Origin of the sequence: Sinorhizobium fredii NGR234, assembly GCF_000018545.1 — a bacterium.
GTDB classification, from domain to species: Bacteria; Pseudomonadota; Alphaproteobacteria; order Rhizobiales; family Rhizobiaceae; genus Sinorhizobium; species Sinorhizobium fredii_A.
In genome coordinates, this window is the sequence record NC_012587.1 from 3,044,276 (window position 1) to 3,158,655 (window position 114,380).

The window sequence follows — 114,380 nt, forward strand, 5'->3', positions numbered from 1 at the left end:
GCGCCGATCATGCCGCCGGTCCATTCGAAGGCGTTCTGACCGGTAAGTGCGACCTGCTCGCCGCCTTCGGCGCCGGCAGCCCGGGCGGCCAGCTCGCCGGCGGCAAGCGCCTCGTCGATGGTCGCCTGAAGGTCGTCGGTGCCGTTGCAGGTGCCGATCGACAGGCAGTCCTGCGCGTAGGTGCCGGGCAGGAAGCGCTCCGTCTCCGCGTCGAACTTCACCTTGCCGCGCGACTGCGAGAAGAGGTGCACCGACGGCGTCCAGCCGGCCGAGACGAGCAACGCATCGACAGGGATCTTGCGCGCCCCGCGGCCGCCGTTGCGGGCGACGGTAATCGAGGCGATCCGAAGCTTGCCTGTCGTGTTGACGACGGAGTGGCCCGTCAGCACCTCGATGCCGAGATGTCTCGCCTTCTCCAGCACCGCTTCGCCCGGCTGCTCGCGGCAATCGACGATCGCCGCAACCGCGACGCCGGCCTTCCTGAGGTCGAAGGCGGCCTCGTAGGCGGAGTCATGCGCCGTGTAGATGCCGACCTTCTTACCGACCGCGACACCGAAGTGGTTGAGATAGGTGCGGCCCGCCGAAGCCAGCATGATGCCCGGCCGGTCGTTGTTGGCGAAGACCATGTGGCGCTCGATTGCGCCGTTGGCGAGGATGACCTTCTTGGCGCGCACCTGCCAGAGCCGCTCGCGTGGCAGCGCCTTGTCGACAGCGGCGAGATGGTCCGTCACTCGCTCCACGAGGCCGACGAAATTATGGTTGTAGTAGCCGAAGGCCGTGGTGCGGGTCAGCACCGTCACGTTGTCCATCCCGGCCAACGCCTTGCCGGTCTCCTGCGCCCAGACATAGCCCGGCTTGCCGTCGACGACCGTTCCGGTGTCGTGGTGGAGTGCACCCCCGACTTCCGGCTGTTCGTCGCAAAGGAAGACCTTCGCGCCGGCCTTTGCCGCGGCGAGTGCGGCCGCAAGACCGGCGACGCCGGCGCCCACCACCAGCACGTCGCAATGGACGTAGCGGCTGGCGTAGTGATCCGGATCGGGCTCGGTCGGCGCGACGCCGAGACCGGCCGCCCGGCGAATGAACGGCTCGTAGAGGCTGTGCCACGCCGCCTTCGGCCACATGAAGGTCTTGTAGTAGAAGCCGGCGGCGAAGAAGGGCGACAGAAGATCGTTGAAACCGCCGACGTCGAAGGCAAGCGACGGCCAGCGGTTCTGCGAAGAGACCTTCATGCCGTCGAAGACTTCCTGCACGGTGGCGCGCACGTTCGGCTGCCGGCGCGCTGCGTCACGAGAGACGTCGAGCAGCGCATTCGGTTCCTCCGCACCGGCGGAAAGAATGCCGCGCGGACGGTGATACTTGAACGACCGGCCGACCAGATGGATGTCGTTGGCGATCAGCGCCGAGGCGACCGTGTCGCCCTCGAGCGCCGTCAGCGTGCGACCGTCGAAGGTGAACCTGGCGGTGCGGGCCGGCGTCAGGCGTCCCGCACCCGAAATGCGATTGACGCCGCTCATTGCGCTGCTCCTTCCAGGGCCTCGTAGGTCTCGACCGTCGCGGCCGTCTTCGGCTGCGCATCGAGATCAGGCTTCGGCTCGCCGGCCTTGTAGGTCGTCAGGAACCGGTCGCTGACCGTATCACGGGCCGCGTTGAAGAAGCGGCTGCAGCCGTGAATGTGCCGCCATCTCTCGAAGATCACGCCCTTCGGGTTGTCGCGCAGGAAGAAATAGGCTTCGAATTCTTCGTCGCTGATCTCGGCGATATTGGTCGGACGGACGATGTGGGCATCGCCGGCATTGCGGAACTCGAGCTCGGAGCGCTCTTCCTCGCAGTAGGGGCAGTAAATCAGAAGCATCTGGAATATCCTCGCATTAGAGCGCCGCGCCTTTGACAGAAGGCGCAAAGGTCGCTCTATCCTTCAACTCTAGTGCGCTACGGCGGCAGCTGCCGCCTCGTCGATGAGCCGCCCGGTGCGGAAGCGCTCGAGCGTCAGCCCCGCAGAGAGCCTGTGCGGCTCCCCGCGCGCGATGAGATGGGCAAAGAGATTGGCCGAGCCCGGCGTCGCCTTGAAGCCGCCCGTCCCCCAGCCGGCATTGAGATAGAGGCCGGGGACCGGCGTCACGCCCTGGATCGGCGAGCGATCCTGCGTCACGTCGACGATGCCGCCCCATTGCCGCATCATCTTGACGCGGCGGAACATCGGGAAGAGCTCGCAGATCGCGTCGAGCGTATGGGTGATGATCTGCAGGCCGCCGGTCTGCGAATAGGAATTGTACTGGTCGGTACCGGCGCCGATGACGAACTCGCCCTTGTCCGACTGCGAGATATAGGCATGCACCGAGTTCGACATCACCACGCAGGGGAAGATCGGCTTCAAGGGTTCGGAGACCAGGGCCTGCAGCGGCTGGCTCTGCAGCGGCACGCGCACGTCCGCCATCTGCATCAGCACGGAGCTATGGCCGGCCGCGGAAATGCCGACCTTCTTCGCGCCGATGAAGCCGCGATTGGTGTCGACGCCGGTGACCCGGCCGGTTTCGTCGCGGCGGATGCCGGTCACTTCACAGTTCTGAATGATGTGCACGCCGCGGTCGGACGCCGCGCGGGCATAGCCCCAGGCAACGGCGTCGTGGCGCGCCGTGCCGCCGCGCCGCTGCAGTGCCGCACCGTTGATCGGGTAGCGGGCGCTCTTGGCGATATCGAGCGGCGGACAATAGGCTTTTGCCTGTTCCGGCGTCAGCCATTCGTTGTCGATGCCGTAGAGCCGGTTGGCATTGATGTGCCGCTTGAAGGACTGCTGGTCGTGGATGTTGTGCGACAGCATCATGACGCCGCGCGGCGAGTACATGACGTTGTAGTTGAGGTCCTGCGACAGGTTCTCCCAGAGCTTCAACGAATGCTCGTAGATGTCCATGCTCTCTTCATAGAGATAGTTGGACCGGATGATCGTCGTGTTGCGGCCGGTATTGCCGCCGCCGATCCAGCCCTTCTCGAGCACGGCGACATTGGTGATGCCGTGCTCCTTGGCAAGATAATAGGCCGCCCCAAGGCCATGCCCGCCACCGCCGATGATGATCACATCATATTGCGGGCGTGGTTCCGGCGAGGCCCAGTGGGGGCCCCAGCCCTTGTGGCCCCGCAATGCCTCGCGCGCCACGGCGAAAACAGAATATTTGCGCATCCGCCTGCTACTCCATGAACCCCAAAAAATGTTCTGTCGGCGTTAGAAATCGCAAATCCGGTGACGGCGCAACGTTTCTTTTGCGACGCGATCCGGCGGACTTGGGTGGACTTGCGACACAGGCGACAAACCGACGCTGTTGCTCGACGCCCGGTCTTCCTGCCGGCGGAGGCGCAAATTTCCCTTGAGCCCGATCTCGCCGCTGGACTTTCAGCCGATGATCTGGTATCCGCTCCTCTAATCGTAGAGCTTTCGGCTCAGCGAACGCAGACTTATTGCCTCCCAAACCTGATGGTGAGGCTGCCAACTCGAACAAAGGAACGGGATTCACGTGCAGGTACTTGTCCGCGATAACAATGTCGATCAGGCGCTTCGCGCACTCAAGAAGAAGATGCAGCGCGAAGGCATTTTCCGCGAAATGAAGATGCGTGACTTCTACGAAAAGCCGTCCCAGAAGCGTGCGCGCGAAAAGGCTGAAGCCGTCCGCCGCGTTCGCAAGCTGGCCCGCAAGCGCGCACAGCGTGAAGGCCTTCTGGCCCGCTGATTGGTCGTTTTTTCGACGTTTTCCAATGTAATTTGTGGCGGGGGCGAGGCATCGCCGCCGCCATTTTGATATGGACACCCTGTCCGTCGGCAGTCTAGCGTGACTGCCGCATCAGCTGGCGACGGTTCAGCCGCCCGGAAACAAGGCCGGACGGTTCGCCCGAGGCGCTCATAGAGCCCCCGGAGCCCCCGCGCCTTCGCCGCTCTCCGTAAAGGAAAGCACTGGGACCTTGTCGCTTTGAGGGATCGACTTTGACACTTGCTGCCATGACTGCGGACGTCTCCGGTTTCACCATCCAAGAGGCGCGCCGCCGCCACCAGCGCAATCCGAAGCTTGCCGCTATGCTGATACTCGGCTCGGCCCTGCTGCTTGCCGGATGCCAGACCGACAACGCCTCCGAATCGATGATCCGTGTTGAACGAGCGCAGGGCTCGGAGGAAAACATCGCCTCGCTGTCGAGCGTCATCGCCTCAAATCCGAGCGACCCGGAAGCCTACAACGTGCGCGGCTCGGCTTACGGCCGCGCCGGTGAATTCCGCCGGGCGCTTGCCGATTTCGACCAGGCGATCAAGCTCAACCCGAGCTTCTACCAAGCCTATGCCAACCGCGGGCTCGTGCATCGCAACATGGGCGACCAGCAGGCCGCCCTTTCCGATTACAATGCCGCACTGCAGCTCAATTCGAGCTATGACGTAGCCTATATCGGCCGCGGCAATCTCTATCGCCAGGCCAACCAACTCGACAACGCCTTCAACGATTTCAACAAGGCGATCCAGCTCGACACCACCGATCCCCGCGCCTACCACAATCGCGGCCTGATCTATCAGGCACGCAATGATCATGCCCATGCGATCGAGGATTTCTCGACGGCAATCTCGCTGTCGCCGAGTTCGGCCGAGCCCTATAACGGCCGCGGCATTTCCTATGTGGCACAGGGCGACGACGACAACGCCTTCTCGGATTTCAACACGGCCATCAACCTCAACGGCAAGCTGGCCGAATCCTGGGCGAACCAAGCGCTGATCTATGAGCGTCGCGGCGAAAAGGCCAAGGCGCAGAAGTCCTATTCGCACGCGCTACAGCTCGATCCGAAATACGAGCCGGCCCGCGCCGGGCTTGCCCGCGTCAAGGCAACCTGACCCCCAATCCCGTTCCTCTCCGTCGAGGCGCCCGCGGCACTGTCGCGGGCGTTTTGTTTGCCGGCCCACGACATTGTGCGAGCCCCGGCCGACCGGCGATTGCGGAACCAACACGAGCGCAATCTGTTTGGCTATGACGTAAACATGGAGATCAGCCATGATCAAACAGTTCCTTCTTGCAGCGGCCGCCCTTGCGGCCCTTTCGGGGGCGGCCTCCGCTCAAAACTACGTGGCGCTCGGCCGCCTGACCTGCGGTTCGGAAGGCGGCACGGGGCTTATCATCACCTCCACCAAGAACCTGATGTGCACCTTCAAGCCAGCGGATGGTTCGCCAGGCGCAGTCTATGCCGGCAGGATCACCAAGATCGGCATCGATATCGGGTCGACCGGCAAGACCGTGATGATCTGGGATGTGCTGGCGAAAACCGGCACCCCGTTCACCGAACATGCGCTGGCCGGCGAATATGCCGGTGTAGGTGCCGACGCCAGCTTTGCCGTCGGCGGCGGAGCGAAAGTCATCGCCGGCGGCACGAACAGGGCCTTCATGCTGCAGCCGATCAACGTCCAGGTCCAGGAAGGCCTGAACGTCGCGCTCGGCATCGATCATCTCGTGCTGGCGCCGGCCGGTTGACCGTCGTAGGCGAATGAATTGTGGAGGCCCCGCCGGGGCCTCGCTCGGCTCACTTCACCCGCAGTCCTCCTGTTCTTCGACATCCAGATTGCAGCGACTTGCGCGCCGGGGCAAGGCGCGCCACTCTTGCTGTTGGTCACTACAGCGCCGCGCGCCTTTTCAGGCGCGCAAAGGTCGCTGTAGCACTTTAAATCGCTGCATGTCTTTGTCCTCAGATCGAGGTCGACCTAAGGAGACATGCAGTAGTTGAACCGGCGCGACAGCACGACGGGATATAGGATGAAGGACCAGGCAATCCGCGACATCGTTCTCTGGATGTCGGACGAGGGAATTCGCGGCCTTAAGGAGCAGGACCTTCTCGCGGGCTTCTGCGACCAGTGCCACGCCGCCGGTGTCCACATCGACCGCGCCCTTGGGCTCATCGACACCCTCCACCCGGAGTTCGAGGGCCGCGCCTTTCAGTGGAACACCGAAAGCGATGACGTACCGGACGTCGTGCATTACGGGTCGACGAGCGGCGGCGAGGCACAGGAAAACTGGCAGCGCTCCGTGTTCTTCCACATGCTCCAGGACAACGAAACCGAGCGCCGCATCCGTCTTGCCGAGGAGCCGCATATTCCCTTCACCATGTTCGACAAGCTGAAATCCGAAGGGCAGACCGACTGCTTCGGCCTGATCCATCATTTCACCGACCGTGGCCGCGTCGGACAGATGGATTGCTTCTACTCCTACTGGACGACGAAGAGACGCGGAGGCTTCGACGACGACGACCTCCATGCGCTGCGAACGCTCGTGCCGACGCTTGCGCTCGCCGTGAAGGCGGCCTCCTGCGTCCGCATCATCGGCACGCTCGCAGATGTCTATCTCGGCCAGGACGCCGGTCGGCGGGTGGTCGAAGGCAGCATCGAACGGGGCGCGGCCGAACGCATAGAGGCGGTCATGTGGTTCTCAGACCTGCGCAACTACACGCGCATCGCCGAGAGCGTCGCGCCGGAGGAGGTCATTCCCTTCCTCAACGACTATTCCGGCACGGTCATTGCCGCGATCGAGGACCATGGCGGCAGCGTGCTGAAGCTGATCGGCGACGGGGTCCTCGCCATCTTCAACGGCCGCAAGCCGGCCGACGCCTGCAACGCGGCGATCGCCGCCGAGCGGCAGCTGCGCATCATGCTCGCCGACCTGAACGAGCGACGGCTCGAGGAAGGAAAACCGACCACGGACGTCTATCTCGGGCTGCACATCGGCGAGGTCTTCTATGGAAACATCGGCAGCCAGAACCGGCTCGATTTCACCGTGGTCGGCCCCGCCGTCAACGAAGTGAGCCGCATCGTCTCGATGTGCCGCTCTGTCGAACGCCACGTCATCATGTCTTCGGAATTCGTCGAGGCCTCCCCGGCCGCGCATCGCGCCAATGCCGTTTCGCTCGGTCGCTTCGCGCTTCGCGGCGTCGCGAGGGCGAAGGAGCTCTTTACCTGGGATCCGGAGATTACGGGCGGTTGAGGCTATTGAAGCTTTGGGCACGTCTCCGAGCGCTGCAGCCCTCTCCTCGGCTGCGGACCGCACGCGGGGAGAGGGGACTTCAGCGGGTGCCGCGAGTCCCCTTCGCCCCACCTGCGGGGAGAAGGTGGCCGGCAGGCCGGATGAGGGGCCGACGCGAAGCGCCATCCGCTCAGTGGTTGATCGCCTTGACGATCTCCTCGGTGACCTTCTTGGCGTCGCCCAAGAGCATCATCGTGCCGTCCTTGTAGAACAGCGTGTTGTCGATGCCGGCATAGCCGGAGCCGAGCGAGCGCTTGACGAACAGGCAGGTCTTGGCCTTGTCGACATCGAGGATCGGCATGCCGTAGATCGGCGAGCTCTTGTCGTCGCGCGCCGCCGGGTTGGTGACGTCGTTGGCGCCGATCACGTAGGCGACGTCGGCCTGGGCGAATTCCGAGTTGATGTCCTCGAGCTCGAACACCTCGTCATAGGGGACGTTCGCCTCGGCCAAGAGCACGTTCATGTGGCCGGGCATGCGGCCAGCGACCGGGTGGATGGCGTATTTGACGTCGACGCCGGCCGCCTTCAGCTGGTCGCCCATTTCACGCAGCGCATGCTGGGCCTGCGCCACCGCCATGCCGTAGCCGGGCACGATGATCACCTTCGAGGCGTTCGCCATCAGGAAGGCGGCATCGTCGGCAGAGCCCTGCTTGACGGTGCGCTGCACGCCGTCGTCGCCGCCGGCTGCCGCCGTCTCGCCGCCGAAGCCGCCGAGGATCACCGAGATGAACGAGCGGTTCATGCCCTTGCACATGATGTAGGAGAGGATCGCACCGGACGAGCCGACCAGCGCCCCGGTGATGATCAGCGCCAGGTTGCCGAGCGTGAAGCCGATGCCGGCCGCCGCCCAGCCGGAATAGGAGTTGAGCATCGACACCACCACCGGCATGTCGGCGCCGCCGATCGGCACGATGATCAGCACGCCGAGCGCCAGCGACAGAAGGACGATCGCCCAGAAGTCGAAGTGGCTTTCGGTCAGCGCCAGGCCGACGATGAAGAAGACGATCAGCGCCGCCAGCCCCAGATTGATCAGATGCCGGTAGGGCAACAGGATCGGCTTGCCGGACATGCGGCCGTCGAGCTTCAGGAAGGCGATGATCGAGCCGGTGAAGGTGATCGCGCCGATCGCCACGCCGAGCGCCATTTCGACGAGCGCCTGGGCGTGGATCTCGCCGACCGCGCCGATGCCGTAGGAGGACGGCGCATAGAGGGCGCCGGCGGCGACCAGCACGGCGGCCAGCCCGACCAGCGAATGGAAGCCGGCGACGAGCTGCGGCATCGCCGTCATGGCGATGCGCTTGGCGATATAGGCGCCGGCGCCGCCGCCGAGCGCCAGGCCGGCGACGATCATCAGCAGGCCGCCGATCGACGGTCCGGCGAGCATGAGCGTCGTGACGATGGCGATGCCCATGCCGATCATGCCGTAGGCATTGCCCTTGCGGCTGGTGGTCGGATGCGACAGGCCGCGGAGCGCCATGATGAACAGGACGCCGGAGACGAGATAGAGGAAGGCTGCGAAGTTAGCGTTCATCGGCCCGCCTCACTTGTCTTTTTTCTTGTACATGGCGAGCATGCGCTGGGTGACCAGGAAGCCGCCGAAGATGTTGACCGAGGCGAGCACCAGGGCGACGAAGCCGAAGCCGGTGGCAAGCCCGGAAGCGGAGATCCCGACCGCCAGGAGCGCGCCGACGACGATCACCGAGGAGATCGCGTTGGTCACCGCCATCAGCGGCGTGTGCAGGGCCGGCGTCACCGACCAGACGACGTAGTAGCCGACGAAGATCGCCAGCACGAAGATCGCCAGGCGGAAGACGAACGGGTCGATCGCCCCGCCAGTGGCGCCATGCGCCACGGCGCCGGCCGCATCCGGCACATATTCGGCCGCCGTCCTGACCGCCTCGACCGCCCGTTCGAGGTCGGTCAGCGCCTTGTCCAGAAGTTCGTTCGCCATTTACTTGTCCCCCCCGTTCGCGCCGCCGAAGGCCGGATGCACCACGGCGCCGCCGTGGGTCAGCGCCGTCGCCTTGGCGAGCTCATCCTCCATGTTGACCGCCAGGGCCTTCGTCTCCTTCGAGACCATCGTCTCCAGGAAGGTGACGAGGTTCTTGGCGTAGAGCAGCGAGGCGGAGGCGGCGATGCGGCCCGGCACGTTGAGGTGGCCGACGACCTTGACGCCGCCAAGGTCGACGACCTTGCCGGCTTCGGCGCCTTCGACATTGCCGCCGCGTTCGACGGCGAGGTCGACGACGACCGAGCCCGGCTTCATCGCGTCGAGCATGGCGCGGGTGACGAGCCGCGGCGCCGGCCGGCCGGGGATCAGCGCCGTGGTGATGACGATGTCCTGCTTGGCGATATGCTCGGCGACCAGCGCCGCCTGCTTGACCTGGTAATCCCTCGACATTTCCTTGGCATAGCCGCCGGCCGTCTCGGCCGCCTTGAACTCCTCGTCCTCGACGGCGATGAACTTGGCGCCGAGCGAGGCGACCTGCTCCTTGGCGGCGGGGCGCACGTCGGTGGCCGACACCATGGCGCCGAGGCGCCGCGCCGTGGCAATCGCCTGCAACCCGGCGACGCCGGCCCCCATGACGAAGATCTTCGCCGCCGGCACCGTGCCGGCCGCCGTCATCATCATCGGCAGGGCCCGGTCGTATTCGTGGGCCGCGTCGATCACTGCCTGGTAGCCGGCAAGGTTCGCCTGGCTGGACAGCACGTCCATCGACTGGGCCCGGGTGATGCGCGGCATCAGTTCCATGGCGAAGGCGGTCAGCCCGGCCGCCGCCATCGCGGCGATCGCCGCGTCGTTGCCGTAGGGGTCCATGATGGCGATGACGATCGCCCCGGACCGGTAGCCGCCGATCTCCTGCTCCGTCGGCCGCCGCACTTTCAGGATCACGTCGGCGCCCTGGGCATCGGCGGCACTGCCGATCCGCGCCCCGGCTTTCTCGAACTCGGCATCCGGCACCCGCGACCCGAGGCCGGCACCGGCCTCGACGACCACGTCGAAGCCGAGCGACTTCAGCTTCTTGACGCTTTCGACGGAGCCGGCGACGCGTTGTTCGCTCGGATCGGATTCCCTGGTGATAAAGACAATCTGGCTCAATACTCCCCCTCTCCGCCCCGCAACCAGGCCCTCGCTGAATGCGGGTACATGTTCGATTGCCGAGTCGGCAGCACATCAAAGTGCTACAGCAAGACCCGTGCGGATAAAGGCGCGGCGCTGCAGCGACAGGCACTCTTCCTTCGAAGGCGGCGCATGCCCGCCGTCGAAAAGATGTTCCTCACACGGTGAGGGAGACCGGATCGCATCCGGCGACAAAGGCAGGGAGCGTCCCCCTCTTCGACAGGATTGTCAGAGAGGCCGCTCAGCGCAGGAAAAAGTAACCGGCAACGTTGAGGAGGATGAACAGCACGACGGAACTGATGAAGCCCATGGTCGTGAAGAAGCCGGCGGCCATGGCAATCAGCAGGGCGACGCAGAACAGCGTGCCGTATTTCGTTGCGTTGAGAAAGAACTTGTAGGTCTTCTCATGCTCGGAATAGTCCATCGGGGCGCCCGTCTCGGCCGGTCCCGTATGATGCTCTGCCATCTCCAGTTCTCCAGAATGCTATGGCACCGCCTAGGCGGTTCGCTTTGATCCATGATCGGAACCGCTCCGCGACGACACGAGACAGCGGTCCTTTAGCTTTCGCATACACAAAGCAACGGCCCTTCGCAACGAAAACCCGCCCCGCGGCCTGCGGCATAGTCGAACGCCGACGCCGACGAATTGTCTCGGTGTACGCAACGGACGCTCGATGATTTCGGCTGCAGCAATTCAAAGCGCTGTAGGCCGAGTTATTCGCCTGTGGACCTCCGCAAAAAGGATCGGCCCTGGCCCCTCTGCGCGAATCGGGCGGTCGGCAGGATCGTCAGCGGCGCAAACGGCACTTCTTCGCGGCCGCCAAACATCAGGCGCCGCTCGAACGGCTCGGAATCGAAGATCGGGTAACGATCGAGAATGGATGGCCGCTGACCGCGCACCGGCGCGACGAGGAGCGAACCGTCGGCATTGTAGACGCCAAGGTTCTCGCGTCGCTCCACCACGGTTCTCGATCCGAAGATGCGCTTGTAGAAGGCAGTGTGGCGCGGACGGCAGGCGGTCAGGCAGCGGTCGGCGGCAAAATACTCGCAGGCCATCGCCACCGGGCGCAGCGTCAGATAGGGCAAGGCCTTGAGATCGTCGCCGAGCACCTCCGGGTCGACGGCCAGCCGGCCCGGGTCGATCAGCACCATCCCCGCATCCAGGAAGACGTCGATCTCTTCGCCGAAGATCAGCCCGGACGTGCTGACGCGATGGTCCGGCGTCACGTGATGGACGCGCACAGTGCTGACCAGCCTCTCGTCGAGATAGATGCCGAAGACATAGGCGTGGCTGTCGTCGTCCAATCGGTCGATCAGCGTCGAGCCGGTCAACTCCATCAGGTTCACGGCCTTGTAGGCCTTGAACCTCAGCCGTGCGATATCCTCCATGTCCTCGCCACCCTCGACCCGCCGGAATTCGACACGATCGAGAAGCAGCATGAGCTTTTCGGAAAAGCTGCCAGAATCGGCCTGGCCTCCGTTGGCATGCATCGCCCCACCCCATGGTTAACAGGGCGCTAACCTATTGAGGGATTGGCCGCCGGCAACAACAAAATGGCACAAACAGGAATTAACCCTTTGTTAACCTTAACGAAAGGTTAATTGCTGCGACCAGCGGGCGAAACGCGGCATCGGCGCTTCGGGCGGCGGCAACCTCCTACGCAATGTGCGAGCGCGAAGCTTTCGTGGTTCGTTTTCGGACACGCGGCTTGCACAGGTCGCGGATTGCCGAGGCCGGCATCGGCGCCGAAAAGACGAAGCCCTGGATCAGATCGGCACAACGGTGATTGTTGATGAGCTGCAACTCGTCGACCGTCTCGACCCCTTCGACGACCGCTTTGAGGCCAAGGGCGCGAGCGAGATTGACGGCGCTGCGCAGCAGCTTGAAACGACGCGCATCGCCGCGAATGTTGCGGACGAAGGACCGATCGATCTTGATGATCGAGACGGGGAGCGCGTCGAGAGAACTCAGACTGGAATAGCCGGTCCCGAAGTCGTCGATCGCAATGGTCATACCGCGCTCGCGCAGCTCGTCCAGCAAGGACTGGCCCTTGGCCGGTTCGTCCATCAGGCAGCTCTCCGTCACTTCAAGATGCAGCCGGGCAGGATCGAGCCCTGCCTCGTCCAGGGCCTTGCCGACGATTTCGACGATCTGCCTGTCTCGAAGATCGAGGACGGACAAGTTGACCGAAACAGCTACGCCCTGGGGCCAGGTCGAGCAGTCGCGACAGGCCTGCCGGAGAACGAAACGGGTGATGTCGGTGACGAGCCCCATCTCCTCCGCGAGCTGAATGAAGACGCTGGGCGGGACCGGTCCGCGTTCCGGATGGGTCCAGCGCGCCAGGGCCTCGCAGCACTCGACGCGCGATCCGTCCGGCGTATACATCGGCTGATAGGAGACGCTGAGGGCGCCGGAGTTGAGCGCTTCGCGCAGATCGCTCTTGAGCCTTTGCCGATCGAGGTAGCGCGCATCCATCTCGGCTTCGAAGGCGATGCACCCTCCCCGGTCGCGCGATTTTGTCTCCGCCAGCGCCAGATCGGCCTTGATCTGCAGGTCCTCGAAGCGGAAGGCGCTGCGCTTGGCGACGACGAACCCGGCGCTCATGATCATGTAGAATGTGAAGCCGCCGGCCTCGTAGGTGCCGCGCATCCGGGCATGGACATCGCGAATCCGCTCATCCAGGCCGAGGCTGCCTGCCTTGTTGGAGAAGAAGACGACAAACTCGTCCCCCATCAGCCGTGCCGCGATCGCGCCGCTGCCGGCAACCTGCTTGAGGCGTTCGGCAATTGCCTGAAGCAATTTGTCGCCGACCACGTGGCCCCTCGTGTCGTTCACATGCTTGAATTCGGCGATATCGATGAGCAGCAGCCCGACGTCGCGATCTGGCGCAGCCTCGCCAGCGACCGCATTTTGCGCCAGCTCGGCAAGGTAGTCGCGGCTCGGCAGTCCAGTCAGCGTATCGAAACGCACCATCTGCAGAATCTGTTTTTCCGCCTGAACCCGCGCCGTCACGTCCTCGAAGATCAGCACGATCTCGCCGTTGTCGCGCCGGCTCGCCGAAAATTCGAGAAACAGATCCTCGGCTACGGGAACGAGGGCGCGCGACCGCTTTCCCTTGAGCAGGAGGTCGAGCTGGCGAACCATGTTGGCGCTCTTTTCGGCGTCGAGCGACATCTGGCGAGCGGCGCGCTGAAGCACGTCGTCAAGGACAACACCCTTCATGTCCACCTTGCCGCCGAGCTTCAGAAGCTCGCAGGCGCGGTCATTGGCGACGACGATGCGGTTGTCGCCGTTCAGCATGAGCAGGCCGTGCGTCATGTTGTTGAGCGCTGCGTCGAATTGCCCGGCGATCGTCCTGATTTCCCGGGCGGCGAGGACATTGTCGTAGAGAAAGGCGCGTACATTGTTGGCCATCTTCCACGTCGTGAAGATGAACGGCAGGATCAGGACGGCCAAAACGAGCATGTAGGGATCGCGCAGCGCTACAAGGCCGATGACGATCGGCAGGCAGGCCGACGACGATAGCAACAGCACCGCACGCTCGGAGCCGTAGTTCCTGCCGACCAGCGAAATCATCGAGGCAAGCGTCACCGAGATGCAGGCGAGTTCGGAGAACGAATCCTGGCTGACGGCAATGGCGTAGCCGCAGGCGAGGCCGCAGGTGAGCGTGACGCCGATGCCGCCGACGATATACCGGTTTTCCCACCTCCTGACGGCGGCTTGATCGGCACGAGAAAAATCCTGGCGGTCGAAGCGCCGCATGTCGAGGTTGCGAAGAGCCCAGATGATGACAATCGCGATGGCACAGCCAAGATAGAGGGGTTCGGCCGTCTTCAGGAAGACGAGCAGAAAGGTTACGACGTGCGACAGCATGCCGATCACCAACGCCCGGCGATGTTGGTAGAGCGAGCTTACAGACGACAGATAAATGTCCGTCGGAAAAGCGCCCTGTTCATTGCGCGTCATGAACCATGCTCCGGTTTGCCGGATTGTTAGGATCGAGGGTTTAACGAATGATTTCGTCTAACTATCGAATATATCTGCAGAATTGGAAACCAGCGGCAACTCGGTTTTGCCATTCCGGCCAGAGTTTCAACCAGCTCTTGCAGTTTGCCCCGAACAAGGGACGGTTTTTACAACCGCGCATAGGCCCGCTTTAGGAAAATAAAAACCAATTGAACTTTCTACAGCCCTGCGCGAGCACGTTCCTTTCCGAAGGAGATGGTTAGCCGATCTTGAAGAGACGGTTGCAAACGCATGTTCCAAGGCTTGAAGCACTCGCATGTCGCCCGCCTCTCTCGGCAGTTGACTTCGACCGCCCTCTGGCGGCAAGGCTTCTTCGAAACGTTGAAATGGAGTCTGACGATGTCGAAACCTGTCGTTGCCATCCCCTGCGACTTTCGCGAATTCGACGGCAATGTCTGGCACGTAGTTGCCCATCAGTATGTACGTGCCGCCGTCGAGGGCGCGGGCGTCATGCCCTTCCTCGTTCCGGCGCTCGAGACCGGCAACGACATCGACGAAATCCTCGACCGGGTCGATGGCGTGCTGGCCAGCGGCGCCCGCTCCAACGTGCACCCGTCGCTTTACGGCCGAGACGCGACCGACGCGGACGGACCCTTCGACCCAGGCCGCGATGCGACCAGCCTCCCCTTGATCCGCCGGGCGCTCGATCGCGGCGTCCCGCTGCTCGCCATCTGCCGCGGCATTCAGGAGCTCAATGTCGCGCTCGGCGGCACGCTCGCGACGGAAATTCAGGAGCAGCCGGGAATTTCCGACCATCGCAAGCCCGACGTGCCCGATCTCGACATCGCCTACGGCATCCGCCAGGACGTGGTCGTCAAGGAAGGGAGCTGCCTCGCACCCGTCCTCGGCACTGGCCGGATTCGGGTCAACTCGCTGCATCGCCAGGCGATTGCCGCCACCGCACCGCGGCTTGCCATCGAGGCCGTCGCCGACGACGGCACGATCGAGGCCGTGTCGGTCATCGGCGCCAAGGCATTCGCCGTCGGCGTGCAATGGCATCCGGAATATTGGGTGCGGACCGACGCGCCTTCCGCAGCCCTGTTCAAGGGTTTCGGCGATGCGGTGCGCGGCTATCGCAATAGCAAGGCCGAGTAGCTATCGGCTCTCGCGCTCGAACGGCGTCTCAGGGACCGGCGTGAGCGCCTTGCCGGTTGAAAACCAAGCCTTGAGATTGTCGACCACCAGATCGGCCATGGCATTGCGGGTTGCGACCGAGGCGGACGCCACATGCGGCAGCAGCGACACATTCGGAAGAGCGAGCAGCGCCTCGGGCACGTGCGGCTCGTTCTCGAAGACGTCGAGGCCGGCACCGGCGATGACACCGCTCTGCAGCGCCGCGACAAGCGCGGTCTCGTCAAGCGTCGAACCGCGGCCGACATTGATCACCACGCCTTCAGGCCCGAGCGCCGCGAGAACATCCGCATTGATGGCCTTCGCGGTGCTCGACGTCCCCGGCACGATGACGATCAGCGTGTCGACCGCCTCGGCTAGACCCACCAGGCTCGGATAATAGGCAAAGGGCAGTTCCTCGCGCCGGCTGCGCGTGTGATAGGCGATCGGCACGCTGAACGCCTCCAGCCTGCGGGCGATCGCCAGACCGATCCTGCCAAGGCCAAAAAGCCCGACCTTCCGGTTCCTGAGCGAAAGCGGTGACAGCGGAAAGGCGCCGTCGCGAACCCATCGGCCCTGCCGCAACCATTGCTCCGCTTGCGGCAGCTGGCGCACGGTGTTGAGGAGCAGGCCGATCGCCGTATCGGCAACTTCCTCGGTCAGCACATCCGGCGTGTTGGTGACGACGACGCCGCGCGCCGCCGCGCGGGCGACGTCGACGCCGTCATAGCCGACGCCGAAATTGCCGACGATCTCGAGCCGAGGGAAGGCATCCATCAGTTCGGGCGGCAGACGCCCCGAGACGGCGATGCCGGCGACATCCGCCATATCCGCCGTCACCAGCGAAGCATCGGCACGCTCGATCCGTACGGTGTCGAACATCTCAGGCAATCGTTCGAGGATGCGCGGGTTGATCTTGCCGGGCACGAGGATTCTAGGACGGCTCATCGAGGCTTCCTTTCAATGCGTGACGATAATACGGATGCCCCACATCCTGTCCTGACTCGGAGGAAAGGATCAAGCCGTTACGCGGAGAGGGCCGGTCGACTGGCGGATGCGCATTTCCGGCTTGATCAGGTGGATGCCGTCCGGCTCGTGGCTGCCGGAAAGCTTGTCGAGCAGGGCCCGCGCCGCGCTGCGGCCGACCTCCGCCTGACCGTTCCAGACGGTCGTCAGCGCCGGCGTCGCGATCGAGGCCTCCTCGAGATCGTCGTAACCGGTGACCGAAATATCGACGCCCGGCACAAGCCCGGCGCGGGCGATGCCGTTCATCATGCCGATCGCCACCAGGTCGTTCCAGCAGACCACCGCCGTCGGCTTCTGCGGCAGAGACAGGAGATGCACGGCCGCCTCGAAGCCGCCCTGCTTGGAACGGGGGCCGGGGATGCGCAGATCCGGATCGACCTCGATATTGGCCTTGCGCAACGCGTTGACATAGCCCTGATAGCGGTCGCGTCCCGTCGAGGTCTGGTCGGTGCCGCCGACCATGGCGATGCAGCGGTGGCCGAGGCCGATCAGATGGTTGGTGGCGAGGGCGATGCCGTAAGCATCGTCGCCGCGAAAGATCGGCACGTCGAGACCCTCGATCGACCGGGCGATCAGGATCGCCGGCATACCGTTGTCCTCGGCAAGCTGGATGTCCTCCGGCGGCGTGCCGATTGCCGGCGACATGATGACGCCGTCGCCGCCGAGCTGCAGCAGCGTCTCGATGAAATCGCGCTGTTTCTCGACGGAATCGTAGTGGTTGGAAAGGATGAAGGTCTGCTTGTCGCGGTCGAGTTCCGCCTCGATCGCCTTGAGAATCTCGCCGTAGAAGGGGTTCATGATGTCGTGCACGACGACGCCGATGATGCCGGAGCGCGATGTCCTGAGGCTTGCGGCGCGGCGGTTGTAGATATAGCCGAGGGCGCGCGCCTGCTCCTTGATCTTCTCACGGGTGGCAATCGCCACCAGCGGGCTGTCTCGCAATGCCAGGGATACGGTCGCCGTCGAAAGGCCGAGTGTTTCCGCAATTGTCGAAAGCTTGACCTTCTGCGCCACCATGCCCCCCGTTGCCCGTCGATTGTCCCGGCCCGTTTTAAACCCTCTTTAAACTGTTTAAATCACCGCTGCAATCGGGAAGTGCGCTAAACCCGGACGTTAGTTGGCCGCGCGTGCCGCCTGAAGGTTGTTGTCGACCACCCGCAGGAGTTTCAGAAGCGTGCGCACCTGTTTGTCGGTGAGACCGCGCGTGGCGAGCCTTTCGGAATGCTGGCCGGCCTCGGCGATGGTCTGCAGGCGGTCACGGCCCGGAGCCGTCAGAAAGACCTTGGTCAGCCGCGCGTCCCCCTCGTCCGGCCGGCGCTCCAGGAAGCCCTGGGCCTCCATGCGGCCGATCGTGCGCGTCATCGTCGGCGCCTTGACGCCGAGCCTGGCGGCGAGTGCCCCGGCGGTCAGCCCGTCGGTTTCGGCAAGGGCGAGCATGACGCCGTCCTGGCCCGCGTAAAGGCCGCTTTCAACGAGGTTGCGGGAAAGCACGGTGCGCATCGAGCGGGCGGCCTGGACGAGAATCGACGCCAGGTCATGATCGTGCGCTTCGGCAACGATCTCATCCCTCCTCTTGCCGTTCTTGCCCTTCTTTTCGGCTTTGCTCTTCTTGCCCATTGGACCTCCGGCCGAATCCCCTACACTGCCTTTATAGCAATACAGCTTGAGATTACGAACTGTATGACTCAAATAACGATTTTACGACAATCGATGCGGAGGACCGAACAGAAATGTCGCTGCCCAAGCCCCGCTGGGGCCTCAATCCCGCCGACCTCGCTCCCGCCGAGCGCCGGGATTGGATCGCCGTCCTGCCGCTCGGCGCGCATGAGCAGCACGGGCCGCATCTGCCATTCGAAACCGATCGGCTGATCGCCGAAGGCATCGTCGATCGCGTCATTGCGAGGCTGCCGCATGACCTGCCGGCGACCTTCCTGCCGGCCGAGCCCATCGGCTATTCGATCGAACATATGGACGTTGCCGGGACCCGGACGCTTGCCTATGACGAAGCGATCGCGCGCTGGCTCGGCATCGCCGAAAACCTTAGCCGGCTCGGAATCCGCAAATTCGTGATGCTGAACGCGCATGGCGGCAATTCCGCCCTGATGACCATCGTCGCGACGGAAGCGCGGATGCGCTTCGGCATGTTGGCAGTCGCGACGAGCTGGACCCGTTTCGGCCAGCCGGGGGGCTGGATCAGCGCGGAGGACAAGGCGATCGACATTCATGGCGGCGACATCGAAGCGTCGGTGATGCTGGCGCTCCACCCGGACAAGGTGGACATGGCAAAGGCCCGCCAGTTCCCCTCCCGCCAGAGCGAGTTCCAGCGGCGGTTCGAGCATCTGCGTGCCTATGGCCCGCATGCCTTCGGCTGGAAAATGTCGGACCTCAACCCGGACGGCGCGGTCGGCAATGCCGCCGCCGCGACGGCGGAGCGCGGCGAAGCGCTTCTCGGCCATGCGGCGGGCGGCATCATCGAACTGCTTCAGGACGTGCAGGCCTTCGACGTCGGCGAGTTCGGGTGAGCGATCGACGGCGGCGAAAAGGCACGCCGCGCATTTGCGCATCGCTGCGTCATCTCCTATATGAGACCCCAACGCAAGATGCCCGCGGCGCATCGCCAATCCTCGAGGCTCCCATGACCGAAACGACCACGCAGAAGCCGATCCCCGTCACCGTGCTCACGGGCTATCTCGGCGCCGGCAAGACGACGCTCCTCAACCGCATCCTCAGCGAAAATCACGGCCGCAAATATGCTGTCATCGTCAACGAATTCGGCGAAATCGGCATCGACAACGACCTGATCGTCGAATCCGACGAAGAAATCTACGAGATGAACAACGGCTGCGTCTGCTGCACCGTGCGCGGCGACCTGATCCGTGTCGTCGAAGGGCTGATGCGCCGCCCCGGCCGTTTCGACGCGATCATCGTCGAGACGACCGGCCTTGCCGATCCGGTGCCCGTCGCCCAGACCTTCTTCATGGATGACGACGTGCGCGCCAAGACCGAGCTCGACGCCGTCGTTGCGCTCGTCGACGCCAAGCACCTGCCGCTCAGGCTGAAGGACAGCCGCGAGGCGGAAGACCAGATCGCCTTTGCCGATGTGGTGCTGCTCAACAAGACCGATCTCGTCACCCCGGAAGAACTCGAGCGCATCGAAGCGACGGTCCGCGTCATCAATCCGTCCGCCCGCATCTACCGGACGCAGCGCTCCGATATCGATCTCGGCAAGGTCCTCGACCAGGGCGCCTTCAATCTCGAAAAGGCGCTGGAAAACGATCCGCACTTCCTCGACCAGGACGAGCACGACGATCACGTCTGTGGTCCGGATTGCGACCACGACCATAATCATCACGATCACGACCACCATCATGATCATGACCACCATCATCACCACCACCACGATCATGCCCCGTCGCCGATCCACGACGTGACGGTGCAGTCGATTTCGCTGCGCGGCGGCGAGATGAATCCGGACCGCTTCTTCCCCTGGATCCAGAAGATCACCCAGACGGACGGACCGAACATCCTGCGCCTCAAGGGGATCATCGCCTTTGCCGGCGACGCGGAGCGCTATGTGGTGCAAGGCGTTCACATGATCATCGAGGGCGACCATCAGCGGCCGTGGAAGGACGGCGAGAAGCGCGAGACCCGCCTCGTCTTCATCGGCCGCGATCTCGACCGCGAGAAGCTCGAGCGCACCTTCAAGGCCTGTGAAGTCCAGGCATGATCCCGGTAGAGCATCCTGCTTTCAAGTGGAATCACTGAAAGCAGAAAAGATGCTCTAGATTCAAAATACTAGAGCGTCCTTTGCGCGTTCAAATGAACGCGCGGCGCTCTAGTGGTAACCAAGAGAGCCTGACCAACTGATGCCGACCGTCGCTCCGCTCGATCTCGAAGGCCACGTCGTCGGCGTGGCCTTTTTGAAGGATGTTCCCTTTTTCGCCGGAGCCGCCGGCACCATTCACCGCCTCGATCACGGCCACAAGACGACCGAGCTGCACGACGGCCTGCTGTCGCTTGCCTATGACGAGGCAACCGACACGCTGTTGACCGGCGGCGAGGATGGCAAGGTGATGCGTGTTTCGGCCGACGGAACGGCGAGCCTTGTCGCCGAGACGCCGCGCAAATGGATTTCCCAGGTCGCCGCCGGCCCGCAACGGGCGGTCGCCTATGCCTTCGGCAAGACGAGCTACGTCCGCCTTGACGACGGCACCACCAAGGAATTCCCCGAAGAGCGCACCGTCGAGGGCATTGCCTTCGCCCCCAAGGGCCTGCGGATCGCGGTGGCGCGCTACAATGGCGTGTCGCTGCATTGGGTGGGAATGGCCGGCCAGCCGCTCGACCTTGAGTGGAAGGGTGCCCATACTGGCGTTACCTTTTCGCCTGACGGCCGTTTCGTCGTCACCACGATGCAGGAAAATGCGCTGCATGGCTGGAAACTCGATGCGAAGCCAGGGGCCGAGGCGCGGCACATGCGCATGACCGGCTACCCGGCCAAGGTGAAGTCGCTCTCCTGGTCCGCCAAGGGCAAATGGCTCGCCTCCGCGGGCGCCCCGGCAGCAATCGTCTGGCCATTCCAGGGCAAGGACGGGCCGATGGGCAAGGCGCCGCTCGAACTCGGCACCCGCGGCAACACGATGGTGACGACGGTCGCCTGCCATCCGGCCGAGGAGATCGTCGCGATCGGCTACGAGGACGGCATGATCCTCGCCGCCCGCCTCGCCGACAGCAAGGAAGTGCTGCTGCGCCGCCCCGGCAAGGGCGCGATCACCGCGATGGCCTGGAACAGGACTGGCCGCCAGCTTGCCTTCGGCTCCGCCGCCGGCGATTGCGGCGTAGTGGATCTAGCGGGGTAGGCTGCAGATACAATGGCCCCTCTCCTCGGGTTTAACCCGAAGACTAGCCCTCTCCCCGCACGCGGGGAGAGGGAACTTGGGCGGCGCGGCATATCCCTCGCCTGGCGGGGAGAAGGTGGCGGCAGCCGGATGAGGGGCAATCCCCTGCCGTCCTCACCACTCGAGTTCCAGATGCGGCCGCCCGTTCGACGTCCTTTCGACCGTGCGGCCGTTTTCGTCGACGATTGCCGTCACCCGCTGGCGGAAGGCCGAGAAGCTTTCGAAGGTGACGACATCGACCGGCGCGTCGAATTTAAACGTCAGCCGGTAGTGACCCGGCTTCGCGGTCAGGGCCTGGGCTGAGAGGATTTCGCCCGCGAAGGCTTGGCCGAGATAATGACCTTTCACCCGCGCACCAAGCATCCATGGATTGAACGGCGGCCGATTGCCAGCGGCGGCGTGCAGCGTGTTCCAATCTCGATAGCCGTATTGCGCGGCGATCAGTTCGAGGGATTTCGAATGTCCGATCTGCCCGCCTTCGGCGCAAAGCCGGGCGCGTAGGCGCTTGGCCTGGTCCTTCAGCGTGTCCAACGCTGGAAGCGTGCGTAATTCATGCGTCATGACAGGGTCTCCTGCGGTGGCATGCGCTTTTTCGGATGGGTGACCGCATTGCCATCGGTTCGCATGCCTTCGAGGCGTGACCGAGTCGAAAAGAGGGACTTCACCAAAGCTTCAACGCTTGCGGACGGCGGGGGCCCTCGCCCGCCGCCTCCATAGGCGAAGCGGTGTACGCTGTCAAATGCACGCCCTTCCGAATCCGCGCAATTCCTCGTTGCAGCGGGTTCGCAGATATGGAACGACTGTATGACGCGAGAGGAGATTCCCATGAACGAGATGACCATCCTTGCATTTGCCGCCGTCGCCTTCATTGGCATTGCAACGCCGGGTCCGACCGTGCTCTTGGCGCTGACCAACGGGTCGCGCTTTGGCGTTCGCCGCGCTGGCTACGGAATGATCGGTGCGGTGCTCTCGGATTTCGTGCTGATCGGAGCGGTGGCGCTCGGCCTCGGCGCGCTGCTTGCAGCGTCGGAGTTCTGGTTCACGGTGGTCAAATGGCTGGGCGCCGCCTATCTCGCCGTTCTGGGCGTCCAGTTGCTGCGCTCCCGCGGCACGCTCGACATCGCATCGCAGGACGTGCAGGCCGTCGGTCCCGGCACGCCGCGCGCCGTCTTCCTGAAGAGTTTTCTCGTCGCCGTCACCAATCCCAAGGGTTACCTGTTCTTTTCCGCCTTCCTGCCGCAGTTCATCGACCCCGCCCTGCCACAAGCGCAACAATACGCCGTGCTCGCCCTCGTCTTCGCATCGATCGATTTCCTGGTAATGTTCGGCTATGCGCTGCTTGGCTCGCAAGCGGTGCGGTTTCTGAAGCGGTCCGGCGCGATCTGGCTCGACCGGGTGTGCGGCGGTGCGCTGCTGGCGCTTGCCGGATCGCTGGCCTTCTATCGCAGGGCAACCTCTTGAGGGCTCCACGAACGAGCTGCCTTCAACTCGTGAGTACGGTCCGAGAATGACAGCGCTCCCGCCTCGCGACGGGAGCGCTGTTCCTGTCGCCTCCGCAGGGTGAGAGGCGTAAGAAATGTCAGGCGGCGCGCTTGACCGGCGGCAGGGCGAGCTTCCGGCCGCTGGCGACCAGCATTCCGGCCGCCCCCTCGAGCCAGCCCTCTTTCAGTTCGAGCGCCAGGAAGCGGTTGCGCTCGAAGGGGCCGGGCATGACGAGATGCTGGGTGCGCGCGGCGAAGAAGCCGAAACGCTCGTAATAGGCGGCATCGCCGACAAGCAGGATGGCGCCGTGGCCGCGGTTCGCCGCTTCCTCGATTGCCGCACGCATCAGCATGCCGCCGATCCCCTTGCCCTCATGCGCCGGGTCGACGGCCAGCGGCCCGAGGAGCAGCGCCGGGACGGCCTGCCCTTCGCGGGTGACACCGGCCTCGATATCCCAGAGGCGCACGGTGCCGATGGCGTGTCCGTCGACGTCGCGCGCCACAAGGGCAAGGCCCTCGGCCGGCACGCGGCCGCGGCGCAGCTTTTCCGACGACTTCTTGCGGCGGCCGGAGCCCATGGCCCGGTCGAGCAGGTTTTCCCGCGCGACGACATCGCCCGGATTCTCGGCGTCTATAACAAAGGTGGACGGCGCGAAGAACGCGCGCAGGGTGTCAACAACAGCGGCCATCGGGGCCTCCCGTCATCAAAACCGCTTCAGGCGGACCAAAGATGATTGTGAAGTCGCCGCTCCCGTCTGTGACGGGAGCGAGCAGGATCAGATCACATAGGCCTTCAGCGGCTCGAAGCCATTGAAGGCGACGGCCGAGTAGGTGGTCGTGTAGGCGCCGGTGCCCTCGATCAGCACCTCGTCGCCGATCGTCAGCGAGATCGGCAGGGGGTACATGTTCTTCTCGTAGAGCACGTCGGCCGAATCGCAGGTCGGACCGGCGAGCACGCAGGGCTCCATTTCGTCGGCATCGCGCGCCGTGCGGATCGGGTAGCGGATCGCCTCGTCCATCGTCTCGGCGAGACCGCCGAACTTGCCGATGTCGAGGAAGACCCAGCGGTGGCTGTCGTTGTCCGACTTCTTCGAGACGAGAACGACCTCCGCCTTGATCACGCCAGCATTGCCGACCATGCCGCGGCCCGGCTCGATGATCGTCTCCGGAATGTTGTTGCCGAAGTGCTTCTTCAGCGCACCGAAGATCGCCTGGCCATAGGCTTCGGCCGACGGAACGTCCCGGAGGTACTTCGTCGGGAAACCGCCGCCCATATTGACCATCTTGAGCTCGATGCCCTGCTTGTCAAGCTGCCCGAAGACCCGCTTGGCGTCGGCGAGCGCCGCATCCCAGGCGTCGAGCTTCGTCATCTGCGAGCCGACATGGAACGACACGCCGTAGGAGACGAGGCCGAGCTGATGGGCGTAGACGAGCACGTCGACGGCCATCTGCGGCACGCAGCCGAACTTGCGCGACAGCGGCCACTCGGCGCCTTCGCCGTCCGTCAGCACGCGGCAGAACACACGGGCACCCGGAGCGGCACGCGCGACCTTTTCGACCTCTTCATGGCTGTCGACCGCGAAGAGGTTGATGCCGAGCGCGTGGGCGCGGGCAATGTCGCGCTCCTTCTTGATGGTGTTGCCATAAGAAATGCGGCTCGGGGTCGCACCGGCTTCGAGCGCCATTTCGATTTCGGCGACGGACGCGCAATCGAAATTGGAGCCGAGACCGGCGAGCAGGCGCAGGATTTCCGGCGCCGGGTTGGCCTTCACGGCGTAGTAGATGGCGCTATCGGGCAGCGCATGACGGAAAGCCTTGAAATTGTCGCGCACGATGTCGAGGTCGACAACGAGGCAGGGGCCTTCGGGTCGTCGGGTGTTGAGGAAGTCGATGATGCGTGCGGTGGTCATGGCTGTATTCCCCGATCCATTAGACTCCACAACTGTGGAGGACAAAGGGCATACGCGCGCTTGCACTGGAACCAGCCGGTGGAGACCCCGGAACCATGCATGCGCTCGATGCGCGTAACGGTGAATCGAAGCCCGCGAAGGCTAAGACTCGGCTTTGTCTGCCATGGATTGGAGGGAATAACCCAACCGCACTTCCGGCAATGAAGGTGTGCCTCTTCAGTAACCCCGGCTGTTGGAGAGCCGGCAGACACCAGAAAGGCCCGCACCGTCGTTGCTTCAAGATGTCCTCGCATTTCCCGGTTGGCCGGAATAGCGACTGGAGGGGTTAGTTCCAGGTACCTTACCGAGATCCTCACCTAATCGAGGGTCGGCGGACACCCACAGGCACGTGCGACTTTGGGCAAGGGCGTAGGTAAGAAAAATCACTGTCTTAATCAAGGGTTTTTTCCAATTCGCCCCTAATTTTTTCTGGACCGGCGCGCGACGTGAGTGTTCACATTCGATGAACGATCGCGGCAGGGTCCTTGGTGGTGGCAGAGACGCCCGAAAGAGGCTTTCCCAGGCCGATTTTTCCGGCCCCGGCGCGGCGAAAAGAGAAGGACGAATCATGGACACCTTGACCCGCATCCGCGCCTTCATCGACGTCGTGGACGCGGAGGGTTTCTCGGCCGCCGCCCGGCGTGTCGGCAAATCCAAGGCGCTGCTTTCGAAATATGTCCGCGAACTCGAAGACGAGCTCGGCGCGCTGCTCCTCAACCGCACGACGCGGCAGTTCTCGCTGACCGAGGCGGGTCATACCTATTACCGCTCCGCCTCCGAAATCCTGAAGGAGATCGACAATCTTGCCGATCTCGTCCGCGCCAACAATTCCGACCTGCGCGGCCGCCTCCGAATCACCGTGCCGCGGACCTTCGTCGATGCGGAGATCGGCCAGTCGCTGATCGACTTCGGCAGGCAGCATCCGGAACTGTCGCTGGAGATCGTCTCCGACGACCGTTTCGTCGATCTGGTCGAGGAAGGCTTCGACGTGGCTGTCCGCATCACCCGACTCGAGGATTCGACGCTGATCGCCCGCAAGCTCGACGACTTCCAGGTGCTGCTCTGCGCTTCGCCGGGATTCCTCGAGAAAGTCGGTCCGCTGACGCATCCGAGCGAGCTGTCGAAAATTCCGTGCATTCTCGACACGAACGGCCGCTCCTATTCGAACTGGCGGTTCATCGAACCGGACGGATCGCCCTTTTCGGTGCCGGTGAGCGGACCGATGGAGGTCAACAGCCCGCTGGCTTCCGTCCGCGCCGCCGTGACCGGCATGGGTGTGGCGCCCGTGCCGGACTTCATCGCCCGGCCGAAGATTCAGTCAGGCGAGCTCGTGACGCTCTTCGACGACTACCTGCCCAGGGACCGCGGCATCTACGCGATCTATCCGCACCGGCGCTATCTGCCGACCAAGGTGCGCACTTTCGTCGATTTCCTGCACGGCTGGTTCCGCAAGACGCAATGAAGGCGTGTGCGGTGCTTTGCCGGGCGAAGTCCCAATTCCGTCCCATTTACGGTACATTCCGTGGCGATTCGCACGGTCCCCTTCGACCGGAAAGGACTTCCAATTCCGATGAACATACAACGCCTCGCCCTGGCCGGCCTTGCGACGCTGTTGATGCCGGGGCTCGCCGCCGCCCATCCGCACATCTTCGCCGAGGCGCGGCTGGAGATCGTCTCCGACGACAAGGGGGAGATTGGTGAGCTGCGCAACGTCTGGCGGTTCGACGAGCTGTTCTCGGCAAGCGTCGTGCTCGACTTCGACAAGAACTCCAACGCCACGCTCGATCCGGACGAGCTGAAGGAAGTCGGCCAGACCGTGCTGGAGTCGCTTTCCGAGTACAACTATTACACGACGATCTTCGCCAACGGAAAATCGATAAAGGTCACAAAGCCCGACAGCATCACGGTCGACTACAAGGACAATCAACTGATGATGATGTTCGCGGTCAAGCCGGCCGAGGCGATGCCGCTCAAGGGCAAGCTCTCCTTCGGTGTCTATGATCCGACCATGTACACGGCGATGGACTTCCCGACCGATGACGACCTCACAGTCGTCGGCGAGAAGATCGAGGCCTGCCAGCACCAGGTGGTGCGGCCGGATCCGGACGAGGTGCTGGCCGAGAACAAGGACACGCTGACCGACGCCTTCTGGAACGATCCGACCGGCACCGACATGTCGAAGCTCTTCGCAACGAGGATCGAGGTCACATGCTGAACCTGCGCAGGATCGGCGGTCCGCTCGGCGCCGCCCTTCTGTTGACGGCTCTTTCGGCGACGCTCGCCGTGGCGCAATCGCCGCTCGGCATCGGCTCCGCTGAACCTTCGATCCCGACCAACGGCGTCTTCGGCGGATTTTTCGCCTGGGTGAACATGGAGCAGCAGAGCTTCTACCGGCTGCTGACCGGCGCGCTCAAGGGCATGCGCGAGAACCCCTGGCAGCTCTGGTCGCTGATCGGCCTCTCCTTCGCCTATGGCGTCTTCCACGCGGCCGGCCCCGGCCACGGCAAGGCGGTGATTTCCTCCTACATGATCGCCAACGAGACGGAACTGAAGCGCGGCGTTCTCTTGTCGTTTCTCTCCTCGATCCTGCAGGGCGTCGTCGCGATTCTGTTGATCGGCGCCGTCTATCTCGTGTTGCGCGGCTCCTCCATCAACATGACGCGCGCCACCCATTGGCTCGAGGTCGCAAGCTATGCGCTGATCGCCGCCTTCGGCGCCTGGCTGGTCTTCCGCAAGCTGAGGTCAATGGCCCGGCCGGCGCTCGCCCTTGCCGGCGGGCACGTCCATCATGACCATGTCCACCACGACCATGGCCGACATGACCATGATCACCCGCATCACCGCCATGAACACGGCCACGCGCATGGTCCGGGCGAGGTCTGCGCCACCTGCGGCCACGCCCATGCACCCGACCCGCAAATGCTGAAGGGCGATCGCTTTGCGCTGAGCGAAGCCTGGTCGGCGATCGTCGCGGTCGGCCTGCGCCCCTGCTCCGGTGCCCTGATCGTGCTTTCCTTCGCGCTCCTGAACGGGCTCTATCTCGGCGGCGTGCTGTCGGTCTTCGCGATGTCGATCGGCACCGCCATCACCGTGTCGATCCTCGCCACCCTGGCCGTCACCGCCAAGGGTTTCGCGCTGCGCTACGCGTCCAGCCAATCGGCTGCGGCCCGCATCTCGCACGGCATCGAGATCGCCGGTGCGCTTCTGGTGTTGGTCTTGGGGTTGGTGCTGCTGGGTGCCGCGCTGCAGGGGTGAGCGAATTTTAAGAAACTCACCGCCCGCTACAGCCCCTCATCCCGCTGCCGCAACCTTCTCCCCGTTTTGACGGGGAGAAGGGTCAAGCCGCGTCCTCCAGTCCCCTCGCCCCGCTTGCGGGGAGAGGGTTAGGGTGAGGGACGAACCTCGACAGCACCCAAATCGCCAACTTCTACGAATCCACCCCGATCAAAGCCCCCGCCGGCGCTGATGGCGGGCGCGGAGCCAGAAGATCAGGAAGAAGCCGAGAACGAAAAGCGCCCCGACACCGGCGGCGAGCCAGGGGGAAATGTCGCCGAGCCGCATCATGATCGATGGCAGCACGAAGAAGCCGATGCCGACGACCGCCAGGATGATCGCGGCCGCGATTGCCGGCGACTTTTCCTTCCTCCCGGGCATGCTCACGCTTGCTCCTTTGTCGCCAGCTCCGCACGGATATCTTCAAGCCGTCGCTTCTGGTGTCCTTCGCTATCGAAATTGTCGGGCGACAGCCAGCCCTCGAAAGCGGCCTTGAGGAGCGGCCATTCGCCGTCGATCATCGAGAACCAGGCCGTGTCCCGATTGCCGTGCTTGGAAATCATGTGCTGGCGGAAAATGCCTTCGAAGGTGAAACCGAGCCGGAGCGCAGTGGTGCGGCTCGGCTGGTTCTCGCTGTGGCATTTCCACTCGTAACGACGATAGCCGAGATCCTCGAAGACGTGCCTTGCCATCAGGTAGTGCGCTTCCGTCGAAAGCGGCGAACGCGCCATGGCCGGCCCGTGCGCCACGCCGCCGACCTCGACGACGCCATTGGCGGGATCTGCCCGCATATAGTTCGCCATGCCGACGACATTACCGGTCGCCCTGTCGCGAAACACCTCGGTGATCCAGCCGGATTTCGCCTGAACGGCCGAGAGCCAGGCATCGAAGGCCTCGATCCCCGAAAAATCGTCCTGGGTGAAGTATTTGAGCAGCGGGTTGATCGCCAGGCCGCCGAAGGCATCGTGCCAGAGCGGCTCGAGGTGCACTGCCCGGTCATAGGGCTCCAGCCGCACGTATCGGCCCTCGATCAACACCGGCTGCGGCGCCGGACATCCCTTCCAATTGGCAAGATCCCGCATCGATCACTCCCCTCCATCCTATTGTCCTCGCAATAGGATGGATGCCGAACGGTGACAAATTCAAACTCGTGATGCGTCCGATCGACGGAAGCGATCGTGTCAGCGTCAGACCGACACCTTTGCCGCCGAAACCGTCGCCTCGATGTGGTCGACGAGTGCGTCGGCAAGCCCGAGCCGGCCGGCGAGAAGATCGAGATAGCCGCGCTCGGCCCGGCCATCCGGCTCGATCGCCAGGCGCGAGGCCGTATAGATCTCGACCCGTTCCTCTTCCGTCTTGCCGGCGGCGACGATGGCGTCGAGATCAATGGGATTGGCGAGTTCCGTTTCGAGAAAAGCCGCAGCATCCGGGGAGAGACCCGAAACGGCGAGCTTGTCGATGATCCGGCGACGCTCGGTCTCGTCGATATGGCCGTCCGCCCGGGCCGCGGCGATCATGGCGCGAACGAGCACCAGCGCGAAGTCATTGCTGAGCGCTTGCGGCGCCGCGAAACCGGAATCAGCAGGGGGCGGCGGCAGTTGGGCGGGTGCACGCGACGCTGGCTGCGGCGCCTGCCCGGCCTGATAGTTCTTGTAGGCCTGGTAGCCAAGGCCGGCGATCGCCGCCAGACCGCCGAGAACAGCCGCATTGCCGGCCAGATTGCGTCCTGACTTCGTGCCGAGCAGCACGGCCGCGATCGCGCCGGTCGCCAGCGGATTGTCCTTGGCGAGTTGGGTCACCTGATCGGCGCGGCCGCGAACCGTGCCGCCGGCGCCGGGCACCTGGGAACCCAAGAACTGATCCAGCAATTTCTTCGCGTCGAACATCGGCCCTCGCTCCTTAGGTTTGACGCGCGGAAGCGGCAGCCTCTCTGCGTCGTCGTTGTCGGAGTGAGACATAGGAACCGGCAGGTGAAAATACAAACACGAACCGAACATGAAAAAGCCGGACGAGAGTCCGGCTTCTTGGATCACCCTGTGTTGCGTCCGCTCAGCCCTTGAGCGCAAAGGCTTCGGCGGCGAGCCTGGTGATGCCGGCCCAGTCGCCCTTGGCGACCAGGTCCTTCGGCGCCACCCAGGATCCACCGACGCAGACGACGTTCGGCAGCGAAAGATAGTCGCGCGCATTGGCAAGCGAAATGCCGCCGGTCGGGCAGAAAAAGGTGCCTGCTAGCGGTGAGGAAAGCGACTTCAGATAGGCCGCGCCGCCGGCCTGCTCGGCCGGGAAGAATTTCATCACATCATAACCTTCCTCGCGCAGCCCCATGACCTCGCTTGCCGTCGCCGCCCCCGGCAGCAGCGGGACTTCGTGGTCGTTGGCGACATCGATCAGCTCCTGCGTCGTGCCGGGGCTGACGATGAATTCGGAACCGGCCTTGACGGACTCTTCGAACTGGGCGGCGTTAAGGATCGTTCCGGCACCGGCAACCGCCCCTTCGACCTCGTTCGCGACGGCGCGGATCGCCTCGAGCGCCGCCGGCGTGCGCAGCGTGATCTCGATCGCCTTCAGGCCGCCGGCGACGAGCGCCCGGGCGAGCGGAACCGCGGTTGCCGCATCGTCGATCACCAGCACCGGCACAACCGGTTGCAGCTTGAGGATGGAAAGAAGCTTGTCGGTCTTCGCGCTCATGCCCGCCGTCCTTTTAAAACGATTGAATCTGCACCCCGCATACTCTTCCTGCCGGGCAATGTCGAGACCGAAAGGCGCGCACAGTCCCGCGACCTCTGCAAGCAGACGATAAAATATGAGGTAGCACAAAGAGATGGCTTGAGCCTCCGCTACAATCGGATAGTTTCGTAATGGTCGACCTCTCGAATGGCGGGATATCCATGGCGAAGGAGATAGAGCGCAAGTTCCTGGTTGCGTCCGACGGCTGGCGACAGCAGGCGGACAAGGGCATCAAGCTTCGTCAGGCCTATGTCGCGACCATGGAAGACCGCTCGGTGCGCGTTCGGATCCACGGCAACAAATGGGCGCGCCTTACCGTCAAGATCGGCAAGTCGTCGCTTGTGCGCAACGAGTACGAATATGACCTGCCGATGGAAGACGCCCGCGAATTGCTGACCCAGGCCGTCGGCGTCGTGATCGAGAAGCGCCGCTATCGCGTGCCGCACAAGGGCTTCACCTGGGAGGTCGATGTCTACGAGGGTGCGCTCGAGGGCTTGATCGTCGCCGAGGTGGAGATGAAGAAGGAGACGGACTCGCCCGCCCTGCCGGCCTGGCTGGGCCGCGAGATCACCGGAGACCGCCGCTATTCCAACCAGGCGCTTGCCACCGAGGGGCTGTTGGTCGAACAGCCATGACCTACGCCTTCAATCCGGGCCGCCCCTTTACCGAGGACTTTCGCGCCGTCGGTGCCGAGCAGATCGAGTGTGCGGTGAAGGTGCTCGATGAGCAGCCGGCGGGCGTGCACGAGGCTATCCACGACGCCCGCAAGAGCTTCAAGCGCCTGCGTTCGCTCTACCGGCTCGTCGCCTCGGATGCCCCTCTCTTTCAGAAGCAGGAAAACGATCGCATCCGCGGCATGGCGCGCAATCTCTCGACCGTTCGCGACGCCGCCGCCCTCGTCGAGAACGCCACCTATCTGCGCGAGCATGCGGCCAGCGAAGAGCAGCAGGTCGCGCTCGACAAGATCTGCTCGATCCTCGCCGAGCGCCGCGACCGGATTGCCGAAGGCGAGACCGACCTCGACGGAAAGATTGAATCGACCATCGTCAATTGCGATCAGGCACTCGCTGCTCTCGGTCATGTTTCGTTCGACGACGGCAGACGAAGTTCCGCCAGCCGACTGGAAAAAGGCTGGCGGAGAACATTGAAGCGCGCCGCGCGTGCGAAGGCCGCCTGCGATACAGGCACGGAGGCTGGGCTCTTCCACGAACTGCGCAAGCGCGCCCAGGACTACAGGATGCATCTGGCGCTGCTGCGCGAGGCGTGGCCGTCTGCAATGCAGGCGAAGCGGGCCGAAACCAAGGAACTGGTCGACGTCCTTGGTCATCTGAACGACCTTGCCACGATGACCTCTCTCATCAACGAGGAGCCTGATCTCGCCGGAGACAGCCAGAACCAGGCTCACCTGCTTTCCGCCATCATCGCGCGCCAGGAGCAACTGAGGATGGCCGCCCTGCAGCGGGCCGGGAACGTCTTCCTGGATGATCCGAAGTGCGAAAGCCGCACCGTGAAGCTGCTATGGCTCGAAGCGGACCGCTAACGCCGGTGGGACGTTCCGGCGCGGCCCGTCGCAATTGCGCTTGAACCGCGAAAGCTGTATTTGCGTGCCCCATGACCGACATGCTCACGACACCGCGCCCGGAGGCGCAGGGCCAGTTTCTGGTGGCCGCGCTCTACCATTTCGTTGCCTTTCCGCGCTTCGCCGAATTCCGCGGGCCGCTGCAGGCTGTCTGCGACGCCAATGGCGTAAAGGGCACGCTGCTGCTCGCGCATGAAGGCATCAACGGCACGATCGCCGGCACCGAGGCGGGCATTGCCACGGTGCTTGCCTACCTCACCGCACAGCCTGAATTCACCGGCCTCGAACACAAGGAAAGCCGGGCGGCGGCCATGCCCTTCCTGCGCATGAAGGTGCGGCTGAAGAAGGAGATCGTCACCATGGGCGTCGAGACCATCGACCCCAACCAGGTGGTCGGCACCTATGTGGAACCGAAGGACTGGAACGCGCTGATCGCCGATCCGGAGACGCTGGTCATCGATACGCGCAACGACTACGAGACGGCGATCGGCCTGTTTCGCGGCGCCGTCGATCCGCAGACCAAGACGTTCCGCGAGTTTCCCGACTGGGTCCGCAACCACACCGGCCTGCACAACAAGCCGAAGATCGCCATGTACTGCACCGGCGGCATTCGCTGCGAGAAGGCGACCGCCTTCATGAAGGAACAGGGTTTTGAAGAGGTCTACCACCTCAAGGGCGGCATCCTGAAATATCTCGAGCAGATCCCGGCGGAGGAAAGCCTCTGGGACGGCGCCTGCTTCGTCTTCGACGAACGCGTCTCCGTTACCCATGGCCTTGCGGAGGGCGAGCACACGCTCTGTCACGCCTGCCGCCAGCCTTTGACACCGGAAGACGTCCTATCTCCCCATCACGAGGAGGGCGTCTCCTGCGTCCATTGCCACGCGGTTCGCACCGAGGAGGACCGCGAGCGCTACCGGGAGCGGCAGCGGCAGATCGCACTGGCGAAGAAGCGCGGCGAGCGGCATTTGGGAAGCTGAACTGTCCGCCCCTCATCCGGCCTGCCGGCCACCTTCTCCCCGCAAGCGGGGCGAAGGAGACTCGCAGCACCCTCTGAAGTCCCTCTCCCCGCGGAACCGCGCGGCGCCGCCTACATCCCCTCTCCCGCAAGCGGGGAGAGGGCCAGGGTGAGGGGCAATCGCTCCTCAAACCAAATACTCCCCACTGAATGCGAGTTCTTCAACCAGCATCAAGATCGATCGTCGCGGTATCCTCGCCCGCCTCGATCGCGAGGTATCCAGCACCGGTGATCGCCGCCCAATCCGCCTCGCTGGCAAGGACCACGGGACAGGTCTTGCCATACAGCTCGGCCGCGACCATCGCCCCGACGGTGACGATCGCGTCGCGCGCCAGCAGCACGATACCTGCCGGCCCGGTGCCGCGCCGTAGCGCTTCCGCCAGCACCGAGCTCCCGGAACTCGAGCCGCGTCCTGCCCGCATCACCAGGATTCGGCCGCTCATCACCTCGTTCTTCTCGGGATGCCACTGGTCGATGATCCGCCCGGTCGCCGAGTCGAGGCCGCCCCAGAAGCTCAAAGGCTCAGACAGCACCAGCGTTTCTGCCTGCGACGATCCACTCACCAGCGTCGTCGCCTCAAGTCGCACCGTCACAGCCGCACCACCTTGCCGGCCCGAGCCGACGCGACGCAGTCCGCAAGCGATCCGAAGGCGACGTCGACGCCGATGTTGCCGGGCGCGTAATAGGCCCATTTGCCGGAATTGGTCATGACGGTGCCGGACAGGTCACGCATCACCGCCGTCACATAGGTGCAGGTATCGATGACCAGCGTGATGCCGGCTGCACTCAGGCGCTCGTCCCAGCCGCGTCGCTGCAATTCCTCGAGCACCGCCCGATGGGTGTTGACATAGACGTCGATCATCGGTCGCGCGCCGTCGATCAACGGCATCAGCCGCTCGAACTCGGCAAGCGAGAAATGCGGCGTGCCCAGACTGACGGCGGTCAGCGGCGTTCCGTCCGGAACCGTCGACAGCTTATGAACGGTCTCTCGGAGGTCCGTCGCCGCCAGCCGGATCACCTCTTCCGGCGCTCGCCCCTGGAAGGCCGCATCGACCGTCGGCGCCTCCGGCGTCAGCCCGACGGCATGGAACAGCGCAACAGCACCCGCGGAAGCGGCGACGGCCCCGAGCGCCTTCAGATCGTCCTCGCTCGTCGAGGGCGGCAGGCCGGTGATCGCCGGCACCCGGTCGCCGCAGCGCCGGCCGATCGCATGCCCGACGGCGACGCAGGCAAGCCCCGCTTCCGCCCATTCCTCGGGCAAGCTCTCGACCTCGACAAGGGTGCGCGCGCGGCGGTTCTCGCCGACATGCAGCCCGTAATAGGGCGCGCGGCCGGTCAAGGCGCAACAGAGGTCGATGAAATCGCCGTAGCGGTTTGTGCGCGCGCCAAGCACGGAATTGGCAAAGACGATGGCGTTCGATTCGGCCCAGGCGATCTGGGCGCCGAAGCGCGGCCGGAAGATCGTCTGATAGGGCGCACAGGTGAAGGTCGGCACGCAGCCGAGTTCCTCATGCGCCTTCATCAGCCGCGCCCCGCCCCGGCCGACCTCGTCGCTGCCATGAAAAAGTTCCGGATGGATGAGATCGACGGAGCCGACATTCAGCGTCGTCGGCACGCGAACGCGGCCACCGAGACGCAGCAGGTGCTCGACGAAATCGAGGCTCACCTCGCCGAGGTAGAGACAGCCGTCGATATGCGCCGCTTCGATATCGACGAAGCGCGCGGCGCCGACGGCCTCGGCGAAGCGGACAAGCAGCCGCATGGCGAAGGCGGCAGCCTCGCCTTGCTCGCCGGACAGAAGCGACCGGTCGAAGGTGGAAAGCTGAACACGCATGTCGACGTTAGACGTGACCGTCGCCCGGTTGTCAATTCAGGCCATTCAGACCGGCAGCGTCTCGTACTCATCGACGCGGAGAGCGGGCCGGTCCCAATGCGGGCGGCTGCGGGTGAAGACCGCATTTGTCGGTTCAAACAGCGCTGTTTCGTCGAGCGTGCCCGCAAAAACCGTCCATTGGTCGTCATCCGGCGGGCCCGAAGCGAAGAGCTGGCTGCCGCAGGCAGGGCAGAAATGACGGGTCGACACGTTGCCGCTTTCTGCCAATGTCTGGAAGGAGCGTAGCTCGCCCGCGTAGTCGACATCGACACGCGAGAAGATCATGTAGCAGCTGTGGCCGGTCCCGGTGGCCCGCTGGCAATCGCGGCAATGACAGAATCCGGAATAGATCGGTGCTCGCTTCGCCTCATAGCGCACCGCGCCGCACAGGCATTGACCCTTCATGTGTTTTCCTCCCTCGAAAGCGGAAAGAAATAGCGCGGTGTCTGCGTCGATCAATGGAAGCCGCGTGTCAGGATGCGCAGCCTTGCATAGTGGGATTCTCCCCTCATCCGGCCTGCCGGCCACCTTCTCCCCGCAAGCGGGGCGAAGGGGACTCGCGGCGCCGCTCCAGCCCCTTCATTTCCGCGTGCCCGGTTAGTTCAGACATCAATAGTAGGGGCGCTGCCGAGGTCCCCTCGCCCCGCTTGCGGGGAGAGGGTTAGTCCTCGGGTTAAAACCCGAGGAGAGGGGCAATCGACGCGAGGGGAGATCCGCCTCAATTCACCAGCCGGCGATGACCGATCCCTTGAAGGTGTCGTTGACGAACGTCTTTACCGCGTCGTTGTGATAGGACTCGATCAGCGTCTTGACCCAGGGCGCGTCCTTGTCCTTGCCGTTGATGGCGATGATGTTGACATAAGGCGCCTTCTCGCCTTCGCGGGCGATCGGATCCTTGGAGGGGTCGAGGCCGGCTTCGAGCGCATAGTTGGTGTTGATGACGGCGGCATCGACATCGTCGAGAGAGCGCGGCAGCTGGGCGGCATCGAGTTCGGCGAAGGTGAGGTTCTTCGGATTTTCGGCCACGTCGGCCGGGCCGACCTTGAGACCAGCGCCTTCCTTGAGCTTGATCAAGCCCTTGTCGGCAAGGATCAGCAGCGCGCGGCCGCCATTGGTCGGGTCGTTCGGGATCGCGACCGTGGCACCCTCGGCAAGCTCTTCCAGGCTCTTCACCTTCTTCGAATAGACGCCCATCGGGAAGTTGACCGTATAGGCGACGCTGACGATGTCATAGCCGCGGTCGGCGACCTGATTGTCGAGATAGGGCTTGTGCTGGAAGGAGTTGGCGTTGAGCTCGCCATCGGCAAGCGCCTGGTTCGGCACGACATAGTCGGAGAATTCGAGGATCTCGATGTCGAGGCCCTTGCCGGCCGCCACTTCCTTGACCTTTTCCATAATCTGGGCATGCGGGCCTGGTGTCACGCCGACCTTGATGGTTTCGGCGCTGGCCGCACCGGCCGCGAAGGCAAGGGCGAGCGATGCTGCGAGAAGGATTTTCTTCATGGGAGGCTCCTTGTTATCTGAAGGAAGTCGCGTGTGGGAGGAAAGTTCACGTCTTGCGGCTGCGCTTGTCGAAGCGGCGCGCCAGGCGGTCGCCGGCACTCTGGACGAGTTGTACGAGCACGATCAGGACGACGACGACGATCAGCATGACGTCGGGCATGAAGCGCTGGTAGCCGTAGCGGATGCCGAGATCGCCGAGGCCGCCGCCGCCGACGGCGCCGACCATCGCCGAATAGCCGATAAGGCTGACGATCGTCATGGTGAGCGCCAGCGTCAGCGCCGGCCGGGCCTCGGCGAGCAGCACCTTGAAGACGATCTGCATCGGCGTCGCGCCCATGGCGCGCGCCGCCTCGATCAGGCCCTTGTCGACGTCGCGGATTGCCGCTTCGACGAGGCGGGCGAAGAACGGGATGGTTGCGATCGTCAGCGGCACGATCGCCGCCTTGGTGCCGATCGAGGTGCCGGTGACGAGCCTGGTGAACGGGATGATCGCCACGACCAGGATGATGAACGGCGTCGATCGCGTCGCATTGACGATAAGCCCGACGGCGCGGTTGACATTGGGGGCCGGAAACAGCTCGCCCTTGCCGCTGGTCGCCAGGAAGATGCCGATCGGCAAGCCGATCAGTGCGCCGATGAAGCCGGCGATCGCCACCATCCGCAACGTATCGAGCGTGGCCTTGCCGATGAGAAGCAGCAGATCAGGCGACATAGCCGAGCACCTCCGTGACCAGCCCGTTCCCTAAGAAGAAACGTTCGGCCTTTGCCACGGTTTCCGGATCCGCGCCATAGGCGACGACGAGCGACCCGTAAGGCTTGCCGCCGATCTCGTCGATCGTACCGGCGATGATGTTGACCTCGGCGCCGATCGACTGGATGAGCCGGGAAATCAGCGGCCGCTCGGCCGCGGCGCCGAAGAAGGTGAGACGGACAACGACCCGGCCACCGAATGCGGCGGCAGGCGCCAGGCCCCTGGCAATGGCTTCCGGCAGTTTCGACCCCGGCAGCCCGGAAAGCAGCGCCTGCGTCGTCCCGTGCTTCGGATGGGTGAAGACGTCGAAGGTCTGGCCGCGTTCGACGATTTCGCCCTTGTCGATCACTGCGACGTCCGAGGTGACGGCCTTCACAACCTCCATCTCATGGGTGATCAGCAGGACCGTCAGCCCGAGCTCGGCATTGATGCGCTTGAGGAGTTCGAGGATCGACTGGGTCGTTTCCGGATCGAGCGCCGAGGTCGCCTCGTCGGAGAGCAAGAGCTTCGGCTCTGTCGCCAGCGCCCGGGCAATGCCGATGCGCTGCTTCTGGCCGCCGGAAAGCTCGGCCGGGTAGCGGCCATGCTTGTCGGCAAGCCCGACGAGGTCGATAAGCGGTCGTACGCGCTCATCGATCGCACGGCGGTCCATACCGGCAATTTCCAGCGGCAGCGCGACGTTGCCGAAGACGGTCCTCGACGACAGCAAATTGAAGTGCTGGAAGATCATGCCGACCGAGCGCCGCAGGTTGCGCAATCCGCCTTCGTCGAGCGCGCCGACATCGACACCGTCGACGCGCACCTTGCCGCTCGACGGTTTCTCCAGCCCATTGACCAGCCGGATCAGCGTGGACTTGCCGGCGCCGGACCGGCCGATGATGCCGGTGATCGAGCCGCGCGCGACCGTCAGGCTGACATTGTTGAGCGCCGTGAAGGCAGCGCTTTCGCCGGACGCCGGAAAGCGCTTGGAAACGCCGTCGAAGACGACGGCGGCATCGTCACTGGCAATCGTGGATGCAGGAATGGTCATTGTCCGGTCGCCTCCGGTGGAGGGATGACAGCGATATCAGGATACATGATGCTCTCGGATGTTCGAATTCTTGTCTCCGGCCGTAGGCCGGGAGCGGTGAATGCGCCTCAGGCCGGCACTCGGCAGCGCATTCGAAAGGGAGAGCAACTTTCTATCATCGGGCAACCGGTCGGTTCAATGTCGGGCGCGGCATGGCAGCCATGCCGTATGGTTCAGGTTGTTATGCCCCTCGGCCCTCCCGTTTCACAGGCACGATTTTTCCGAACGCCGCGGCTCGGCGCAAAAGTCTACTCTTTTTGTGTAGAACGGCTGCGCCTACCGCCACGTCGGCAGTTGGTCAGGCCGGCTTGTGGTTGCCCTTCGGGAATTGCTCCGCCAGGTCCTTGTACCAATGGCCGCTCTTCTTGATCGTGCGAACCTGGGTCTCATAGTCCACGTGGACGATGCCGAAGCGCATCCGGTAGCCCTCGGCCCATTCGAAATTATCCATCAGGCTCCAGGCGAAATAACCGCGCATCGGATAGCCCTTTGCGATCAGGTCCGCCGTCACCGACAGGTGATCGGAGATGTAGTCGAGCCGCGGCTGGTCGTCGACGACGCCGTTCACGACGCCCATGTTGTAGCAGGCGCCATTCTCGGTGATGTAGCAATCCGGAAGCGTGTAGCGGGCGTTGAGCGTCTCGACCAGCGCCCCCAGCGCCGGCGCATGAACCTCCCAGCCGATATCCGTCTTCACGTCGGTGACCGGCTTCGCATTGACCGTCGCCGGATATTCGGCGCCGGCCGCCGGATCATCCGAAACGCGCATCGGCGTATAGTAGTTGAGTCCCCACCAATCGAGCGGCTGGGCGATCGTCGCCATGTCGCCGTCCTCGATCAGCGGCATGCGAGGCCCGAGCGCCGCGAGGAAGCCTTCCGGATATTCGCCCTTGAAGATCGGGCCGAAGAAGACGCCGTTGTGGAAGTCGAAGGCGCGCTCGGCCGCGGCCTTGTCCTCGGCGCTGTCGCTGCCGGGATAGACCGAATGGGCATTGATGACGATGCCGACCGACAGGTCCGCCCGCTCCGAGCGGACAGCCGCAACACCCAGGCCATGAGCGAGATTGGTGAAATGCAAGGCGGCGAGCGCCGCGTCCATGTTTCGCTCGCCCGGTGCGTGGATGCCGTAGAGATGGCTGAGCCACACCGAGCACCAGGGCTCGTTGAAGGTGGCGACCGCATCGAGCCGGTCGCCGAGGCGGGCGATAACCGTCTTGGCATAGCGCTGGTAGGCATAGGCGGTGGTTCGCGCCGTCCAACCGCCATCGCCCATCAAGGCGAGTGGCAGGTCCCAGTGGTAAAGCGTCGCGAAGGCCCTGATACCGCGGGCCTTCAGGCCGTCGACGAGCCGGTCGTAGAAGTCCAGCCCCTTCTCGTTGATCGGCCCGGTGCCTTCCGGGATGATACGCGGCCAGGCGATCGAGAAGCGGTAGGCCTCGACGCCGAGGCTCTTGATGAGATCGAGATCCTGGTCGAGGCGATTGTAATGATCGCAGGCGACGTCGCCGTTGTGGCGCTCGAAAACGCGGCCGGGCATGTTGGAGAAGGCGTCCCAGATGGAGGGCTTGCGCCCGTCGGCCTTGCTGGCACCCTCGATCTGGAAGGAGGCGGTGGCGACGCCGAAGACAAAATCACCAGGGAAGCGTTCTGCGAGTTTCTTGGCTTCGATCATCGTTCTTGACCCGTCTTCTGCACAGCGCGTCGGAAGGGGCGCGGCTGCATTCGTTTCCAATTAGAGAGCGGGCGCGCGAAAAGACAGGCGTCTTCCATGCCGCTCTAGTCGTGGGCGTGGCCTAAAGCCGCGGCAGCAAATGTCAACGAAAAAGGGCGAGGCACACCCCGCCCTTCATGAACTTGCCGGTCTAGCTCAGACCTTGATCCAGGCGCCGTTGCGCTGCGAAGACCGCACGCAGGCATCGACGAAGACCATGCCCTTCATACCGTCGTCGATCGTCGGATATGTGACAGCGGAGTCCACCTTCTCCCCGTTGCGCTTGGCATGAATCGCGCGGGCGGCCTCGGAATAGATATTGGCGAAGCCTTCGAGATAGCCTTCCGGATGGCCCGAGGGGACGCGCGATACGCGGGCCGACGCCGGTGAGGCGCCGGCTCCGGCGCGGGTCAGCAGCCGCTTCGGCTCGCCGAACGGCGTGTGCCAGAGATAGTTCGGGTCCTTCTGGACCCATTCGAGACCGCCCTTGGTGCCATAGACGCGCACCATCAGGCCGTTCTCGTGGCCGGGCGCCACCTGGCTGCACCAGAGCATGCCCTTGGCCCGCGCCCCGTCCTTGTCCTTGAAGCGCAGCATCACATGCGCATTGTCGTCGAGCTGGCGGCCGGCGACGAAACTGTCGAGATCGGCCGAAAGCTCGTCGAGCTCGAGCCCGGAGACGAAACAGCCGAGATTATAGGCGTGCGTGCCGATATCGCCGGTCGAGCCGCCGGCGCCGGAGCGGGCCGGGTCGGTTCGCCAAGCCGCCTGCTTCTGGCCGGACTGCTCGATATTTTCCGTCAGCCAGTCCTGCGGATATTCCATCTGCACCAGACGCACGGCGCCGATCTCGCCATTGGCGATCATCTCGCGCGCCTGCCGCACCATCGGATAGCCGGTATAATTATGCGTCAGCACGAAGAGTGCGTCGCTGTCGTCCGCCGCCTTCTTCAGCTTCTTCGCGTCGGCGAGCGTCGAGGTCAGCGGCTTGTCGCAGATCACGTGGATGCCGCGCTTCAGGAACTCCTTGGCCGCGGCGTAGTGAACGTGGTTCGGCGTGACGATCGCCACCGCTTCGATGCCGTTCTTAAGCTTCGCCTCGCGGATCGCCATTTCCTTGAAATCCGAATAGACGCGCGACGCGTCGAGCCCGAGCTCGCGTCCCGAGGCCTCAGCCTTCTCGGGCGTCGACGACAGAGCGCCGGCGACCAGCTCGTAGTGGTCGTCGAGCCGCGCGGCGATCCGGTGCACGGCGCCGATGAAGGCGCCGGAGCCGCCGCCCACCATGCCGAGGCGGATCCGCTTCTGACGAGTTTCGGTATTGCTTCCCTCGATTGCCATCGTGCTTTTCTCCTGGAATGTTTGCAATGGAATTGCCCCTCATCCGCCTGCCGGCACCTTCTCCCCGCGAGCGGGGAGAAGGGCGAATGAGGCACCTGCCCTCTCCCGCCGCAATGGAAACGTGAGCAAGTCCCCTGTACCTTTTTCCGGCGGTTCTTGGGTTGCACGCCGTCGTCGCGTGTCGTGCGAAGTGAAGCGTAGCGGAATGAAGCATGACCCGCGACGATGGCCGAAATTGGCGTAGCCTTCCTGAACCGAGCCGATTCGTCGGGAGCAACCAATTGTCCCCCGTGGCCCGACCACCTGGAGAGGACGCGTGCCCCGTCGGATTGGCCGTGATCGATGCCCCGTGGGGAGTCCGCGCCGGAGCTGTATCCGTTTCCGAGCGCCAGTACAGGGATCGGCGAAGATCGCGGTGGCTCGCAGGCTTGGACGAGGAGAAGGGATGACCGATCAGAAACAATTCTATGCCGGCGTCGACTGGGCGTCGGAGAGCCATCATGTGTTCCTCACGGATGGTGATGGCCGGAAAATCGGCGAAAGGGTCTTCAGGCACGGCGGCGAAGGGCTCGCCGAGCTGGCGGCCTGGCTGACGGCAACCAGCGGTGCAACCGAGGCCGGGCAAATCCAGGTCGCGATCGAGGTGCCGCACGGGCCCGTGGTCGAGACGCTGATCGAGCGCGGCTGCCAGGTGCATGCCATCAACCCGAAACAAATGGATCGCTTTCGCGACCGGTTCACCCTGGCCGGCGCCAAGGACGACAGCCGCGATGCCGAAGTGATGGCCTCGGCCTTGCGCACCGATCGCCGGTGCTTCCGGCTGCTTGCCGCCGCCGATCCTGTCGTCATCGAATTGCGCGAATGGTCGCGCATGGCCGAGGACCTCGGCGCCGAGCGCAACCGGTTGACCAACCGCATGCGCGAGCAGCTCTGGCGCTACTTTCCTGCGCTGCTCGAGCTCGAAAACGACCTCGGGGCCGAGTGGCTGCTCGATCTCTGGGAAGCCGTGCCGACGCCGGCCAAAGCCGCGCGGATCCGCGCGGCGACGATCGCCAAGCTTCTCAAACGCAACCGCATCCGCCGCGTCGACGCCACCCATGTGCTCGCCGTGCTGCGCACGCCGCCCGTCAAGGTCGCCGCCGGGACGACCGAAGCCGCCAGCGCCCACATTGCCACGCTCATTGCCCGCATTCGCCTCGTGAACCGGCAGCTCAAGCAAGCGCATCAGCGGCTCGATACCCTGACTGCCCGCCTTGTCCCGACCGAGGCGACCGAGCCGGGGCAGAGGAAGCAGCATGACGTGGAGATCCTCGCATCCTTGCCGGGAGTGGGAAGGATCGTCCTCGCCACGCTGCTCGCAGAAGCCTTCGATGCCCTGCAGCGACGTGACCACGCCGCCTTGCGCAGTTTGACAGGAGTCGCGCCCGTTACCAAGCGGTCCGGCAAGAGCTGCATCGTCATCAGAAGACAGGCCTGCCACGACCGGCTCGCCAACGCCATGTACCATTGGGCACGCGTCGCCATTCAGCACGACTCTCGGAGCCGTTTGAAGTACGCCGCCCTTCGAAGCCGAGGTCACAGCCACGGTCGTGCCCTGCGATCCGTCGCCGACCGCCTCCTCAACGTCGCATGCGCAATGCTGAAAACCGGCACCACCTTCAATCCTTCCTTGGCCGAGCAGAAACTCTCTTGCTAAACGGTGGGGAGTCCTCTCCCCGCCCGCGGGGAGAGGGCTAGGGTGAGGGGCAGTGAACTAAAGCCCCAACAGGCGCCTGTTCGCCGCCTCGTCCGTGCCGCTGTCGGCGAAATCGTCGAAGGCTTTTTCGGTGACGCGGATGATGTGCGCCTTGACGAACTCGGCGCCTTCGCGCGCGCCGTCCTCCGGATGTTTCAGGCAGCATTCCCACTCGACCACCGCCCAGCCGGCGAAATCGTTCGCGGCCATCTTGGAGAACACCGCGCCGAAATCGACCTGGCCATCGCCGAGGGAGCGGAAGCGCCCGGCGCGGTTCACCCAGCCCTGGTAGCCGCCATAGACGCCCTGCCGGCCGGTCGGGTTGAACTCCGCGTCCTTGACGTGGAACATCCGGATGCGGTCCTTGTAGATGTCGATATTGTCGAGATAGTCGAGACACTGCAGCACGTAGTGCGACGGGTCGTAGAGCATGCAGGCGCGGGCATGGTTGCCGGTGCGCTCCAGGAACATCTCGTAGGTGATGCCGTCGTGCAGGTCCTCGCCCGGATGGATCTCGTAGCAGACATCGACGCCGCAATCCTCCGCATGGTCGAGGATCGGCTTCCAGCGACGGGCCAACTCGTCGAAGGCGGTCTCCACAAGGCCCGCCGGACGCTGCGGCCAGGGATAGACGAAAGGCCAGGCGAGCGCGCCGGAGAAACTCGCCATCGCGTCGAGGCCGAGGTTCTTCGAGGCGGTCAGCGCCAGCTTCACCTGCTCGACCGCCCATTGCTGGCGCGCCTTGGGATTGCCGCGCACCTCCGGTGCGGCAAAGCCGTCGAAGGCCTCGTCATAGGCCGGATGCACCGCCACCAACTGGCCCTGCAGATGCGTCGAGAGCTCGGTGATCTCGATGCCATTGTCGCGTGCCTTGCCGGCGATCTCGTCGCAATAGGTTTTCGATTCCGCCGCCTTCCTCACGTCGAACAGCCGGCCGTCCCAGCTCGGGACCTGTACGCCCCTGTAGCCGCAGTCGGCCGCCCATTTGGTGATCGAGTCCCATGAATTGAACGGCGCCGCATCACCGGCGAATTGCGCAAGAAAAAGCCCCGGTCCCTTGATGGTCTTCATTCAAAATTCCTCCTGGGTGGATCGGTTATCTGAAACACCGGCCTGCCGGTCGAGTGATATTCGAGCGCTTCGCCCCGCAATTTTCGGTATATCTTAAATACCTGCAACGTTGCAGGAGCGAGAAACTAGCAGATTCTTCGCGAGGGGCAATGGGCTTCTGCCCTGTCGCGAAGAGGATCGGATGACATCCGCGGCTGCGTCACGAATGCAGGTATGAACCGCAAGTAGCGGCTGACAGGCATGATGAAATCCAACTGCCTGCCAGCCCGCTTCGAACCCTTCGCCCGCGTCAGACGTAGCGGTTGACGACGTTCTCCAGATATTCCTGCCTGCCGGATTTCGGCTGTGGATTGAGATCGGCCTTGCGCACCCAGGCTTCAATCTCATCGAGCGAGAAGCCGCCATCGAGCATCTTCTTCGCCTCCGGCACGTTCCAGCCGGCATAGCGCTTTTCGAGCGGCCCGGAGAGCGCCTTGTCCTCGACCATCTTCGCCGCCGCCTTGAGACCGCGGGCGCAGCAATCCATGCCGCCGATATGGCCGATCAACAGATCCTCCGGATCGATCGACTGGCGGCGGAGCTTCGCATCGAAGTTCGTGCCGCCGGTCTTGAAGCCGCCGCCCGAGAGCACGTGGTGATAGGCGAGCGCCATTTCCGGAACGTTGTTCGGGAACTGGTCTGTGTCCCAGCCGGACTGGTAGTCGTTGCGGTTCATGTCGATCGAACCGAAGATGCCGAGCGCATTGGCGAGCGCCAGTTCGTGCTCGAAGGAATGGCCGGCGAGAATCGCGTGGCCCTGCTCGATATTGACCTTCACCTCGTTCTCGAGGCCGTATTTCTTGAGGAAACCGTAGACGGTCGCGACGTCGAAATCGTATTGATGCTTGGTCGGCTCCTGCGGCTTCGGCTCGATCAGGATCGCGCCCTTGAAGCCGATCTTGTGCTTGTACTCGACGACGAGGTTGACGAAGCGGCCGAGCTGGTCGAGCTCGCGCTTCAGGTCGGTGTTGAGCAACGTCTCATAGCCTTCACGCCCGCCCCACAGCACGTAGTTCTCGCCGCCGAGCCGTTGTGTCGCGTCGATGCAGGTCTTCACCGTCGCCGCGGCAAAGGCGAAGACGTCCGGATCGGGGTTGGTCGCCGCACCGCCCATATAGCGGCGGTTCGAGAACAGGTTCGCCGTGCCCCACAGCAGCTTGACGCCGGTCGCGGCCTGCTTCTCGGCGAAGTGATCGACGATCTCGTTGAGGTTGCTGGTGTTCTCGGCGAAGTTCCGGCCTTCGGGACGCACGTCGGCGTCATGGAAGCAATAGAAGGGGACGCCGAGAAGCTGGAAGAATTCGAAGGCCACGTCGGCCTTCAGCTTCGCCGCGTCCATCGTGTCCTTGAACCAGGGACGTTCAAAGGTCTGGCCGCCGAACGGATCGCCGCCCGGCCAGACGAAAGTGTGCCAATAGGCAACGGCAAAGCGCAGATGGTCTTCCATCCGCTTGCCGAGGACGATCTCGTCCGGATTGTAGTGGCGGAAGGCGAGCGGATTGGTGCTCTCCGGCCCTTCATATTTGATCTTGGCGATATCGCCGAAAAAACCCGTGCTCACGGCTGTCTCCTATGTGAATGCCGGCACCTTTTGCGGCGGAACCGGCCATTTTGGTGGAAAGTAATCGATTTCATTCTCACGTTCAGGGCGACCAGTGCGGACCGGTCGCGTCGCCTTTGGTTACATCGTCGCTTCCTTGATTGCGGGATAAAGCCGGCGGTAGCGCTGGTAGGCGTCCTCATAGGCCGCCACCAGCGAGGCATCCGGCTCGATCGTCTCCGCCGTCGCCGGCGCAAAGCAGGTGGCGACCGGATCGGCGCCGGTGGCGGCGATTAGCCCGAGCCGTGCTGCACCGAAGGCCGCGCCGAAATCGCCGTCGGCCGGCAGATCGACCGGCAGGTCGAGTGCGGTGGCGATCGACTTCAGCCAGTAGCGCGACCGGGATCCGCCACCGATCGCGGTGACGCGGTTGAGCGTCGTGCCGGCCGCACGCAATGCTTCCAGGCTATCGCGGATCGCGAAGGATACCCCTTCCAGCACCGCCTGTGTCAGCGTAGCGCGGGAGCTTTCATGGCCGAGACCGGCAAAGGCGCCACGGATCGCCGCGTCATTGTGCGGCGTGCGCTCGCCGGAGAGATAGGGCAGGAACGTCACCGGACCCGGGGCCTTGAGGGTGTCGCCGAGCTCGCCCGTCAGCTCCGCGGCGCTCCGGCCGGTCACGCCCGAATGCCAGTTGAGCGCATCGGTCGCCGAGAGGATCACCCCCATCTGGTGCCAGGTGTTCGGCAGCGCATGGCAGAAGGCATGGACGGCGCTTTCCGGATTGGGAAGATAGCTGGCATTGGCGGCAAACAGCACGCCGGAGGTGCCGAGCGAGACGAAGGCCTGTCCTTCTCCAACGGTGCCCATGCCGCAGGCGGACGCCGCATTGTCGCCGGCGCCGCCGGCAACGACGACCCCGGGCCCCATGCCCCAGCGGCTTGCAAGCTCCGGCCGGAGCGTGCCGGCGCTCTCCGTTCCCTCGACCAGGTCCGGCATCTGCCGCTCTTCGAGGTGGGTCGCGGCAAGCAGGCTTTCAGACCACTTGCGCTTGCCCGTATCGAGCCAGGACGTGCCGGCGGAATCCGACATTTCCGAAATATGTTCGCCAGTCAGCCACAGGCGGAGATAATCCTTGGGCAGGAGGACCCAACGCACTTTGGCGAAAATTTCGGGCTCGTTTTCGCGCACCCAGCCGAGTTTTGGCGCGGTGAAGCCGGGGAAGACGATGTTGCCGGTCAGCGCCCGGAATTGCGGATCGCTGTCGAGCGCCGCCGCCTGGCGAAAGCTGCGCGTATCGTTCCAGAGGATGGAGGGGCGCAGCACCTTGTCGCTTTCGTCGACGAGCGTCGCGCCGTGCATCTGGCCGGAAAGACCGATGCCGCGCACCGCGCCGAGCGCTTGCGGATGCGCCTGCTTGAGACCCTGGATGGCCTCTTCGGCGGCTCGGCACCAGTCGGCCGGGATCTGCTCCGACCAGCCGGGATGCGGCCGCGACACGTCGAGCGCGGCCGAGGCGGAGCCGATGATCTTCTGGTCGCCGTCGATCAGCGTGGCCTTGACGCCGGACGTGCCGAGATCCAGTCCGAGAAACATTTGGTCCTCCTTAGGCCTGCCCGTTCGGCAGGTTGTCTTTCAGGAATATGTCGATGCGAATGCGTTCCTGCGCCTCGATCACCGGCAGCCCGTCCGCCTTGGCTTTCAGCACTCGGATGGCACTGCGGATCTCGTGGCCCGCGTCCTGGTTGAGCAGGACGTCGATCGTTCCGGAAAGAAGGGCCGCGCGGCTATGGGGCGTCAGTTCGTGCGCAATCGCACAAACCGCTTCGGCCTTGCCGGCCTTCTCGAGCGCGGCAACGAGACCGCGATTGCCCGCACCAAGACTGTAGATGCCGGCTATGTCCGGGTGGCGATCGAGGAGCGAGGCGACGAGCTTTTCGACAAGCGACGCGTCATCCTGTCCCTCGACCACCGGCAGCAGCAGCCGGGGTTGGAAGCATTCGCCCATGACTGCCTGAAAACCCTCCAGCCGCTCCCGGTGGTCGCGCACGAGCATCGATCCGGCGACCACCGCCACCGGCCCCTCGCGCCCACCGAGGAAGCGGCCCATCAGGTTCGCCGCCGTGCGGCCAGCCGCAATATTGTCGACGCCGGCGAAATGATCGCGGGCCGATCCCGGCAGGTCAGAGACGACGGTGACGACGACGATGCCATCGTCACGCAGGCGCTTGACCGCCTGCGTCACCTCCGGCGCGTCGACCGCGACGACCGCGACGCCGGCCGGCTGCCGCCGATGCGCCTCGGCCAGGGCATCCGCCAGGGCGCGCGCGTCGAAGGCCGGAACGCAGATAAGCGCGATTTCCGTCCGCTCGGCCGCCGAGCGCGCCATCGCAGCCTTCACCTCTGCCTCGAGTCCGCGCATGAAGGTGTTCTCGCCGGCGGGAAGAATGAAAACCAGCGGATAGCTGCGGCCCTTGGCGAGATTGGCCGCGGCGACGTCACGGACATAGCCGAGCGTCGCGATCGCCCGCTCGACCTTGTCGCGCGTCACAGATCTGACGCCCGGGCGATTGTTCAGAACCCGGTCGACGGTCGCCAGGCTGACGCCTGCCTCCGCAGCGATATCGTGAACGGTTGGTCGCATCGCTTCCTCCTCGCGACACCCCTTAGAGGAAGTTTTGATGTACGTAAATCAAAAATATCGAGAGAGCGAAAAAGCCATCGAATTTGGGCGCCGACATCTCAGCCGAAACGCCTGTTGAACGCGTGGGTGAAGGCGGCACGACCCGTCTCGCCACGTGCCTCTCCGAAGACCACATCCAGGAACTCGTCGGTCACTCTGACCAGCGCGAAGCCGCCGAGATAGGCGGCCTTCGGCTTGAAGACATCAAGTCCACCGACGCGATAGGCCATCACCCGGTCATGTTCGTGCCCATGAAAGAGCCCGACGACATTGTAGCCCTCAAGCGTCGCGAGCAGGCGATCGCGCTCAGCCGGGCTCCACCAATGCGGCTCGCCGCCGCCCTGATCGTCGAAGGTTCCTGCCGCAGCGTCCCAGACCTCGGTCGAGAACGCATCCCAGCCATAATGCTGGAACAACACGACCGGGCGGCCGTCGGCGGCGAAGGCGGCGAGGTCGCGCTTCAGCCACGGCAGGCCGCTCACGGCCCCTTTGTTCCGGTCCCCGCCGAAGCGCTGCAGTTGCACGAGATGAAGTCCGCCCCAGTCCCAGGAATAGTTGTCGGACAGCGGATCGTAGTTCGAGACAGGCACTTGTGGCTTGTAGAAGACCGACTGACGATGGGTAAGCTCCACATAGTCGCGCAATTCGCGGCGATACCAATCGACGTTCGGCGGCGTGCCGTCCTGATCGAGATCATGGTTTCCGAGACCGACATAGACAGGATAGTGGATGTGGTGCGGTCCGACGCCATGCTCGTAACGGCTCTGGAACTGCTGCAGCTGCCGCCCTTCGCGCGGCTCGCGAACCTGCCCGCCGCCGTCGTCGGTGATATCGCCGCCGAGGACGAGGCCGGACGGCCGAACGATCTTCGTTCCGGCGCTGGCAAGGCCGCTCGGTTTTCCGTCGATCGTTTCCGGCCAGAGCTGCCCCGGAAGCGCGTTGAGAGCCGCGATGTGGCGCAACAGGTTGGCGTCGGTCTTGCCTTCCTGCTGACAATTCGGCGCAAGGCCTTCCGTCGAAACGATGCAGGCATGGATGTCATTGGAAAAAAGGAAAGTCGCGTCGACCAACGGCCGGGTTGCCGCACGTCCATTGCCGGCGACCAGCGACAGGCCGAAGCCCGCCGCACCGGCAAGAAACATCCGCCTGGACGGCACAAGGAATGCATTATTGTTCATGATGCCCCGCGCGACTGAACAGCTGAGAAAAACTCGAGCGCAGCGGATTTTGCAACGTTGCCCGGAGAGCGTAAAGCGCGTCTCTTCAGCTGCGGGGAAAAAACTGGCCTTCCCCGTGCCGCTAGTGCCCGCCCCCGCCTGGCCCAGCGCCCTCCGGCTTCTTGATCATCAGCACGCCAAGGATCATCGCCAGGAACAGGGCAGTGAGGATCAGGAAGACGTCGATGAACGACATGATGACGGCCTGTTGCTGGACCATCTGAGCCAACTGATTGACGGCGGCCGTCGCGCCATCCAGTCCGTAGGCGTCGAAGTTCGACGTCATGTTGTTCAACCGCTCGACCGCCTCCGGATTGCCCCATTGGACATGTTCGGCAAGCCGGGCGTAGTGGAGATCCTGGCGCTGCGTCAGGATCGTATTGATGATGGCGAGGCCGACGGCGCCGCCGAGGTTGCGCGTCAGGTTGAAGAGACCGGAGGCGTTGCGGATGCGTGCCGGCGGCAGCGTGCCGAGCGCGATGTTGTTGATCGGCACCATGCAGAGCATCAGGGAGCAGCCGCGCAGGATCTGCGGCACGAGCAGTTCCCAGAAATCCCAATCGGCAGTCAGCTGGCTCATCGTCCAGGTGCCCGCCGCAAAGCCGGCAAAGCCGATCGTCATCATCACGCGCGGATCGAGCCGTCCGGCGAGGAAGCCCGCGACAGGCGCCGTGAGGAACATGGCGAGGCCGGAGACGAACATGGTCTCGCCGATCATCAGCGAATCATAGCCGCGGATGCGCCCGAGATAGAGCGGGTAGAGATAGGTAAGGCCATAGAGGCCGATGCCCATGACGAAGGAAAACAGCGAGCCGAAGGTGAAGTTGCGATTGGCGAAGGCTCTGAGATCGACCACCGGAAACTCCACCTTGAAGGCCCGGTAAAAGAATATCGCGGCGGCCACAGTTGCGGCGACCGCGCCGATGACGATGTGGTCGTCATTGAACCAGTCGTTGGCATTGCCCTCCTCCAGCACATATTCGAGCGATCCGAGGAAGATCGCCATCGAGAACAGGCCCCACCAGTCGAACTTCTTGAACAGCCCCAGCTCCGGTTCGTCGAAGTCGATGAAGATCCAGGTCAGCGTCGCGACGATAATGCCGGGAATGACGTTGACGAGAAACAGCCAATGCCAGGAAAAGGCGTGGCTCAGATAGCCGCCGACCGTCGGGCCGATGGTCGGGGCCAGCGTCGCGATCAGACCGATGATCGGCGAGACGATATTGCGCTTCGACGCCGGGAAGATCGTGAAGGCGGCGGCGAACACCGACGGAATCATGCCGCCGCCGATGAAGCCCTGGATCGCCCGGTAGACGATCATCTGGTCGATATTGGTGGCGGTTGCCGCAAGCGCGCTGGAAGCGGTGAAGCCGGCGGCCGCGACGGAGAAGAGCACGCGCGTCGAGACGATTCGGGCGAGCGTCCCCGACAGCGGGATCATGATGACTTCGGCGATCAGGTAGGCGGTCTGCACCCAGCCGATCTCGTCCGATCCGGCCGAAAGTCCCGCCTGGATTTCGGCAAGCGAGGCCGAAACGATCTGGATGTCGAGGATCGCCATGAACATGCCGACGACCATCGCGAAAAAGGCGATGAGCCGCCGCGGATCCATGCGCTCCTCTGCCCCGGCGCCGCTTGTCGCCACCGGGTTCACTGTTGCCGTCGCAGCCATCTCCGCTACTCCTTCGCGCGCTTACTTCGCCTCGGCAACCTTCGCGGTCTTGGGCGCCGTGCGCGTGTCGACGTCGACCACGACGCTCAGGCCGGCTCGCAGGTTGCCCTTGGCGAGCGCGTCGGCCGGCAGCGTGATCCGGACCGGTACGCGCTGGATGACCTTGGTGAAGTTGCCGGTGGCGTTCTCCGCCGGCAGCAGCGAGAAGACCGAGCCGGAGGCCGGCGAAATCGATGCGACCGTGCCCTCGATCGCGTGCTCGTCATAGGCATCGACATGGACCTGGACCTTGGATCCGGGAACCAGATGGGCGATCTGCGTTTCCTTGAAATTCGCGTCAATATAGAGCTGATCCGTCGGCACCAGGGCGGCAAGGCGCTGGCCGGCCGCAACCAGGTCGCCGACCTGGACGGCGACATTGCCGATCACGCCGTCATAAGGCGCTTTCAGCACCGTGAAGCCGAGGTCGCGGTTCGCCTTGTCACGCGAAAGCCCCAGCGAACGGATCGTACTTTCCGATTCGGCACGCTGCGCTTCGAGCACGGTGATATTTGCCTTGGCCGAGGCGATGTTGGCTTCGGCGCCCACGAGATTCGCCCGCGCCTGGTCGAGTGCGACCTGGGCGCTATCGCGCGAAGCATCCGTTCCAAAGGCCTTGGACTGCAGGTCGCTTGCGCGCTTTTGGGTGAGTTCGGCACCCCTGACCGCCGCTTCGAAGGCGTTCTTCTGGGCCTCGGCCTGGCTGAGGCTCGCCTGGGCGCCGGCGATCTGCGCATCGAACCGGCTGAGCGCCAGCTTCTGCGTGGCGATCTGCGCCTCGGCCTGTTCGGCCGCGATGCGATAGTCGCCGTCATCCAGCGTCACGAGCGGATCGCCCGCCTTCAGATGCTGGTTGGCGACCACATCGACCCTGGCGACATAGCCGGAGACTTTCGGAGAGATGGTCGCGATGTCGCCCTCGATATAGGCGTCATCTGTCGAGACCATGAAGCGGCCGTTGGTCCACCAGTCGTAGCCGTACCAGGCCCCGGCGGCGAGCAGCGCCAGCCCGATGGCCGGAACAACCGGCTTGCGGCGTTTCTTGGCGGGAGCGACAGCCTCGGCAGCCGGACGATCCGTCACCGGCGGGGCCTCGCCGGTCGGGGCCTTGGCCTCGGTGCTCGGAGCATCGGCGACTTCGAAATCGTCGTCGACGGGGCGGACGCGCGCAACGCTGGAGGTGCTGGAAGCGGACATGGGACACCGTTTGGGCTAAATTAGTTAAATTGAACTGAACCGTTCGGTTCGATTGAACTTGACATAATGCCTTTTGCATCGCATATCAAGAGTAAATCGAACCGAGCGGTTCGAAGCGATTATCAAGCGAGAAAAATCTGCGGGTCGCTCCCCCGCCTTGCTTTTTATCGGAATCGATCACGTTTATGGTTCAGGAATTGGTCCAGGAACCTGATGATTTACAGGAGTGGAAACGTCCGGCGATTATGACCTCAGCGAAAAGCGCACAGCAGGAAAAGTCCCTGCAGCAGGAACAGCACCCCTCGAGCGGGCGACGCGCCGCCGGCGAGGACCCGGTCAAACGCGAGCAGATTCTCGAAGGCGCCAAGCGCGTTTTCATGCGCAGCAATTTCGATGCGGCCAGCATGAACGACATCACGCGCGAGGCCGGCGTTTCCAAGGGCACCCTCTACGTCTATTTCGAGAACAAGGAAGACCTCTTCGAGGCGCTGATCGCCCGGGAGCGCAACCGGATCGTCAGCAGCATCAAGCAGTCGCTGAACGACATCGAGCCGATCGACGAAGCCCTTCACGATTTCGCCGTGACGCTGGTGACGAGCATAACTTCCGACTACACGATCCGCGCCATGCGCACCGTGCTCGGCGTGATCGACCGTATGCCGCGGCTTGCGCAGCGATTCTTCACCGCGACACCCGAAAACGGCTACACGGTGCTGAAGGCCTATCTCGAGCAGCAGGTGGCGGCAGGAAGGTTGTCGATCGACGACACGGAACTGGCCGCAAAGCAGTTCATCGAGCTCTGCATGGCCGGCCTCTTCAAGGGCCGCCTGTTCGGCATGTGCGACGCCATTTCCCCCGAACAGATCGAGAAGAACGTGACCTCGGCCATCCGCGTCTTCATGGCCGCCTACGGCCCACGGGCGGCGCGCTGACGGCAGTATGGGCCGCTGCCTAAGCCGGGCTGCACATCTGCAGGCGATTGCCGAACGGATCGTAGAAGCTCGCAAAGGTGACGAAGCCGGGAAATACCTGTGCATCCTCGCACTGGACACCGCGGCGGCGCAGTTCGTCGACGGCCGCATGGCAATCCTCGACATTCAAGACAAGTGTCATCCCCGCGGACGGTGTCCAACTGCTCTCGGCCAAAGTCACAGAAACGTTCCCGCCCGCCGCCCCGGAAGAGAACTCGATCCAGCCGGCCTCGGGCAGATCGTAGAGCGGCGGCCCGAAGCCGAGCACCTCGCCGTAAAACGCCCGGGCGCGATCAAGGTCTGTCACCGAGATCGACACCACATTGATTCCGCGAAACAGAGCGCCGAACGTTGTCATGTTTTGAAATGTAGGCCACGGATTGCTGAGGTCGAGGCGGACGACAGGCCGAATTGCCGACAAGGCGTGCGGCGCTATCTATTCAGGAATCCAGCAACGGCGATCAAACGCGCCCTCCGATAAACCCGTAGAGCTAGGTCGTCTACCACGGAAGTGAACATGAGTGCCATCGGAAGGGCGATCTGGTACATCGAAAGCCATTTCGCAAAGGATATAACACTGGAGCAGATTGCCGACGCCGCCGGCCTGTCGCGCTATCACCTGTCGCGCGTCTTCGGCCTTGCAACCGGCCATTCGATCAGCGCCTATATCCGCGGGCGCCGCCTGAGTTGGGCGGCGCTTCTCCTCGCAAACGGCAACTCCACCATTCTCGGGGTGGCGCTCGATGCGGGCTACGGCTCGCACGAGGCATTCACCCGTGCCTTTCGCGACCAGTTCGGCGTGACACCCGAATCGATCCGCAAGCAAAGGCATCTCGGCAATATCGAATTGATGGAGCCCATCAGGATGGACGACACGCGCAATCTGAAGATCGAACCGCCGCGCTTCGAGGAGAGCCCCGCCCTGCTCCTCGCCGGCCTTGAAGAAACCTATACCTATAATCGCACGGAAGGAATCCCTTCGCTCTGGCAACGCTTCAACACCCATTTCGGCCATATTCCGGGCCAGCGCGGCAACGTTGCTTATGGGGTCTGCACCCATGCGGATGCCGAAGCCGGTAGCTTTCGCTACATGGCGGCCGTCGAGGTCGCGGATGCGGAGGCCCTGCCGAAAGGGTTCTCGACCTTGAGACTACCGAAGCAGCGCTATGCTGTGTTCCTGCACCGCGGCCACATCTCGGCCATCTCGACCACGGCCCACGAGATATTCGGAACATGGTTTCCGCAGTCCGGTCTCGAGCACGGCGAGATGCCCGATCTCATCGAACGCTACGACGATCGCTTCGATCCGGATTCCGGCATGGGCCTCGTCGAAATGTGGGTTCCGATAAAACAGTAAACGGTAAAACGCTGCCGCAAAGCCGCGGCAGCGCTTGCCACTTCGGCGCTACTCCTTAAATACTGCGGGCTAGCCAGGCGCAACGACGCGCCGCGGAGGGGAAAGTGCGTGCGGTTTCCGCGCGGCTTCCGCTCCGGTCTGTTGGAACCGGTCACGTTCGTCAGAAAGGAACAGTTCGCCGATGCAGGAAATCCTCACGCTCGCTCAAAGCCCGGAGGCTTGGATCGCGCTTGTTACGCTCATCGTGATGGAAGTCGTCCTCGGCATCGACAACCTGATCTTCATCTCAATTCTGACCAACAAGCTGCCTGCCGAGAACCGCGTCAGCGCGCGCCGCATCGGCATCGGCCTCGCGCTGATCATGCGGCTGGGGCTGCTCGGCACGATCGCCTGGATCGTGCAGCTGACCGAGCCGGTCTTCGAGGCCTTTGGCCACGGCTTCTCCTGGAAGGACATGATCCTGATCGCCGGCGGCCTCTTCCTCGTCTGGAAGGCGACGAAGGAAATCCACCACAATGTCGACCCGAGCGACCATGGCGAGGATTTCATCGCAAGCTCGGCGATCAACGGTTTCACGGCAGCGATCGGCCAGATCCTGCTGCTCGACCTGGTCTTCTCGGTCGACAGCATCATCACCGCCGTCGGCATGACCCCGCATCTGCCGATCATGGTCATCGCCGTCGTCGTCGCCGTGACGGTCATGCTGGTCGCGGCCAATCCGCTTGCCAACTTCATCGAAAGGAACCCGACCATCGTCATGCTGGCGCTCGCCTTCCTCTTGATGATCGGCACGACGCTGATTGCCGAAGGCATGGGCTTCCACGTACCGAAAGGCTACGTCTACGCCGCCATGGCCTTCTCGGCGCTGGTCGAGATCCTCAACATGGTCGCCCGCAACGCACGCCTCAGGAAGCAGCAGGCCTCGAAGCTGCACTAGATCACGATGATTTTAGGTCGGCTCGACCTAAAATCATGAACGTGATCGATTCTAATAGGTTAGAGCGGGATGCGGGCGGAAAACCGCACACACTTTTCCTCATCCCGCTCTGACCGCCGCGTTTGCGACGTTGCGAAGAGGCCCGCATTCTTCTGAATGCGGGCCTCTTGCTACGGGAGGTAGGCGAGGATGCGGACTGGACGGTGTCAGGAGCTCGCCTGCCTTTTCGTTGGCCACGGGAAGAAACCGGCAAAATTCCCGTATTCTCCAGTTCCGTCGCGTCCGGTTGCCACAGTCCGCGTCCTCGCAGCAGAAACGCAGCCGCGCCGTTTGCGTTCCAGCACTTGTCCGGCGGGCGGCGACAGATAGCGCGCCTTCCTCTTTCCGTTGACATCAGGGACTTTCTATGGTCTCACCCCTGCCGACTGGAATTGCCCGCCGATACCGCTTGAGCGGCACCCTTGCGGGCCTTCCTTCCCATAAAATGCGCGCCCGCACGCTGGTAGGCATTCCGGCAAGGGCTCAAGAGCACGTCAAGACGGGCAAAGACCATGGCAGATTCCGCAGTCCGGGTACGCATCGCACCCTCCCCCACCGGCGAACCGCATGTCGGCACCGCCTATATCGCGCTGTTCAACTATCTCTTCGCCAAGAAGCACGGCGGCGAATTCATCCTGCGTATCGAGGACACGGACGCGACGCGCTCGACGCCGGAATTCGAGAAGAAGGTGCTGGATGCACTGAAGTGGTGCGGACTCACATGGTCCGAAGGTCCGGATATCGGCGGTCCCTACGGCCCCTATCGCCAGAGCGACCGCAAGGACATCTACAAGCCCTTTGTCGAGAAGATCGTCGCAAACGGCCACGGCTTCCGCTGCTTCTGCACGCCCGAGCGGCTGGAGCAGATGCGCGAGGCGCAGCGCGCCGCCGGCAAGCCGCCGAAATATGACGGCCTCTGCCTCGGCCTCGCCGCCGAGGAAGTCACGTCGCGCGTCGAAGCCGGCGAGCCGCATGTGGTGCGCATGAAGATCCCGACGGAAGGCTCCTGCAAGTTCCACGACGGCGTCTATGGCGATGTCGAGATCCCGTGGGACGCGGTCGACATGCAGGTGCTGCTGAAGGCCGACGGCATGCCGACCTATCACATGGCGAACGTCGTCGACGACCATCTGATGAAGATCACCCATGTGGCGCGCGGCGAGGAGTGGCTCGCCTCCGTGCCGAAGCACATCCTGATCTATCGGTATCTCGGCCTCGAGCCGCCTGTCTTCATGCACCTGTCGCTGATGCGCAATGCCGACAAGTCGAAGCTGTCGAAGCGCAAGAATCCGACCTCGATCTCCTATTACACGGCACTCGGCTACCTGCCGGAAGCGCTGATGAACTTCCTCGGGCTGTTCTTCATCCAGATCGCCGAGGGCGAGGAACTGCTGACCATCGAAGAGCTTGCCGGAAAGTTCGATCCGGAAAACCTGTCGAAGGCCGGCGCCATCTTCGACATCCAGAAGCTCGACTGGCTGAACGCCCGCTGGATCCGCGAGAAGCTCTCGGAAGAGGAGTTCGCCGCACGGGTCTTCGCCTGGGCGTCGGAGAACGATCGTCTCAAGGAGGGCCTGAAGCTCTCGCAGTCGCGCATCTCGAAGCTCGGCGAACTGCCGGACCTCTCCGCCTTCCTCTTCAAGTCGGATCTCGGCCTGCAGCCCGCCGCCTTCGCCGGCGCCAAGGCTTCTCCCGAGGAGATGCTCGAGGTCCTCAACACCGTTCAGCCGGACCTCGAAAAGATCCTCGAATGGAACAAGGAATCGATCGAGGCGGAGCTGCGCGCCAGTGCAGAGCGGATGGGCAAGAAGCTGAAAGCCGTCGTCGCTCCCCTCTTCGTCGCCGTGTCCGGGTCGCAGCGGTCGCTGCCGCTCTTCGATTCGATGGAGTTGCTCGGCCGTGCGGTCGTCCGCCAGCGGCTCAAGGTGGCGGCGCAGGTAGTCGCCTCCATGGTGGGCAGCGGAAAGTAAGGACAGGACCATGAACGAGAAGACAGCAACGGCCAGCCTTTCCTCCGACGCGACCGAAGTGCGCGCCCAGAAGCTGAAGCTGCTGCGTGAGCAGATCGGCGATGTCTATCCGGCGCATTTCCACCGGACGATGACCAATGCGGAACTCGCGGTGAAATATGAGGGCCTGGAGCCGGACACCGAAACGCAAGACGTCGTGACCGTTGCCGGCCGCGTCTTTTCCTCGCGCAACTCCGGCATGTTCATGGATCTCCATGACGCTTCCGGCAAGATCCAGATCTTCTCGCACAAGGACACGACGCCGGAAGAGGCGCGGGCGCTGCTGCCGATGATCGACATCGGCGACATCATCGGCGTTACGGGCATCGTTCGCCGGACCAAGCGCGGCGAGCTGACGATCAACGCGCAAGCGATCACCATGCTGACCAAGTCGCTGCTTCCGATGCCGGAGAAGTGGCATGGTCTTTCGGATATCGAGCTGCGCTACCGCAAGCGCCATCTCGACATCATGACCAATGAAGAGTCGAAGCTCCGCTTCCAGCAGCGCAGCCGGATCGTTTCGGGGATCCGCCGATTCATGGAAAACGACGGCTTCATGGAAGTCGAAACGCCGATGCTGCATTCGGTCTATGGCGGCGCAACCGCCGAGCCGTTCAAGACGCATCACAATACGCTGAAGCTCGACATGTACCTGCGCATCGCGCCGGAACTCTATCTGAAGCGCACGCTGGTTTCGGGGCTGACCGACAAGGTCTTCGAGATCAACCGCAACTTCCGCAACGAAGGCGTCTCCACCCGGCACAATCCGGAATTCACCATGATGGAGTGCTATTGGGCCTATGCCGACTACGAGGACATCATGGACCTCGTCGAGCGGATGTTCGCCGAACTGGCGGTCTCGATCCACGGCACGACGGAATTCGCCTATGGCGACAAGGAAATCTCCTTCAAGGGTCCGTTCCGACGCGTGCCCATGCCGGACGCCGTCAAGGAAGTGACCGGTATCGACTTCATCGCGATCAAGACCGACGAAGAAGCCCGCGCTGCGACCAGAGCTGCCGGCTTCGAGGTGGAGAAAGACTGGACCTGGGGCGAATGCCTCGCTTTCGTCTTCGAAGAGAAGGTAGAACCGACGCTGATCCAGCCGGCCCACGTCACGCACTTCCCGAAGGACATCTCGCCCTTCGCCAAGGAAGTGCCGGGCGAGCCGCGCCTCGTCGAGCGTTTCGAGACCTATTGCAACACCTGGGAACTCGGCAACGCCTTCTCGGAACTCAACGATCCGGAAGAGCAACGCGCCCGCATGGTCGAGCAACTTGAGCAGGCGCATGCGCGCGGCGAAAAGGCCAAGCAGCTCGACGACGAATTCCTCGATGCGATCGACCAGGGCATGCCGCCCGCCGGCGGCCTCGGCATCGGCGTCGACCGGCTGATCATGCTGCTCACCAACGCGCCGTCGATCCGCGACGTCATTCTCTTCCCGGCCCGCCGCCACAAGGCCGACTGAGCGGGAGGAATGGACCTCGGACGGGACAGCCCATCGCGCAAGCGGGGGGCTTTTCGTTTATGCGGGTACTATTGGCGAGGCGGCTTCAGTGTCCGCCATGCCCTTCGGCAGCCTCGGCCGGATGCTCGCTGGCTTCAGGAGTTGCGGGCCCCTCCGCGCCTTCTGCCTCGGCCGCTGCCGGATCGATGCAAAGCGAGTGATCGTCCATCTTGGCCATGATGGCACGGACCTCATCGAGCCCGAGGCTCACCGCCTTGCCGTGGAACATGCCGTCGGGATTGGCCGCGCCATCGTTATAGGAAGCCCGGAACGGCTCGTCCATGCCCTTGACGCTCTGCGGACCGGGCGCGAAAAGCACTTCGGCACCGATCGCCGCACCGCGCACCGCGGCGCGCTCCTGCGGGCCTGCCGCATCGAGGACGACGACCTGGTAGAGGTCGGCCTTTTCCTTCTTGGCAAGTGCGCCGACGACGCGCAGCGCGGTGCGGACGCGGTCCGGCCCGCCGGCGCTCTCCGTCTTCACATGCATGCGTATCCAGCGCTGCCCGCGGTGGTCGAGCTTGACCGTCCTGAGCATCGTGCATTCGAGCCCGGAGGCGGAGGGTTCCGCGAGGTGCGCGGCGAGTTTGTCGCGTCCCACATAGACGGCGGCAGCACCCGACGCGGCCGACACGGCAAAAGCGGCAGCCAGGATGACCACGAGCCGCTTCGAAGGACGCAGTTTAGTCAAGATAGCCTTCACAGGCGGCTCCGCTGTGGACGCAAATACAAGAAAAGCCAGAACGGTACTGACGATAGTCGAAACACCCTTTCGGAAAGTTAAACGACCGTCCGCGTCGCCACGCGAATTGCTGCATCTTGCCCTCGATCACGGTTTTGATTTTGGGTCGATCAGACCCAAAATCATCGCGATCTAGTCAAGTACGGCCATGGCTTCAACTTCGAACAGCATGCCGTCGACCGCCAGTCGGGGCACGGGAATCAGGGTCTGCGCCGGCAGCGCCTCGCCGAACATTTTCTTGACGTTCCTGGTCAACACCTCAAGCTTGGACATATCGTGATCGACCACGAGGATCGTCAGCTTGGCGACCTGATCCGGCCTTGCACCGAGCGCATCGAGGGCGGCGTGCAAATTTGCGTAGGCCTGCTCGACCTGGACAGCGAAGTCGGGCGACAAGGCTCCAGTGCCGTCTTGGCCGCCCTGTCCCGAGATGTAGGCCACCCGGGCTTCTCGGGGCATGATCACCGCCGTGCTGTAGCCGTTCGGCGTCGGGTCGTAGAGGTTTCGAGGATTGACGATGGTCAGCTTGAGATCGTTCTCATTCGCTGTCGTCGCAGCGGGAACTCCGATGGTCATGATGATTAGCCCTCCGATAAGCAGATGCTTGATTGCGCGTGACATGATTTTCTCTCGGCTCTGAGCACGGCGAGCGACCTTGCCCAGCCTGCAGGATTGAACTTGAACCCTCCGCCTCTACGATTGACTCGTACGGCGTACGAATTAGTCGCACCGTACGACGTACGAGTCAACCGTTCAGGATCGACATTCGCCGCATTGTCGGGCTAAATCGACGTTCGGGTCAGCAAGGAAGACGGATGGCAACCAAGCGCAGCGGTGCTCAGAGCAAACGGTCTCGACGGATAGATGCGGCACTCCATTCCGGGCAGGAGCCGCGCAGTGAACCGCCTCTTTCCCTGGAACGTATCGTGGCGACAGCGGTAGAACTGCTGGACGCCGAGGGAGTCGACGGATTGAAGATGCGTCGGCTGGCCGATCGCCTCGGCTCGGGCGCGATGAGCCTCTACTGGCACGTCGACAACAAGGAGGAGGTCTTTGATCTGGCACTCGACTCGGTGCTCGAATATCGCGGGCCGCCGCAAACCATCGAGTCTGAAGACTGGCGTGGGGAAGTCTTTCATATGCTCGAAGACTGGCGCGCCAGCATGCTGCGCCATCCTTGGTCGGCATCGCTGTTGCCGCGCCGGGCGCTCGGGCCGAACATCCTCAGTCGCCTGGAACTGCTGAGCAAGACCTTGTCAAAGGCCGGCGTAGCGGACGCGGATTTGAACGTCGCGATATGGTCGCTCTGGAACTATGTGGTAGGCGCTACCTTCACCCGGGCGAGCTTCGATCTTTCGGATGACGACAGGGCCGCCGCGCAGCTGCGCCTTGAGCAGCTCAGCGAACGCTACCCGACGATCGGACGCTCTCGGCTGCTGTTGGACAACGACTGGGATGGCGCTTTCAGGAAAGGCCTCGACTTGCTGCTCGATGGCCTGGCCCAAGATGAGGCTGAAGGGTAGCTTTGGGCCCAAAGCGACTGTCGCGAACCCCCGATTAAAGCGGCGACTTGAATCCGACCTTCCCGAAAAATCGGCTTGCGCCGATATCGGCACAAGACGCGTGGAACGGGGCGTAAGCCTCTTGCTCTCCCGACCGCCATCACTAAAAACGAAGCGGCAATTCTCAGTTTTGAGGACCGGCGGGGAATCATGGCGCGTATCGGAATAATTGGAGCGGGAATCATCGGCTGTGCCGCGGCGGTCCATCTCATCGCCGAAGGCCACGCGGTCACGGTTTTCGAGAAGGACGTCGACGGGCTGCCCGCTTCGGTCGGCAATGCCGGCATCCTCGCCGTTCCGGAGATCGATCCGATGGCCCGCCCGGAAATGCTCTTCGCGGCGCCGAAGTGGCTGGCCGATCCGCTCGGGCCGCTGACACTCCGCTGGCAGGATCTGCCGGCGCTTGCACCATGGCTCTTCCATCTGCTTCGGGCGGCGCGTCCGGCCCAGGTGGCACGCTCGCGCCAGGCCCTGCTCGGCCTGATGCGCGACGCATTCGCCGCGCATCAGGTAATGGCAAAGCTCTGCGGTATCTCCGGCCACATGAGCCCGACCGGGGCTCTGACGATCTTCGACGGCGAGGCCGCCCTCGATGCCGCGTTCCGGCACGAACAGGCAACCGCCCAGCTTCTCGGCTTCGGCGTCGAACGGCTCGACGCCCGTGCCGCCCGCAGCCGCGTCCCTGCGCTCGAGGGCACGTTCGCCGGCGGTGTCTTCAGCAGCGGATACCAGACCTTTCTCGATCCGTTGAAGCTGCTGCGCGACATGCAGCACCATGTCCGGCAACACGGCACGCTCATCGAGGCCGGCGTCGAAGCCGTGCAGCCAGTCACCGAGGGAATCACCGTGCTCGCCGACAGCGGCGAACGGCAGGTTTTCGACAAGGTGGTGATCGCTGCGGGCGTGTGGTCGCGCACGCTCGTCCGCCAGCTCGGACTGAAGGTGCTCCTGGAAACCGAGCGCGGCTACAACACCACCTTCGCCGATCCGATCGCGAAGCTGGAAATGCCGCTCTTCTTCGCCGAGCACGGCTTCGTCGCGACGCCGCTTGCCGACGCCCTGCGCATCGGCGGTGCCGTGGAATTGGCCCGGCCGGAGGCGCCGCCGAACTATGCGCGGGCCGCCGCGATGCGTCGGAAGATGCGGCGTTATGTTCCGAGCCTGCCGGAGACCGGCGGCAAGGAATGGATGGGCCGGCGCCCCTCGACACCGGATTCCGTTCCGGTCATCAGCCTTCATCCGGCCGATCCGCGTATCGCCATGGCTTTCGGACACGGCCATCTCGGCCTGACGCTCTCGGCGATCACCGGTGCAAAGGTTGCCACTCTCCTCTCGAAGGGAGCCAGTGCCGATCTCGAACCCTTCAACATCGGGCGCTTCCAGTAGCCCAAGGCAACCCGATCGATTGACTTTCCCCGCAGCTTGCCCATTGCCGCCGACGCAAAGGGTCAGATTTCCCCAGAGAAGGAAGACGACATGCACAAGGTTATTTTCGACACGGATCCGGGCGTCGACGACGCCATGGCGCTTCTCTTCCTGCACCGGCACCCGCAGATCGACCTCGTCGGCATCACCTCGGTGTTCGGCAACGCCTCCATCGAGACGACGACGCGCAATGCGCTCTTTCTCAAGCAGGCCTGGGGCATTGCCGCACCGGTCGCCAAGGGCCTCGGCGAGATGTTCAATCCCGGTCGGCCGCATATCGACTGGCCGACGGGCATCCATGGCCACGACGGGCTCGGCAATATCGACGTGCCTGATGTGATCGACCTGCCGCTCGATCCCCGCCCTGCCCATCGGTTCATCATCGATACGGTGCGCGCCAATCCCGGGGAGGTAACGCTCGTCGCCGTCGGCCGCATGACCAATCTGGCCCGCGCGTTGCGTGAAGACCCGGAGATCGCCGGCCTCGTCAAGGCCGTGGTGATCATGGGCGGCGCCTTCGATGTGCCGGGCAACATCACGCCGGCGGCCGAGGCCAATATCCATGGCGACCCGGAGGCCGCCGACGCGGTGATGACCGCCCCATGGCCGGTGACGGTGATCGGTCTCGACGTGACCTCGCAGACGGTGATGACGCGCGCCACGCTCGCCGATATCGCCGAGCGGGGCGGCAAAGCGGCAAAACTCCTCGCTGACATCTCGCAGTTCTACATCGTCTTCTACGAGCAACATGTCGATGACGGCATGGTCATCCACGACAGCTGCGCCTGTGCCTATGTCGTCGCGCCGGAATTGTTCCAAACCCGCAGCGGCCCGATCCGCGTCCTGTGCGGCGGCATCGCCGACGGCCAGACGATCCAGAAGCCGGACGGACGGCTTTTCCCGCCGAATGCCTGGGACGGGGCGCCGAGCCAGAAGGCCTGCATCGGCATCGATGCCGACGCGGTGCTGAAACTGATCGGCGATACGCTGGCGAACGGTCGTTAGAGACTGCCAAGAAAGTCCCCTCCCCAACCCCTCCCCACAGGGGGAGGGACTTACCCCCGCGATAGCCTCCGCACCTGATCTTGACCTTGCCACTCGTGGCGACGTTGATCGCGACGGGGGCGGCGCCGTATGTGAGCCCCTCCCCCTTGTGGGGAGAGGTCTTACGCAGGGGATGAAAAACTTGCCCGGATAGCTGGCAGAGCCGCGCCGGCCGGCTATCTTTGTTCGCATGAAGCCGGACAGTTTGCTCTATCCCGCCCCGAAGGGACTCTATTGCGAGAAGGGAGATTTCTACATCGACCCGGTGCAGCCGGTCGAAAGGGCGCTGATCACCCATGGCCATTCCGACCACGCCCGCACCGGTCATGGCCGCGTGCTCGCGACGCGCGAGACGCTCGACATCATGCGCATCCGCTACGGTGACCTCTTTTGCGGCGCAAGCGAGGTGGCCAACCTTGGCGAAACGATCGTTGTCAACGGCGTTCGGGTCTCATTCCATCCGGCCGGCCATGTCCTCGGCTCCGCCCAGATTGCAGTCGAGGCGGGTGGAAGGCGGATCGTCGTTTCGGGCGACTACAAGCGGCGCTCCGACCCGACCTGCCGCCCCTTCGAACCGGTGCCCTGCGACGTCTTCATTACCGAGGCGACCTTCGGCCTGCCGGTCTTCCACCATCCGGACGACCGGTCGGAGACGGCCCGGCTTCTCGCATCGCTGAAGCAGTTTCCCGAGCGCGCCCATGTCGTCGGCGCTTACGCGCTCGGCAAGGCGCAGCGGCTGATCGCGCTGCTGCGCCAGCAGGGCTACGACGAACCGATCCATATTCACGGCGCGCTCGCGAAACTCTGTGAGTATTACCGGGCGGAAGGCATCGATCTCGGCGAGCTTCGCCCGGCCACCCTCGCCGGCGACACGAGGCCGGATTTCGCCGGCGGCATCGTGATCGGCCCGCCTTCGGCTTTTGCCGACCGCTGGGCGCGGCGTTTCGCCGAGCCCGTCGCCGCTTTCGCTTCCGGATGGATGCTCATTCGCCAGCGCGCCAAGCAGCGCGGCGTCGAACTGCCGCTCGTCATCTCCGACCATTGCGACTGGGCCGAACTCACCGGCACCATCCGCGAAATCGCGCCGGCCGAAGTGTGGGTGACGCATGGCCGCGAGGAGGCCCTGGTGCGCTGGTGCGAACTGGCGGGCATCCCGGCGCGGCCGCTCCATCTCGTCGGTTACGACGACGAAGGAGAATGACGGATGAAAGCCTTCGCCGAACTGCTCGGCCGTCTCGTCCTGACGCCCCAGCGAAATGCCAAGATACGGCTGCTCGCCGACTATTTCCGCAGCACTCCCGACCCGAGCCGCGGCTACGCGCTCGCGGCGATCGCCGGGACGCTTTCGCTCAACACCGTGAAACCTGCATTGATCCGAGACCTGCTGCTCGAGCGCATGGACGAGGTGCTGTTCCACTATTCCTACGACTATGTCGGCGATCTTGCCGAGACGGTGTCGCTGGCCTGGGAGCCGCCGGAGGGGATTGCACCTGCGGACATTCCGCTCGGGGAAGTCGTCGAGCGGCTTCAAAGGGCGGGGCGGTCCGAGGTGCGGTCGCTCGTCCGCGACGTGCTCGACCGGCTCGATACCGCCGGCCGCTTCGCTTTTCTGAAACTGGTCACCGGCGGCTTGCGGATCGGCGTTTCGGCGCGGCTCGCCAAACAGGCGCTGGCCGACATGGGCGGCAAGGACATCGGCGAGATCGAAACCTTGTGGCACGGGCTTTCGCCGCCCTATCTGCCGCTCTTTCTGTGGCTTTCCGGGGAAGCGGAGATGCCGGTCCTGACCACGCCGGCCGTGTTTCATTCGGTGATGCTGGCCACTCCGATCGGCGACGGCGACCTCGAAGGCCTCGACCCGGCCGACTTCGCCGCCGAATGGAAATGGGACGGCATCCGCGTCCAGCTCGCCAATATCGGCGGCGTGCGGCGGCTCTATTCCCGCAGCGGCGACGAGATTTCCGGAGCCTTTCCGGAAATCATCGAGGCTGCCGATATCGCCGGCGTGATCGACGGCGAACTCCTGGTCGGCGGAACGACGCGCACCAATCGCTCGACCGCCACCTTCGGGGACCTGCAGCAGCGGCTCAATCGAAAGACCGTCAACCGCAAGCTGCTGGAAGAGTACCCTGCCTTCATTCGCGGCTACGACATCCTCTTTTCCGGCGAGCGCGACATGCGGCCCGAGCCCTTCCACGCCCGTCGCGAAGCCCTGGCGGACCTCATCGACGCCGCGTCGCCGCAGCATTTCGACCTGTCGCCGCTCGTCGCCTTCTCAACCTGGGAGGAACTCGATCGGCTCCGCTCGGACCCGCCGGATCCGGTCATCGAGGGCATCATGCTGAAACGCCTCGATTCGCCCTATCTGGCCGGTCGGAAGAAAGGCCCATGGTTCAAGTGGAAGCGCGCGCCGTTCAACATCGACGCGGTGCTGATGTACGCGCAGCGCGGCCACGGCAAGCGCTCCAGCTACTATTCGGATTTCACCTTCGGCGTCTGGACGGAGGCGGAAGGCGGCACGGCCCTGGTTCCCGTCGGCAAGGCCTATTTCGGCTTCACCGATGCCGAGCTCGAGGTGCTTGATCGGTTCGTCCGCGACAACACGGTCGAGCGCTTCGGCCCGGTGCGGGCGGTCCGCGCCGAACCGGACGCCGGCTTTGTCGTCGAGGTGGCCTTCGAAGGCCTGAACCGATCGACCCGTCACAAGTCGGGCGTCGCCATGCGCTTCCCGCGCATCGCCCGGCTGAGACCGGACAAGCTGCCCCGGGAGGCCGACCGTCTGGAGACCTTGCAGGCAATGATGGGCATCAAGAGTTAGCCGTACCGATTTCGGCTATTTCAGTGACCGCGAATGAAGAATTGTTAAGGAGAGTTTGGAATATTCGGGCTGTCTTGCCACCAATTCCGCATCCGCAGGGTCGTCTTGTGCCAGAAATAAAAGGTCAATATTTTGGGAAATACCGGCTCTCGCGGTTTCTGACGCCCAATTACGTCCCAGCCCTGATCGCGACCTTGGTGGTTCTGATTGCCGGGGTTCTCGCCGACAATCAGAACCGGGTCGTTTTCGAAGCGCGTCTGCGCTCCGAGGTCGCGGACGAACTCAACCCGATACGCTCGCGCCTGGAGAGCAGCGTCAACGGCAATATCCAACTCGTCCGCGGCCTGATCGGCACGATCGCGACCGAGCCCGACATGCGGCAGCAGCGCTTCAGCGAACTTGCCCAGAGCATCTTCAGCGAACGTTCGCAACTTCGCAACCTCGCCGCAGCACCCAACCTGGTCGTCTCCATGGTCTACCCGGTGGCGGGCAACGAGAAGGCGATCGGCCTCGACTACCGCAGCAACGACAAGCAACGCGAAGCCGTCATGCGTGTGGTGGCGAGCGGAAAGATGGTGCTTGCCGGCCCCGTCGATCTCGTCCAGGGCGGTCGCGGATTGATCGGCCGGTTTCCGGTGACGGGCAATGCCGGCGGCAGCAAGCGTTTCTGGGGGCTGATGTCGGCAGTCATCGACATCGATCAGCTCTATCGCGACAGCGGTCTTGTCTCCTCCAAACTCGGTATCGACATCGCCCTTGCCGGCCGTGATGGCCAGGGACGCGACGGCGCGATCTTCTTCGGCGATCCGGCGATCTTCGGCAAGGCGCCGGTGGAGATGGACGTGACGCTGCCCGGCGGCTCGTGGCGGATGGCGGCGATACCGAAGGGCGGCTGGCCGGCGACGCCGGACAATGCCTGGCAGGTCCGCCTGCTCATCCTGCTCGGCGGCCTGATGATCGTCGTGCCGATGATCGTCACGGGACATCTGACGACGGAGCGCCAGCGAAACATCCGCGCGCTCCGGCAGAGCAAGGACCAGCTGCTGGAACTTTCGCATCGCCTCAAGATCGCGCTCGACACATCCAAGATCGGCATCTGGGAACTCGATATCGACACCGGCAGACTGCTGTGGGACAACCGGATGAAGGAGCTTTACGGCGTCGGCTCATCCGTCCGCGAAAACTACGACGACTGGAAGGAGGCGCTGCATCCCGACGATCTCGCGCGCGCCGAGGCGGAATATGCCGAGACGGTCGCAAGCGGCGGCGCCTACAATTCCGAATTCCGTATTCGGCTGCCGGGCGGCGAGATCCGCCACGTCCGCGCCATGGGTTCGATCCACGCGAGCGCGCGGGGAAGCCGGAAGATCGTCGGCGTCAACTGGGACGTGACGGCCGACGTCGAAACGCGCGCGAGACTTTCCGAGGCCAAACGCCTTGCCGAAGCCCATAGCGCCGAGCTGGAGGCGGCGCGGTACCGGATGGAGTTCAATGCCCTGCACGACCCGTTGACGGGCCTGCCGAACCGCCGCTTCCTCGACCAGATCCTTGGCGACCACGCCCGGCAATTCGACGCCCGGGACAGGGTCAGCATCTTCCATATCGACCTCGACCGTTTCAAGCAGATCAACGATACGATGGGCCATGCTGCGGGCGACGAAATACTCAGACATGCGGCCGGACTGCTGCGCTCGAGTGCGAGGGAGAGCGACTTCGTCGCCCGGATCGGCGGCGACGAATTCGTCATCATCCGTGCAGGCGGCAACACCGAGGAAGATGCGGCGCTGGCCTCGAGCATCATCGAGGCAATGAGCACGCCGGTCCGCTACAAGGACCAGGAATGCCGGATCGGCGTCAGCATCGGCATCGCCGCCCAGGCCGCGGCGACCGACGAGCTCGCCCAGATCCTCGTCAACGCCGACATCGCGCTCTACGAGGCCAAAAGGCGCGGCCGCAACAGGCACGAAACCTTCACCGGGGCGCTCAAGACCGCCGTGTTCCAGACGAAGCAGACGGCCGACGAGATCCTTCGCGGGCTCGAGCAGAACGAGTTCGTCGCACATTTCCAGCCGCAGTTTTGTCCGGCATCCCTGGAGGTCATCGGCGTCGAAGCGCTGGCGCGATGGGATCACCCCACCAAGGGGCTGATCGGGCCGCACGCCTTCCTGAAAACCGCCGAAGACATCAACGTCGTCGCAGCCATCGACCAGGCGATCCTAGAGCAGGCGCTCTTCCAGATCTGCCGCTGGGAGGCGAACGGCATCCGCATACCCAAGGTCTCGGTCAACCTCTCCTATTCGCGGCTGCGCGACGAGGGGCTGATCGAACGGCTGGAGCAGATGCGCATACCCGAGGGTCGGCTTTCCTTCGAATTGCTCGAATCGATTTCCTTCGACGAGAACGACACGACGCTGCTGTCGAACATCAGGCGCATCAAGGAACTGGGCATCGACATCGAGATCGATGATTTCGGCACCGGCTACGCCTCCATCCTCAGCCTCTTGAAGCTGACGCCGCGTCGCCTGAAGATCGACCGGCAACTGGTACTGCCGCTTCTCGAGTCCCCCCAGCAACGCCGCCTCGTCGAGTCGATTATCGACATCGGGACCTCCCTCGGCATCGAAGTGATCGCCGAAGGCGTGGAGACGCACGAACACGCCGCCATTCTCAAGCAACTCGGCTGCCATGGACTGCAGGGTTACGCCTTCGCCCGGCCGATGAGCGCCAATGACCTCGCGACCTTCATCTTCGAACGGAAATGGCGCGCCGCCTGAGATAGGGGCAACCGGCCGGAGCGCTCCGCTCTCGCGCAGAGCGCTGCAGGACGCGACGTCTCGGCGCGTTTTTCTGTCCCGAAAGGCTTGGCAGTCGAGCGGAAAAAAGTCATAAAAACATATGCCTCTGCCGCTTCGCGGATAGTCCGGGCATTTCGGCGACGGTTGCTCCGGCGGCTGTCCCTCCGGAACCAGCAGTTCCAATCTCCGATGCATCCAGACCGAGAGGGCTGAACGATCGAATACGCGGAAAAATTGCTATCGGTCTTCATTCTCGCCCCATTCGGGGGAAGCCTCATCGCAATCTTCTTTCCGTCCGATCAGCGCGGCGCCACAGCCTGGTTCGCAGGCGCGATCGCCCTCATTTGTTTCCTCGTCACGGCTGCCCTCTACCCCTTTGTCGCCACCGGCGGCGTGCTGCGCTTCGAGCTCGCCTGGATCCCCGAACTCGGCCTGAACTTCAAACTGCGCATGGACGGGTTTGCCTGGCTGTTTTCGGCGCTGATTACGGCAATCGGATTCCTGGTCGTCCTCTACGCCCGCTATTACATGGCCGAGGAAGACCCCGTGCCGCGCTTCTTCGCGCTCTTTCTCGCCTTCATGGGCTCGATGCTCGGCGTGGTGCTTTCCGGCAACCTCATCCTGCTCGCAGTGTTCTGGGAACTGACCAGCATCGTTTCCTTCCTGCTGATCGGCTACTGGCATCACAACGCGCATGCCCGCGACGGCGCCCGCATCGCACTGACGATGACCGGCATGGGCGGCCTTGCGATGCTCGTTGGCCTGCTTTTGATCGGCCGGGCTGTCGGCAGCTACGATCTCGACGCCGTGCTCGCCTCGGGCGACGCGATCCGCAACGATCCGCTCTACAACGTGATCCTCATTCTCATCCTGCTCGGCGCGCTGACGAAGAGCGCCCAGTTCCCCTTTCACTTCTGGCTGCCGCATGCCATGGCGGCACCGACGCCGGTTTCGGCCTATCTGCATTCGGCGACGATGGTGAAGGCCGGCGTTTTCCTGCTGGCGCGGCTTTGGCCGGTGATGGCCGGCACCGAAGCCTGGTTCTGGATCGTCGGCCTTGCGGGCCTGACGACGCTGCTGCTCGGCGCCTATTTCGCGATCTTCCAGCAGGACCTGAAGGGGCTGCTCGCCTATTCGACGATCAGCCATCTCGGGCTGATCACCGTTCTGTTGAGCCTCGGCAGCCCGCTGGCCGCAATCGCGGCGGTCTTCCATATCGTCAACCACGCGACCTTCAAGGCCTCGCTGTTCATGGCCGCCGGCATCATCGATCACGAAACCGGCACGCGCGACATGCGCCGGCTGAGCGGCCTCTTCCATTACATGCCGATCACCGCGACCCTCGCCATGGTCGCAAGCGCCGCCATGGCCGGCGTACCTCTGCTCAACGGCTTCCTGTCGAAGGAAATGTTCTTCGCCGAGGCGATCGAAACGCATCTCGTCAATGCGCTCGACGCGGCGACCCCCTATGTCGCAACGATTGCCAGCATGTTCGCGGTGACCTATTCGCTGCGCTTCATTCACAGCGTCTTTTTCGGGCCGCTGCCCTCCGACCTGCCGAAGAAGCCGCACGAGCCGCCGCGATGGATGCGGGCACCCGTCGACTTCCTGGTGCTCGCCTGCCTGGTCGTCGGGATCATTCCCGCCCAGACGATCGGGCCGTTCCTGCACACCGCGGTCGTCTCGATCCTGCGCGAGGAAACGCCGGTCTACAGCCTTGCCGTCTGGCATGGCTTGAACATCCCGCTGATCATGAGCTTCGTGGCGCTATCCGGCGGCGTCGGCCTCTACTTCCTCATGCGCTCCTATCTTGCGACGGGCATAGAGGGGCCGCCGGTCTTCCGCCTGCTCGAGGGACAGCGCATCTTCGAGCGCGTGCTGGTGACGCTGTCGTGGAAATGGGCCCGCTCGCTCGAGCAGAGCCTCGGCACGCGCCGCCTGCAGCCGCAGATGCGGCTCCTGGTCTTCCTGGCACTCGCCGCCGGCGCCCTGCCGCTTGCAATCGGCGGCTTCCGGCTGCCGCCGCTCGTCATTCGCGGCGTCGATCCCGCCTTCGCCCTGCTGTGGGGCATCGGCATCGCCTGCGCCGTTGGCTCGGCCTTCCTCGCAAAATTCCACCGGCTGGCATCGCTCGTGCTCCTCGGCGGCGCCGGGCTCGTCACCTGCCTCACCTTCGTCTGGCTGTCTGCTCCCGACCTTGCCGTCACCCAGCTTCTCGTCGAGATCGTCACCACGGTGCTCATCCTGCTTGGACTGCGCTGGCTGCCGAAGCGCATCGAGGAGCCAGAGACGGCGGATATTCCACTGAAGGTCCGCTTCAGGCGCTTGCGCGACTTCCTGCTCGCCGCCGCGGCGGGCGGCGGGATCGCGCTCGTCGCCTACACGGTGATGACCCGGCCGTCGGTAATGGAGACCATCGCCAGCTTCTTCCTCGCCCAAGCCTACCACGAGGGCGGCGGCACAAATGTCGTCAATGTCATCCTGGTCGATTTCCGCGGCTTCGACACGCTCGGCGAAATCGCCGTGCTCTGCATCGTCGCGCTGACGGTCTTTGCGTTGCTGCTGCGCTTCCGCCCGCACCCGGACAGCCTGGAAACGCCCGAGCAGCAGAAGGTGCAGAAGGCCTATGACGACGACCATCCCGAGAGGGCGGAGGGCGACAGCGTCGCCGAATATCTTCACATCCCCTCGGTGATCATGCGCTGGATGTTCCCCGTCACCGGCATGCTCGCCGCCTATCTGTTCCTGCGCGGCCACGACCTGCCGGGCGGCGGCTTTGCCGCGGGCATTGCCATGTCGATCGGCTTTATCCTGCAATACATGTCGGGCGGCACCCGCTGGGTAGAGGAGCGGCTGCGCATTCACCCGCTTCGCTGGATGAGCATCGGCCTCCTCGTCGGATTGGCAACCGGCGTCGGTTCCTGGCTGTTCGGCTATCCGTTCCTGACGTCGCGCTCCGAATATGCGAGCCTGCCGGTCATCGGCAAGGTTCCGCTGGCAAGCGCCATCCTCTTCGACCTCGGCGTCTTCTCGCTCGTGCTCGGCGCCACGGTCCTGTTGCTCATCGCGCTGGCCCACCAGTCGGTCCGCCGCACAACGCGCGCGCATATGCGGACGGCGCGGCCCGAAAGGGAGGCGGCACAGTAGTGGAACTCATTCTCTCCGCCGGTATCGGGGCGCTCGCCGCATCTGGAATCTATCTTCTCTTAAGGCCGCGAACCTATCAGGTGGTCATCGGGCTCTCGCTGCTCTCCTATGCGGTCAATCTCTTCATCTTCAGCATGGGCAGGCTCAGGGTGAACGCCCCGCCGGTGTTGGAACCGGGCGGCGCGGGCGACCTCCTGCGCTACACCGACCCTGTTCCGCAGGCTCTCGTTCTGACCGCGATCGTCATCGGCTTCGCCATGACCGCGCTTTTCCTCGTCGTGCTGCTCGTTTCACGCGGCTTCACCGGCACCGACCATGTCGACGGAAGGGAGCCACCGCGCGGTGACTGATTGGCTGAACCATCTTCTCATCCTGCCGATCCTGCTGCCGCTCGCGGTCGCAGCGGTGCTGATCCCGATCGACGAGCGCGACCGGACGCTGAAGGGAGCGGTCGGCTTCGCCTCGACGCTCGTCGTCTTCATCGTCGCGACGATATTGATGCGGCTTGCCGCGGCGGGTGAAGGCAGCCTGCCGGGCGGCGGCGTCTATCAGCTCGGCAACTGGCCGGCACCATTCGGCATCGTCCTCGTCCTCGACCGCCTGTCGGCGCTGATGCTCTGCCTCTCAAGCGGCCTGGCACTCGCCGCCCAGGTCTATTCGATGGCCCGCTGGCACACGGCCGGACATCATTTCCACTCGCTGTTCCAACTGCTCGTCGCCGGCCTCAACGGCGCCTTTCTGACCGGCGACCTGTTCAATCTCTTCGTGTTCTTCGAGATGATGCTCGCCGCGTCCTATGGCCTGCTGCTGCACGGCTCCGGACCGCTGCGCGTCAAGGCCGGGCTGCATTACGTCGCCATCAATCTCGCCGCCTCGTCGCTGTTCCTGATCGGCGTCAGCCTGATTTACGGCGCCACCGGCACGCTCAACATGGCCGATCTCGCGCAGAGGCTCGCGGCGCTCGCACCGGAAAGCCGGCGCCTCGTCGAAACCGGCGCCGCAGTTCTGGGTGTCGCCTTTCTCGTCAAGGCGGGCATGTGGCCGTTGAGCTTCTGGCTGCCGACTGCCTATGCGGCGGCGACGCCGCCGGTCGCCGCCGTCTTCGCCATCCTGACGAAGGTCGGCATCTATGTCATCCTCCGCCTGCATATGCTCGTCTTCGGCACCGCGGCGGGCGCGTCGGCCGGTTTCGGCCAGGATTGGCTCCTGGCCGGTGGCATGCTGACGATCGCCTTCGGCACCATCGGCGTGCTCGCTTCGCAGGCAATGGGGCGGCTCGCCGCCTATGCTGTGCTCGTCTCGTCCGGGACGTTGCTTGCGGCGATCGGCCTCGGACGACCGGAAATGCTCGCCGGCGCCCTGCTCTATCTTGTCAGCTCGACGCTGACGATCGCCGCCTTCTTCCTGCTCATCGAGCTCGTCGAACGCGGCCGCGACGCCGGCGCCGACGTTCTGGCGGTGACGATGGAAGCCTATGGCGACTTCGACGAGGATGAAGAAGAGGAGGAAGTGGGCGTCGCCATTCCGGGCACGATGGCCATTCTCGGGCTCTGCTTCTGCCTGTGCGCCATCCTGCTTTCCGGCCTGCCGCCGCTTTCGGGCTTCATCGCCAAATTCGCGCTGTTGCGCGGGCTCTTCGACCTGCCGGAGGCAAGAGAGGCGAGCCTGATTTCCGCCGCCGACTGGATCTATGTGGCGCTGCTCATCCTCTCTGGCCTCGCCGCCATGATCGCCATGAACCGGGTCGGCATCCGGACCTTTTGGGCTTCGATCGAGGGGACCATACCACGCGTCGTCGTCATCGAGATCGCACCCGTTGCCGTCCTGCTCGCGGCCTGTATCTTCCTGAGTTTCCAGGCCGGGCCGGCGATGCGATACATGCAGGCGACCGCCGACGATCTGCTCGCCCCCCTCGTCCTCAGCGAGCGGGTTCTTTCCGCACCCAGGGCGGGGGGACAGTAGAAATGCGCGCCTGGTATCCCTATCCGCTGTTCTCGATCGCCCTCTTCCTCATGTGGTTGTTGCTCAACCAGTCGGTGGCGCCCGGCTCGATCCTCGTCGGCGTCTTGCTGAGCACGATTCTCGCCTGGGTCATGGTGAAGCTGCAGCCGGCGCAATCGCGCCTCCGCCGTCTGGGGCTTATGGCTGGTTTCGTGCTCACCGTCGTCGCCGACATCGTTCGCTCGAATGTCGCGGTCGCCGGGATCATCCTGCGGGCCCGACGCAGGCCGGCAAATACCGGTTTCATGACCGTCGATGTCGATCTGGAAAACGAGAACGCGCTGGCCCTGCTCGCCTGCATACTGACTGCGACCCCCGGCACCGCCTGGCTCGAATACGACAGGCGTCGGAAGAGCTTGCTCCTGCACGTGCTCGATATCGAGAACGAGGATCTCTGGCGGCGAACGGTCAAGCGCTACGAAGCGGGACTGAAGGAGATACTCGAATGATCGGGCTTGCAATCGTCTGGTCGATCCTCATTGCACAGGTCATGCTCGCCTTGGCGATGGCCTTCGCACTCTACCGGATCATCAAGGGTCCGCGCGCCCAGGACCGCATCCTCGGGCTCGACACGCTCTATATCAACGCGATGCTGATGCTGCTTGCCTTCGGCATCCGCACGGCCAACACCATCTATTTCGAAACGGCGCTGATCATCGCGCTGATCGGCTTCGTCTCCTCGATCGCCTTTGCGAAATTCCTGATGCGCGGCGAGGTGATCGAATGAGCCATCTGGCCGACCTGCCGGCCTGGGCGGCGATCATCGTCTGCGGATTGCTGCTCCTCGGAGCGGCGATGACGCTTATCGGCTCGCTCGGCCTGCTGCGCCTTCCGAGCTTCTACGACCGCCTGCACGCCCCGACGATCGCGACGAGTGGGGGAACGATCCTTATCTGCATGGCGTCGATGCTCTGCTTCGCGGTGCTTGAGAGCCGCTGGATCTTCCACGAACTGCTGATCCTCTTCTTCGTCGTCGTGACGACGCCGGTGACGCTGATGCTGCTCGGACAGGCGGCGCTTTACCGCGACCGCGTCGAGGATCGACGCGACGTTCCTCGCAAACCGAAGCCGGCAGCGCAACCGGATGCGGAATAAGACCTAACCTGAATATCTCAAAGTAAGAGGTGCATCGGGCCCGCGAATCTGAGAAACTTCTTTTGCTACAAAGGGTTATCAGATTCGTTGAGGGGGTCCGATGCAAACACACTGTATCGCCGAGCAGCTCGAATTTGAAGGCTTCGACGGTCACAAAGTGGTCGCTGGTTTCGACGGCGGAGCGATCACCTCGGATGCCGGCGCCCTGCTGCTTCGCCATGTCGATGGGGTCATCGGACTGTTCGACCGGGTGGCCGCTTGCTTCGTTGATGACCGCGATCCGACGTGCACGGTCCACAGCGTGCGCACGCTGGTCGGGCAGCGCGTTGCGGCGATCGCGCTGGGCTACGAGGATGTCGATGACCACGACAGGCTGCGCCACGACCCGGTGCTCGCGCTTCTGTCGGAGCGGCTGACGCCGAAGCGGCAAGACTGTGCGGTGCTTGCCGGCAAATCCACCTTGAACCGGCTGGAGCACGGCCGTCTCGGCCAGCCGACGCGCTATCACAAGATCGCTTACGACAGGCAAGCGCTGGAAGCGCTGTTCATCGAGCTGTTCCTGGACGCGCACGACAGCCCGCCTGAGGAAATCGTGCTCGATCTCGACGCCACCGATGATCCGCTGCACGGTCACCAGGAGGGTCGGTTCTTTCACGGCTATTACAACTGCTATTGCTATCTGCCGCTGTACATCTTCTGCGGCCGCCACCTGCTTTCGGCCAAGCTACGGCGTTCGAACATCGACGCCAGCGCAGGCTCGGTCGCCGAAATCGATCGTATCATCGGGCAGATCCGCCAAAGCTGGCCAAACGTGCGCATCATCCTGCGCGCCGATTCCGGCTTCGCCCGCGACGAACTGATGGACTGGTGCGAGACCAACAAGGTCGACTATGTCTTTGGCCTTGCTCGCAACCCGCGGCTGGAAAGGCAAATCGCGCCGGCCATGGAGGAAGCAAGCCTGTTATCCCAGGCAAGCGCCCAGGCGACCCGCGTCTTCCGCGACTTCCTGTGGTCGACCAAGGACAGCTGGACACGACGACGGCGGGTCGTTGGAAAAGCGGAATGGACGCTGCTGGGCGCCAATCCGCGCTTCATCGTCACCTCCCTTAAGCCAGAGCGCTGGGCGGCACAGACGCTTTACGAGGATCTCTACTGCGCCCGCGGTGACATGGAGAACCGCATCAAAGAATGCCAGCTCGATCTCTACGCCGACCGCACCAGCGCCCACACCATGCACGCCAATCAACTGCGCCTCTGGTTCGCCTCGTTGGCCTACGTGCTGATCTGCGCCCTGCGCCGCCTTGGCCTTGCCCATACGCGGCTCGCCGAGGCGACCTGCGGCACCATCCGGCTGAAGCTGTTAAAGATCGGCGCCCAGGTCCGCGTCTCGGTGCGTCGCATCAAAATCGCGATGGCATCCGCCTGTCCCTATGCCGACGAATTTGCACTGGCACACGCCCGAATACGTGCCGCGGCCCGCTGATGCCGCCGGCCTGAAACCCTTCCGCAACCAGAACAGGAGACATCGCCGAACCCAGACCCGCCGCTCACAGTGGCGCCGACTCCGTTCGTCTTCGAAGCCGGAGCGCCAAACAGGCGTCCCGGCGGGCCGAGTTGCGCCACCGGCGCTAAAGGCGGTGAGAGAAGCGGGCTAATCCCGGCCGCGAAAGCGCCGCTGATAGGCCGGATCGTAAAGGGAGCTCTCCCGGAAGTCCGACGCTTCCAGCCCCGGTCCGACGAAGATCAGAGCCGTACGCTCGATCGGTTCGGCCGCGACCTTTGAGGCGATATCGCCGAGCGTGCCGCGCAGGACGCGTTCGTCCGGCCAGGAGGCCTTGACGACGATCGCCACCGGGCAATCGGCGCCGTAGAGCGGCGTCAGTTCCTCGACGACGCGGTCGAGCGCGTGAATCGCGAGGTGGATCGCCAGCGTCGACCGGGTTGCGCCGAAGGCGGCCAGTGTTTCGCTGTTCGGCATCGGCGATGCGCGGCCCGAAACGCGGGTCAACACAAGGCTTTGCGCCACGGTCGGAATGGTCAATTCGCGGCCGAGCGTCGCCGCGGCGGCGGCGAAGGCCGGCACGCCGGGCGTCATCGTGTAGTCGATACCGTGCTTCTCCAGACGGCGGATCTGCTCGGCAACGGCACTCCAGACCGAAAGGTCGCCGGAATGCAGTCGCGCGACATCCTCGCCGGCTTCGGCCGCGCGCAGATATTCCGCCTCGATCTCGTCGAGCGACATCGGCGCCGTATCGACGATGCGGGCACCGGGCGGGCAATATTGCAAAAGCTCCGGCGAGACGATCGACCCGGCATAGAGGCAGACCGGGCAGCGGCCGATCAGATCCCTGCCCCTGACCGTGATAAGGTCTGCCGCGCCCGGGCCTGCGCCGATGAAATGAACCGTCATGATCTATCCTCTAAAAATCTCAGGCCTTGACCCAGGACCATTGCGTCACCGGCATCGCCGGTCGCCAGCCCGTCATGGTGCCAACGGGAGCGGCGCGGGCGATGTCGATGCGGACGAGCGAACCGCCGAGCCGGGCGTGATGGGCAATAAGCACCGCTTCCATTTCCGTCGTGACGGCATTGGCGACAAGCCTACCGCCGGCGGGAAGTGCGGCGACTGCCGCCTCCATGACGCCGGTTTCACTGCCGCCGCCACCGATGAAGATCACGTCCGGGCGGGCCAGCCCGCGAAGCGCGTCCGGCGCCTGGCCTTCGACGACGGACAATCCCGGGACCCCGAAACGCGCCGCATTGCGGCCGATCCGTGCCGCCCGCTCGGGCGAAGCTTCGACGGCGATCGCCCGCATTGCCGGATCCGCCAGCATCCATTCGATGGCGATCGAGCCGGAGCCGGCGCCGATGTCCCAGAGAAGCTCGCCCTTGCGCGGCGCCAGCGCCGATAGCGTCAGCGCCCGCACCTCGCGCTTGGTGATCTGGCCGTCATGCTCGAAGAGTGAATCGTCGCGGCCGCCGGCAAGAGACAGGACGCGGGCACTGCCATCCGCGACGACCTCGACGGCGCAGAGGTTCAAGGCGTTGACCTTTTCCAGTGTGAAGCTCGAAGCAAGGTGCCGGGAAACGCGCTCGCGTTCCCCGCCGAGGGCTTCGAGGACGGTAAGCCGGGACTGACCGAAGCCGCATTCGCCAAGCAGTCCGGCGAGCGCATTCGGGCCGTTCTCGTCCGAGGTCAGCGCCAGAATGCGGGCGCCCGGCTGCAAGTGCGGCCGGATGAGATCGAGCGGGCGGCCATGCAGCGAGACGGTTGCCAGCTCCTGCAGCGCCCAACCGAGCCGCGACGCTGCGAGGCTGAAGGCCGAAGGCGCCGGGATCGTGCGGATTTCGCTGGCATCGATACGGCGCGCCAGCGTGGCGCCGACGCCGTAGAGGAAAGGGTCGCCGGAGGCGAGCACCACGACGGGGCTCCCTCGCCTTGAAACGATCGCCTCAACCGACTTTTCGAAAGGGCTCTGCCAGGCCTCGCTCTCGCCGTGGATCAGGGATGCCGCGAGCTCAAGATGGCGGACGCCGCCGAAGACGACGGGGGCTGCCGCAATCAGCCGCTTGGCCTCGTCGCCGAGACCGGCTACACCATCCTCCCCGATACCGATGACGGTCAACCAGGGAGCGACCATGGCCGAGACGCTATTCGACATGTCAGCCACGGGCAGACCTCGCATCCTGATCCTCGGCGGCACGACCGAGGCGCGGCAGCTTGCCGAGAGGCTGGCGGCCGATCGGCGCTACGACGCGGCGATCTCGCTCGCCGGCCGCACCGCCGATCCGCGGCCGCAGCCGTTGCCGACCCGCGTCGGCGGCTTCGGTGGCGCCGAAGGGCTTGCCGTCTTCCTGAAGCGCGAGAGCATTTCCCTGCTCGTCGATGCGACCCATCCCTTTGCGGCGCGGATTTCCCACAACGCGGCAGCCGCTGCGGCGGCGAGCGGAACGCCGCTCTTCGCGCTGCGCCGGCCCGCCTGGGACGCCCAGCCGGGCGATCGCTGGACGCGCGTCGCGAGCGTGGCCGAGGCGGTGTCCGCCCTCGGCGCGGCGCCGCGCCGCGTCTTCCTGGCGATCGGCCGCCAGGAGGCCTTCCACTTCGAGAAGGCGCCGCAGCACAGCTATGTGGTGCGCAGCGTCGATCCCGTAACGCCGCCGCTGAACCTGCCCGACGCCAAAGCTATTCTCGCGCACGGCCCTTTCGCCGAGGCGGACGAGCTCGAACTGCTCGGCGAACAGGCAATCGATGTCATCGTCGCCAAGAACAGCGGCGGCACCGCCACCTATGGCAAGATCGCCGCGGCCCGGAGGCTTGGGCTCCAGGTCGTGATGGTCGAGCGCCACGAGCCCGCCGATGTGCCGACGGTCTGCGACTGTGACGAGGCGCTCGAACGCATCCATCAATGGCTGTCCCCGGTGAAGGATCGTGGCGTGTAGACGAGATCGGGTTTGCCGTCGCGGGCGACGATCCGCGTCTCCGGCGAGCCGATGATCACGCAGGTCGCCATATCGGCGCGCTCGGGATCGGCTTCGCCGAGCGGCATGACGGCAATGCGCTCGTCCGGGCGACCGGCGGCGCGGCCGAAGATCACCGGCACGCGAGCCGGCAGCACCTGGCGCAGCACCTCGAAGGCTTCGCCGAGCTGCCAGGGACGCGCCTTGCTGATCGGGTTATAGAGCGCGATGACCAATCCCGCCTCGGCCGCGAGCCGCACCCGCTTGGTGATCAAGTCCCACGGCTTCAGGTTATCGGACAGCGACATGGCGCAGAAATCGTGGCCGAGTGGCGCACCGATGCGTGCCGCCACAGCGAGCATCGCCGTGACGCCCGGCGTGATCGTGAGATCCACCTGCCGCCACGCCTCCGGTCCCTTGTCGATGGCCTCGCAGACGGCCGCCGCCATCGCGAAAATGCCCGGGTCGCCGCCGGAGACCACGCAGACATCGACGCCGGCGCTGGCGCGTGTCAGTGCCGCTTGCGCGCGGTCCAGTTCCTCGCGGTTGTCGGAGGCGATCCGATGTTGGTCAGCCCGCAGGTGCAGGCGGTCGAGGTAAGGGCCATAGCCGAAGAATTCGGTCGCAACCGCGATCGCATCCTGCGCTTCCGGCGTCATCTGGGCCGGATTGCCGGGGCCGGTACCGACGATGAAGAGCTTTCCGGTCATGATCTGTCCTTTGCGCCGGGCTCATCTTTCCAGACGGGTCTGTCCTTCCAGCCGGGAACGAGCACCAGCGAGAAATAGGGCGCCGCGTCGTCCGGCTTCTGGCCGAGCGGGATCATCGCCGCGTTCTTCATCGTGCCGCGCTCGACATAGACCGCTGCATCGAGTTTGCCAGCCGTCGCAAGGGCGCGGCGGATTTTCGGCAGGTTGCGGCCGACCTTCATGATCACCGCCGCTTCGGTATCGGCGAGCCGGCGCTGCAATTCGGCTTCGCCCATCGTGCCCGGAAGGACCGAAAGCACGTCGTCGCCCTGCACCAGCGGCAGGCCGGCAGCCGACCAGCAGCCGGACATCGCCGTGATGCCGGGAATGACTTCGGCCGGGAAACGGCCCGCGAGCCGCACATGCAGATGCATATAGGAGCCGTAGAACAGCGGGTCGCCCTCGCTCAGCACGGCGACGGTCCGACCGGCCTTGAGATGCAGCGCGACCGCTTCTGCGGAGGCGTCGTAGAAATCGGTGATCTGCCGCTTATAGGCTTCGTCGTCCTTGTCGATTTCCGTCGTCACCGGATAGTAGAGCGGCAGTTCGACAAGATCGGACTTCAGAAGGTGTTCGACGACGGCGCGGCCGTTGCCGCTGCGACCCGCCTTGGCGAAATAGGCGACGACGTCCGCCTCGCCGAGCGCCCGCACCGCCTTGACGGTCAAGAGCTCGGGGTCGCCGGGGCCGGTACCGACGCCGATCAGTCTGCCCGGCCCCCTCACAGGCCCGGCCTCGCCAGCGAGTTCAGCGCCGCCGCCGTCATCGCACTGCCGCCAAGCCGGCCGCGGACGATCGCGAAGGGAACGCCGTAGGAATTCTCGGCAAGCGCATCCTTCGATTCCGCTGCGCCGACGAAGCCGACCGGCATGCCGAGGATCGCCGCCGGCTTCGGGGCACCGTCACGCAGCATTTCAAGAAGATAGAACAGCGCCGTCGGTGCATTGCCGATGGCGACGACCGAGCCCGCCATCCGCTCGCCCCAGAGTTTCAGTGCCGCCGCCGAGCGCGTATTGCCGATCTCGGCCGCGATCTCCGCCGTGCGCGGATCGCGGAGCGTGCAGATCACCTCGTTGCCGGCCGGCAGCCGCGCCCGGGTGACGCCATGGGCGACCATTTCTGCATCGCAGAAGATCGGTGCGCCGTTCTTCAGCGCATCGCGTGCGGCGGAGACGAAATCGGAAGAGAAGACGAACTGGCGCGCCGCCTCGACGGAACCGCAGGCATGCACCATGCGCACCGCAAGGTCGGCCTCTTCCTCCGAGAAGCCGGAAAGGTCGGCTTCGGCGCGGATGATCGCGAAGGAACGCTCGTAGATGGCGTTGCCATCGCGGATATAATCGTAATCAGGCATTTCTATCCCTGTTCAAACGCGACGACGATGCGTGCGGTCCCGAGCCGTGTAAGACAGGAGAGCGCCGATTCGCCAGCGTCTTTGTTTTCTCGCACCAGCGCGTTGAGGCCGGCCAATGCGGTTCTTATTCCGTTTTCATCCCTGTAGGCGCTCGGCGCGACGGAAGCAGTACCATTTACGACAAGCGCATATCCTGATGGCGCACCGACGAGCGTCAGCGCAGATGCCCTGGGTCTCGCGCATCCCTTGGAACAGCCCGACAGGTGAATTGCGAGCGAGCCGTCGAGAAGCTCGGCGCCGACGTCGACCATTAGCCTGGCCGCCGCCTTGGTGTCCATCAACGCCGAGGCGCAGGCAAGGCCGGCGCAGGTCGCGATATGATTGCGTGGGTCATTGGGGGTGACCAGGAAGCCATGGGAAAGTGCGAGCCGCTGCACGACAGCGGCCGCCTCGCTCGACAGGCCGAGGACAAGAATGCCATGGCGCGGCGCGAGGCGAATTTCCGTCGCGCCCAGTTCCTCGGCGCAGTGCAGAAAGGCAATGAGGTCGGCACTGTCGGTCTGCGCAAAAGCAAGAGCGATACCGAGCACGATGCGCCCGTCGCCGAAACCGTGAATGCCCGCCGGCAAGAACGGCGGGGCGCCGCGGTCCGTCGCCGGGAGGGCGCCAATATCAGCGGAGAAGTGCTGCCGGATGCGATCCGCATCGAGGTCGCGGCCGCGCGCGACCGCGCCGAGGGCATCGAGTTCCGTGAGAATTTCCATCACCGCGGGGACAACCCGTTCCGTCTCCAGGAGCGCAACGGGCCGTTCCGGACGCGCCGTGCCGCCGAGCGACAACAGCCAGCGTAGGCAATCCTCGCGGTTCAACGCTTCAATACGCAGGTCAGCCGAACTATCCCGCAGGTGGAAGCGGCCACACCCATCGATAACGATCGACAATTTCGGCGCGAGCGCAAGTGCAGGGCGCCGATCGGCAATCGCGGCGCGCAGCGCCGCGGCCAGCGGCCGAGGATCGGCGATTTCGCTCGCATCAAATCCGGCAAGCGGCGGCGTTTCGATCGCCACGCCATCGGCAACGGCAATTCCCGCCTCGCCGATCGCGGCGGCAAGGGCCGGCACGCTCGATGCGGTCAGCCCGCGGATCTGCAGGTTGCCCCGAGCAGTTACTTCGATGATGCCGCTGCCGCAGGCCGCCGCCGCTTCGGCCAGCGCACGAAGTTCGGCGGGCCTCAGACCATCGGTCGCCGGACGCAGCCGCACGAGCAGACCGTCTCCGGTCCGCATCGGCGCGGCGAGCGACGGACAGGCGCCGCGGCGCATCGATTGGCCGGGCTCCGTTTGTGACTTGGGCGCAGCGCAGCTCGTCATCGTCTTCCAATATCCTCGGGACACATCGCGGCCTCACACTCCGCATCTGTGATAGAGCCTATATCACAGCCGCCTTCCTTGAGAGAGATCAAAGCCCAGGCAAGCGGCGGCTACTCGTCGAAATCGGCCCCCTTGCGCAGAAGATAGATGTCCATGATCCATCCCATCCGCTCGCGCGCCGCCGCCCGCGCCCTCAGGATGTCTTCCTTCACATCGGCGAGGCGCCCTGAAATGGCGATCTCGTCCGGCGTGCCGAGATAGGCGCCCCAGAAAATCTCGGCTTCGGGATCGTCGATCTTCTGGAAGGCCTGTTCGCCGTCGAGCATGACGACGGCCGTCTCGCTCCTGTGCGGAAAGGTCTCGGCCAGCCGGCGGCCGGTGGTGATCTCGACGGGCTTTCCGACAAGATTGAGCGGGATGCGATGGCTGGCGCAGAGCGCCTGGAGGCTGGTGATGCCGGGGATGACTTCGAAGTCGACCGCTACACTGCCCCGTGCGCGGACCCTTTCGACGATGCGGATCGTGCTGTCATAGAGCATCGGATCGCCCCACACGAGGAACGCGCCGGTCTGTCCTTCCGCAAGCTCGTCCGAAAGCAGCGCCTCGTAAGTGGCGGCGATGCTGGCATGCCAATCATCGACGCTTTGAACGTAGCTGCGCTCCTCGGTGCGGCGGACCGGCACGGCGAACTCGACCGTGCGGCTGTCATCCCGCGACACATAGCGGGCGCAGATATCGCGGCGCACTTCGGCAAGCTCGGTCTTCTTCGCTCCCTTGGTCGGGATGAAGAGCACATCGGCCCGGTTCAGCGCATTGATCGCCTGAACCGTGATATGCTCCGGGTTGCCCGCCCCGATACCGATGATCAGGATATGCCGCATGCCGTCTCTCCCGTCTGCGCGCAGTGCATGTCGCCCCAAAAGTGTGCAGTGGTTTTGGGGCACCGACATGCACAAAAAACCCTAAAGCGCGTCGCATGTTCGAGTGCAACGCGCTTTAGACACCATGCTTTGGCGGATCGGGACCCGCAGCGCAAGGTCCGTACACGACAGGAGGCGCAACGACGGCGTCAACAGGCGGACGCAGCCTGCCGATCGACGGCGAGAGGCGGATCGTCCGGCAGCCGCCAATCGATCGGATCGAGCCTCTTCGACTCCAGGAAGGCATTGGCCTTGGAGAAATGCCTGCAGCCGAGGAAGCCGGAATGGGCCGAGAGCGGCGACGGATGCGGCGCGGTCAGCACCAGATGCCGGGAGCGATCGACAAAGGCCGCCTTCTTCTGCGCGTAGGAGCCCCAGAGCATGAAGACGACTGGCTGCGCCTGCTCGTTGACGGCGCGGATGACTGCGTCGGTAAAACGCTCCCAACCCTTGCCCTGGTGCGAGGCCGCCCGGCCCCGCTCGACGGTCAGCACGCTGTTCAGGAGCAGCACCCCCTGGCGTGCCCAGCTTTCGAGGAAGCCGTGGCGGGCCGGCGGAATGCCGAGGTCATCGCGAAGCTCCTTGTAGATGTTGACAAGCGACGGCGGGGTGCGCACGCCCGGCTGCACGCTGAAGCAAAGCCCGTGCGCCTGGCCGTCGCCATGATAGGGATCCTGGCCGAGGATGACGACCCGGACCTTTTCGAGCGGCGTCAGATCGAGCGCCCGGAAATACTCACTGCCCTTCGGATAGATCTGCCGGCCCTGTTGCTTCTCGTCCAGAAGAAAGCGCTTCAAGTCGACCATGTAGCCGTGCCGGAATTCCGGCGTCAGCACGGCTTTCCAGCTCTCCTCCAGCCTGATCGTCGCATCCATGGATTCACCTCGCGTCGTTCCGTCTCGGAATTTAGACCCGTGCGCGTCCATCGCAAGCACCCGCGCCGTATTTGGCCCTTCAGTTCACCGCTTTGATTACCGCACTCGGGGAGCATTGTATTTCTGCGGATATAGCGCTAACGAGAACGGCGAACCGTATATTCTGAAGAACATTACGAAAGAGATGGAGACAGGTATGTTCAAGGGACGGAGAGAGTGGCTGAAGGGTTTGGGGCTTACCGGTCTGGCGCTGGCGCTCGGCATGGCTTTGGCCGGCGCGGCATTCGCCCCGGCTCAGGCGGAGGAGAAAGTAACGGTCTTCGCCGCTGCGAGCCTGAAGAACGCACTCGACGCGATCAACACCAAATGGAAAGAGGAAACCGGCAAGGAGACGACCGCCTCCTACGCGGCAAGCTCGGCGCTGGCAAAACAGATCGAACAGGGCGCGCCTGCCGATATCTTCATCTCGGCCGATCTCGCCTGGATGGACTACCTTGCCGAAAGGAAGCTGATCAAGGCCGATACGCGCTCCAACCTGCTCGGCAATCGCATCGTTCTCGTTTCAGCCAAGGCCGACGCGGGGTCTGTCGATATCAAGCCGGGCCTCGACCTCGCCGCCCTGCTCGGCGACGGCCGCCTGGCGATGGGCGCGGTTGATTCCGTCCCCGCCGGCAAATACGGCAAGGCGGCGCTCGAAAAGCTCGGCATCTGGCCGACGGTCGCCGAGAAGGTCGCCGGAGCCGAAAGCGTACGCGCCGCCCTCCTTCTCGTTTCACGCGGCGAGGCGCCCTATGGCATCGTCTACAAGACGGATGCGGCGGCCGACCCGGGCGTGAAGGTGGTCGGCACCTTCCCCGAAGACAGCCATCCGCCGATCATCTACCCGATCGCGATCGCCGCCGACAGCAAGAACCCGGACGCCGCCGCCTATCTCGAATTCGTCAAGTCGCCGAAGGCCGCGGCGCTTTTCGAAACACAAGGCTTCATCGTCCTCGAATAGGGCTTGCGCCACCGGGCGTCGACCGGGCAGAACTTGTGCGCGTCGTGCATCCAACAATGCACGACGCAACCTTCTGTAATGCGGGGAGCACGACCTTGGACTGGATGGCCCTGAGCGACGCGGAATGGACGGCCGTCCGGTTGAGTCTGCGCGTCGCGACGGTCGCGATGTTTTCGAGCCTGCCATTTGCACTTCCCGCCGCCATGGCGCTTGCGCGCGGGCGCTTCTGGGGCAAGTCGGTGCTGAACGGCTTCGTCCACATGCCGCTGATCCTGCCGCCGGTGGTCACCGGCTTCGTACTGCTCATCCTGTTCGGGCGCCGCGGTCCGATCGGCGCTTTTCTCGCCGACAACTTCGGGCTCGTCTTTTCCTTCCGCTGGACGGGCGCCGCACTCGCCTGCGCCGTCATGGGCTTTCCGCTGATGGTTCGCAGCATCCGGCTGTCGATCGAAGCGGTCGACCGCAAGCTGGAAGATGCCGCCGCAACGCTCGGCGCAAGTCCTTCCTGGGTCTTCCTGACCGTGACCCTGCCGCTGATCCTGCCCGGCATCGTCGCTGGCATGATCCTTTCCTTCGCCAAAGCGATGGGCGAATTCGGCGCGACGATCACCTTCGTCTCGAATATCCCGGGCGAGACCCAGACGCTATCCGCGGCGATTTACAGCTTTACCCAGGTTCCGGGCGGCGACGCGGGCGCCATGCGGCTCGCCATCATCTCGATCGTCATCTCGATGGCGGCGTTGATGTTGTCGGAAGTCTTTGCCGCCGCCGCGGCGCGACGGACGGTCGCCGCATGAGCCTCGAGGTCGAAGCGCGCCACCGGATCGGCTCCTTCGCGATCGACGCCGCGTTCCGGTCGGAGGGCGGCGTCACGGCGCTTTTCGGCCGTTCGGGCTCCGGAAAGACCTCGCTGATCAACATTATCGCCGGACTCCTGAGGCCCGATGCCGGCCGCATCCTGCTCGATGGAGACGTCATCGCTGATAGCGAGAAGCGGCTCTTCACCCCGGTGCATCGCCGCCGCTTCGGCTATGTCTTCCAGGAGGCCCGGCTCTTTCCGCATCTGAGTGTCCGCAGGAATCTCGCCTACGGCCGCTGGTTCGCCAATGCAGGCAAGTCCGCCTCCGAGTTCGCCAAGGTCGTCGACATGCTCGGCATCGGGGATCTGCTCGAACGGCGCCCTTCAACACTCTCCGGCGGTGAGCGCCAGCGCGTCGCGGTCGGCCGCGCGCTGCTTGCGGCGCCGCGGCTGCTGCTGATGGACGAGCCGCTTGCCGCGCTCGACGAGGCGAGAAAGGCGGAGATCCTCCCCTATCTGGAGCGGCTTCGCGACGAGACCAAAATACCGATCGTCTATGTCAGTCATTCCGTCGCGGAGGTGGCGCGGCTGGCAGAGCGTGTCGTGGTGGTCGAAAACGGCCGGGTCAAGGCATCCGGCACGGCCGCCGCCATTCTCAGCCGGCCGACGGACGCGGTCGAGCGGCGGGAGACCGGCGCCCTGATCGACGGCGTGGTCGACAGCCATGACGTCGCGCATAGGCTGACGGTGTTGCGGGCGGGAGGATGCCTGATCCGCATACCGCATCTCGTCACGGCACCGGGCCAGCGGCTCCGTGTCTACATAGCCGGACGTGACGTGATGCTTGCCACGACGAAGCCGGAAGGGATCAGCGCCCTCAACGTCCTTCCGGGAACGATCGTCGATCTTTCAAGGACCCAGGAGGGCAGCGTCGATGTGCGCGTCGACTGCGGCGGCACTATCATCGTCGCTCGCATCACCGCCCTCTCGCGCGACACGCTCGGGCTTGAGCCGGGCAAGCCCGTTCACGCCATCATCAAGACCGTGGCACTGGATTACTAGATCGGGATGATCTTCGGGATGAAATCGCACGGCATTACCCTTGAGGGACTTGCCCCTCCCCAACCCCTCCCCACAAGGGGGAGGGACTTAACCCGCCGCTCCCGGCTCGCGCCATCTTGATCCTTTTCATCAGGCACAAGGGTCGGAAATAGCGCGGGCCATCGCCGCACGCTCTTAGCCCCTCCCCCTTGTGGGGAGGGGTTGGGGAGGGGTGACATCTGCACGGGCCGCCTCGAGCCAGTCGAGGTCGTCGGCGATCGCGGCGCGGGCCTTCGTTTCCATCCCCCTGAAGCGCTCGATCAGCGCCTCGCCGAATTCGGTGAGCGCGGCGCCGCCACCTTGCCTGCCGCCGCGCTGCGACTCGACCGCGGCCTCCTGGAACATCCGATTGAGCGCATCGACCAGCAGCCAGGCGCGCCGGTAGGACATGTCCATGGCGCGGCCGGCCGCCGAGATCGACCCCGTTTCGCGGATCAGTTCGAGCAGCATGATCTTGCCGCGCCCGAGGCGATCCTCGGGCGGGAAATCGATGCGCAGGACGGGGCGAAGCGTGTTATCGGCTTTGGGCATGGCCGGAGCATAGAGGCGCAGGCGCAGCTCGAAAAGGCCCGCGCCTACAAGCTCATGCCGCCGTCGACGACATGTACTTGGCCGGTCGTATAGCCCGAGACGTCGCTGGCGAGATAGACGGCAAGTGCGGCGATCTCCTCGGGCGTGCCGAGCCGGCCCATCGGCTGGCGGGCGATGAAGGCGGCACGCGCCTCCTCGTAATTGCCCTGCGCCCGCATCCGCTCCTCAAGTGATGGCGATTGCACAGTGCCCGGCGCAATCGCATTGCAGCGGATGCCCTTGCCGATGTAATCGAGCGCCACCGACTTGGTCAGGCCGATGACCGCCGCCTTGCTGGCGGAGTAGACGAAGCGGTTCGGCACGCCCATCGGCACACCGGCGACCGAAGACATGTTGATGATCGAGCCGCCACCCTTTTCGAGCATGCCCGGCAGGACGGCGCGGATCATCCGGAACATCGATTTGACGTTGAGATCGAAAGCGAAGTCGTAGTCCTTCTCGCTCGTCTCCAGGATTGTGCCGGCATGGACGAAACCGGCGCAGTTGAAGAGGACGTCGACCGGGCCGATGCGCGCCGCAAACTCGGCGATCGCCGCGTCACTCAGAACATCGAGTTTCGCCACTTCGATTCCGGTGGCTGCGAGTTCGGCGAGTTTGTCCTCGTTGACGTCGGTCGCAATGACAGATGCCCCTTCCCGGCTGAACGCCTCCGCCGCCGCCCGGCCGATACCCTGTGCCGCAGCAGTGATCACCGCGCGCTTGCCTGCAAGAAGTCCGCTCATTGTCTGCCTCTTCGAGATCGAAAGGATTGGTTTGCGTTCATGCCTTGGCGACCACGCATCTCCGCTTCCAACAGACATCGAAGCCTGTCAGGCTGTCAAGCCGAGAGTTCGTATTTTTATCGAAAAAAGACAGACTGGACGCGGGCCTTTGCGGCAGGCCGGGCCGGGTACAGGACATCTGGTGGCCGACCTTGTCACCGGCGACAGGCCGATCGTCGATCCCACCGAATTTCGCCTGTCGCGGTTCTCGGACGGCACGCCGATCACGATCGCTCCGCTCGTCTGACAGCGCTTTCAGTCCGCTTTCCTGGAGGCGTCGCGAAAGAAAATTGCGTACCGCCGAGGCGCCGCCACAGCTCCGCGATCGGCCGGACGCAGGGGCCGGCACGAATCTGTCTTTCTTCGTCCGAACGCCGATCTCGCCGCCGAAAACCCTTCATCAAACCCGGAAGTCGTGGCAGTCTGTGGCCATAACCCTTTGGGAGAACGAGGGTTGTCGACGGCCTTGTCGGCCCGGGGCGTAAGGTGCGCCCGCGGGCCATTGCCGTCGTCATCGACGTCGCACCACTGCACGGCTCTTCGCTCAGCAGTTGACGAGGATGCGACGCGCAATCCGGAAGGGAGGCCGGTACCTGCATGGATGAATTCAGCCGACTGAGTCTGCATGTCCCCGAACCGGCCGTCCGGCCCGGCGATCAGCCCGATTTCTCCAACGTCAAGATTCCGAAGGCCGGTTCCGTGCCGCGGCCGGAGGTCGACGTGGAACCGGAAGCGATCCGCGATCTTGCCTACTCGATCATTCGGGTGCTGAACCGCGAGGGTGAGGCTGTCGGTCCCTGGGCCGGGCTTCTCTCGGACGAGGAATTGCTGACCGGTCTTCGGCACATGATGCTGCTCAGAGCCTTCGACGCCCGCATGCTGATGGCCCAGCGTCAGGGCAAGACATCCTTCTACATGCAGCATCTTGGCGAGGAGGCGGTGAGCTGCGCCTTCAGAAGAGCGCTTCGCAGGGGCGACATGAATTTCCCGACCTATCGCCAGGCCGGGCTGCTGATCGCCGACGACTATCCGATGGTCGACATGATGAACCAGATCTTCTCGAACGAGCTGGATCCCTGTCACGGCCGGCAGTTGCCGGTCATGTACACCTCCAAGGAGCACGGCTTCTTCACCATTTCCGGCAATCTCGCCACGCAATATGTCCAGGCGGTCGGCTGGGCGATGGCCTCGGCCATCAAGAACGACACGCGGATCGCCGCCGGCTGGATCGGCGACGGTTCGACGGCCGAGTCGGATTTCCATTCGTCGCTGGTTTTCGCCTCCACCTACAAGGCGCCGGTCATCCTCAACATCGTCAACAACCAGTGGGCGATCTCGACCTTCCAGGGCATCGCCCGCGGCGGCTCCGGAACCTTCGCGGCCCGCGGCCTCGGCTTCGGCATTCCGGCGCTGCGCGTCGACGGCAACGACTATCTCGCCGTCTACGCGGTCGCCCGCTGGGCGGCCGAACGGGCGCGGCGCAATCTCGGCCCGACGCTGATCGAATATGTGACCTATCGTGTCGGCGCCCATTCGACCTCCGACGATCCGAGTGCCTACCGGCCGAAGACGGAATCGGAGGCCTGGCCGCTCGGCGACCCGGTGCTCAGGCTGAAGAAGCACCTGATCCTGCGCGGCGTCTGGTCGGACGAGCGGCATGCCCAGGCGGAGGCGGAGATCATGGATCAGGTCATCCAGGCGCAGAAGGAAGCCGAAAGCCACGGCACGCTGCATGCCGGCGGCAGGCCGTCGGTGCGTGACATTTTCGAGGGCGTCTATGCCGAGATGCCGCCGCATATCCGCCGCCAGCGGCAAAAGGCAGGGTACTGACATGGCCAGAATGACAATGATCGAAGCGGTGCGAAGCGCCATGGACGTCTCGATGGGGCGCGACGAGGATGTCGTGGTCTTCGGCGAGGATGTCGGCTATTTCGGCGGCGTCTTCCGCTGCACCCAGGGGCTTCAGGCGAAATACGGCAAGACCCGCTGCTTCGATGCGCCGATCAGCGAAGCCGGCATCGTCGGCACCGCCATCGGCATGGCGGCCTATGGGCTGAAGCCCTGCGTCGAGATCCAGTTCGCCGATTACATGTATCCGGCCTACGACCAGCTCACACAAGAAGCGGCCCGCATCCGCTATCGCTCGAACGGCGACTTCACCTGCCCGATCGTGGTGCGCATGCCGACCGGCGGCGGCATCTTCGGCGGCCAGACCCATAGCCAGAGCCCGGAAGCGCTGTTCACCCATGTCTGCGGGCTGAAGGTCATCGTGCCGTCGAACCCCTATGACGCCAAGGGTCTGCTGATCTCGGCGATCGAGGATCCGGATCCGGTGATGTTCCTGGAGCCGAAACGGCTCTACAACGGCCCCTTCGACGGCCATCACGAGCGCCCGGTCACGCCATGGTCGAAGCACGAGCTCGGCGACGTGCCGGAGGGGCACTATTCGATCCCGATCGGCAAGGCGGAAATCCGCCGCAAGGGTTCTGCGGTAACCGTGATCGCCTATGGAACGATGGTGCATGTGGCGCTCGCCGCCGCGGAGGAAACCGGCATCGATGCGGAAGTCATCGACCTGCGCAGCCTCCTTCCGCTCGATCTCGAAACGATCGTGCAGTCGGTCACGAAAACCGGGCGTTGCGTCGTCGTGCACGAGGCGACGCTGACCTCGGGCTTCGGGGGTGAACTCGTCGCGCTCGTCCAGGAGCACTGTTTCTACCACCTCGAAGCCCCGGTCGTCCGGGTGACCGGCTGGGACACGCCCTACCCGCATGCCCAGGAATGGGACTATTTCCCCGGCCCGGCGCGTGTCGGCCGCGCCCTTACCGAAGCGATGGAGGCCTAGATTATGGGCGAATTCATCATCAAGATGCCTGACGTCGGCGAGGGGGTCGCCGAGGCCGAGCTCGTCGAGTGGCATGTCAAGCCGGGCGATCCGGTGCGCGAAGACATGGTGCTCGCCGCCGTCATGACCGACAAGGCGACGGTCGAGATCCCCTCGCCGGTTACCGGCAAGGTACTCTGGCTCGGCGCCGAGATCGGCGATACGGTCGCAGTAAAGGCGCCGCTGGTCCGGATCGAGACCGCCGGCGAAGATGGCGAACCGCCCCCGGACAGCGTTCCGGAAGCGCTTGCCGACGCCGTGCTGGAAGAGCCTGTCGCCGTCTCCGCGCCGCCGACAGCCAAGGCGCCACCCAAACCTGAAAAGGCCGAGCCCCGGCAAGCGCCACCGCCGCGCGAGGCTCAGGACATTGCTAGGAAACCGCTGGCTTCGCCGGCGATCAGGCTGCGCGCCCGGGAGAGCGGCGTCGATCTTCGGCAGGTGACCGGTACGGGGCCAGCCGGCCGCATCACCCATGAGGACATCGACCTCTTCATCAGCCGCGGCGCCGAACCGTCACCGGCCCAGGTCGGCTTGGTCCGCAAGACGGCGGTCGAAGAAATCAAGATGGCCGGCCTCAGGCGGCGGATCGCCGAGAAGATGTCGCTCTCGACGTCGAGGATCCCCCACATCACCTATGTGGAGGAGGTGGACGTGACGGCGCTCGAGGACTTGCGCGCGACAATGAACCGCGACCGCAAGCCGGACCAGCCGAAGCTGACGATCCTGCCGTTCCTGATGCGCGCGCTGGTCAGGACCGTCGTCGAACAGCCGGGCGTCAACGCCACCTTCGACGATCATGCCGGCATCATCCACCGCCACGCCGCGGTCCATATCGGCATCGCCACCCAGACGCCGGCCGGCCTGACCGTGCCGGTCGTCCGCCATGCGGAAGCGCGGCGGATCTGGGATTGCGCGGCGGAGCTGAACCGGCTGGCCGAGGCGGCCCGCACCGGCACCGCGACGCGCGACGAACTGATCGGCTCGACGATCACCATCTCTTCGCTCGGCGCGCTCGGCGGCATCGCCTCGACGCCGGTCATCAATCATCCGGAGGTGGCGATCGTCGGCGTCAACAAGATCGCCACACGCCCGGTCTGGGACGGGGCACAATTCGTGCCGCGCAAGATCATGAACCTGTCGTCGAGCTTCGACCACCGCGTCATCGACGGCTGGGATGCGGCGACCTTCGTGCAGCGGCTGAAGACGCTGCTCGAAACGCCGGCGCTGATTTTCGTTGAAGGGTGAGGCCGTGAAGGAAATTTCCTGCAAGCTCCTGGTGCTCGGCGCCGGCCCCGGCGGCTATGTCTGCGCCATCCGGGCCGGACAACTCGGCGTCAACACCGTGATCGTCGAGAAGGCGAAGGCGGGCGGCACCTGCCTCAATGTCGGCTGCATCCCCTCGAAGGCGCTGATCCATGCGGCCGAGGAATTTCACAAGCTGCGCGCCGTCGCCTCCGGAAAAAGCCCGCTCGGCCTCTCGCTTGAGGCCCCGGCGATCGACCTCGAGCGAACGGTCGCCTGGAAGGACGGCATTGTCGGCCGCCTGAACAGCGGCGTGACAGGGCTTCTGAAGAAGGCCGGCGTCAAGGCCGTTATCGGTCAAGCGCGCTTCGTCGACGGAAAGACGGTGGATGTGGAAACCGAAATCGGCGTCCAGCGCATTCGCGCCGAAGCGATCGTCATCGCCACCGGTTCGGCTCCGGTCGAGCTTCCCGACCTGCCTTTCGGCGACAATGTCATCTCCTCGACCGAGGCGCTGGCTTTGAAGGAAGTGCCGCAGACGCTCGCCGTCATCGGCGGCGGCTATATCGGCCTCGAACTCGGCACCGCCTTCGCCAAGCTCGGCTCGAAGGTCACCGTGCTCGAAGCGATGGACCGCATCCTGCCGCAATATGACGCCGACCTGTCGAAGCCGGTGATGAAGCGGCTCGGCGAACTCGGCATCGACGTCTTCACCCGCACCGCAGCCAAGCGCCTGTCGGCGGATCGGCGCGGCTTGCTTGCCGAGGAAAACGGCCGCGCCTTCGAGGTGGCGGCGGAGAAGGTTCTGGTCACCGTCGGTCGTCGGCCCGTGGTCGAGGGCTGGGGGCTGGAGGAGATCGATCTCGACCGTTCGGGCAAGTTCATCCGCATCGACGACCAATGCCGCACCTCGATGCGCGGCATCTATGCGATCGGCGATGTCACCGGCGAACCGATGCTCGCCCATCGCGCCATGGCGCAGGGCGAGATGGTCGCGGAGATCGTCGCCGGCCAGAAGCGCAGCTGGGACAAGCGCTGCATCCCGGCCGTCTGCTTCACTGACCCGGAGATTGTCAGCGCCGGTCTCTCGCCGGAGGAGGCGCGCGCGGCCGGCATCGAGATCAAGATCGGCCAGTTCCCCTTCCAGGCGAACGGCCGTGCCATGACGACGCTTGCCGAGGATGGCTTCGTCCGCATCGTCGCCCGCGCCGACAACCACCTCGTCCTCGGCATCCACGCCGTCGGGCATGCGGTCTCCGAGCTTTCCTCCGCCTTTGCGCTCGCCATCGAAATGGGTGCGCGTCTCGAGGATATCGCCGGCACGATCCACGCCCATCCGACGCAGTCGGAGGCCTTCCAGGAAGCGGCCTTGAAGGGGCTGGGGCACGCGCTGCATATCTGAGCGGACGGTGGCCTGCCCCTCATCCGCCTGCCGGCACCTTCTCCCCGCAAGCGGGGCGAAGGGACAGTGCCGCTCCCGCTCATCCACGCTCACGCTTCTTTCGAAGCCCTGCCACAGCTCGGAATATCGAACCGCAGTGCAGGCAAAACGACAGATCGAGGCACGCCCTCGTCCTCTCTCCCCGCAAGCGGCGAGAGGGATAGGGTGAGGGGCAAGATTCCCACAGTCCCTTGCTATTCCATCAACTCCAGCCCCACTGCCGTCGCCTCGCCGCCGCCGATGCAGAGCGAGGCGATGCCGCGCTTGACGCCGTTGGCGCGCATCGCATGGAGAAGCGTGACGACGATGCGGGCGCCTGAAGCACCGATCGGATGGCCAAGCGCACAGGCGCCGCCGTGGATATTGACGATGTCGTCGGAAAGACCGAGGTCGCGGATCGCCGCCATGGCGACGATGGCGAAGGCCTCGTTGATCTCGTAGAGACCGACGCTTCCCTTTTCCCAACCGAGTTTTTCGATCAGCTTGTCGATGGCGCCGATCGGCGCGGTGGTGAACCAGGCAGGCTCCTGGGCGTGGCCGGCATGGCCGGCGACGATCGCCAGCGGCGTCAGCCCGCGCCTCTCCGCCTCGCTGGCCCGCATCAGAACCAGCGCCGCGGCGCCATCGGAGATCGACGAGGAGTTGGCCGCCGTGACGCTGCCGCCGTCGCGAAAGGCCGGCTTCAGCTTCGGGATCTTTGCGGGATCGGCCTTTGTCGGCTGCTCGTCGCGATCGAGGTTGGCCGTTCCGCGTTTGCCACCATCGGTGATCGCCACGATCTCGTCGGCAAAGGATTTGTCCTCCGCCGCCTTCAGCGCCCGTTCGAGCGACCGCAATGCGAAGGCATCCTGGTCGGCGCGGGAGAACTGATAATGCTGGGCGGTGTCCTCGGCATAGGTGCCCATCAGACGCCCGGAATAAGCGTCCTCCAGCCCGTCGAGGAACATATGGTCCTTGACCTCGCCATGGCCGAGCCGGAAGCCGCCGCGCGCCTTCGGCAGCAGGTAGGGGGCATTGGTCATCGACTCCATGCCTCCGACGCCGACGACGGATGCGCTGCCGGAGATGAGCGCGTCGTGACCGAGCATCAGCGCCTTCATGCCCGAACCGCAGACCTTCGAGACCGTCGTCGACGGCGTCTGCTGCCCGAGGCCGGCGCCGAGTGCCGCCTGCCGGGCCGGATTCTGCCCGAGGCCGGCGGGCAGGACGTTGCCCATCATCACTTCATCGACCGCATCGAGGCCGGCGCGATCGAGCGCCGCCTTTAATGCGATGGCCCCGAGTTCCGGAGCCGTCAGGTCCTTTAGGCCGCCTTGAAAGGCGCCCATCGGCGTACGCGCCGCCGAAACGATAACCACCGGGTCCCGATTGCTCATCTTGGTCCTCCCATGCGCCGATGACCGGCTTCAAGCAGCATGAGCGGTTTCAGCCCCTCATCCCGCTGCCGCGACCTTCTCCCCGCTCGCGGGGAGAAGGGGCAAGCCGCGCCGCCCAAATCCCCTCTCCCCGCAAGCGGGGAGAGGGCTAGGGTGAGGGGCGAATCTGCATCCATGCCCATGATCCATAGCGACTATAACCGTCTGATCCGGCGAGGCAATGCGGGCCGCGAGGCGCAAGTGGCGACGACGAACTAACCCATCCGCTCCGACGCGTAGCTGCCCGGGCTCGGCGGGAAGACGACGACGCGGTTGCCGTTGATGAAGCAGCGGTGGTGGATATGGGCGTGCACGGCCCGGGCCAGCACCTGGCTCTCGACGTCGCGGCCGATCGACACATAGTCCTCGGCCGACTGCGCATGGGTGATGCGGGCGATGTCCTGCTCGATGATCGGCCCCTCGTCGAGGTCGGCGGTGACGTAGTGCGCCGTCGCGCCGATCAGCTTGACGCCGCGCTCATAGGCCTGCTTGTAGGGATTGGCGCCCTTGAACGACGGCAGGAAGGAGTGGTGGATGTTGATGATCCGCCCCGACATCTTCTTGCAGAGCGCATCCGACAGCACCTGCATGTAGCGGGCCAGCACGATCAGCTCGGCGCCGGTCTGCTCGACGAAGTCCAAAAGCTGGGCTTCGGCCTTCGGCTTGTTCTCCTTCGTCACCTTGATGCAGTGGAACGGAATGTCGTGGTTGACGACGACCTTCTGGTAGTCGAAGTGGTTGGAGACGACGCCGACGATGTCGATCGGCAGCGCGCCGATCTTCCAGCGGTAGAGCAGGTCGTTCAGGCAATGGCCGAAACGCGACACCATCAGCAGCACCTTGGTGCGCTCTTCGGTATCGCGGACATCCATCGCCATGTCGAAGCGCTTGATCACGGGAGCGAAGCCTTCGCGCAGTTCCTCGAGCTTCGCGCCTTCCTGGCTGATGAAGGTCAGCCGCATGAAGAACAGCCCGGTTTCAAGGTCATCGAATTGCGAGCTATCGCTGATGTAACAGCCTTTCTCCGCGAGATAGCCGGTCACGGCAGCAACGATGCCGCGGGTGGATTTGCAGGTGACGGTCAGCACATAGCTTTTCATCGATGGGTCTCTCGTTCTTGAGGTGTTTCCGCGCCCTCTTCTCCGGGGCAGTCACGCAAAAACTAGCGTGACGATCTCGGGCCTGCCGATCCATTCGCGACATCGGCTGGACGGAACGGAACACGGGCGGAACGGTGATCCGCTGTCTACGGCCTCACCCGGTCGGGATGCGCCCGCGCAAAGCCGTCGATCTCGGCGCAGCGCGCATCGATGGCGACGATCCGAGGGCAACCGGAAAGATCGACCTCCCAGCGGCGCGCATTGTAGACCTGCGGCACGAGGCAGATATCCGCCATGGTTGGGCTCTCTGCGTGACAGTAGCTCCCGGTCGAGGGATGATCGAGCAGCGACTCGAACGCGGCAAATCCCTCGCCGATGAACTTCTGCATCCAGGCCCGGCGCGCCGCCTCGCCGTCCTGAGCGGCGGCCATCACATGAGCGACCACGCCAAGATTGCAGATGGGATGGATGTCCATGGCGACGGCATAGGATAGCGCCCGCACCCGCTGTCGGCCGATCACGTCGGCAGGCAGGAAGCCGACCTGCGGCCTTGTTTCCGCAAGGTACTCGACAATGGCGAGCGACTGGGTGAGGCGCTCGCCATCGATGTCCAGTACCGGCACCAGACCCTGCGGATTGCGGGCGAGATGCTCGGGCGCGCGATGCGCCTTGGCGAGAAGATCGACCGGGACGGAGCGGTAGCCTTCGCCGACGAGATTGAGGGCGATCCGCACCCGATAGCTCGCCGACGAACGCCAATAGTCGTAGAGGACGGTTTCCGTCATCACGTCTGCCTCCGATCGATCCCCTGTCATCAGCCGCGCTCGTATCTCTCCACCTTCTGTTCGATGGCGCCAAAGATCGAATGGCCGGTCTTGTCCTTCATCTCGATCCGCACGACGTCGCCGAATTTCAGGAAAGACGTTTTCGCCGCGCCCGTTTCGATCGTCTCGATCATGCGCAGTTCGGCGATGCAGGAATAGCCGACACCGCCGTCCGAAACCGGCTTGCCCGGTCCGCCGTCGAGCTTGTTCGAAACCGTGCCCGAGCCGATGATGGTGCCGGCCGAAAGCGGCCGGGTGCGGGCCGCATGGACGATGAGCTGCGGAAAATCGAAAGTCATATCGATCCCGGCATTGGCGCGGCCGAAGGGTTTGCCATTGAGGTCGACTCGAAGCGGCAAGTGCATTTTGCCGCCATCCCAGGCGTCGCCCAGCTCGTCGGGCGTCACCCCGACCGGCGAAAAGGCGGACGACGGTTTCGACTGGTAGAAACCGAATCCCTTGGCGAGCTCCCCGGGGATAAGTCCGCGCAGCGAAACGTCGTTGACGAGCATGACGAGCCGGATCGCCTCGCGCGCCTCGTCGACAGTGGCGCCCATCGGCACGTCGTCGACGATCACCGCCACCTCGCCCTCCAGGTCGATCCCCCAGGCCTCGTCGGCCACCTGGATCGGGTCGCGCGGTCCCACAAAACTGTCGGAGCCGCCCTGGTAGATCAGCGGGTCGGTCCAGAAGCTCGCCGGCATCTCGGCGTCGCGCGCCTTCCTGACCAGCTCGACATGATTGACATAGGCCGAGCCGTCCGCCCAGTGAAAGGCGCGCGGCAGCGGCGAGGCAGCATCATGTTCGTGGAAACGCATGGTCGGCTGCGATCCGGTCTCGATCCCCTCGGCGACGCGCGCCAGCCGCGGTCCCGCATGGGCCCAATCGTCGAGCGCCGTCTGCAGCGTGCGGGCGATGTGCCCGACTTCCGAGCAGCGCGTGAGATCGCGGGAAACGACCACAAGCTTTCCGTCACGCGTGGAGTCTTTCAACGTCGCCAGTTTCATGCAGTCCTCCCTTTACTCGGACGAATCGCCCGCAAACTCCACAACAAGGCCGTCGGAAGCGATCGTCAAGGCGCCCGGCCAGCTCTTGCGCGCCGCCGCGATCCAGTCGGCCTGCGAGACCTCCGGGTCATCGGCTGGAATAAGATGATGCAACACGAGCCGGCCGACGCCGGCGGCCGCCGCGATCGTGCCCGCCTGTTCGGCGAATGTGTGGCTCGCCAGGAGATGTTCCTTCAGCCGCGCACCATTTCCAGTGCGCGCCACCAGACGGTCGACCCCTGCAGCGAGCATCGCTTCGTGGACGAGAATGTCGGCGCCGCTCGCGAAATCGGCAAGCGGCGGGAAATAGGCCGTGTCCGAGGAGAACACGATGGTGCCCGCCGCATGATCGAAGCGCAGGGCGAAGCAGTCGGTGACCGGCGGATGGTCGACACGCAGCGCCGACACGGTGAGGCCATTCTCCGAGACGACCTGACCGTCGGAGAATTCGATCACCTCGACGAGCCGGCGAAGATCCGGCCTGCCCTCGTCGACGATGCGGATGTCGACGTCGAAGGCCATCGACTGAAGGAAGCCCTGCCAATAGGCTCGCGTGCCGGCCGGTCCGAAGACACACACGGGATGCGCGAGCCCCGCAGTCCAGGCCGTGTGGATCAGCGGCCCGAGCTCCAGGACGTGGTCCGAATGCAAGTGGGTGACGAAGATCAGGTCAAGCGACTTCAGCGACACGCCGGCATCCGTCAGCCCACGGGTGACGCCGAGCCCGCAGTCGACCACGATCGTGCGGCCGGCGATCTCAAGCAGTGACGATGTCGGCCAGGGGCCGCCTGGCCGGATCGCCGGGCCGCCCTTGCTGCCGAGCAGAACAAGTCGTGCACTCAAGACCAATCACCCTCCGGCGTCCCGTTAAAGCGCTTCCTGAGGCCGGCCCAGCAGTCGATGTAATCGTCCTGCAGCGTTTCCAGTTCGGCGGCGAAGCGGGTCAGTTGCTGTGGGAAACGGGTCTCGAACATGAAGGCCATGGTATTGTCGAGCTTCACCGGTTTCAACTCGCCATTCGTCGCCTTTTCGAAGCCGGATGTATCCGGACCGTGCGCCAGCATCATGTTGTGAAGGCTCATGCCGCCGGGCACGAAGCCTTCCTCCTTCGCATCATAGCGCCCATGGATCAGCCCCATGAACTCGCTCATGATGTTGCGGTGGTACCAGGGCGGCCGAAAGGTGTGCTCGGCAACGAGCCAGCGCGGCGGGAAGAGGACGAAATCGACATTGGCGGTCCCCTCCTCCCCCGACGGCGCCGTCAAGACCGTGAAGATCGACGGATCCGGATGGTCGAACAGGATGGCGCCGACCGGCGAGAAGGTTTTCAGGTCGTATTTGTAGGGCGCGTAGTTGCCGTGCCAGGCGACGACGTCGAGCGGCGAATGGCCGATTTCTACCGTGTGAAATGATCCGCACCACTTCACCTGCACCCGGCACGGCGTCTCCTTGTCCTCAAAGGCGGCAACCGGTGTCTTGAAGTCACGTGGATTGGCGAGGCAATTGGCGCCGATCGGGCCGCGATCCGGCAGCGTGAACTTGGCGCCGTAATTCTCGCAGATATAGCCGCGCCAGGCCTTTTCCTCGCCGAGCCGGGCGACCTTGAACATCGTGCCGCGCGGCACGAGGCAGATTTCCGACGGCGCAACATCCATCTTGCCGAGCTCGGTGAAGACCTGGAGGGCGCCCATTTCCGGCACGATCAGCAGTTCGCCGTCGGCATTGAAGAAATAGTCGTCGACCATGTCGGCATTGAAGACATAGGCATGCGCCGCCATGCCGACCTGGGTCAGCACATCTCCCGCCGTCGTCATCGTCCGGATGCCCTGAAGGAAATTCAGTTCTCCGGTCGGCTCCGGCAGCGGGTTCCAGCGCAATTGCCCGAGCGCCAGCGCGTGTTCGGCGATATGCGGGGCCGTCTTCCAGTGCGGGTAGTCGATCTTCGCGAAGCGCCCGGTGTGCCGAACGCTCGGGCGGATTCGGTAGAGCCAGGAACGCTCGTTGGTGCCGCGCGGCGCCGTGAAGGGCGAGCCGGAGAGCTGTTCGGCATAGAGGCCATAATTGCATTTCTGCGGGCTGTTCTGTCCCTGCGGCAGGGCGCCGGGCAGGCTTTCGGTCTCGAAGTCGTTGCCGAAGCCCGGCATGTAGGCGAGCGCCTCGGCCGCCAACGCTTCACTTCGCTTTTCCGCTTTGCCCAACATTCTTGCATCTCCTCTTCAGTCCGGCATATTAGTTACAAGCGTAACTATTGATTTTGTAACTATCAACACCGGGAAGCGCGTATGACCGAGACGTTCGAGTTGGAGGCCTTCCTCCCCTACCGGCTGAACCGGGCGGCAGAGTTCGTGGCGCTGCGCTTTGCCGCGCAGTACAGGGCGCGCTACCAGTTGACCCGGCCCGAATGGCGAACGCTGGCCGCCCTTGGCAGCTCGGCAAGCCCGATGACGGCGACCGAAATCGGCGCCCATTCGTCGATGCACAAGACCAAAGTAAGCCGCGCCGTCTTCAGCCTCGAGCAGCGACGCTGGCTAAAGCGCGAGGAGCACGGTCGTGACCGGCGGTTCGAGCACCTGGCGCTTACGCCGGCGGGCCAGCACGCCTATGGGGAGCTAACGGAACTCGCGAGCCGCTATCAGGCGGAGCTGCTTTCGATGCTTGGCGGAGAGAACATGGAGGCGCTCTCCAGGGGTCTGGTAGCCGTGGAACGCGCAATGAAGTGGCGCCCCGAGTGATCATTATCCCTTCATCCGCTCCGGGATCGGCAGACCTTCGAAGCTCTTCAGGGTTTCCAGCACGATCGAGGTTTTCACGTGCTGGACGCTGTCATGCGGCAGCAGCACGTCGTTGACGAAGCGCGAAAGGCCGGCAAGGTCGGGGGTGACGACGCGCAGGTGATAGTCCATCTCGCCGGTCAGCGCATAGGCCTCGAGCACCTCCGGCAGACCGGAGATCAGCTTGGCGAACCGCTTGGCATTGTCGCGGTTGTGGGTGGCGAGCGTGACCGAGATGACCACCATCAGATCGAGCCCGAGCTTCTGCCGGTCGATCTGCGCCTGATATCCGGTGATGAACCCTTCCGCTTCGAGCCGCGAGCGCCGCCGGGAACATTGCGACGGTGACAGTGCGATCCGTTCGGACAGTTCGTTGTTGGTCAGATGCCCGTCGCGCTGCAATGCGTCGAGAATTTTGAGATCGAATCCATCAAGCTGCTCCATTCATGCATCTCCACGCCATCCCTCGCACAATTCATGCACCGGTTTGACAGAATCACGCAAGAATACAAGCATCATGCATCGGATCTGCGCCATACTCCAACAAAGTTCGGAGGAATGAGAGGAGAATTTCGATGGGCCCGTTCCCGCATGATGCCCCGCCCCCGGAAATTTCGGCGGAGAACCCTGCCGGCACCGATGGATTCGAGTTCGTCGAATTCGCCCATCCGGAGCCGGAAAAGCTGGAAGAACTGTTTCGTCGCATGGGCTACACGCCGGTCGCCAGGCACAGGACGAAGAACATCACCGTCTGGCGGCAGGGAGACATCAACTACATCCTGAACGCCGAACCCGGCTCGCATGCCATGCGCTTCGTCGACAAGCATGGGCCCTGCGCCCCGTCGATGGCCTGGCGCGTCGTCGATGCGAAGCATGCCTTCGAGCACGCGGTCTCCAAGGGCGCCGAACCCTATACCGGCGGCGACAAGAGCCTCGACGTGCCGGCAATCGTCGGCATCGGCGGCTCGCTGCTCTACTTCGTGGAAACCTACGGCGATAAGGGTTCCGCCTATGATGCCGAATTCGAATGGTTGGGCGACCGCAATCCGAAACCGGCCGGCGTCGGCTTCTACTATCTCGACCACCTGACCCACAACGTCTATCGCGGCCAGATGGACAAGTGGTGGGCCTTCTACCGCGAGCTGTTCAACTTCAAGCAGATCCATTTCTTCGACATTGACGGCCGCATCACCGGCCTCCTGAGCCGGGCGATCACTTCGCCCTGCGGCAAGATCCGGATTCCCTTGAACGAGTCGAAGGACGACACCAGCCAGATCGAGGAATATCTGAGGAAGTACAAGGGCGAGGGCATCCAGCACATCGCGGTCGGTACCGAGGCGATCTACGACGCGACCGACAAGCTGGCAGAAAACGGGCTCAAATTCATGCCCGGCCCGCCGGACACTTACTACGAGATGTCACAAGAGCGCGTCCACGGCCATGAAGAGCCGATCGAGCGGATGAAGAAGCACGGCATCCTGATCGACGGCGAGGGCGTGGTGAACGGCGGCATGACGAAGATCCTCCTGCAGATCTTCTCGAAAACCGTCATCGGGCCGATCTTCTTCGAATTCATTCAACGCAAGGGAGACGAAGGCTTCGGCGAGGGCAATTTCCGGGCGCTGTTCGAGTCGATCGAGGCCGACCAGATCCGGCGCGGCGCGCTCGACACGCCGCCGGCCGCAGCCGAGTAAGGCGGAGCCGTTCCTTCAGGAACGTGCCGCCCACCGGTCGGGTGGGCGGCACGACGCTCGTTTCGCTCTTTCGACCAGCTCAGTTCGGCCAGCGCGCCCGCGGCGCGGTCAGGTCGCCTTCGTGCCGGAAATAGCGCGACGCCGCTTCGGTGCGGTTGCGCACGTTCATCTTCTTGTAGATGTTGCGGACGTGGACCTTGACGGTGTTTTCCGAAAGCCCGAGCCGGTCGGCAATGATCTTGTTCTGCGTGCCCATGCAGATCAGGTCGAGGATCTGGACCTCACGCGTCGTCAGCACGCCCCGGGCGCCCTCGCCCCTGCGCTCCGTATCGACCGCCTCGACGACCGACGGTCGTTGAACGGCAGAACCGTTTCCCGCAAATCCCCGCGGTGCCAGACGCCTGAGCAACGCAGCCGGAAAATGCTCGCCGCCCTTCATCAGGAGATCGATGGCGGTCAGGCAGACGTCGAGATGCAGATTCAGGGGCAGCACGCCATGGATGAGCCCCTCATCGACGAAGCCGGCGATCGACGTATCGAGCTCGTCCGCATTCTCCACCACCACTCCGATCGATGCCTTCGGGTGGAACTCATGGATCATTCTGATGATCGACGGGAAAGTGCTTGCCGGCATGCGGTAAAGCATCACCAGTGCGACATCGACGAGATTGCCATCGAGCAGACTGTCGGCTTCCGACAGGCTCACGACCTCATGGCCCTGAAAGCGCGTACCTATCGCTTGCGTCAGGCATTCGGCGAGCAGGTCCGCCTTGGCGAGCATCACGATCTTGTTTTTCTTTGCTAAAACCTTGTTGTTATCTTCAAAATTGCTCAGGGTAGAACTCTCACGATACATTTATCCCTCCTTGGGCGTTCCCTGAAATTCTTATGGGTGTGAGGCCCCTCGTGAAGAACGCCTGCGTTTAAAAAATTTATTCGAATAAAAAGCGAATTCCCACGGCGGTAGAATTCGTAATAACTAATGTATCGTAAATATGGGGGATGGGAAACAGCCCATATGGATTAGATTGGCGCGGTGACGCTATCTAGACCGTCCGAAACCGCACCAATTTTGGGCCTATCCACACAAAAGCTTTGGACAACTCGAGCGGCAGCCGTGCATTTTCAGCCTCCTTCGATCACCCTTTGCTTTTCAGGGGTTCGGCGGACCAAGAGCTGGGGCGGAAAACGGCGGGGTCGTGACGACATTCAAGCCTAGGATGTAGATCGCGGCCCCGCACGTTCTAGCCGGTTCCGGTGGACGGGCGATACCAAAAACGGGTGATAGGGGACGTGGCGCGCAGTCGATCGACCCCTTGTGCCAAGCGCCCGCGCGCATCCGATCCAGCGCACGCGATGGCTATCAGCCTGACGCTGCGCTTCGAAATTCCAGGTCGGCGGAATCCAACATCGACGCAATACGACGGTCGGAGCCGCCGCGACGGATTCACAATGTTAACATTGTCTTAACGCATGGGATGAAAATGCGTCCCGGGACGCGAGAAGCCGCCGGACGGCAATGCTTCTTTCCCAGCGCCCGCTCCCGCCCCTGCGGGGCCGCCGCTTCGCCGCCGTGATACCACCTCAAAACGCGCGTCATCGGTCAAGCGGCTAGCCAGACTAACCATAATTGGTATCTTTCGCTTCCCCGCATTCCGGATCACACTGCAATCGTCGCACGGTGTTTTGTGCGTCCCGGACAGTGTCCTGCGTAGGTTCGGAAGTATCTATATTGCGTTCGAATGACAAATCGTATGACATTTTATATTTTGACGTAACAGTTTACGACAGGAGCGAACCCCTGCCGCACAATTATATTGAAAAAGAAATAGAAACATCGAGACCCGCAGATGAACGATACAACGTTCACCTGATTGAAGATGAGCCAGCGCCCTAAGAATCCTAAAAGAGATGAAAGGGTTTCGGTGCTGGCTCCCTCTCCTCACGATTTTCTCCAGATCGAGGCACAGCCAACCAATGCCCCCGGCGTAACGGCTCCGAGCATCGACTGCTTGAACATGGCGCTAAAGCGCCGCGCGCCTTATCAGGCGCGCAAAGGTCGCTGTAGCACTTTGAATTGCTGCATGTCTTTGTCCCTGAAATCGAGGTCGATTTAAGGAGACATGCAGTAGGCAGTTCGATATGCCGTTCGTCACCGCGGGAACGAATGCCGCTCGACAATAGCCCAGATTCCCTTGTTGATCCTCATGATCTGGTCGATCGCCTCGCTGATCCTCGCCAATTCCGCGTCGTCGATCTGCTCGATCTTGCCGTATTTGATCGTTTCCTTGCTGTCGAAGATGGCCATTAGCTGGGTGCTTGCCTGGTCCCCGGTCTCGTCGAAGGAATAGATGCAATGGCTGTACTTGTTCCTGAGCTTCGCCTGCTTGCCCAGCTGCTGTGTCACAGCCAGGATCTCCTGCCTGCGATCGGACGGCGTCTTGGCCATCTTGGCGAGCCGCTCGACCAGCTCGATGCGGGCCCGCGTCGTGTTCAGCGTCAGGAAAATAATGACCGCGGTTTCCTTGTCCACATTCGCAAGGCCCGCAATGAGGTAGATGAGCAGGCTTTCCGTGTTCGTCCACGTGTAGTTCAGTTGGCCGATCAAAAGAAGGATCTCGTGAAATCTCTTCATCGGCGCGGCTTGCCGTTGCCGGGCGCCGCCGTCAGGATCGCTCATATTCGCTTCCGTTTCATTTCTTCCGTTTGAATAGGTTTGGGCCCTAATCCTGCCTGCCGCAAGTAGCCCTAAGGGAGTATCGCGGCAAATCCATTCCTTAAATTTATCCTTTCACGAAAATAATTTCTCCACGCGATCAACCTGAGGCTGACAAGCACGCGCCACGACTACCCTACGGGCTAGCTCGAACTGGCAGCTTACAATTCTTTCATCTTGGCAACAGACTGCCCGGGCAAACGACGAGCAGGGAGGCTCGAGCCTGGGGACCGAACACGGCGCCAGATGCGCAGGTGCCCATCGAGAGGCCCGACAAGCTGCTCCAGGATGAGGAGGGCACCTACCACGACAATTTGAATGTCTGATCTCCGGCCGCATCTGGCCGTCCGGCGATCGAAATTCTTGAGTGATGTAGCTTTATTCATTTCAACACTGGACCGCACCACCCCTTAGCCGCGTGAGAGAAAAAGGCGGCTTGGCTGTCGCGGCCTCAACCTGAGGAAGATCATTATGGGCAAGGACAAGAATTTCTTGTGGCCGTGGGAAGACCAATCCCAAGATCAGGATCAGTACCAGGATCAGGACCAGGAGCAGGAATCCGAGCAGGAGCAGGAGCAGGAGCAGGAACAAGAGCAGGAGTCCGAGCAGGAGCAGGAGCAGGAGCAGTCCAGTGAGTCCTATAATGGCAATCTGAACGGCAATGGCAACCTGAACGGCAACGGCAACGGCAACCTGAACGGTAACGGCAACGGAAACCTGAACGGTAACGGCAATGTCAACGGCAACGGCAACGGCAACCTGAACGGCAATGCCAACCTCAACGCCAACATCAACAAGAGCGAGACTGACGTCGACGTCGACGTTGACAGCAAGACCGAAGTCGACGTCGATGTCGACGTCGATCTTGATGGCTACAAGCCCTCGGATGACGATTTCGTCGACATCGACAATTCGGAAATCGAAGGCATGGCGAGCGTCAGCTTCAAGGACATCCTCAACGAGTCGCTCAATGGCGCAGGCAATGATGTAGGTAACGTCTTCAGCCAATCCGCCATCATGTCGGATGACGACTATCTCAAGGATGTCTCCAACGACGGCACCCTGAACCAGAACGGCGATGCCACGGGCGGCGACGCCGAATCCGACGACGGCATCAACGCCAGTGGCGAAGGCGGCGAAGGCGGCGACGATGCCGATGCCGACGGCGGCGACGGCGGTGACGGCGGCCTCGCGGTCGGCGGCTTCGCGGGTGGCGGTGAGGCCGAGAGCGAAGCCGAGAGCGACGCGGACGGTGGCGACGGCAATGGCGGCGGCGCTTTGAGCGTCGGTGTCGGCGTCGGCGGCGACAGCGGCGACGCGAACGGCGGTTCGGCAACCGGTGGCACCGGCGGTGCCGGCGCTGCGGGCGTCGGACTCGGACTCGGACTCGGCCTGGGCCTCGGCGTCGGCGCCGCAGCCGGCGGTGACGGCGGCAACAGCAACGCTGGCGATGGCGACGATACCGGCGACATCGAGAGCGACGAAGCGGAAGCCGAAGACGCCGGCGACGGCGGCGACGGCATCGATGCCGACTTCGGGATCCCGATCCTGAACTTCGGCAATGATGGTGGCGACGGCGGCGACAATGACGGTGGCAACAGCGTTGCTTTCGGCCAGACCGGCGACTCGACTGGCGGCGACTCCGGTGATGCCGGCGATGGCGGCAATGCGCTAGGTGCCGGTTTCGGCGCCGGATCGGGCGTCGGCCTCGGCGCCGGTATCGGTGGCGACGGCGGTAACGCTAATGCTTCCGCGGATGGCGGAACGACCGGCGACGGCGGAGCCGGTAGCGGCACGGGCACGGCGACCGGCGGTGAAGGCGACGGCGGCCTCGCGCTCTCCGGTGCATGGGCTGGCGATGCCTTTGCCGGCGGCGGTGTAGGCGGTGCAGCCACTGGCGGCGCAGGCGGTGGCGGTGGTGGCGGCGGCACTGCCACGACCGGAGACGGCGGCAATGGCAATGCCGGCACCTGGGGTTCCTACAATGGCGACGATAGTTTCCTTGAAGGAATCTCCTCGGCATCGGCCGATGCAGTGATCGACACCAACGCCTTCAACCAGCAGATCGTGCTTGGTGCCAATCTGCAGGGCAACACCATCGACATGACGGTCGTCGGCGGCAACTACAGCTCGACGGCCATCGGCGAAGACGACGACGACGCCGCGTGATGTAAGGCAACGACCGGTTCGCATTCTTCGCAATCGGGCATTGAACTGGACTGCGCGGGTTCGCGCCGCGCAGTCCAACAGCACCGAAATAAAAAGGGGGCTGACAATGACCCTGTATTTCGACAAGACGACCGAGGCCATTGCCCATTTCATCGGTCTCTTCGCAACGACGCTTGAAGAAATCCGCCTGCGCGACGCCTACAACGAATTCAAGGCTCTTCAGAAAGCGCAGGAGCATCCGCCGGCGCTGCCCTCCGTGCCGGTCACGGTCAAGGCACCCTACGAGCTCAAGGATTTCGACCCCCGTATTCCCTACCGTCCGGACGAGCCGGTCGGGGCTCAGCCGACCCCCGGCCTCTATACAGGCCTTCGTCCCCCGGAAATACCGGTTTCGCAGCCGGTAAACGAAATCGACAATCCGCACGTTTTCACCCGGGGCGGTTCGAGTTCGTCATCCGGCAGCACCGTCGAACTTCAAATCGATCCGCCCGGCTCGACAGCCGTCTACGCGTCGCAGCAGATCTGGCTGTCGGACAACGATTCCGTCAATCTTGGCGGCCACGGCCTGCAGTTTTCCGTGAAGGTGGACAACAGCGCCCTGATGAATGATCTCATCGAAGCGGCGCGGCAGATCTCCCCCCTCGGCGGCGAGGAGATTCCCGGTTCTCCGGAGGAGATTGCCACCTTCATCAACACCGTCGCGCAGCAGCTTGATGCCTTTTCCGCGGAACAGGACGGACAGGAAGGCACATTCGTTGCGAAATCCGACATTCTCGAAGGCATCTTCGTCAACGGAGAACTCGTCGAGGAAGCACCGAGTCTCGATGACTACTTGCCGCCACCGGAAGAAACCCCGGACGACAAGCCGGCTACCTCCAACCAGGCCAGCGGCAACGTTACGGCAGGCCAGGGCAAGGTCTCGATCGAGGCGTCGGTCGAACTTGAAGCGGGTGGCAACACGCTGGTCAACTCCGTCGTGCTGACGACCAACTGGCTGCAGTCGCATGTGCTCGCCGTCGCCGGCGACCATGTCGAACTCAACGCAATCGTCCAGACCAATGTCCTGTGCGACAACGATCTCTTGAGCACCGCCCTCAACGGCTGGAACCTCGACCAGGGCAAACCGAACGAGACCTTCAACATCGCGATGTTCAAGCATCTCGACCCCGAGCCCAGCACGGCGGAGCAGGCCGGACCCGGCGACTTCCCGAAGGCGTGGGCGATCACCGAGATCAAGGGAGACCTCTTGATCACCAACTGGCTCGAGCAATTCACCTTCATGTCCGATGAAGACACGGCCATTTTGGCGGCCGCTGGCTCGACGGCTTCGATCATCACCGGCGACAATACGGCAATCAACAACATCTCGCTTGCGGAGCTCGGACAATACTACGATCTCATCTTCATCGGCGGCAATGTTTACGATGCCAATATTATCCAGCAGTTGAACATTCTGCTCGACAACGATCTGGTCGGCGCCGTCGAGGGTTTCGGCACGAGCGGCAAGTGCTCCGCTTCCTCCGAGGGAAACCTGCTCTGGAACGAAGCGGCCATCGTGGAAGCCGGCGGCGCGGATAGCGTCAAACCGTTGCCGAAATCCTACCTCGATGCTTTCGGCGATCTGGCAAGCGGCAAAAAATCTCTGCCGGACGGCGTGCTGGAGGATGGCGCCTTCGCCGGGATGAACGGCTTGCGGGTGCTCTATATTTCAGGCGACCTCGTCAGCCTGAACTACGTCAAGCAAACCAATATTCTGGGCGACAGCGACCAGATCGCGCTCGCTATGAACAAGCTCGGACTCGGGTCCGATGCGGACTGGACGATTTCGACGGGTTCGAACACCTTGGTCAACTACGCCGGGATCCTCGATGTCGATGCCGGCAAGACCATCTACGCGGGCGGCAACGCCTATTCGGACGAGATCCTGATCCAGGCCGACCTGATCAAGACCGACCCTTACCTCGGCGGCCAGGATCCTGACGCGCTCGTCAGCGAAGCGGTGGCCTTCCTGGGTGACGACACCCCCGACCACGGGCCCCAGCACCCGGATCATGCGCCGCCTCCGCTCGATACGACCAATGCCGATCCCATGCATAGCATGCTGGCCTGATCGGAGCGCGGGAGGCGACGATGACCGACGACCGCGATCAATCCTGGAAGCAATTCGCAACGAGGGGCGACGAGGCTGCGGGCGAGGCGGAGTCCGCGCCGCAGGCCCTGGATATCGAGGCGGCCCGGCAGCAATTGCTCCGCAGAATCGACCGCAGGGAAGACGTTTTGGATCGCACTGTTAAGGAGTTCGACGAGGTGATTGACCATCTTCGCGGCGCGGCGGCCGCAAGAACCAGCCAGGAACCCAAGCGTGAGGAGGCGTCCGCACCGCTCGCTTCCGAACGGCGTGCCGCGGCGCCGACCGAGGTTACCCAACAGACACGGACGCCCCCGCTGACGGCCGACAACGCGAACACCGCGAAAATCGTCCCTGGTCCTCAGGGCGGCGATGCCGGCCAGCGTGCCCCTGTGCAGGAGGCCCGCAAGCCCGAGCCGCGCTTCGAAAAGCCGGCTGCCGAGCCCCGGGCCGAAGTCACGGACAAGACTTCGAGACCGGGAATGGTGGTGATCGACGGCGACCGCGGCCCCGTCAAGGCCGAGCCACGGATCCCCGACAAGGGGGGCTCCGGCGGCGGGGGCGGCGGGGGCCATGGTGGCGGAGGGGGCGGCGTCTTCCATAAGCGCCTCGGGCCGGTCGACTTTTCCGCCAGTCTCAAGGCCGGTCTGCGGGCGATCAAGCAGAACCTGATGGTCGTGATGGTTTTCACGCTCGCCACCAACGTGCTGGTGCTCGCCATACCAGTCTATCTGTTTCAGATCTCGGACCGGGTGCTGACCAGCCGCTCGATCGACACGCTGGTCATGCTGACCGGACTGATCGTCGCTGCGGTCATTCTGCAAGCCATTTTCGACGGAATTCGCCGCATGATCCTGATGCGGACGGCGGTGGAGGTTGCCGCTCAGCTCGGCGCGCCGATCCTCAGTGCGGCCGCCCGCGCCTCGCTGCACAGCAACGGGCGCGAATACCAGACCCTTGGCGATCTGCAGCAGCTTCGTTCCTTCCTGGTATCGAGCACATTGCTTTCCTTCCTCGACGCCCCGATCGCCCCGTTCTTCGTCCTGGCGGTCTTCCTGATCCATCCGCATCTTGGCTCGATCGTCATCGCCTCGGCCTTGCTTCTGCTGGTCGTCACCTTGTTGAACCAGAGGGCGACGGCCGCTCCCTTCGGCGAGGCCAGCAGCTTCCAGAGCAAGGCGAACCTCCATCTCGACTCGATGTCGCGCAATTCGCAGATCATCAATGCCCTTGCGATGATCCCGGAAGCGGTCCGTATTTGGGGCAAGGACATGGCAGGCTCGCTCAGGGCGCAAGTGCTGGCGCAGGATCGCAATATCGCTCTTGCCTCGCTCTCCAAGGCCGTTCGGCTGCTCACCCAGGTCATGATGCTCGGCTGGGGCGCCAATCTCGCCCTTCACGGCGAGCTCACGGGCGGCATGGTGATCGCGGCATCGATTGTCGCCGGCCGTGCGCTCGGCCCGATCGAAGGGGCGATCGAAGGCTGGCACCAGGTCGTTCAGTCACGCGCCGCCTATGGGCGCATCGCTTCGCTGCTGCAGAACTCGCCGCTGAATTTCGAGCGGCTGAAGCTGCCCCGCCCTGAAGGTCGCCTCGACGTCGAGCGGCTGCTCTTCGTCCCGAATGGCACGAAGCGCGTCGTTCTCAACGGCGTGACCTTCGCGCTCAGCCCGGGCGACTCGCTTGCCGTGATCGGCAGTTCCGGAGCAGGCAAGACGACGCTCGGCAAGATGCTCGTCGGGTCCATCCTGCCGACATCCGGCAATGTCCGGCTCGATCTCATGGACCTGAGAAACTGGGACCAGCGCCAGTTCGGCGAAAGCATCGGCTACCTGCCACAGGACGTTCAGCTCTTTCCGGGAACGATCAAGGCCAACATCGCCCGCATGCAGGATGACGCCACGGACGCCGACATCTACGCGGCCGCGAAGCTCGCCGACGTCCACGACATGATCGCGTTGCTGCCGCACGGATACGAAACCTTCGTGGCAGCGGACGGATCCCCGCTCTCCGGCGGGCAGAAGCAGCGCGTCGCGCTCGCCCGGGCCTTCTTCGGCAATCCGCGCATGGTGGTGCTGGACGAGCCGAATTCCAATCTCGACAGCGCCGGCGAGGCTGCACTGACGCGGGCGCTTGCCCATGCGAAGAAGCAGAAAATCACCGTCATTACCATTACCCAGCGGCCCGCCCTCTTGAACAGCGTGGACAAGGTATTGCTCCTGGTGAACGGCACCGTGGCGCTCTTCGGCATGCGCCAGGATGTCCTGAAGGCCCTTTCGTCGCGCGGCATGAATCTTGAGGGCAACCCGCTCGACCACAACCAGCTTACGTAGGCAAACCATGTCGGACATAGTCAAAGTTTACGATCTCGAATGGTATGCAGAGGTACCGCGGTCGATCTGGAAACAGACCATCGCCGGCGTGGCGCTCATGGCCGTCACGTTCGGGGGCTTCGGCGTCTGGTCCTTCACGGCGCCGCTCGCCGCCGCCGTCATCGCCCAGGGCAGCTTCGTCGCGACCGGTCAGAACAAGATCATCCAGCACCTTGAAGGCGGGATCATCAAGGATATCCTGGTGAGCGAGGGGGATCATATCGTTGCCGACCAGCCGCTGATGCGGCTGGACGAGACGGCAGCACTCGCCAATCAGCGCCAGCTCTTTCTACGCCGGGCGCGGCTCGAGGCGATCGTCGCCCGGCTGATGGCTCAGATCGAGGGCACCGACAAGATCGAACTGCCGGCAATTCTTGCCCCTCATATGCAGGACCCGGAGGTCGAACCGATCATTCGAAGCCAGGAGCTCAATTTCCGCGCTTGGAAGAGCAAGCTGGACAGCGAAATCGGACTGTACA

Annotated in this window: 104 protein-coding genes (2 of these 104 running past the window's edge); 48 read left to right on the forward strand and 56 right to left on the reverse strand. The window is 63.9% G+C overall.

Annotation, left to right across the window (positions count from 1 at the left end; translation table 11 throughout):
* From NGR_RS25655 to NGR_RS25665, 3 genes are all read right to left on the reverse strand, one after another.
* Positions 1–1,514, reverse strand: the 5' portion of a protein-coding gene (locus tag NGR_RS25655) for a sarcosine oxidase subunit alpha (RefSeq protein WP_012709401.1). Its footprint begins 1,480 nt before the window's first position; only the first 1,514 of its 2,994 coding nucleotides appear in the window; it begins with the start codon at positions 1,512–1,514; its stop codon lies beyond the left edge, outside the window.
* Positions 1,511–1,852, reverse strand: a complete 342-nt coding sequence (locus tag NGR_RS25660; RefSeq protein WP_012709402.1) for a sarcosine oxidase subunit delta — start codon at positions 1,850–1,852, stop codon at positions 1,511–1,513. The genes NGR_RS25655 and NGR_RS25660 overlap by 4 nt, the downstream gene beginning before the upstream one ends.
* 69 nt (positions 1,853–1,921) lie before the next feature.
* On the reverse strand, positions 1,922–3,175 hold the full coding sequence (locus NGR_RS25665; protein WP_012709403.1) for a sarcosine oxidase subunit beta family protein: 1,254 nt from the start codon (positions 3,173–3,175) through the stop codon (positions 1,922–1,924).
* A 331-nt stretch (positions 3,176–3,506) separates the two neighbouring features.
* Here NGR_RS25665 and rpsU point away from each other — a divergent pair, with 331 nt between their 5' ends.
* The 4 genes from rpsU to NGR_RS25685 all read left to right on the forward strand — a co-directional run bounded on the left by rpsU (position 3,507) and on the right by NGR_RS25685 (position 6,989).
* Entirely contained in the window at positions 3,507–3,719 is a 213-nt protein-coding gene (rpsU, locus tag NGR_RS25670) for a 30S ribosomal protein S21 (protein WP_012709405.1), read from the forward strand.
* A gap of 251 nt (positions 3,720–3,970) precedes the next feature.
* Complete coding sequence (locus tag NGR_RS25675; protein ID WP_012709406.1) at positions 3,971–4,858, forward strand: tetratricopeptide repeat protein; 888 nt, start codon at positions 3,971–3,973, stop codon at positions 4,856–4,858.
* A 157-nt stretch (positions 4,859–5,015) separates the two neighbouring features.
* Positions 5,016–5,489, forward strand: a complete 474-nt coding sequence (locus NGR_RS25680) for a DUF992 domain-containing protein (protein ID WP_012709407.1) — start codon at positions 5,016–5,018, stop codon at positions 5,487–5,489.
* Positions 5,490–5,768: 279 nt separating this feature from the next.
* Positions 5,769–6,989: an adenylate/guanylate cyclase domain-containing protein gene (locus NGR_RS25685; protein WP_012709408.1), complete on the forward strand. Its 1,221-nt coding sequence runs from the start codon at positions 5,769–5,771 to the stop codon at positions 6,987–6,989.
* A 169-nt stretch (positions 6,990–7,158) separates the two neighbouring features.
* Here NGR_RS25685 and NGR_RS25690 read toward each other — a convergent pair whose 3' ends face one another.
* The 6 genes from NGR_RS25690 to NGR_RS25715 all read right to left on the reverse strand — a co-directional run bounded on the left by NGR_RS25690 (position 7,159) and on the right by NGR_RS25715 (position 14,116).
* On the reverse strand, positions 7,159–8,559 hold the full coding sequence (locus NGR_RS25690) for an NAD(P)(+) transhydrogenase (Re/Si-specific) subunit beta (RefSeq protein ID WP_012709409.1): 1,401 nt from the start codon (positions 8,557–8,559) through the stop codon (positions 7,159–7,161).
* 9 nt (positions 8,560–8,568) lie between these two features.
* Positions 8,569–8,979, reverse strand: a complete 411-nt coding sequence (locus tag NGR_RS25695) for an NAD(P) transhydrogenase subunit alpha (protein WP_012709410.1) — start codon at positions 8,977–8,979, stop codon at positions 8,569–8,571.
* Positions 8,980–10,128, reverse strand: coding sequence for a Re/Si-specific NAD(P)(+) transhydrogenase subunit alpha (locus NGR_RS25700; protein ID WP_012709411.1), 1,149 nt, complete (start codon positions 10,126–10,128; stop codon positions 8,980–8,982).
* 262 nt (positions 10,129–10,390) lie between these two features.
* Positions 10,391–10,615: an aa3-type cytochrome c oxidase subunit IV gene (locus tag NGR_RS25705; RefSeq protein WP_012709412.1), complete on the reverse strand. Its 225-nt coding sequence runs from the start codon at positions 10,613–10,615 to the stop codon at positions 10,391–10,393.
* Between the two features lie 248 nt (positions 10,616–10,863).
* Positions 10,864–11,640 (reverse strand): N-acyl amino acid synthase FeeM domain-containing protein, encoded by a 777-nt coding sequence (locus NGR_RS25710; RefSeq protein ID WP_012709413.1) that lies wholly within the window; start codon positions 11,638–11,640, stop codon positions 10,864–10,866.
* Between the two features lie 166 nt (positions 11,641–11,806).
* The gene (locus tag NGR_RS25715) at positions 11,807–14,116 is read right to left on the reverse strand and encodes a putative bifunctional diguanylate cyclase/phosphodiesterase (RefSeq protein ID WP_012709414.1); all 2,310 of its coding nucleotides are present in this window, start codon (positions 14,114–14,116) and stop codon (positions 11,807–11,809) included.
* A 399-nt stretch (positions 14,117–14,515) separates the two neighbouring features.
* On the opposite strand from NGR_RS25715, the gene NGR_RS25720 reads away from it, so the two are divergent.
* Positions 14,516–15,271 (forward strand): gamma-glutamyl-gamma-aminobutyrate hydrolase family protein, encoded by a 756-nt coding sequence (locus NGR_RS25720; RefSeq protein ID WP_012709415.1) that lies wholly within the window; start codon positions 14,516–14,518, stop codon positions 15,269–15,271.
* Here NGR_RS25720 and NGR_RS25725 read toward each other — a convergent pair whose 3' ends face one another.
* The 3 genes from NGR_RS25725 to NGR_RS25735 form a co-directional block, all read right to left on the reverse strand.
* Entirely contained in the window at positions 15,272–16,234 is a 963-nt protein-coding gene (locus tag NGR_RS25725) for a 2-hydroxyacid dehydrogenase (protein ID WP_012709416.1), read from the reverse strand.
* A 69-nt stretch (positions 16,235–16,303) separates the two neighbouring features.
* Positions 16,304–17,326 carry a LacI family DNA-binding transcriptional regulator gene (locus NGR_RS25730; RefSeq protein WP_012709417.1) on the reverse strand — a complete coding sequence of 341 codons (1,023 nt, stop codon included), beginning with the start codon at positions 17,324–17,326 and terminating at the stop codon, positions 16,304–16,306.
* Positions 17,327–17,425: 99 nt separating this feature from the next.
* Positions 17,426–17,929 carry a MarR family winged helix-turn-helix transcriptional regulator gene (locus NGR_RS25735; protein WP_012709418.1) on the reverse strand — a complete coding sequence of 168 codons (504 nt, stop codon included), beginning with the start codon at positions 17,927–17,929 and terminating at the stop codon, positions 17,426–17,428.
* A gap of 113 nt (positions 17,930–18,042) precedes the next feature.
* Between NGR_RS25735 and NGR_RS25740 the strand changes: the two genes are divergently transcribed.
* The 3 genes from NGR_RS25740 to NGR_RS25750 all read left to right on the forward strand — a co-directional run bounded on the left by NGR_RS25740 (position 18,043) and on the right by NGR_RS25750 (position 21,168).
* Entirely contained in the window at positions 18,043–18,834 is a 792-nt protein-coding gene (locus NGR_RS25740) for a creatininase family protein (RefSeq protein WP_012709419.1), read from the forward strand.
* A 113-nt stretch (positions 18,835–18,947) separates the two neighbouring features.
* Positions 18,948–20,039 carry a CobW family GTP-binding protein gene (locus tag NGR_RS25745; RefSeq protein WP_012709420.1) on the forward strand — a complete coding sequence of 364 codons (1,092 nt, stop codon included), beginning with the start codon at positions 18,948–18,950 and terminating at the stop codon, positions 20,037–20,039.
* 139 nt (positions 20,040–20,178) lie between these two features.
* Positions 20,179–21,168, forward strand: coding sequence for a WD40 repeat domain-containing protein (locus NGR_RS25750; RefSeq protein WP_012709421.1), 990 nt, complete (start codon positions 20,179–20,181; stop codon positions 21,166–21,168).
* Positions 21,169–21,321: 153 nt separating this feature from the next.
* Here NGR_RS25750 and NGR_RS25755 read toward each other — a convergent pair whose 3' ends face one another.
* Positions 21,322–21,768, reverse strand: coding sequence for a glyoxalase superfamily protein (locus NGR_RS25755; protein WP_012709422.1), 447 nt, complete (start codon positions 21,766–21,768; stop codon positions 21,322–21,324).
* A 264-nt stretch (positions 21,769–22,032) separates the two neighbouring features.
* Here NGR_RS25755 and NGR_RS25760 point away from each other — a divergent pair, with 264 nt between their 5' ends.
* Positions 22,033–22,668: a LysE family translocator gene (locus tag NGR_RS25760; protein ID WP_012709423.1), complete on the forward strand. Its 636-nt coding sequence runs from the start codon at positions 22,033–22,035 to the stop codon at positions 22,666–22,668.
* A 118-nt stretch (positions 22,669–22,786) separates the two neighbouring features.
* Here the strand turns inward: NGR_RS25760 and NGR_RS25765 are convergent, their stop codons facing one another.
* Both NGR_RS25765 and odc2 read right to left on the reverse strand, forming a co-directional pair.
* Positions 22,787–23,377, reverse strand: coding sequence for a GNAT family N-acetyltransferase (locus tag NGR_RS25765; RefSeq protein WP_012709424.1), 591 nt, complete (start codon positions 23,375–23,377; stop codon positions 22,787–22,789).
* A gap of 87 nt (positions 23,378–23,464) precedes the next feature.
* Positions 23,465–24,598 carry an ornithine/lysine decarboxylase gene (gene odc2, locus NGR_RS25770; protein WP_012709425.1) on the reverse strand — a complete coding sequence of 378 codons (1,134 nt, stop codon included), beginning with the start codon at positions 24,596–24,598 and terminating at the stop codon, positions 23,465–23,467.
* A 607-nt stretch (positions 24,599–25,205) separates the two neighbouring features.
* Here odc2 and NGR_RS25775 point away from each other — a divergent pair.
* The 3 genes from NGR_RS25775 (at position 25,206) to NGR_RS25785 (ending at position 27,892) form a co-directional block, all read left to right on the forward strand.
* A complete protein-coding gene (locus tag NGR_RS25775; protein WP_012709426.1) occupies positions 25,206–26,099 on the forward strand; it encodes a LysR family transcriptional regulator in 894 nt (297 codons plus the stop codon).
* A 108-nt stretch (positions 26,100–26,207) separates the two neighbouring features.
* The gene (locus NGR_RS25780) at positions 26,208–26,852 is read left to right on the forward strand and encodes a DUF1007 family protein (RefSeq protein WP_012709427.1); all 645 of its coding nucleotides are present in this window, start codon (positions 26,208–26,210) and stop codon (positions 26,850–26,852) included.
* Positions 26,846–27,892: a nickel/cobalt transporter gene (locus NGR_RS25785; protein ID WP_012709428.1), complete on the forward strand. Its 1,047-nt coding sequence runs from the start codon at positions 26,846–26,848 to the stop codon at positions 27,890–27,892. The genes NGR_RS25780 and NGR_RS25785 overlap by 7 nt, the downstream gene beginning before the upstream one ends.
* 189 nt (positions 27,893–28,081) lie before the next feature.
* On the opposite strand, the gene NGR_RS25790 is transcribed toward NGR_RS25785, so the two are convergent.
* The 4 genes from NGR_RS25790 to NGR_RS25805 all read right to left on the reverse strand — a co-directional run bounded on the left by NGR_RS25790 (position 28,082) and on the right by NGR_RS25805 (position 30,598).
* Positions 28,082–28,297 carry a hypothetical protein gene (locus tag NGR_RS25790; RefSeq protein ID WP_164924491.1) on the reverse strand — a complete coding sequence of 72 codons (216 nt, stop codon included), beginning with the start codon at positions 28,295–28,297 and terminating at the stop codon, positions 28,082–28,084.
* Entirely contained in the window at positions 28,294–28,992 is a 699-nt protein-coding gene (locus tag NGR_RS25795) for a GNAT family N-acetyltransferase (RefSeq protein WP_012709430.1), read from the reverse strand. The genes NGR_RS25790 and NGR_RS25795 overlap by 4 nt, the downstream gene beginning before the upstream one ends.
* Before the next feature lie 105 nt (positions 28,993–29,097).
* Positions 29,098–29,796, reverse strand: a complete 699-nt coding sequence (locus NGR_RS25800; RefSeq protein ID WP_012709431.1) for a tellurite resistance TerB family protein — start codon at positions 29,794–29,796, stop codon at positions 29,098–29,100.
* A 163-nt stretch (positions 29,797–29,959) separates the two neighbouring features.
* On the reverse strand, positions 29,960–30,598 hold the full coding sequence (locus NGR_RS25805) for a 2-dehydro-3-deoxy-phosphogluconate aldolase (protein WP_012709432.1): 639 nt from the start codon (positions 30,596–30,598) through the stop codon (positions 29,960–29,962).
* Positions 30,599–30,798: 200 nt separating this feature from the next.
* Here NGR_RS25805 and NGR_RS25810 point away from each other — a divergent pair, with 200 nt between their 5' ends.
* From NGR_RS25810 to NGR_RS25820, 3 genes are all read left to right on the forward strand, one after another.
* Positions 30,799–31,272 carry a CYTH domain-containing protein gene (locus NGR_RS25810; protein ID WP_012709433.1) on the forward strand — a complete coding sequence of 158 codons (474 nt, stop codon included), beginning with the start codon at positions 30,799–30,801 and terminating at the stop codon, positions 31,270–31,272.
* The gene (locus NGR_RS25815; protein WP_012709434.1) at positions 31,269–32,177 is read left to right on the forward strand and encodes a CHAD domain-containing protein; all 909 of its coding nucleotides are present in this window, start codon (positions 31,269–31,271) and stop codon (positions 32,175–32,177) included. The genes NGR_RS25810 and NGR_RS25815 overlap by 4 nt, the downstream gene beginning before the upstream one ends.
* A 71-nt stretch (positions 32,178–32,248) precedes the next feature.
* Positions 32,249–33,193 carry a rhodanese-related sulfurtransferase gene (locus NGR_RS25820; protein ID WP_012709435.1) on the forward strand — a complete coding sequence of 315 codons (945 nt, stop codon included), beginning with the start codon at positions 32,249–32,251 and terminating at the stop codon, positions 33,191–33,193.
* Between the two features lie 199 nt (positions 33,194–33,392).
* Here the strand turns inward: NGR_RS25820 and NGR_RS25825 are convergent, their stop codons facing one another.
* From NGR_RS25825 to NGR_RS25860, 8 genes are all read right to left on the reverse strand, one after another.
* The gene (locus tag NGR_RS25825) at positions 33,393–33,824 is read right to left on the reverse strand and encodes an aconitase X swivel domain-containing protein (RefSeq protein ID WP_012709436.1); all 432 of its coding nucleotides are present in this window, start codon (positions 33,822–33,824) and stop codon (positions 33,393–33,395) included.
* Positions 33,821–35,065, reverse strand: a complete 1,245-nt coding sequence (locus NGR_RS25830) for an aconitase X (protein ID WP_012709437.1) — start codon at positions 35,063–35,065, stop codon at positions 33,821–33,823. Before NGR_RS25830 ends, NGR_RS25825 begins: the two co-directional genes overlap by 4 nt.
* A gap of 45 nt (positions 35,066–35,110) precedes the next feature.
* Positions 35,111–35,509 carry a GFA family protein gene (locus tag NGR_RS25835; RefSeq protein WP_012709438.1) on the reverse strand — a complete coding sequence of 133 codons (399 nt, stop codon included), beginning with the start codon at positions 35,507–35,509 and terminating at the stop codon, positions 35,111–35,113.
* 318 nt (positions 35,510–35,827) lie between these two features.
* Complete coding sequence (locus NGR_RS25840) at positions 35,828–36,607, reverse strand: MetQ/NlpA family ABC transporter substrate-binding protein (RefSeq protein ID WP_012709439.1); 780 nt, start codon at positions 36,605–36,607, stop codon at positions 35,828–35,830.
* A gap of 46 nt (positions 36,608–36,653) precedes the next feature.
* Positions 36,654–37,319, reverse strand: coding sequence for a methionine ABC transporter permease (locus NGR_RS25845; protein WP_012709440.1), 666 nt, complete (start codon positions 37,317–37,319; stop codon positions 36,654–36,656).
* A complete protein-coding gene (locus NGR_RS25850; RefSeq protein ID WP_012709441.1) occupies positions 37,309–38,388 on the reverse strand; it encodes a methionine ABC transporter ATP-binding protein in 1,080 nt (359 codons plus the stop codon). Before NGR_RS25850 ends, NGR_RS25845 begins: the two co-directional genes overlap by 11 nt.
* Before the next feature lie 337 nt (positions 38,389–38,725).
* On the reverse strand, positions 38,726–40,099 hold the full coding sequence (locus NGR_RS25855) for a GH1 family beta-glucosidase (RefSeq protein ID WP_012709442.1): 1,374 nt from the start codon (positions 40,097–40,099) through the stop codon (positions 38,726–38,728).
* Between the two features lie 195 nt (positions 40,100–40,294).
* On the reverse strand, positions 40,295–41,479 hold the full coding sequence (locus NGR_RS25860) for a Gfo/Idh/MocA family protein (protein ID WP_012709443.1): 1,185 nt from the start codon (positions 41,477–41,479) through the stop codon (positions 40,295–40,297).
* 445 nt (positions 41,480–41,924) lie between these two features.
* On the opposite strand from NGR_RS25860, the gene NGR_RS25865 reads away from it, so the two are divergent.
* The gene (locus tag NGR_RS25865; RefSeq protein WP_012707134.1) at positions 41,925–43,175 is read left to right on the forward strand and encodes an IS110 family transposase; all 1,251 of its coding nucleotides are present in this window, start codon (positions 41,925–41,927) and stop codon (positions 43,173–43,175) included.
* A 57-nt stretch (positions 43,176–43,232) separates the two neighbouring features.
* Here the strand turns inward: NGR_RS25865 and NGR_RS25870 are convergent, their stop codons facing one another.
* The 7 genes from NGR_RS25870 to NGR_RS25900 form a co-directional block, all read right to left on the reverse strand.
* Positions 43,233–44,285, reverse strand: coding sequence for a sugar phosphate isomerase/epimerase family protein (locus NGR_RS25870; protein ID WP_012709444.1), 1,053 nt, complete (start codon positions 44,283–44,285; stop codon positions 43,233–43,235).
* 289 nt (positions 44,286–44,574) lie between these two features.
* Positions 44,575–45,885, reverse strand: coding sequence for a xylose isomerase (gene xylA / locus NGR_RS25875; RefSeq protein ID WP_012709445.1), 1,311 nt, complete (start codon positions 45,883–45,885; stop codon positions 44,575–44,577).
* Positions 45,886–46,005: 120 nt separating this feature from the next.
* A complete protein-coding gene (xylB, locus tag NGR_RS25880; protein ID WP_012709446.1) occupies positions 46,006–47,460 on the reverse strand; it encodes a xylulokinase in 1,455 nt (484 codons plus the stop codon).
* 10 nt (positions 47,461–47,470) lie between these two features.
* Complete coding sequence (locus NGR_RS25885; RefSeq protein WP_012709447.1) at positions 47,471–48,508, reverse strand: LacI family DNA-binding transcriptional regulator; 1,038 nt, start codon at positions 48,506–48,508, stop codon at positions 47,471–47,473.
* 98 nt (positions 48,509–48,606) lie between these two features.
* A complete protein-coding gene (locus NGR_RS25890; RefSeq protein WP_164924681.1) occupies positions 48,607–49,689 on the reverse strand; it encodes a metallophosphoesterase in 1,083 nt (360 codons plus the stop codon).
* Between the two features lie 157 nt (positions 49,690–49,846).
* Positions 49,847–51,436, reverse strand: coding sequence for a DHA2 family efflux MFS transporter permease subunit (locus NGR_RS25895; protein WP_012709449.1), 1,590 nt, complete (start codon positions 51,434–51,436; stop codon positions 49,847–49,849).
* Positions 51,437–51,457: 21 nt separating this feature from the next.
* Positions 51,458–52,672, reverse strand: a complete 1,215-nt coding sequence (locus tag NGR_RS25900) for an HlyD family secretion protein (RefSeq protein ID WP_012709450.1) — start codon at positions 52,670–52,672, stop codon at positions 51,458–51,460.
* 245 nt (positions 52,673–52,917) lie between these two features.
* On the opposite strand from NGR_RS25900, the gene NGR_RS25905 reads away from it, so the two are divergent.
* The gene (locus NGR_RS25905) at positions 52,918–53,604 is read left to right on the forward strand and encodes a TetR/AcrR family transcriptional regulator (protein ID WP_164924492.1); all 687 of its coding nucleotides are present in this window, start codon (positions 52,918–52,920) and stop codon (positions 53,602–53,604) included.
* A 19-nt stretch (positions 53,605–53,623) separates the two neighbouring features.
* Here the strand turns inward: NGR_RS25905 and NGR_RS25910 are convergent, their stop codons facing one another.
* Complete coding sequence (locus tag NGR_RS25910) at positions 53,624–53,962, reverse strand: VOC family protein (RefSeq protein ID WP_240545173.1); 339 nt, start codon at positions 53,960–53,962, stop codon at positions 53,624–53,626.
* Between the two features lie 198 nt (positions 53,963–54,160).
* Here NGR_RS25910 and NGR_RS25915 point away from each other — a divergent pair, with 198 nt between their 5' ends.
* The 4 genes from NGR_RS25915 to lysS all read left to right on the forward strand — a co-directional run bounded on the left by NGR_RS25915 (position 54,161) and on the right by lysS (position 59,453).
* The gene (locus NGR_RS25915) at positions 54,161–55,000 is read left to right on the forward strand and encodes an AraC family transcriptional regulator (RefSeq protein ID WP_012709453.1); all 840 of its coding nucleotides are present in this window, start codon (positions 54,161–54,163) and stop codon (positions 54,998–55,000) included.
* Between the two features lie 181 nt (positions 55,001–55,181).
* A complete protein-coding gene (locus NGR_RS25920) occupies positions 55,182–55,937 on the forward strand; it encodes a TerC family protein (protein WP_012709454.1) in 756 nt (251 codons plus the stop codon).
* A gap of 551 nt (positions 55,938–56,488) precedes the next feature.
* On the forward strand, positions 56,489–57,946 hold the full coding sequence (gltX, locus tag NGR_RS25925) for a glutamate--tRNA ligase (RefSeq protein ID WP_012709455.1): 1,458 nt from the start codon (positions 56,489–56,491) through the stop codon (positions 57,944–57,946).
* A gap of 10 nt (positions 57,947–57,956) precedes the next feature.
* Positions 57,957–59,453, forward strand: coding sequence for a lysine--tRNA ligase (gene lysS / locus NGR_RS25930; protein WP_012709456.1), 1,497 nt, complete (start codon positions 57,957–57,959; stop codon positions 59,451–59,453).
* 85 nt (positions 59,454–59,538) lie between these two features.
* On the opposite strand, the gene NGR_RS25935 is transcribed toward lysS, so the two are convergent.
* On the reverse strand, positions 59,539–60,195 hold the full coding sequence (locus NGR_RS25935; protein WP_012709457.1) for a hypothetical protein: 657 nt from the start codon (positions 60,193–60,195) through the stop codon (positions 59,539–59,541).
* A 171-nt stretch (positions 60,196–60,366) separates the two neighbouring features.
* Complete coding sequence (locus tag NGR_RS25940) at positions 60,367–60,855, reverse strand: RidA family protein (protein ID WP_164924493.1); 489 nt, start codon at positions 60,853–60,855, stop codon at positions 60,367–60,369.
* 194 nt (positions 60,856–61,049) lie between these two features.
* Here NGR_RS25940 and NGR_RS25945 point away from each other — a divergent pair, with 194 nt between their 5' ends.
* The 13 genes from NGR_RS25945 to NGR_RS26005 all read left to right on the forward strand — a co-directional run bounded on the left by NGR_RS25945 (position 61,050) and on the right by NGR_RS26005 (position 77,604).
* Positions 61,050–61,757, forward strand: coding sequence for a TetR/AcrR family transcriptional regulator (locus tag NGR_RS25945; RefSeq protein WP_012709459.1), 708 nt, complete (start codon positions 61,050–61,052; stop codon positions 61,755–61,757).
* A gap of 189 nt (positions 61,758–61,946) precedes the next feature.
* Entirely contained in the window at positions 61,947–63,182 is a 1,236-nt protein-coding gene (locus NGR_RS25950; protein WP_012709460.1) for an NAD(P)/FAD-dependent oxidoreductase, read from the forward strand.
* A 90-nt stretch (positions 63,183–63,272) separates the two neighbouring features.
* The gene (locus NGR_RS25955) at positions 63,273–64,226 is read left to right on the forward strand and encodes a nucleoside hydrolase (protein ID WP_012709461.1); all 954 of its coding nucleotides are present in this window, start codon (positions 63,273–63,275) and stop codon (positions 64,224–64,226) included.
* A gap of 229 nt (positions 64,227–64,455) precedes the next feature.
* On the forward strand, positions 64,456–65,466 hold the full coding sequence (locus NGR_RS25960; RefSeq protein WP_012709462.1) for a ligase-associated DNA damage response exonuclease: 1,011 nt from the start codon (positions 64,456–64,458) through the stop codon (positions 65,464–65,466).
* A 3-nt stretch (positions 65,467–65,469) separates the two neighbouring features.
* A complete protein-coding gene (locus NGR_RS25965) occupies positions 65,470–67,083 on the forward strand; it encodes a cisplatin damage response ATP-dependent DNA ligase (RefSeq protein ID WP_012709463.1) in 1,614 nt (537 codons plus the stop codon).
* A gap of 107 nt (positions 67,084–67,190) precedes the next feature.
* Entirely contained in the window at positions 67,191–69,857 is a 2,667-nt protein-coding gene (locus NGR_RS25970; protein WP_012709464.1) for a bifunctional diguanylate cyclase/phosphodiesterase, read from the forward strand.
* Between the two features lie 255 nt (positions 69,858–70,112).
* Positions 70,113–73,025: a monovalent cation/H+ antiporter subunit A gene (locus NGR_RS25975; protein WP_012709465.1), complete on the forward strand. Its 2,913-nt coding sequence runs from the start codon at positions 70,113–70,115 to the stop codon at positions 73,023–73,025.
* Positions 73,025–73,375 carry a Na+/H+ antiporter subunit C gene (locus NGR_RS25980; protein WP_012709466.1) on the forward strand — a complete coding sequence of 117 codons (351 nt, stop codon included), beginning with the start codon at positions 73,025–73,027 and terminating at the stop codon, positions 73,373–73,375. The genes NGR_RS25975 and NGR_RS25980 overlap by 1 nt, the downstream gene beginning before the upstream one ends.
* Positions 73,341–74,987 carry a monovalent cation/H+ antiporter subunit D gene (locus NGR_RS25985; protein WP_164924494.1) on the forward strand — a complete coding sequence of 549 codons (1,647 nt, stop codon included), beginning with the start codon at positions 73,341–73,343 and terminating at the stop codon, positions 74,985–74,987. Before NGR_RS25980 ends, NGR_RS25985 begins: the two co-directional genes overlap by 35 nt.
* 2 nt (positions 74,988–74,989) lie before the next feature.
* Complete coding sequence (locus NGR_RS25990; RefSeq protein ID WP_012709468.1) at positions 74,990–75,475, forward strand: Na+/H+ antiporter subunit E; 486 nt, start codon at positions 74,990–74,992, stop codon at positions 75,473–75,475.
* Positions 75,472–75,753: a K+/H+ antiporter subunit F gene (locus tag NGR_RS25995; protein ID WP_012709469.1), complete on the forward strand. Its 282-nt coding sequence runs from the start codon at positions 75,472–75,474 to the stop codon at positions 75,751–75,753. The genes NGR_RS25990 and NGR_RS25995 overlap by 4 nt, the downstream gene beginning before the upstream one ends.
* Positions 75,750–76,121 carry a monovalent cation/H(+) antiporter subunit G gene (gene mnhG, locus NGR_RS26000; RefSeq protein WP_012709470.1) on the forward strand — a complete coding sequence of 124 codons (372 nt, stop codon included), beginning with the start codon at positions 75,750–75,752 and terminating at the stop codon, positions 76,119–76,121. Before NGR_RS25995 ends, mnhG begins: the two co-directional genes overlap by 4 nt.
* Before the next feature lie 100 nt (positions 76,122–76,221).
* Positions 76,222–77,604 carry an IS1380-like element ISRsp7 family transposase gene (locus tag NGR_RS26005; RefSeq protein ID WP_012707092.1) on the forward strand — a complete coding sequence of 461 codons (1,383 nt, stop codon included), beginning with the start codon at positions 76,222–76,224 and terminating at the stop codon, positions 77,602–77,604.
* 168 nt (positions 77,605–77,772) lie between these two features.
* Here the strand turns inward: NGR_RS26005 and cobM are convergent, their stop codons facing one another.
* A complete protein-coding gene (gene cobM / locus NGR_RS26010; protein ID WP_012709471.1) occupies positions 77,773–78,531 on the reverse strand; it encodes a precorrin-4 C(11)-methyltransferase in 759 nt (252 codons plus the stop codon).
* A 19-nt stretch (positions 78,532–78,550) separates the two neighbouring features.
* Positions 78,551–79,783, reverse strand: a complete 1,233-nt coding sequence (cbiE, locus tag NGR_RS26015; protein ID WP_164924495.1) for a precorrin-6y C5,15-methyltransferase (decarboxylating) subunit CbiE — start codon at positions 79,781–79,783, stop codon at positions 78,551–78,553.
* Between cbiE and NGR_RS26020 the strand changes: the two genes are divergently transcribed.
* Positions 79,761–80,561, forward strand: coding sequence for a cobalt-precorrin-6A reductase (locus NGR_RS26020; RefSeq protein WP_012709473.1), 801 nt, complete (start codon positions 79,761–79,763; stop codon positions 80,559–80,561). The two genes, cbiE and NGR_RS26020, sit on opposite strands and share 23 nt — an antisense overlap.
* Here the strand turns inward: NGR_RS26020 and NGR_RS26025 are convergent.
* From NGR_RS26025 to ung, 6 genes are all read right to left on the reverse strand, one after another.
* Positions 80,525–81,289 carry a precorrin-3B C(17)-methyltransferase gene (locus tag NGR_RS26025; RefSeq protein WP_012709474.1) on the reverse strand — a complete coding sequence of 255 codons (765 nt, stop codon included), beginning with the start codon at positions 81,287–81,289 and terminating at the stop codon, positions 80,525–80,527. The genes NGR_RS26020 and NGR_RS26025 overlap by 37 nt on opposite strands.
* A complete protein-coding gene (locus tag NGR_RS26030) occupies positions 81,286–82,053 on the reverse strand; it encodes a precorrin-2 C(20)-methyltransferase (RefSeq protein WP_012709475.1) in 768 nt (255 codons plus the stop codon). Before NGR_RS26030 ends, NGR_RS26025 begins: the two co-directional genes overlap by 4 nt.
* Positions 82,050–82,682: a precorrin-8X methylmutase gene (locus tag NGR_RS26035; RefSeq protein WP_012709476.1), complete on the reverse strand. Its 633-nt coding sequence runs from the start codon at positions 82,680–82,682 to the stop codon at positions 82,050–82,052. Before NGR_RS26035 ends, NGR_RS26030 begins: the two co-directional genes overlap by 4 nt.
* A 2-nt stretch (positions 82,683–82,684) precedes the next feature.
* Positions 82,685–84,052: a precorrin-3B synthase gene (cobG, locus tag NGR_RS26040; protein ID WP_012709477.1), complete on the reverse strand. Its 1,368-nt coding sequence runs from the start codon at positions 84,050–84,052 to the stop codon at positions 82,685–82,687.
* A 110-nt stretch (positions 84,053–84,162) separates the two neighbouring features.
* Complete coding sequence (cobF, locus tag NGR_RS26045; protein ID WP_164924496.1) at positions 84,163–84,933, reverse strand: precorrin-6A synthase (deacetylating); 771 nt, start codon at positions 84,931–84,933, stop codon at positions 84,163–84,165.
* A 188-nt stretch (positions 84,934–85,121) separates the two neighbouring features.
* Positions 85,122–85,847, reverse strand: a complete 726-nt coding sequence (gene ung / locus NGR_RS26050) for a uracil-DNA glycosylase (protein WP_164924497.1) — start codon at positions 85,845–85,847, stop codon at positions 85,122–85,124.
* A gap of 196 nt (positions 85,848–86,043) precedes the next feature.
* Between ung and modA the strand changes: the two genes are divergently transcribed.
* The 3 genes from modA (at position 86,044) to modC (ending at position 88,708) form a co-directional block, all read left to right on the forward strand.
* The gene (modA, locus tag NGR_RS26055; protein WP_012709480.1) at positions 86,044–86,847 is read left to right on the forward strand and encodes a molybdate ABC transporter substrate-binding protein; all 804 of its coding nucleotides are present in this window, start codon (positions 86,044–86,046) and stop codon (positions 86,845–86,847) included.
* Between the two features lie 104 nt (positions 86,848–86,951).
* Positions 86,952–87,644, forward strand: coding sequence for a molybdate ABC transporter permease subunit (gene modB, locus NGR_RS26060; protein WP_164924683.1), 693 nt, complete (start codon positions 86,952–86,954; stop codon positions 87,642–87,644).
* Positions 87,641–88,708, forward strand: a complete 1,068-nt coding sequence (gene modC / locus NGR_RS26065; protein WP_012709482.1) for a molybdenum ABC transporter ATP-binding protein — start codon at positions 87,641–87,643, stop codon at positions 88,706–88,708. Before modB ends, modC begins: the two co-directional genes overlap by 4 nt.
* A 174-nt stretch (positions 88,709–88,882) precedes the next feature.
* On the opposite strand, the gene NGR_RS26070 is transcribed toward modC, so the two are convergent.
* Positions 88,883–89,278 carry a winged helix-turn-helix domain-containing protein gene (locus NGR_RS26070; RefSeq protein ID WP_012709483.1) on the reverse strand — a complete coding sequence of 132 codons (396 nt, stop codon included), beginning with the start codon at positions 89,276–89,278 and terminating at the stop codon, positions 88,883–88,885.
* Positions 89,279–89,322: 44 nt separating this feature from the next.
* Positions 89,323–90,060, reverse strand: coding sequence for an SDR family oxidoreductase (locus tag NGR_RS26075; protein ID WP_012709484.1), 738 nt, complete (start codon positions 90,058–90,060; stop codon positions 89,323–89,325).
* Positions 90,061–90,696: 636 nt separating this feature from the next.
* Here NGR_RS26075 and NGR_RS26080 point away from each other — a divergent pair.
* The 4 genes from NGR_RS26080 to lpdA are packed head-to-tail and all read left to right on the forward strand — an operon-like array spanning position 90,697 to position 95,627.
* On the forward strand, positions 90,697–91,929 hold the full coding sequence (locus NGR_RS26080) for a 3-methyl-2-oxobutanoate dehydrogenase (2-methylpropanoyl-transferring) subunit alpha (protein ID WP_012709485.1): 1,233 nt from the start codon (positions 90,697–90,699) through the stop codon (positions 91,927–91,929).
* Between the two features lies 1 nt (position 91,930).
* Positions 91,931–92,944, forward strand: a complete 1,014-nt coding sequence (locus NGR_RS26085; RefSeq protein ID WP_012709486.1) for an alpha-ketoacid dehydrogenase subunit beta — start codon at positions 91,931–91,933, stop codon at positions 92,942–92,944.
* Between the two features lie 3 nt (positions 92,945–92,947).
* Entirely contained in the window at positions 92,948–94,228 is a 1,281-nt protein-coding gene (locus tag NGR_RS26090) for a dihydrolipoamide acetyltransferase family protein (RefSeq protein WP_012709487.1), read from the forward strand.
* A 4-nt stretch (positions 94,229–94,232) separates the two neighbouring features.
* On the forward strand, positions 94,233–95,627 hold the full coding sequence (gene lpdA, locus NGR_RS26095) for a dihydrolipoyl dehydrogenase (RefSeq protein ID WP_012709488.1): 1,395 nt from the start codon (positions 94,233–94,235) through the stop codon (positions 95,625–95,627).
* 233 nt (positions 95,628–95,860) lie between these two features.
* Here lpdA and NGR_RS26100 read toward each other — a convergent pair whose 3' ends face one another.
* From NGR_RS26100 to hmgA, 6 genes are all read right to left on the reverse strand, one after another.
* Complete coding sequence (locus NGR_RS26100) at positions 95,861–97,042, reverse strand: acetyl-CoA C-acyltransferase (RefSeq protein WP_012709489.1); 1,182 nt, start codon at positions 97,040–97,042, stop codon at positions 95,861–95,863.
* A 254-nt stretch (positions 97,043–97,296) separates the two neighbouring features.
* Entirely contained in the window at positions 97,297–98,181 is an 885-nt protein-coding gene (gene purU, locus NGR_RS26105; RefSeq protein WP_012709490.1) for a formyltetrahydrofolate deformylase, read from the reverse strand.
* 146 nt (positions 98,182–98,327) lie between these two features.
* Positions 98,328–98,966 carry a maleylacetoacetate isomerase gene (gene maiA / locus NGR_RS26110; RefSeq protein WP_012709491.1) on the reverse strand — a complete coding sequence of 213 codons (639 nt, stop codon included), beginning with the start codon at positions 98,964–98,966 and terminating at the stop codon, positions 98,328–98,330.
* Between the two features lie 29 nt (positions 98,967–98,995).
* On the reverse strand, positions 98,996–100,012 hold the full coding sequence (locus tag NGR_RS26115) for a fumarylacetoacetate hydrolase family protein (RefSeq protein ID WP_012709492.1): 1,017 nt from the start codon (positions 100,010–100,012) through the stop codon (positions 98,996–98,998).
* Between the two features lie 12 nt (positions 100,013–100,024).
* A complete protein-coding gene (locus tag NGR_RS26120) occupies positions 100,025–100,894 on the reverse strand; it encodes an MBL fold metallo-hydrolase (RefSeq protein WP_012709493.1) in 870 nt (289 codons plus the stop codon).
* A complete protein-coding gene (gene hmgA, locus NGR_RS26125) occupies positions 100,891–102,252 on the reverse strand; it encodes a homogentisate 1,2-dioxygenase (RefSeq protein WP_012709494.1) in 1,362 nt (453 codons plus the stop codon). Before hmgA ends, NGR_RS26120 begins: the two co-directional genes overlap by 4 nt.
* A gap of 81 nt (positions 102,253–102,333) precedes the next feature.
* Between hmgA and NGR_RS26130 the strand changes: the two genes are divergently transcribed.
* A complete protein-coding gene (locus tag NGR_RS26130; RefSeq protein ID WP_012709495.1) occupies positions 102,334–102,783 on the forward strand; it encodes a MarR family winged helix-turn-helix transcriptional regulator in 450 nt (149 codons plus the stop codon).
* A gap of 3 nt (positions 102,784–102,786) precedes the next feature.
* Here the strand turns inward: NGR_RS26130 and NGR_RS26135 are convergent, their stop codons facing one another.
* Complete coding sequence (locus NGR_RS26135) at positions 102,787–103,266, reverse strand: Lrp/AsnC family transcriptional regulator (protein WP_012709496.1); 480 nt, start codon at positions 103,264–103,266, stop codon at positions 102,787–102,789.
* 131 nt (positions 103,267–103,397) lie between these two features.
* Between NGR_RS26135 and hppD the strand changes: the two genes are divergently transcribed.
* A complete protein-coding gene (gene hppD, locus NGR_RS26140) occupies positions 103,398–104,516 on the forward strand; it encodes a 4-hydroxyphenylpyruvate dioxygenase (RefSeq protein ID WP_012709497.1) in 1,119 nt (372 codons plus the stop codon).
* A gap of 79 nt (positions 104,517–104,595) precedes the next feature.
* Here the strand turns inward: hppD and NGR_RS26145 are convergent, their stop codons facing one another.
* Positions 104,596–105,372, reverse strand: coding sequence for a helix-turn-helix transcriptional regulator (locus NGR_RS26145; RefSeq protein WP_012709498.1), 777 nt, complete (start codon positions 105,370–105,372; stop codon positions 104,596–104,598).
* Between the two features lie 1,296 nt (positions 105,373–106,668).
* Positions 106,669–107,196 carry a hypothetical protein gene (locus tag NGR_RS26150; RefSeq protein WP_012709499.1) on the reverse strand — a complete coding sequence of 176 codons (528 nt, stop codon included), beginning with the start codon at positions 107,194–107,196 and terminating at the stop codon, positions 106,669–106,671.
* A gap of 507 nt (positions 107,197–107,703) precedes the next feature.
* Here NGR_RS26150 and NGR_RS26155 point away from each other — a divergent pair.
* From NGR_RS26155 to NGR_RS26170, 4 genes are all read left to right on the forward strand, one after another.
* On the forward strand, positions 107,704–109,401 hold the full coding sequence (locus NGR_RS26155) for a hypothetical protein (RefSeq protein WP_012709500.1): 1,698 nt from the start codon (positions 107,704–107,706) through the stop codon (positions 109,399–109,401).
* A 106-nt stretch (positions 109,402–109,507) separates the two neighbouring features.
* Positions 109,508–111,511 carry a type I secretion system ATPase gene (locus tag NGR_RS26160; RefSeq protein WP_012709501.1) on the forward strand — a complete coding sequence of 668 codons (2,004 nt, stop codon included), beginning with the start codon at positions 109,508–109,510 and terminating at the stop codon, positions 111,509–111,511.
* Positions 111,512–111,531: 20 nt separating this feature from the next.
* Entirely contained in the window at positions 111,532–113,862 is a 2,331-nt protein-coding gene (locus NGR_RS26165; protein ID WP_012709502.1) for a type I secretion system permease/ATPase, read from the forward strand.
* A gap of 7 nt (positions 113,863–113,869) precedes the next feature.
* Positions 113,870–114,380, forward strand: the 5' end (the start) of a protein-coding gene (locus NGR_RS26170; RefSeq protein WP_012709503.1) for an HlyD family type I secretion periplasmic adaptor subunit. It continues 827 nt past the right edge of the window; only the first 511 of its 1,338 coding nucleotides appear in the window; its start codon is at positions 113,870–113,872; its stop codon lies beyond the right edge, outside the window.

What these genes read in the sequence shown, in the direction of transcription:
- NGR_RS25965 (WP_012709463.1), top strand. Translation starts at nt 65,470, where the DNA reads ATGAAAGCCTTCGCCGAACTGCTCGGCCGTCTCGTCCTGACGCCCCAG.
- NGR_RS25885 (WP_012709447.1), bottom strand. Translation starts at nt 48,508, where the DNA reads ATGCGACCAACCGTTCACGATATCGCTGCGGAGGCAGGCGTCAGCCTG.
- NGR_RS25900 (WP_012709450.1), bottom strand. Translation starts at nt 52,672, where the DNA reads ATGTCCGCTTCCAGCACCTCCAGCGTTGCGCGCGTCCGCCCCGTCGAC.
- NGR_RS25870 (WP_012709444.1), bottom strand. Translation starts at nt 44,285, where the DNA reads ATGAAGACCATCAAGGGACCGGGGCTTTTTCTTGCGCAATTCGCCGGT.
- odc2 (WP_012709425.1), bottom strand. Translation starts at nt 24,598, where the DNA reads ATGACCACCGCACGCATCATCGACTTCCTCAACACCCGACGACCCGAA.
- NGR_RS25795 (WP_012709430.1), bottom strand. Translation starts at nt 28,992, where the DNA reads ATGCGGGATCTTGCCAATTGGAAGGGATGTCCGGCGCCGCAGCCGGTG.
- lysS (WP_012709456.1), top strand. Translation starts at nt 57,957, where the DNA reads ATGAACGAGAAGACAGCAACGGCCAGCCTTTCCTCCGACGCGACCGAA.
- hppD (WP_012709497.1), top strand. Translation starts at nt 103,398, where the DNA reads ATGGGCCCGTTCCCGCATGATGCCCCGCCCCCGGAAATTTCGGCGGAG.
- NGR_RS25775 (WP_012709426.1), top strand. Translation starts at nt 25,206, where the DNA reads ATGGACACCTTGACCCGCATCCGCGCCTTCATCGACGTCGTGGACGCG.
- modC (WP_012709482.1), top strand. Translation starts at nt 87,641, where the DNA reads ATGAGCCTCGAGGTCGAAGCGCGCCACCGGATCGGCTCCTTCGCGATC.
- gltX (WP_012709455.1), top strand. Translation starts at nt 56,489, where the DNA reads ATGGCAGATTCCGCAGTCCGGGTACGCATCGCACCCTCCCCCACCGGC.
- NGR_RS25950 (WP_012709460.1), top strand. Translation starts at nt 61,947, where the DNA reads ATGGCGCGTATCGGAATAATTGGAGCGGGAATCATCGGCTGTGCCGCG.
- NGR_RS25850 (WP_012709441.1), bottom strand. Translation starts at nt 38,388, where the DNA reads ATGACCATTCCTGCATCCACGATTGCCAGTGACGATGCCGCCGTCGTC.
- NGR_RS26080 (WP_012709485.1), top strand. Translation starts at nt 90,697, where the DNA reads ATGGATGAATTCAGCCGACTGAGTCTGCATGTCCCCGAACCGGCCGTC.
- NGR_RS25695 (WP_012709410.1), bottom strand. Translation starts at nt 8,979, where the DNA reads ATGGCGAACGAACTTCTGGACAAGGCGCTGACCGACCTCGAACGGGCG.
- NGR_RS26005 (WP_012707092.1), top strand. Translation starts at nt 76,222, where the DNA reads ATGCAAACACACTGTATCGCCGAGCAGCTCGAATTTGAAGGCTTCGAC.
- NGR_RS25990 (WP_012709468.1), top strand. Translation starts at nt 74,990, where the DNA reads ATGCGCGCCTGGTATCCCTATCCGCTGTTCTCGATCGCCCTCTTCCTC.
- purU (WP_012709490.1), bottom strand. Translation starts at nt 98,181, where the DNA reads ATGAAAAGCTATGTGCTGACCGTCACCTGCAAATCCACCCGCGGCATC.
- NGR_RS25805 (WP_012709432.1), bottom strand. Translation starts at nt 30,598, where the DNA reads ATGAGCGCGAAGACCGACAAGCTTCTTTCCATCCTCAAGCTGCAACCG.
- NGR_RS25720 (WP_012709415.1), top strand. Translation starts at nt 14,516, where the DNA reads ATGTCGAAACCTGTCGTTGCCATCCCCTGCGACTTTCGCGAATTCGAC.
- NGR_RS25920 (WP_012709454.1), top strand. Translation starts at nt 55,182, where the DNA reads ATGCAGGAAATCCTCACGCTCGCTCAAAGCCCGGAGGCTTGGATCGCG.
- NGR_RS25865 (WP_012707134.1), top strand. Translation starts at nt 41,925, where the DNA reads ATGACCGATCAGAAACAATTCTATGCCGGCGTCGACTGGGCGTCGGAG.
- NGR_RS25835 (WP_012709438.1), bottom strand. Translation starts at nt 35,509, where the DNA reads ATGAAGGGTCAATGCCTGTGCGGCGCGGTGCGCTATGAGGCGAAGCGA.
- NGR_RS25890 (WP_164924681.1), bottom strand. Translation starts at nt 49,689, where the DNA reads ATGTTTCTTGCCGGTGCGGCGGGCTTCGGCCTGTCGCTGGTCGCCGGC.
- NGR_RS26160 (WP_012709501.1), top strand. Translation starts at nt 109,508, where the DNA reads ATGACCCTGTATTTCGACAAGACGACCGAGGCCATTGCCCATTTCATC.
- NGR_RS25995 (WP_012709469.1), top strand. Translation starts at nt 75,472, where the DNA reads ATGATCGGGCTTGCAATCGTCTGGTCGATCCTCATTGCACAGGTCATG.
- NGR_RS25940 (WP_164924493.1), bottom strand. Translation starts at nt 60,855, where the DNA reads ATGTCACGCGCAATCAAGCATCTGCTTATCGGAGGGCTAATCATCATG.
- mnhG (WP_012709470.1), top strand. Translation starts at nt 75,750, where the DNA reads ATGAGCCATCTGGCCGACCTGCCGGCCTGGGCGGCGATCATCGTCTGC.
- cobG (WP_012709477.1), bottom strand. Translation starts at nt 84,052, where the DNA reads ATGACGAGCTGCGCTGCGCCCAAGTCACAAACGGAGCCCGGCCAATCG.
- ung (WP_164924497.1), bottom strand. Translation starts at nt 85,847, where the DNA reads ATGGATGCGACGATCAGGCTGGAGGAGAGCTGGAAAGCCGTGCTGACG.
- NGR_RS26135 (WP_012709496.1), bottom strand. Translation starts at nt 103,266, where the DNA reads ATGGAGCAGCTTGATGGATTCGATCTCAAAATTCTCGACGCATTGCAG.
- NGR_RS25760 (WP_012709423.1), top strand. Translation starts at nt 22,033, where the DNA reads ATGAACGAGATGACCATCCTTGCATTTGCCGCCGTCGCCTTCATTGGC.
- NGR_RS26145 (WP_012709498.1), bottom strand. Translation starts at nt 105,372, where the DNA reads ATGTATCGTGAGAGTTCTACCCTGAGCAATTTTGAAGATAACAACAAG.
- NGR_RS25960 (WP_012709462.1), top strand. Translation starts at nt 64,456, where the DNA reads ATGAAGCCGGACAGTTTGCTCTATCCCGCCCCGAAGGGACTCTATTGC.
- NGR_RS25895 (WP_012709449.1), bottom strand. Translation starts at nt 51,436, where the DNA reads ATGGCTGCGACGGCAACAGTGAACCCGGTGGCGACAAGCGGCGCCGGG.
- NGR_RS25785 (WP_012709428.1), top strand. Translation starts at nt 26,846, where the DNA reads ATGCTGAACCTGCGCAGGATCGGCGGTCCGCTCGGCGCCGCCCTTCTG.
- NGR_RS25915 (WP_012709453.1), top strand. Translation starts at nt 54,161, where the DNA reads ATGAGTGCCATCGGAAGGGCGATCTGGTACATCGAAAGCCATTTCGCA.
- NGR_RS25860 (WP_012709443.1), bottom strand. Translation starts at nt 41,479, where the DNA reads ATGGCAATCGAGGGAAGCAATACCGAAACTCGTCAGAAGCGGATCCGC.
- NGR_RS25690 (WP_012709409.1), bottom strand. Translation starts at nt 8,559, where the DNA reads ATGAACGCTAACTTCGCAGCCTTCCTCTATCTCGTCTCCGGCGTCCTG.
- NGR_RS26115 (WP_012709492.1), bottom strand. Translation starts at nt 100,012, where the DNA reads ATGAAACTGGCGACGTTGAAAGACTCCACGCGTGACGGAAAGCTTGTG.
- NGR_RS25815 (WP_012709434.1), top strand. Translation starts at nt 31,269, where the DNA reads ATGACCTACGCCTTCAATCCGGGCCGCCCCTTTACCGAGGACTTTCGC.
- NGR_RS25685 (WP_012709408.1), top strand. Translation starts at nt 5,769, where the DNA reads ATGAAGGACCAGGCAATCCGCGACATCGTTCTCTGGATGTCGGACGAG.
- NGR_RS25735 (WP_012709418.1), bottom strand. Translation starts at nt 17,929, where the DNA reads ATGGGCAAGAAGAGCAAAGCCGAAAAGAAGGGCAAGAACGGCAAGAGG.
- NGR_RS25660 (WP_012709402.1), bottom strand. Translation starts at nt 1,852, where the DNA reads ATGCTTCTGATTTACTGCCCCTACTGCGAGGAAGAGCGCTCCGAGCTC.
- NGR_RS25830 (WP_012709437.1), bottom strand. Translation starts at nt 35,065, where the DNA reads ATGCGTGTTCAGCTTTCCACCTTCGACCGGTCGCTTCTGTCCGGCGAG.
- NGR_RS25765 (WP_012709424.1), bottom strand. Translation starts at nt 23,377, where the DNA reads ATGGCCGCTGTTGTTGACACCCTGCGCGCGTTCTTCGCGCCGTCCACC.
- NGR_RS25800 (WP_012709431.1), bottom strand. Translation starts at nt 29,796, where the DNA reads ATGTTCGACGCGAAGAAATTGCTGGATCAGTTCTTGGGTTCCCAGGTG.
- NGR_RS26155 (WP_012709500.1), top strand. Translation starts at nt 107,704, where the DNA reads ATGGGCAAGGACAAGAATTTCTTGTGGCCGTGGGAAGACCAATCCCAA.
- NGR_RS26025 (WP_012709474.1), bottom strand. Translation starts at nt 81,289, where the DNA reads ATGACCGGAAAGCTCTTCATCGTCGGTACCGGCCCCGGCAATCCGGCC.
- cobF (WP_164924496.1), bottom strand. Translation starts at nt 84,933, where the DNA reads ATGCGGCATATCCTGATCATCGGTATCGGGGCGGGCAACCCGGAGCAT.
- NGR_RS25750 (WP_012709421.1), top strand. Translation starts at nt 20,179, where the DNA reads ATGCCGACCGTCGCTCCGCTCGATCTCGAAGGCCACGTCGTCGGCGTG.
- cobM (WP_012709471.1), bottom strand. Translation starts at nt 78,531, where the DNA reads ATGACGGTTCATTTCATCGGCGCAGGCCCGGGCGCGGCAGACCTTATC.
- NGR_RS26085 (WP_012709486.1), top strand. Translation starts at nt 91,931, where the DNA reads ATGGCCAGAATGACAATGATCGAAGCGGTGCGAAGCGCCATGGACGTC.
- NGR_RS26100 (WP_012709489.1), bottom strand. Translation starts at nt 97,042, where the DNA reads ATGAGCAATCGGGACCCGGTGGTTATCGTTTCGGCGGCGCGTACGCCG.
- xylB (WP_012709446.1), bottom strand. Translation starts at nt 47,460, where the DNA reads ATGTTTCTCGGACTGGATCTCGGCACGTCCGGCGTCAAGGCCACGCTG.
- NGR_RS25755 (WP_012709422.1), bottom strand. Translation starts at nt 21,768, where the DNA reads ATGACGCATGAATTACGCACGCTTCCAGCGTTGGACACGCTGAAGGAC.
- NGR_RS26165 (WP_012709502.1), top strand. Translation starts at nt 111,532, where the DNA reads ATGACCGACGACCGCGATCAATCCTGGAAGCAATTCGCAACGAGGGGC.
- NGR_RS25845 (WP_012709440.1), bottom strand. Translation starts at nt 37,319, where the DNA reads ATGTCGCCTGATCTGCTGCTTCTCATCGGCAAGGCCACGCTCGATACG.
- hmgA (WP_012709494.1), bottom strand. Translation starts at nt 102,252, where the DNA reads ATGTTGGGCAAAGCGGAAAAGCGAAGTGAAGCGTTGGCGGCCGAGGCG.
- NGR_RS25715 (WP_012709414.1), bottom strand. Translation starts at nt 14,116, where the DNA reads ATGACGCGCAATGAACAGGGCGCTTTTCCGACGGACATTTATCTGTCG.
- NGR_RS25945 (WP_012709459.1), top strand. Translation starts at nt 61,050, where the DNA reads ATGGCAACCAAGCGCAGCGGTGCTCAGAGCAAACGGTCTCGACGGATA.
- maiA (WP_012709491.1), bottom strand. Translation starts at nt 98,966, where the DNA reads ATGACGGAAACCGTCCTCTACGACTATTGGCGTTCGTCGGCGAGCTAT.
- NGR_RS25665 (WP_012709403.1), bottom strand. Translation starts at nt 3,175, where the DNA reads ATGCGCAAATATTCTGTTTTCGCCGTGGCGCGCGAGGCATTGCGGGGC.
- NGR_RS25745 (WP_012709420.1), top strand. Translation starts at nt 18,948, where the DNA reads ATGACCGAAACGACCACGCAGAAGCCGATCCCCGTCACCGTGCTCACG.
- NGR_RS26075 (WP_012709484.1), bottom strand. Translation starts at nt 90,060, where the DNA reads ATGAGCGGACTTCTTGCAGGCAAGCGCGCGGTGATCACTGCTGCGGCA.
- NGR_RS25710 (WP_012709413.1), bottom strand. Translation starts at nt 11,640, where the DNA reads ATGCATGCCAACGGAGGCCAGGCCGATTCTGGCAGCTTTTCCGAAAAG.
- NGR_RS25810 (WP_012709433.1), top strand. Translation starts at nt 30,799, where the DNA reads ATGGCGAAGGAGATAGAGCGCAAGTTCCTGGTTGCGTCCGACGGCTGG.
- NGR_RS26150 (WP_012709499.1), bottom strand. Translation starts at nt 107,196, where the DNA reads ATGAGCGATCCTGACGGCGGCGCCCGGCAACGGCAAGCCGCGCCGATG.
- NGR_RS25840 (WP_012709439.1), bottom strand. Translation starts at nt 36,607, where the DNA reads ATGAAGAAAATCCTTCTCGCAGCATCGCTCGCCCTTGCCTTCGCGGCC.
- modB (WP_164924683.1), top strand. Translation starts at nt 86,952, where the DNA reads ATGGCCCTGAGCGACGCGGAATGGACGGCCGTCCGGTTGAGTCTGCGC.
- NGR_RS25955 (WP_012709461.1), top strand. Translation starts at nt 63,273, where the DNA reads ATGCACAAGGTTATTTTCGACACGGATCCGGGCGTCGACGACGCCATG.
- NGR_RS25780 (WP_012709427.1), top strand. Translation starts at nt 26,208, where the DNA reads ATGAACATACAACGCCTCGCCCTGGCCGGCCTTGCGACGCTGTTGATG.
- NGR_RS25985 (WP_164924494.1), top strand. Translation starts at nt 73,341, where the DNA reads ATGTCGACGGAAGGGAGCCACCGCGCGGTGACTGATTGGCTGAACCAT.
- modA (WP_012709480.1), top strand. Translation starts at nt 86,044, where the DNA reads ATGTTCAAGGGACGGAGAGAGTGGCTGAAGGGTTTGGGGCTTACCGGT.
- NGR_RS26090 (WP_012709487.1), top strand. Translation starts at nt 92,948, where the DNA reads ATGGGCGAATTCATCATCAAGATGCCTGACGTCGGCGAGGGGGTCGCC.
- NGR_RS25855 (WP_012709442.1), bottom strand. Translation starts at nt 40,099, where the DNA reads ATGATCGAAGCCAAGAAACTCGCAGAACGCTTCCCTGGTGATTTTGTC.
- NGR_RS25705 (WP_012709412.1), bottom strand. Translation starts at nt 10,615, where the DNA reads ATGGCAGAGCATCATACGGGACCGGCCGAGACGGGCGCCCCGATGGAC.
- cbiE (WP_164924495.1), bottom strand. Translation starts at nt 79,783, where the DNA reads ATGTCGAATAGCGTCTCGGCCATGGTCGCTCCCTGGTTGACCGTCATC.
- NGR_RS25905 (WP_164924492.1), top strand. Translation starts at nt 52,918, where the DNA reads ATGACCTCAGCGAAAAGCGCACAGCAGGAAAAGTCCCTGCAGCAGGAA.
- NGR_RS25740 (WP_012709419.1), top strand. Translation starts at nt 18,043, where the DNA reads ATGTCGCTGCCCAAGCCCCGCTGGGGCCTCAATCCCGCCGACCTCGCT.
- NGR_RS26035 (WP_012709476.1), bottom strand. Translation starts at nt 82,682, where the DNA reads ATGCCTGATTACGATTATATCCGCGATGGCAACGCCATCTACGAGCGT.
- NGR_RS25725 (WP_012709416.1), bottom strand. Translation starts at nt 16,234, where the DNA reads ATGAGCCGTCCTAGAATCCTCGTGCCCGGCAAGATCAACCCGCGCATC.
- NGR_RS25680 (WP_012709407.1), top strand. Translation starts at nt 5,016, where the DNA reads ATGATCAAACAGTTCCTTCTTGCAGCGGCCGCCCTTGCGGCCCTTTCG.
- NGR_RS26070 (WP_012709483.1), bottom strand. Translation starts at nt 89,278, where the DNA reads ATGCCCAAAGCCGATAACACGCTTCGCCCCGTCCTGCGCATCGATTTC.
- NGR_RS26130 (WP_012709495.1), top strand. Translation starts at nt 102,334, where the DNA reads ATGACCGAGACGTTCGAGTTGGAGGCCTTCCTCCCCTACCGGCTGAAC.
- NGR_RS25820 (WP_012709435.1), top strand. Translation starts at nt 32,249, where the DNA reads ATGACCGACATGCTCACGACACCGCGCCCGGAGGCGCAGGGCCAGTTT.
- NGR_RS26020 (WP_012709473.1), top strand. Translation starts at nt 79,761, where the DNA reads ATGGCCGAGACGCTATTCGACATGTCAGCCACGGGCAGACCTCGCATC.